General features: G+C 59.9%; 107 protein-coding genes and 1 tRNA gene (2 of these 108 running past the window's edge). 56 read left to right on the top strand and 52 right to left on the bottom strand.

Translation table 11 applies throughout. From position 1 onward, the window contains the following. Window positions 1-851, bottom strand: partial view of an NOL1/NOP2/SUN domain family protein gene (locus OO730_RS11995; RefSeq protein ID WP_264981701.1) — the 5' portion only. It extends 433 nt beyond the left edge of the window; 851 of the gene's 1284 nt are visible here — the first part of the coding sequence; the start codon lies at window positions 849-851; the stop codon falls past the left edge of the window. A 208-nt stretch (window positions 852-1059) separates the two neighbouring features. On the opposite strand from OO730_RS11995, the gene OO730_RS11990 reads away from it, so the two are divergent. The 10 genes from OO730_RS11990 (at window position 1060) to OO730_RS11945 (ending at window position 11192) form a co-directional block, all read left to right on the top strand. Next, window positions 1060-2709 (top strand): FG-GAP repeat domain-containing protein, encoded by a 1650-nt coding sequence (locus tag OO730_RS11990; protein ID WP_264981700.1) that lies wholly within the window; start codon window positions 1060-1062, stop codon window positions 2707-2709. A 59-nt stretch (window positions 2710-2768) separates the two neighbouring features. After that, a complete protein-coding gene (locus tag OO730_RS11985) occupies window positions 2769-3776 on the top strand; it encodes a TRAP transporter substrate-binding protein (protein WP_264981699.1) in 1008 nt (335 codons plus the stop codon). 53 nt (window positions 3777-3829) lie between these two features. Continuing rightward, window positions 3830-4318, top strand: a complete 489-nt coding sequence (locus OO730_RS11980; RefSeq protein ID WP_264981698.1) for a TRAP transporter small permease — start codon at window positions 3830-3832, stop codon at window positions 4316-4318. After that, window positions 4318-5622: a TRAP transporter large permease gene (locus OO730_RS11975; protein ID WP_264981697.1), complete on the top strand. Its 1305-nt coding sequence runs from the start codon at window positions 4318-4320 to the stop codon at window positions 5620-5622. The genes OO730_RS11980 and OO730_RS11975 overlap by 1 nt, the downstream gene beginning before the upstream one ends. 358 nt (window positions 5623-5980) lie before the next feature. Beyond that, window positions 5981-8350, top strand: coding sequence for an intermembrane phospholipid transport protein YdbH family protein (locus OO730_RS11970; protein ID WP_264981696.1), 2370 nt, complete (start codon window positions 5981-5983; stop codon window positions 8348-8350). Between the two features lie 99 nt (window positions 8351-8449). Continuing rightward, window positions 8450-8656 carry a hypothetical protein gene (locus tag OO730_RS11965; RefSeq protein WP_264981695.1) on the top strand — a complete coding sequence of 69 codons (207 nt, stop codon included), beginning with the start codon at window positions 8450-8452 and terminating at the stop codon, window positions 8654-8656. After that, window positions 8646-9002, top strand: coding sequence for a YdbL family protein (locus OO730_RS11960; protein ID WP_264981694.1), 357 nt, complete (start codon window positions 8646-8648; stop codon window positions 9000-9002). Before OO730_RS11965 ends, OO730_RS11960 begins: the two co-directional genes overlap by 11 nt. Before the next feature lie 62 nt (window positions 9003-9064). Continuing rightward, window positions 9065-9973, top strand: a complete 909-nt coding sequence (locus OO730_RS11955) for an RluA family pseudouridine synthase (RefSeq protein ID WP_264981693.1) — start codon at window positions 9065-9067, stop codon at window positions 9971-9973. 127 nt (window positions 9974-10100) lie between these two features. After that, window positions 10101-10658 (top strand): BON domain-containing protein, encoded by a 558-nt coding sequence (locus tag OO730_RS11950; protein WP_264981692.1) that lies wholly within the window; start codon window positions 10101-10103, stop codon window positions 10656-10658. 6 nt (window positions 10659-10664) lie between these two features. After that, the gene (locus tag OO730_RS11945) at window positions 10665-11192 is read left to right on the top strand and encodes a C40 family peptidase (RefSeq protein ID WP_264981691.1); all 528 of its coding nucleotides are present in this window, start codon (window positions 10665-10667) and stop codon (window positions 11190-11192) included. A 158-nt stretch (window positions 11193-11350) separates the two neighbouring features. On the opposite strand, the gene OO730_RS11940 is transcribed toward OO730_RS11945, so the two are convergent. Then, window positions 11351-12604 carry a YcjF family protein gene (locus tag OO730_RS11940; protein WP_264981690.1) on the bottom strand — a complete coding sequence of 418 codons (1254 nt, stop codon included), beginning with the start codon at window positions 12602-12604 and terminating at the stop codon, window positions 11351-11353. A 53-nt stretch (window positions 12605-12657) separates the two neighbouring features. After that, the gene (locus tag OO730_RS11935) at window positions 12658-12891 is read right to left on the bottom strand and encodes a hypothetical protein (protein WP_264981689.1); all 234 of its coding nucleotides are present in this window, start codon (window positions 12889-12891) and stop codon (window positions 12658-12660) included. Between the two features lie 194 nt (window positions 12892-13085). On the opposite strand from OO730_RS11935, the gene OO730_RS11930 reads away from it, so the two are divergent. Then, window positions 13086-13259, top strand: a complete 174-nt coding sequence (locus OO730_RS11930; protein WP_264981688.1) for a hypothetical protein — start codon at window positions 13086-13088, stop codon at window positions 13257-13259. A gap of 19 nt (window positions 13260-13278) precedes the next feature. On the opposite strand, the gene OO730_RS11925 is transcribed toward OO730_RS11930, so the two are convergent. Continuing rightward, a complete protein-coding gene (locus OO730_RS11925; protein ID WP_264981687.1) occupies window positions 13279-14739 on the bottom strand; it encodes an alpha,alpha-trehalose-phosphate synthase (UDP-forming) in 1461 nt (486 codons plus the stop codon). A 222-nt stretch (window positions 14740-14961) separates the two neighbouring features. Here OO730_RS11925 and OO730_RS11920 point away from each other — a divergent pair, with 222 nt between their 5' ends. Both OO730_RS11920 and groL read left to right on the top strand, forming a co-directional pair. Continuing rightward, complete coding sequence (locus OO730_RS11920) at window positions 14962-15222, top strand: co-chaperone GroES (RefSeq protein ID WP_264981686.1); 261 nt, start codon at window positions 14962-14964, stop codon at window positions 15220-15222. A gap of 35 nt (window positions 15223-15257) precedes the next feature. Next, window positions 15258-16844 (top strand): chaperonin GroEL, encoded by a 1587-nt coding sequence (groL, locus tag OO730_RS11915; protein ID WP_264981685.1) that lies wholly within the window; start codon window positions 15258-15260, stop codon window positions 16842-16844. A 93-nt stretch (window positions 16845-16937) separates the two neighbouring features. Here the strand turns inward: groL and OO730_RS11910 are convergent, their stop codons facing one another. Further along, a complete protein-coding gene (locus OO730_RS11910; protein WP_264981684.1) occupies window positions 16938-17744 on the bottom strand; it encodes an arylamine N-acetyltransferase family protein in 807 nt (268 codons plus the stop codon). Between the two features lie 118 nt (window positions 17745-17862). On the opposite strand from OO730_RS11910, the gene OO730_RS11905 reads away from it, so the two are divergent. After that, window positions 17863-18417 (top strand): hypothetical protein, encoded by a 555-nt coding sequence (locus tag OO730_RS11905; RefSeq protein WP_264981683.1) that lies wholly within the window; start codon window positions 17863-17865, stop codon window positions 18415-18417. A 64-nt stretch (window positions 18418-18481) separates the two neighbouring features. Here OO730_RS11905 and OO730_RS11900 read toward each other — a convergent pair whose 3' ends face one another. After that, window positions 18482-20539 carry a methyl-accepting chemotaxis protein gene (locus tag OO730_RS11900; protein WP_264981682.1) on the bottom strand — a complete coding sequence of 686 codons (2058 nt, stop codon included), beginning with the start codon at window positions 20537-20539 and terminating at the stop codon, window positions 18482-18484. Between the two features lie 193 nt (window positions 20540-20732). Here OO730_RS11900 and OO730_RS11895 point away from each other — a divergent pair, with 193 nt between their 5' ends. Then, a complete protein-coding gene (locus tag OO730_RS11895; RefSeq protein ID WP_264981681.1) occupies window positions 20733-22100 on the top strand; it encodes a right-handed parallel beta-helix repeat-containing protein in 1368 nt (455 codons plus the stop codon). A gap of 253 nt (window positions 22101-22353) precedes the next feature. Continuing rightward, window positions 22354-22635 carry a DUF2325 domain-containing protein gene (locus OO730_RS11890; RefSeq protein WP_264981680.1) on the top strand — a complete coding sequence of 94 codons (282 nt, stop codon included), beginning with the start codon at window positions 22354-22356 and terminating at the stop codon, window positions 22633-22635. 60 nt (window positions 22636-22695) lie between these two features. Here the strand turns inward: OO730_RS11890 and OO730_RS11885 are convergent, their stop codons facing one another. The 3 genes from OO730_RS11885 to OO730_RS11875 form a co-directional block, all read right to left on the bottom strand. Continuing rightward, window positions 22696-23655: a chemotaxis protein gene (locus tag OO730_RS11885; RefSeq protein WP_264981679.1), complete on the bottom strand. Its 960-nt coding sequence runs from the start codon at window positions 23653-23655 to the stop codon at window positions 22696-22698. A 145-nt stretch (window positions 23656-23800) separates the two neighbouring features. After that, window positions 23801-24892 carry an N-acetylneuraminate synthase family protein gene (locus OO730_RS11880; protein WP_264981678.1) on the bottom strand — a complete coding sequence of 364 codons (1092 nt, stop codon included), beginning with the start codon at window positions 24890-24892 and terminating at the stop codon, window positions 23801-23803. Between the two features lie 2 nt (window positions 24893-24894). Beyond that, on the bottom strand, window positions 24895-25542 hold the full coding sequence (locus tag OO730_RS11875; RefSeq protein WP_264981677.1) for a winged helix-turn-helix transcriptional regulator: 648 nt from the start codon (window positions 25540-25542) through the stop codon (window positions 24895-24897). Between the two features lie 512 nt (window positions 25543-26054). On the opposite strand from OO730_RS11875, the gene OO730_RS11870 reads away from it, so the two are divergent. The 7 genes from OO730_RS11870 to OO730_RS11840 all read left to right on the top strand — a co-directional run bounded on the left by OO730_RS11870 (window position 26055) and on the right by OO730_RS11840 (window position 33701). Further along, on the top strand, window positions 26055-27794 hold the full coding sequence (locus tag OO730_RS11870) for a long-chain-fatty-acid--CoA ligase (RefSeq protein ID WP_264981676.1): 1740 nt from the start codon (window positions 26055-26057) through the stop codon (window positions 27792-27794). 273 nt (window positions 27795-28067) lie between these two features. Then, window positions 28068-29249 (top strand): ABC transporter substrate-binding protein, encoded by a 1182-nt coding sequence (locus tag OO730_RS11865; RefSeq protein WP_264981675.1) that lies wholly within the window; start codon window positions 28068-28070, stop codon window positions 29247-29249. A 125-nt stretch (window positions 29250-29374) separates the two neighbouring features. After that, entirely contained in the window at window positions 29375-30292 is a 918-nt protein-coding gene (locus OO730_RS11860; RefSeq protein WP_264981674.1) for a branched-chain amino acid ABC transporter permease, read from the top strand. Between the two features lie 9 nt (window positions 30293-30301). Then, a complete protein-coding gene (locus tag OO730_RS11855; protein ID WP_264981673.1) occupies window positions 30302-31372 on the top strand; it encodes a branched-chain amino acid ABC transporter permease in 1071 nt (356 codons plus the stop codon). A 9-nt stretch (window positions 31373-31381) separates the two neighbouring features. Further along, window positions 31382-32149 carry an ABC transporter ATP-binding protein gene (locus OO730_RS11850; protein WP_264981672.1) on the top strand — a complete coding sequence of 256 codons (768 nt, stop codon included), beginning with the start codon at window positions 31382-31384 and terminating at the stop codon, window positions 32147-32149. Further along, entirely contained in the window at window positions 32146-32883 is a 738-nt protein-coding gene (locus tag OO730_RS11845) for an ABC transporter ATP-binding protein (protein WP_264981671.1), read from the top strand. The genes OO730_RS11850 and OO730_RS11845 overlap by 4 nt, the downstream gene beginning before the upstream one ends. 206 nt (window positions 32884-33089) lie before the next feature. After that, window positions 33090-33701, top strand: coding sequence for a hypothetical protein (locus OO730_RS11840; RefSeq protein WP_264981670.1), 612 nt, complete (start codon window positions 33090-33092; stop codon window positions 33699-33701). A gap of 141 nt (window positions 33702-33842) precedes the next feature. On the opposite strand, the gene OO730_RS11835 is transcribed toward OO730_RS11840, so the two are convergent. From OO730_RS11835 to dsrA, 7 genes are all read right to left on the bottom strand, one after another. Beyond that, a complete protein-coding gene (locus OO730_RS11835; protein ID WP_264981669.1) occupies window positions 33843-34340 on the bottom strand; it encodes a peptidylprolyl isomerase in 498 nt (165 codons plus the stop codon). Window positions 34341-34428: 88 nt separating this feature from the next. Next, complete coding sequence (locus tag OO730_RS11830) at window positions 34429-34767, bottom strand: hypothetical protein (RefSeq protein WP_264981668.1); 339 nt, start codon at window positions 34765-34767, stop codon at window positions 34429-34431. Between the two features lie 9 nt (window positions 34768-34776). Continuing rightward, window positions 34777-35907 (bottom strand): DegT/DnrJ/EryC1/StrS family aminotransferase, encoded by a 1131-nt coding sequence (locus OO730_RS11825; RefSeq protein WP_264981667.1) that lies wholly within the window; start codon window positions 35905-35907, stop codon window positions 34777-34779. Window positions 35908-35982: 75 nt separating this feature from the next. Then, window positions 35983-37365: a cobyrinate a,c-diamide synthase gene (locus OO730_RS11820; RefSeq protein WP_264981666.1), complete on the bottom strand. Its 1383-nt coding sequence runs from the start codon at window positions 37363-37365 to the stop codon at window positions 35983-35985. Between the two features lie 88 nt (window positions 37366-37453). Further along, a complete protein-coding gene (locus OO730_RS11815) occupies window positions 37454-37702 on the bottom strand; it encodes a dissimilatory sulfite reductase D family protein (protein ID WP_264981665.1) in 249 nt (82 codons plus the stop codon). A gap of 66 nt (window positions 37703-37768) precedes the next feature. After that, complete coding sequence (dsrB, locus tag OO730_RS11810) at window positions 37769-38914, bottom strand: dissimilatory-type sulfite reductase subunit beta (protein ID WP_264981664.1); 1146 nt, start codon at window positions 38912-38914, stop codon at window positions 37769-37771. An 18-nt stretch (window positions 38915-38932) separates the two neighbouring features. Then, window positions 38933-40249 carry a dissimilatory-type sulfite reductase subunit alpha gene (dsrA, locus tag OO730_RS11805; RefSeq protein WP_264981663.1) on the bottom strand — a complete coding sequence of 439 codons (1317 nt, stop codon included), beginning with the start codon at window positions 40247-40249 and terminating at the stop codon, window positions 38933-38935. A 378-nt stretch (window positions 40250-40627) separates the two neighbouring features. On the opposite strand from dsrA, the gene OO730_RS11800 reads away from it, so the two are divergent. The 4 genes from OO730_RS11800 to OO730_RS11785 all read left to right on the top strand — a co-directional run bounded on the left by OO730_RS11800 (window position 40628) and on the right by OO730_RS11785 (window position 43073). Further along, complete coding sequence (locus OO730_RS11800) at window positions 40628-41293, top strand: YkgJ family cysteine cluster protein (RefSeq protein WP_264981662.1); 666 nt, start codon at window positions 40628-40630, stop codon at window positions 41291-41293. A gap of 14 nt (window positions 41294-41307) precedes the next feature. After that, complete coding sequence (locus tag OO730_RS11795) at window positions 41308-41565, top strand: hypothetical protein (RefSeq protein ID WP_264981661.1); 258 nt, start codon at window positions 41308-41310, stop codon at window positions 41563-41565. 302 nt (window positions 41566-41867) lie between these two features. Further along, window positions 41868-42272, top strand: a complete 405-nt coding sequence (locus OO730_RS11790; protein WP_264981660.1) for a response regulator — start codon at window positions 41868-41870, stop codon at window positions 42270-42272. Window positions 42273-42434: 162 nt separating this feature from the next. Further along, a complete protein-coding gene (locus tag OO730_RS11785) occupies window positions 42435-43073 on the top strand; it encodes a VPLPA-CTERM sorting domain-containing protein (RefSeq protein ID WP_264981659.1) in 639 nt (212 codons plus the stop codon). Between the two features lie 152 nt (window positions 43074-43225). Here the strand turns inward: OO730_RS11785 and OO730_RS11780 are convergent, their stop codons facing one another. Next, on the bottom strand, window positions 43226-43708 hold the full coding sequence (locus OO730_RS11780) for a DUF2569 domain-containing protein (protein WP_264981658.1): 483 nt from the start codon (window positions 43706-43708) through the stop codon (window positions 43226-43228). A gap of 187 nt (window positions 43709-43895) precedes the next feature. Here OO730_RS11780 and OO730_RS11775 point away from each other — a divergent pair, with 187 nt between their 5' ends. Further along, window positions 43896-44942 (top strand): hypothetical protein, encoded by a 1047-nt coding sequence (locus OO730_RS11775; protein ID WP_264981657.1) that lies wholly within the window; start codon window positions 43896-43898, stop codon window positions 44940-44942. A 3-nt stretch (window positions 44943-44945) separates the two neighbouring features. Continuing rightward, a complete protein-coding gene (locus OO730_RS11770) occupies window positions 44946-47585 on the top strand; it encodes a cytochrome ubiquinol oxidase subunit I (RefSeq protein WP_264981656.1) in 2640 nt (879 codons plus the stop codon). Window positions 47586-47682: 97 nt separating this feature from the next. On the opposite strand, the gene katG is transcribed toward OO730_RS11770, so the two are convergent. Together katG and OO730_RS11760 are read right to left on the bottom strand one after the other, a co-directional pair. Beyond that, window positions 47683-49878: a catalase/peroxidase HPI gene (gene katG, locus OO730_RS11765; RefSeq protein WP_264981655.1), complete on the bottom strand. Its 2196-nt coding sequence runs from the start codon at window positions 49876-49878 to the stop codon at window positions 47683-47685. Window positions 49879-50061: 183 nt separating this feature from the next. Further along, window positions 50062-50496, bottom strand: a complete 435-nt coding sequence (locus tag OO730_RS11760) for a Fur family transcriptional regulator (protein ID WP_264981654.1) — start codon at window positions 50494-50496, stop codon at window positions 50062-50064. 351 nt (window positions 50497-50847) lie between these two features. On the opposite strand from OO730_RS11760, the gene OO730_RS11755 reads away from it, so the two are divergent. Together OO730_RS11755 and OO730_RS11750 are read left to right on the top strand one after the other, a co-directional pair. Next, a complete protein-coding gene (locus OO730_RS11755) occupies window positions 50848-52143 on the top strand; it encodes a (Fe-S)-binding protein (protein WP_264981653.1) in 1296 nt (431 codons plus the stop codon). A 118-nt stretch (window positions 52144-52261) separates the two neighbouring features. Then, window positions 52262-53416 carry an iron-containing alcohol dehydrogenase gene (locus OO730_RS11750; RefSeq protein ID WP_264981652.1) on the top strand — a complete coding sequence of 385 codons (1155 nt, stop codon included), beginning with the start codon at window positions 52262-52264 and terminating at the stop codon, window positions 53414-53416. Between the two features lie 18 nt (window positions 53417-53434). Here OO730_RS11750 and OO730_RS11745 read toward each other — a convergent pair whose 3' ends face one another. The 6 genes from OO730_RS11745 to glpA form a co-directional block, all read right to left on the bottom strand. Next, on the bottom strand, window positions 53435-54589 hold the full coding sequence (locus tag OO730_RS11745; protein WP_264981651.1) for an acyltransferase family protein: 1155 nt from the start codon (window positions 54587-54589) through the stop codon (window positions 53435-53437). Window positions 54590-54624: 35 nt separating this feature from the next. After that, entirely contained in the window at window positions 54625-56136 is a 1512-nt protein-coding gene (gene glpK / locus OO730_RS11740) for a glycerol kinase GlpK (protein ID WP_264981650.1), read from the bottom strand. A 68-nt stretch (window positions 56137-56204) separates the two neighbouring features. Continuing rightward, complete coding sequence (locus tag OO730_RS11735; RefSeq protein WP_264981649.1) at window positions 56205-57062, bottom strand: CoB--CoM heterodisulfide reductase iron-sulfur subunit B family protein; 858 nt, start codon at window positions 57060-57062, stop codon at window positions 56205-56207. Continuing rightward, the gene (locus OO730_RS11730; RefSeq protein WP_264981648.1) at window positions 57059-58669 is read right to left on the bottom strand and encodes a 4Fe-4S dicluster domain-containing protein; all 1611 of its coding nucleotides are present in this window, start codon (window positions 58667-58669) and stop codon (window positions 57059-57061) included. Before OO730_RS11730 ends, OO730_RS11735 begins: the two co-directional genes overlap by 4 nt. A gap of 31 nt (window positions 58670-58700) precedes the next feature. Beyond that, a complete protein-coding gene (gene glpB, locus OO730_RS11725) occupies window positions 58701-59963 on the bottom strand; it encodes a glycerol-3-phosphate dehydrogenase subunit GlpB (protein WP_264981647.1) in 1263 nt (420 codons plus the stop codon). Further along, window positions 59960-61543: an anaerobic glycerol-3-phosphate dehydrogenase subunit GlpA gene (gene glpA, locus OO730_RS11720; RefSeq protein ID WP_264984160.1), complete on the bottom strand. Its 1584-nt coding sequence runs from the start codon at window positions 61541-61543 to the stop codon at window positions 59960-59962. Before glpA ends, glpB begins: the two co-directional genes overlap by 4 nt. 258 nt (window positions 61544-61801) lie before the next feature. Between glpA and OO730_RS11715 the strand changes: the two genes are divergently transcribed. From OO730_RS11715 to OO730_RS11680, 8 genes are all read left to right on the top strand, one after another. Beyond that, window positions 61802-62602, top strand: a complete 801-nt coding sequence (locus tag OO730_RS11715; RefSeq protein WP_264981646.1) for a DeoR family transcriptional regulator — start codon at window positions 61802-61804, stop codon at window positions 62600-62602. A 145-nt stretch (window positions 62603-62747) separates the two neighbouring features. Further along, entirely contained in the window at window positions 62748-63827 is a 1080-nt protein-coding gene (locus OO730_RS11710) for an ABC transporter ATP-binding protein (RefSeq protein ID WP_264981645.1), read from the top strand. A gap of 11 nt (window positions 63828-63838) precedes the next feature. Further along, window positions 63839-64924, top strand: a complete 1086-nt coding sequence (locus OO730_RS11705; protein ID WP_264981644.1) for an ABC transporter ATP-binding protein — start codon at window positions 63839-63841, stop codon at window positions 64922-64924. 9 nt (window positions 64925-64933) lie between these two features. Next, window positions 64934-65809, top strand: a complete 876-nt coding sequence (locus OO730_RS11700) for a carbohydrate ABC transporter permease (protein ID WP_264981643.1) — start codon at window positions 64934-64936, stop codon at window positions 65807-65809. Beyond that, a complete protein-coding gene (locus OO730_RS11695; RefSeq protein ID WP_264981642.1) occupies window positions 65806-66609 on the top strand; it encodes a carbohydrate ABC transporter permease in 804 nt (267 codons plus the stop codon). Before OO730_RS11700 ends, OO730_RS11695 begins: the two co-directional genes overlap by 4 nt. A 19-nt stretch (window positions 66610-66628) precedes the next feature. Continuing rightward, window positions 66629-66907: a DUF2160 domain-containing protein gene (locus OO730_RS11690; RefSeq protein WP_264981641.1), complete on the top strand. Its 279-nt coding sequence runs from the start codon at window positions 66629-66631 to the stop codon at window positions 66905-66907. A gap of 165 nt (window positions 66908-67072) precedes the next feature. Further along, a complete protein-coding gene (locus OO730_RS11685; RefSeq protein ID WP_264981640.1) occupies window positions 67073-68731 on the top strand; it encodes an ABC transporter substrate-binding protein in 1659 nt (552 codons plus the stop codon). Between the two features lie 526 nt (window positions 68732-69257). Further along, window positions 69258-70541 carry a tyrosine-type recombinase/integrase gene (locus OO730_RS11680; protein WP_264981639.1) on the top strand — a complete coding sequence of 428 codons (1284 nt, stop codon included), beginning with the start codon at window positions 69258-69260 and terminating at the stop codon, window positions 70539-70541. A gap of 72 nt (window positions 70542-70613) precedes the next feature. On the opposite strand, the gene OO730_RS11675 is transcribed toward OO730_RS11680, so the two are convergent. Genes OO730_RS11675 through OO730_RS11655 form a run of 5 tightly spaced genes read right to left on the bottom strand, consistent with a single transcriptional unit; the run spans window position 70614 to window position 74727 of the window. After that, a complete protein-coding gene (locus OO730_RS11675; protein ID WP_264981638.1) occupies window positions 70614-70802 on the bottom strand; it encodes a hypothetical protein in 189 nt (62 codons plus the stop codon). A 15-nt stretch (window positions 70803-70817) separates the two neighbouring features. Then, complete coding sequence (locus OO730_RS11670) at window positions 70818-71153, bottom strand: hypothetical protein (RefSeq protein WP_264981637.1); 336 nt, start codon at window positions 71151-71153, stop codon at window positions 70818-70820. 23 nt (window positions 71154-71176) lie between these two features. Beyond that, window positions 71177-72766 carry a VWA domain-containing protein gene (locus OO730_RS11665; RefSeq protein WP_264981636.1) on the bottom strand — a complete coding sequence of 530 codons (1590 nt, stop codon included), beginning with the start codon at window positions 72764-72766 and terminating at the stop codon, window positions 71177-71179. A 5-nt stretch (window positions 72767-72771) separates the two neighbouring features. Continuing rightward, window positions 72772-73740: a DUF3150 domain-containing protein gene (locus OO730_RS11660; RefSeq protein ID WP_066802627.1), complete on the bottom strand. Its 969-nt coding sequence runs from the start codon at window positions 73738-73740 to the stop codon at window positions 72772-72774. A 3-nt stretch (window positions 73741-73743) separates the two neighbouring features. Next, the gene (locus tag OO730_RS11655) at window positions 73744-74727 is read right to left on the bottom strand and encodes an AAA family ATPase (RefSeq protein ID WP_066802625.1); all 984 of its coding nucleotides are present in this window, start codon (window positions 74725-74727) and stop codon (window positions 73744-73746) included. A gap of 474 nt (window positions 74728-75201) precedes the next feature. Here OO730_RS11655 and OO730_RS11650 point away from each other — a divergent pair, with 474 nt between their 5' ends. Further along, entirely contained in the window at window positions 75202-75606 is a 405-nt protein-coding gene (locus OO730_RS11650; protein WP_264981635.1) for a GFA family protein, read from the top strand. Window positions 75607-75749: 143 nt separating this feature from the next. Here OO730_RS11650 and OO730_RS11645 read toward each other — a convergent pair whose 3' ends face one another. Beyond that, on the bottom strand, window positions 75750-76973 hold the full coding sequence (locus OO730_RS11645) for a hypothetical protein (RefSeq protein WP_264981634.1): 1224 nt from the start codon (window positions 76971-76973) through the stop codon (window positions 75750-75752). Then, a complete protein-coding gene (locus OO730_RS11640; RefSeq protein WP_264981633.1) occupies window positions 76957-77637 on the bottom strand; it encodes an ERF family protein in 681 nt (226 codons plus the stop codon). Before OO730_RS11640 ends, OO730_RS11645 begins: the two co-directional genes overlap by 17 nt. Window positions 77638-78336: 699 nt before the next feature. Between OO730_RS11640 and rnk the strand changes: the two genes are divergently transcribed. Both rnk and OO730_RS11630 read left to right on the top strand, forming a co-directional pair. Continuing rightward, window positions 78337-78747: a nucleoside diphosphate kinase regulator gene (gene rnk / locus OO730_RS11635; RefSeq protein ID WP_264981632.1), complete on the top strand. Its 411-nt coding sequence runs from the start codon at window positions 78337-78339 to the stop codon at window positions 78745-78747. A 113-nt stretch (window positions 78748-78860) separates the two neighbouring features. Next, on the top strand, window positions 78861-79424 hold the full coding sequence (locus OO730_RS11630) for a DUF2179 domain-containing protein (RefSeq protein ID WP_264981631.1): 564 nt from the start codon (window positions 78861-78863) through the stop codon (window positions 79422-79424). 642 nt (window positions 79425-80066) lie between these two features. Here OO730_RS11630 and OO730_RS11625 read toward each other — a convergent pair. Continuing rightward, window positions 80067-80210 (bottom strand): hypothetical protein, encoded by a 144-nt coding sequence (locus OO730_RS11625; RefSeq protein ID WP_264981630.1) that lies wholly within the window; start codon window positions 80208-80210, stop codon window positions 80067-80069. Between the two features lie 351 nt (window positions 80211-80561). After that, window positions 80562-80759 carry a type II toxin-antitoxin system RelB/DinJ family antitoxin gene (locus OO730_RS16310; RefSeq protein WP_407681892.1) on the bottom strand — a complete coding sequence of 66 codons (198 nt, stop codon included), beginning with the start codon at window positions 80757-80759 and terminating at the stop codon, window positions 80562-80564. Window positions 80760-81005: 246 nt separating this feature from the next. On the opposite strand from OO730_RS16310, the gene OO730_RS11620 reads away from it, so the two are divergent. Together OO730_RS11620 and OO730_RS11615 are read left to right on the top strand one after the other, a co-directional pair. After that, the gene (locus OO730_RS11620; protein WP_264981629.1) at window positions 81006-81647 is read left to right on the top strand and encodes an inovirus Gp2 family protein; all 642 of its coding nucleotides are present in this window, start codon (window positions 81006-81008) and stop codon (window positions 81645-81647) included. 96 nt (window positions 81648-81743) lie between these two features. Then, on the top strand, window positions 81744-82139 hold the full coding sequence (locus tag OO730_RS11615; protein ID WP_264981628.1) for a hypothetical protein: 396 nt from the start codon (window positions 81744-81746) through the stop codon (window positions 82137-82139). A 185-nt stretch (window positions 82140-82324) separates the two neighbouring features. Here the strand turns inward: OO730_RS11615 and OO730_RS11610 are convergent, their stop codons facing one another. From OO730_RS11610 to OO730_RS11590, 5 genes are all read right to left on the bottom strand, one after another. Then, on the bottom strand, window positions 82325-82687 hold the full coding sequence (locus OO730_RS11610; RefSeq protein WP_264981627.1) for a hypothetical protein: 363 nt from the start codon (window positions 82685-82687) through the stop codon (window positions 82325-82327). A 347-nt stretch (window positions 82688-83034) separates the two neighbouring features. Next, window positions 83035-83808, bottom strand: a complete 774-nt coding sequence (locus OO730_RS11605) for a thermonuclease family protein (protein ID WP_264981626.1) — start codon at window positions 83806-83808, stop codon at window positions 83035-83037. 257 nt (window positions 83809-84065) lie between these two features. Continuing rightward, window positions 84066-86093: an AAA family ATPase gene (locus tag OO730_RS11600; RefSeq protein WP_264981625.1), complete on the bottom strand. Its 2028-nt coding sequence runs from the start codon at window positions 86091-86093 to the stop codon at window positions 84066-84068. Between the two features lie 94 nt (window positions 86094-86187). Continuing rightward, window positions 86188-86412, bottom strand: a complete 225-nt coding sequence (locus OO730_RS11595; protein ID WP_264981624.1) for a hypothetical protein — start codon at window positions 86410-86412, stop codon at window positions 86188-86190. Window positions 86413-86705: 293 nt separating this feature from the next. Further along, window positions 86706-86792: transfer RNA gene (locus tag OO730_RS11590), tRNA-Leu, on the bottom strand. 112 nt (window positions 86793-86904) lie between these two features. Between OO730_RS11590 and OO730_RS11585 the strand changes: the two genes are divergently transcribed. Together OO730_RS11585 and OO730_RS11580 are read left to right on the top strand one after the other, a co-directional pair. Then, on the top strand, window positions 86905-87588 hold the full coding sequence (locus tag OO730_RS11585; protein ID WP_264981623.1) for a DUF554 domain-containing protein: 684 nt from the start codon (window positions 86905-86907) through the stop codon (window positions 87586-87588). A 103-nt stretch (window positions 87589-87691) separates the two neighbouring features. Beyond that, on the top strand, window positions 87692-88066 hold the full coding sequence (locus OO730_RS11580; RefSeq protein WP_264981622.1) for a hypothetical protein: 375 nt from the start codon (window positions 87692-87694) through the stop codon (window positions 88064-88066). A gap of 134 nt (window positions 88067-88200) precedes the next feature. Here OO730_RS11580 and OO730_RS11575 read toward each other — a convergent pair whose 3' ends face one another. After that, complete coding sequence (locus tag OO730_RS11575) at window positions 88201-88689, bottom strand: hypothetical protein (RefSeq protein ID WP_264981621.1); 489 nt, start codon at window positions 88687-88689, stop codon at window positions 88201-88203. 189 nt (window positions 88690-88878) lie between these two features. Between OO730_RS11575 and OO730_RS11570 the strand changes: the two genes are divergently transcribed. Next, window positions 88879-89745, top strand: a complete 867-nt coding sequence (locus OO730_RS11570) for a hypothetical protein (RefSeq protein ID WP_264981620.1) — start codon at window positions 88879-88881, stop codon at window positions 89743-89745. 534 nt (window positions 89746-90279) lie between these two features. Here the strand turns inward: OO730_RS11570 and OO730_RS11565 are convergent. The 5 genes from OO730_RS11565 to OO730_RS11545 form a co-directional block, all read right to left on the bottom strand. Further along, a complete protein-coding gene (locus OO730_RS11565) occupies window positions 90280-91626 on the bottom strand; it encodes an HD domain-containing protein (RefSeq protein ID WP_264981619.1) in 1347 nt (448 codons plus the stop codon). A gap of 126 nt (window positions 91627-91752) precedes the next feature. Continuing rightward, window positions 91753-93036 (bottom strand): dihydroorotase, encoded by a 1284-nt coding sequence (locus OO730_RS11560; RefSeq protein WP_264981618.1) that lies wholly within the window; start codon window positions 93034-93036, stop codon window positions 91753-91755. A 15-nt stretch (window positions 93037-93051) separates the two neighbouring features. After that, window positions 93052-93981, bottom strand: coding sequence for an aspartate carbamoyltransferase catalytic subunit (locus tag OO730_RS11555; protein ID WP_264981617.1), 930 nt, complete (start codon window positions 93979-93981; stop codon window positions 93052-93054). A gap of 22 nt (window positions 93982-94003) precedes the next feature. Further along, complete coding sequence (locus OO730_RS11550; RefSeq protein WP_264981616.1) at window positions 94004-95134, bottom strand: amidohydrolase family protein; 1131 nt, start codon at window positions 95132-95134, stop codon at window positions 94004-94006. A gap of 110 nt (window positions 95135-95244) precedes the next feature. Next, a complete protein-coding gene (locus OO730_RS11545; protein WP_264981615.1) occupies window positions 95245-96273 on the bottom strand; it encodes an elongator complex protein 3 in 1029 nt (342 codons plus the stop codon). 176 nt (window positions 96274-96449) lie between these two features. Between OO730_RS11545 and OO730_RS11540 the strand changes: the two genes are divergently transcribed. Continuing rightward, window positions 96450-97811 (top strand): sulfotransferase family protein, encoded by a 1362-nt coding sequence (locus tag OO730_RS11540; protein ID WP_264981614.1) that lies wholly within the window; start codon window positions 96450-96452, stop codon window positions 97809-97811. 6 nt (window positions 97812-97817) lie between these two features. Here the strand turns inward: OO730_RS11540 and asnB (OO730_RS11535) are convergent, their stop codons facing one another. After that, on the bottom strand, window positions 97818-99662 hold the full coding sequence (gene asnB, locus OO730_RS11535) for an asparagine synthase (glutamine-hydrolyzing) (protein WP_264981613.1): 1845 nt from the start codon (window positions 99660-99662) through the stop codon (window positions 97818-97820). Window positions 99663-99881: 219 nt separating this feature from the next. On the opposite strand from asnB (OO730_RS11535), the gene OO730_RS11530 reads away from it, so the two are divergent. From OO730_RS11530 to OO730_RS11515, 4 genes are all read left to right on the top strand, one after another. After that, entirely contained in the window at window positions 99882-100976 is a 1095-nt protein-coding gene (locus OO730_RS11530) for a CgeB family protein (RefSeq protein WP_264981612.1), read from the top strand. A gap of 17 nt (window positions 100977-100993) precedes the next feature. Then, window positions 100994-102247 (top strand): glycosyltransferase, encoded by a 1254-nt coding sequence (locus OO730_RS11525; protein ID WP_264981611.1) that lies wholly within the window; start codon window positions 100994-100996, stop codon window positions 102245-102247. Window positions 102248-102269: 22 nt separating this feature from the next. Then, window positions 102270-103196 carry an NAD-dependent epimerase/dehydratase family protein gene (locus OO730_RS11520; protein WP_264981610.1) on the top strand — a complete coding sequence of 309 codons (927 nt, stop codon included), beginning with the start codon at window positions 102270-102272 and terminating at the stop codon, window positions 103194-103196. A 65-nt stretch (window positions 103197-103261) separates the two neighbouring features. Further along, on the top strand, window positions 103262-104470 hold the full coding sequence (locus tag OO730_RS11515) for an NAD-dependent epimerase/dehydratase family protein (protein WP_264981609.1): 1209 nt from the start codon (window positions 103262-103264) through the stop codon (window positions 104468-104470). Between the two features lie 186 nt (window positions 104471-104656). Here the strand turns inward: OO730_RS11515 and OO730_RS11510 are convergent, their stop codons facing one another. The 6 genes from OO730_RS11510 to OO730_RS11485 form a co-directional block, all read right to left on the bottom strand. After that, a complete protein-coding gene (locus tag OO730_RS11510) occupies window positions 104657-105637 on the bottom strand; it encodes a class I SAM-dependent methyltransferase (protein WP_264981608.1) in 981 nt (326 codons plus the stop codon). Between the two features lie 63 nt (window positions 105638-105700). Next, window positions 105701-107551: an asparagine synthase (glutamine-hydrolyzing) gene (asnB, locus tag OO730_RS11505; protein ID WP_264981607.1), complete on the bottom strand. Its 1851-nt coding sequence runs from the start codon at window positions 107549-107551 to the stop codon at window positions 105701-105703. Window positions 107552-107564: 13 nt separating this feature from the next. Then, entirely contained in the window at window positions 107565-108107 is a 543-nt protein-coding gene (locus tag OO730_RS11500; RefSeq protein ID WP_264981606.1) for an adenylyl-sulfate kinase, read from the bottom strand. Continuing rightward, the gene (locus tag OO730_RS11495) at window positions 108107-109120 is read right to left on the bottom strand and encodes a pyruvate kinase (RefSeq protein ID WP_264981605.1); all 1014 of its coding nucleotides are present in this window, start codon (window positions 109118-109120) and stop codon (window positions 108107-108109) included. The genes OO730_RS11500 and OO730_RS11495 overlap by 1 nt, the downstream gene beginning before the upstream one ends. A gap of 15 nt (window positions 109121-109135) precedes the next feature. Next, entirely contained in the window at window positions 109136-111001 is a 1866-nt protein-coding gene (gene asnB, locus OO730_RS11490) for an asparagine synthase (glutamine-hydrolyzing) (RefSeq protein WP_264981604.1), read from the bottom strand. A 145-nt stretch (window positions 111002-111146) separates the two neighbouring features. Further along, window positions 111147-112160, bottom strand: a complete 1014-nt coding sequence (locus tag OO730_RS11485; RefSeq protein ID WP_264981603.1) for a GNAT family N-acetyltransferase — start codon at window positions 112158-112160, stop codon at window positions 111147-111149. Between the two features lie 313 nt (window positions 112161-112473). Between OO730_RS11485 and OO730_RS11480 the strand changes: the two genes are divergently transcribed. The 4 genes from OO730_RS11480 to OO730_RS11465 all read left to right on the top strand — a co-directional run. Further along, window positions 112474-113205 carry a polysaccharide deacetylase WbmS family protein gene (locus OO730_RS11480; RefSeq protein WP_264981602.1) on the top strand — a complete coding sequence of 244 codons (732 nt, stop codon included), beginning with the start codon at window positions 112474-112476 and terminating at the stop codon, window positions 113203-113205. Beyond that, on the top strand, window positions 113202-114380 hold the full coding sequence (locus OO730_RS11475) for a hypothetical protein (RefSeq protein WP_264981601.1): 1179 nt from the start codon (window positions 113202-113204) through the stop codon (window positions 114378-114380). Before OO730_RS11480 ends, OO730_RS11475 begins: the two co-directional genes overlap by 4 nt. A 20-nt stretch (window positions 114381-114400) precedes the next feature. Further along, the gene (locus OO730_RS11470; RefSeq protein ID WP_264981600.1) at window positions 114401-115195 is read left to right on the top strand and encodes a class I SAM-dependent methyltransferase; all 795 of its coding nucleotides are present in this window, start codon (window positions 114401-114403) and stop codon (window positions 115193-115195) included. A gap of 106 nt (window positions 115196-115301) precedes the next feature. Further along, on the top strand, window positions 115302-115343 hold the 5' portion of the coding sequence (locus tag OO730_RS11465) for a hypothetical protein (protein WP_264981599.1). 1449 nt of this gene lie beyond the right edge of the window; only the first 42 of its 1491 coding nucleotides appear in the window; it begins with the start codon at window positions 115302-115304; the stop codon falls past the right edge of the window.

The following is a 115343-nucleotide window of genomic DNA, read 5'->3' as shown; positions in this document are numbered from 1 at the left end:
TGCACACCTTGGCCCGTGGGTGCGCAACCGGCCGCCCTCTTTCGGAAGCGAGCCAGGAAAAACCCCTGGCCGTCCGAATCCTCGGCCACGCGCAGGACGCCGCCCATGCCGTCCACGAGCGGTCGGCCGAAGACAAACCCCTCGGGCTCGGCAAGCGGCTCCAGCTCGAGGTCGAGCGTTTCGAGCGCCCATGCAACCTGGCGTTCGTTTTCCTCGATATTGGTGGTGCAGGTGGAGTACAGGACCACCCCGCCGGGCTTGAGCAGGGCCGCCGCCTTTTCCAGGAGCGTCTTTTGCAGGGAAACCAGCGGCGCGGTCTTGGACTCGCTCCACAGCTCCATGACCTTGGGATTCTTGTCTATGGTCCCCCAGCCGCTGCACGGCGGGTCGAGCTGGATGTGATCCCAGCTGCAATCCGGGAACGGCAGGTCCTGGGCCATGGCCTTGGCCGTGGCCGCGTTGGCCGAGCCGGTGCGGCGCAGGTTGGCGCGCAGGGTGGACAGCCGGTCCGCCGAGGGCTCGGACGCGAACACGAATCCCTCGCGTCCGACCAGCCTCGAAAGGAGACTGGTCTTGCTGCCGGGCGCGGAGCACATGTCCAGGACGCACGCCCCCTCGGGCGGATCGAGGGTGAGGGGCGGCAGCATGGACGACCGGTCCTGGATGTAGACCAGGCCGAACCGGGCGGCCAGGCTCTCGCCCAGGGGGAACGGCTCGTCCACCACCTTGCGGGCAAGAGGGTAAAACGGCTCGTCCTCAAAGGAAAAACCCTGCGACGCAAGCAGGTCCTCAACGATGGGGACGTCCTGCTCCGCGCAGGTGAATCGGAACGTTCTTCCGGTGTTGGCCATGTTCTTCTCCCGCCGGTCATCCGGCTCTGTGACATGTCCGGGCCGAAGCTCGGCCCGCATCCGTGCCATACCGGCTTGTCACCGCCTGAGCAACACTTTAGGACTTTGCAACCCGTGGCGGAAACTGGTACAAGGGCCTGCCGTACCAAAGGGTGCGGCGCTCAACGCAACATCAACGACAACACCATATACCTTATCGGAGGGTTCCATGACGAAACAACGCTTCTTCACCGCCTTGATCGCACTGACGGCGATGCTGCTCATGACCACCATGGCCATGGCCCAGGGCGCGAAAAGCTTTGCGGTTCTCCCCTTCAAATACACCGGCCCGCAAAAATACTCCTACTTCTCCAAGGCCTTCCAGGCCAGCCTGGAAAACGACCTGGAATGGATCGGCCACGTGGAGCCCTCCACCAAGGACGTCAGCGCCATGACCACCCCCGGCAACTCGGGCGACGCGCTGAACCAGTTGCGCAGCATGGGTGTGGACTACCTCGTCTACGGCGACATCGCCATCCTGAACAAGGACGCCCACATCAACCTTGGCGTGGTCGGCGAGGACGGCAAGTCCTGGGAAACCAAGGGCAAGATGACCATCGACGAGATCACCTCCTGGCTCGAGGAACAGGGCAACATCATCCAGGGCGACATCTTCAACCGCCCCGGTTACGGCACCGTCGAAGAGTCCAAGGAAGCGGAAAAGACCATGCAGACCGCAAGCCCCGCCGACTCCCCGTTCATCGTGGGCGGCAACGACGGATACCAGGAAGCGACCCTGAACCCGCAGTTCAAGTATGAGGGCGGCACCGAGTCCATCGGCCGGTGGCGCAGCCAGACGCTCAGGTACTCCTCCTACAGCATGGTGGTGACCGACGGCGACGCGGACGGGCAGAACGAAGTCTTCATCCTGCAGTCGGACGCCATCTCCGCCTACCGCTTCCGGGAGGGCAAGCTGGAGCACCTGACCACCTTCGACCTGCCCAAGAACCTGATCTCCATCCGGTTGGAAGTGGCGGACCTGAACAGGGACGGCACGCCCGAATTCGTCGTGGGCGCCTACCAGTACGATACGCAGTACAGCGACACGGCCCCCGAGGGCAACCCGCGCTCCAGCATTCTCCGCTTTGAAGGCGGCAAATTCAAGTATGTCGTCAAGAAATACAACAAGTTCCTCGGCGTGCTGAGGCTTCCCCCGACCTATCTGCCCATCCTCTGCGCCCAGAAAAAGGGCCACAGCCACCTGTTCGACAAGGTCGTGCGCGAGGCCTTCATCAAGGGCGACGACATCGAGCTGGGCCAGAAGCTGGCCGTGCCGCCCTTCGGCAACGTCTACAACATGATCTACATGCCCAAGGAGCTGGGCTACCAGATCATCGTCCTGGGCAACAAGCACAAGCTGGTGACCTACAGCCAGTCCTTCGAGCGGCTCAACGAAACCGACGAGACATACAACAGCTCCGGCATCGCCATCCCCATGCAGAACACCATGGTCGGTCTGGGCAACAGCAACCTCGACACCATGGTCGACATGTACAACATCCCGTTCAGGATGGTCACGGCTCCGCTGACGGGCAAGCGCTACGAACTGCTGCTCAACCGCGACCTGTCCGCCGTGGCCCAGTTGGTCTCCAACTACCACTACTACAGCCAGGGCGAAATCCACTCCCTGGTCTGGGATGAAGTGGGGTTGAACCTGGCCTGGAAGACCCGCCGCATCAAGGGACAGGTCAGCGACATCGCCCTGGCCGACCTGAACAACGACGGCAAGAAACAGCTGTGCGTGCTGGTCAACACCTTTGCCGGGCTGGGCTACACCAACCGCAAGACCATGGTGCTGGCCTACGACCTCAACCTGTAACGGCGATACACCGCCGACGACATAATTCCCCAAAGAGAGTGAGAGAGAAGGAGAGAGAGATGAGAAAACTGACTACCCTGCTGGCTGCGAGTCTGGCCTTGACCTGCCTGATGGCGGCCTCGGCCCTGGCCGGGACCACCCTGACCTATGCCAACTTCCCGCCCGCCAAGACCTTCCCCTGCGTCCAGATGGAACAGTGGAAAGCCGAGGTGGAGAAGCGCACGAACGGCGACATCGCGGTCCAGACCTTCCCCGGTTCCACGCTGCTCAACCCCAAGAACATGTTCCGCGGCGTGCAGACCGGCCAGGCCGACATCGGCTGTATCTCCACGGCCTACTACCCCGGCGTGTTCCCGCTCATTTCCGTGGTCAACCTGCCCGTGGCCTTCACCTCCACCGAAGTGGCCAGCCGCGTCATGTGGGACCTGTTCCAGAAGTACCAGCCCAAGGAATTCGCCGACGTCAAGGTGATCACCATGTTCACCTCGGCCCCGTCCCAGATCATGAGCAAGACTCCCGTCAAGCAGCTCGGCGACCTGAACGGCATGGAACTGCGCGCCTCGGGTTCCATTCTCCAGATCCTGTCCGGCCTGGGCGCACAGGGCGTGGGCATGCCCATGTCCCAGACCCCCGAAGCCCTGCAGAAGGGCGTGGTCAAGGGCCTTGTCTCCTCCTTTGACGTGCTCATGGACTTCAACTTCGCGGAATCCTGCCGCCATGAAACCATCACCAACCTGCCCGTCTACCCGTTCGCCATCATCATGAACAAGGCGCGCTGGGAAGCCCTGTCCCCCGAGTCCAAAAAGGTCATCGACGACCTGGCGCTCGAACAGGCCGTCTGGACCGGCAAGTACCTGGACAAGCACATCGACGACTCCCTTAACTGGTCCAAGGAAAAGTACCAGGTCGAGGTCCACGAACTGACCGCTGCCGAGCACGCCACGATCAAGGAACTCGGCACGCCCCTGGTTGACCAGTGGAAGGCCGAGGCCGTCAAGGCCGGCCTGGACGCCGACGCCATCCTGGCCGACATGCTCGCCCTCAAGGCCAAGTACGAAGCCATGTAACCGATCACATCAAACGCCCCCGCGCCATGCGGGGGCGTTTTTTCGAGTATCCCATGATCAATTTTCTGGACAAGATTTCCGGCGTGCTCGCCAAGATCCTGACCGGCCTGGCCGGATTTTTTCTCGTATCCATGATGGTCCTTGCCTGCGCCAACATGGTCCTGCGCGCGGTCTGGGTGCCGGTGCAGGGCACCTATGAGATGATGGGCTTCCTGGGCGCGGTGGTGGCCTCCTTTTCCCTGGCCTTTGCCCAGCGCAACAAGGCGCACATCGCCGTGGGCATCCTGCTGGCCCGGTTCCCGGCTCCCGTCAGGCGTGGGGCCGACGCGCTGACCAATGCGGTATCCTGCGCCTTCTTCATCCTGGCCGGGATCGAAACCGGCAAATGGGCCGCCTTCCTGGTGCAGACGAACGAGGTGTCCGAGACCCTCCAGATCATCTACCACCCGTTCGTGTTCGCCTCCGCAGCCGGATGCTTCGCCCTTGCCTTCGTCCTGGCAGTGGACACGCTCAAAACCCTGACCGCGGAAAAGGTGGCGTAATGGACCCGATCACCGCCGGCATCGTCGGCACCTTCCTGCTGTTGGTTGCCATCTTTCTCCTGCGCATCCCCGTGGCCTTTGCCATGGCCCTCATCGGCTTCGGCGGGTTCGCCTACGTGCTCAACTGGAACGCGGCCACGGGCATGCTCGGCACCGAGTTGTGGAACGTCTTTTCCAAGTACGGGCTGACCGTGATCCCGCTCTTCATCCTCATGGGGCAGATCTGCTTCTACTCCGGAGTCAACGAGCGGCTGTACAAATCCGCCTACGCCTGGATGGGCCAGATCCGGGGCGGCATCGCCATGACCACGGTCCTGGCCTGTGCCGGGTTCGCGGCCATCTGCGGCTCCAACTCGGCCACCGCCGCCACCATGTCCACCGTGGCCCTGCCCGAGATGAAGAAATTCCGCTACTCACCGATCCTGTCCACCGGCGCGGTGGCTGCGGGCGCGACGCTCGGCGTGGTCATCCCGCCCTCGGTGGTCCTGATCATCATCGGGTTGCAGACCAGTCAGTCCATCGCCCAGCTCTTCGTGGGCGGCATGGTGCCCGGCATACTCCTGACCCTGCTCTTCCTGGGCACCATCTGGTACCTGTGCAAAAAGAACCCCGAATGGGGTCCGGCAGGCCCGAAGACCACCTTTGCCGAAAAGCTGCGCTCCCTGCCCGGCTCCATCGAGATGGTCATCCTGTTCATCCTGGTCATGGGCGGCCTGTTCCTGGGATTCTTCACACCCACCGAGGCGGGCGCGGCCGGTGCGGCCCTTGCCCTGCTCATCTCCATCATCTCCGGCAAGATGAGCTGGAAGAAATTCCACCTGGCCGTGAACGACTCGCTCAAGATTTCCTGCATGATCATGGTCATCATGCTCGGCGCGGTCATCTTCGGGCGCTTCCTGGCCGTGACCCGGCTGCCTTTCGAGGCCGCCGGATGGGTGGCCGGGCTGCCCATCCCGCCCATGGTCATCATCATGGTCATCTGCCTGATCTACGTCATCGGCGGCATGGTCATGGACGCCCTGGCCCTGCTCCTGGTGACCATCCCCATCTTCTTCCCCGTGGTCACGGCCATGGGCTACGACCCGCTCTGGTTCGGCGTGCTCATCACCGTGGTCACCACCCTCGGGGCCATCACCCCACCGGTGGGGGTCAACACCTTCATCGTGGCCTCCATGGCCAAGGACGTGCCCATGACCGACGTGTTCAAGGGCGTCACCTACTTCGTGGCCGCCTACGTGGTCTGCGTGGCCATCCTGATGCTGTTTCCGGGGATCGTTACATTTCTCCCCGGCCTGATGCAGTAGAGGGACCCGGCTTGCGATAGCGGGCCATCTGCACATTTTTCCGGCTTGCCGCTGTCCTCGCCGTACGGGTGTACGGCTGTGGTACGGCTGCGCCGGAGAAAATGCACATCTGACCCACTCTCCCAAGCCTCACCGTGTTGTCTTCCTTTGCGAGAGCGCGCGCCGTGTCGCTGCGCTGACGGCGCTTTTCGTTATCCAAATATATCTGCTCGAGACCACGTGGGGCAACCCGCTGTCGGGTGGCCTTGCCACCCGAATCGCTCATGCTCTGTTTTTGAAGAGTATTTCCGGGCTCGTGAATGCTCACCCTTGCGGCTGGTGCTTGCCAACGGGGTTGCGGAAGCTGTATGGATATTAAATGTCCGCTTCCCTTGGCAAAAAAGTCCTGAGATGGACCGCGCTGATCACACCCTGGGTGCTGGCCCTGCTGCTGGCCGCAGGATGGGGGCTGTCCGTGTGGACGCCCCGGTACCTGGAGAGGCTGGTGCCGCAGCTGGCGGCGGACATGGGGTTGCCGCTGACCGAGTTCCGCATCCGGGACGCGGGGCTGTTCTCGGCGGACATCGGGCCGGTGCGGCTCGGCGGCGAGGACGGGATGCGGCTGTCCAACGTGCACGTCACCTATACACCGGCCTCGCTCAAGGCGGGGCGGGTGAATTCCGTGGAACTGGAGGGCATATCCCTTTCCTGCTCCTGGGACGGCGAACGGTTCGACCTGCCGGTCCTCGGCCTGCTTCCCCGGTCCGAAGAAAACGCCGGGCCCGCCGAACTCCCCGAACTGCCCCTTAGCGAAATCATCGTCCGCGACTCCGTGCTCCTTTGCGACATTGAGGGGACCAGGCTCTCCATACCCTTCTCGGCGCGTCTCAAGCCGGGCGAATCCTACGGCTTCGAAGGCACGCTCAGGCCGCGCGACCAGGACATCTCGGTGACCGGCACCCTCGGGCCCACGGCCAACGACCTCTCCCTTGAGCTCTCCACCACGGGCTTCCGGCTGGGGGCCGTGAACGACGTCCTGCCCCTGCCGGTCACGGGCCGCCTGGACCTGTCCCTGAGTGCCGTGCTCGACCTGTCGCAACCCGACGGCCTGACCGCCGACTTCACCCTGGCCGCCCGCGACGCGGACCTGTCCGCCCTGGGCATCGACCTGGCCCACGACGCGGTTGTCAGCGCCAGGGGCCGGGTGGCGGAAAAGGCAATCGCCTTCTCCCTGGACCCGGTGTCCGTGGCCGCGCCGTTCCCGGTCACGGTATCCGTGGCCGCCGGTCGGGCGTCCGAGGACTCCCTCTTCGCCCAATTCGACGTCGAAGGGGCCGGTGCCGAGGTCGGCGGACGGCTGGAGGCGGACAGGGCGGGCGACGACTGGGACGTTGCCCTGACCGCCGTGAACACGGACAACATGACCGTCAACGCCAGCGGCCGCATCATCCACCTGTCGGGGTTCACCTTTTCCCTGTCCGGGCTGGCCGGGCCGGACCGCGCGGACATGGTGCTGGACTGCTCGACCCGGGGCGCGGCCCTCGGCGACACCGGCTTCAAGTCGCGCGGATTGCGGCTCACCCTGCCCCTCAAGTGGCCCGCCCCCAAACACCACACGCCCGGCACCCTCAAGCTGTCCGGCCTGCGCTTCAAGGACCGCAGGCTCGGCGCGGTGGCGGCCACGGTGCGCCAACAGGGAACGGACCTGGCATACGGCGGCACCCTGTACACCGACATCCTGCCCAAGCTCCGAGTCCTCTTCTCCGGCCTGGCCTCCATGACCAGCCGGGACGCCACGCTCAAATTTTCCGTGGACAAATACGTCCTGCCCGCCGGGTTCGACCCGGCCACCCTGGACAAAAGCCTCAAGGGGCTCACCCTGTCCGGCACGCTCGGAGTGGACGGGGCGGTCCGGGTGGACGCGGACGGCGTCGAGAGCCGCGCGGGAGCGACCTTCACCGACGGCGCGCTGGCCATGTCCGAAGGCGGGACCTCCATGACCGGCATCCGGCTGGCCGTGGAGTCACCCGACCTGCTGTCCATGCGCACCGCGCCCGCCCAGAAGCTGACCTTTGCCGCCCTGTCCGCCGGGAACATCCAGCTCACTGACGGCGAAATCGCCTTCCAGCTCGAACCGGGGCCGGTGGTCCTGGTGGAAGAGGCCGGGTTCAAATGGGCCGGGGGCCATGTAGCCAGCCGCGCCTTCCGGATCAAGGCCGGGGCCGACGAGTACAACCTGACCCTGTTCTGCTCCAACCTGAAGCTGTCGGCCATCCTGTCCCAGCTCGGATTGGCCCAAGCCCAGGGCGAGGCCGCCCTGTCCGGCGAGCTGCCCGTGGCCTGGAAGAAAGGGAAAATTTCGTTCAACAGCGGATTTTTGCACTCCACGCCGGGCGAGGGCGGGGTCATCCAGGTGGAAGCCATGGAGGATCTGGTGTCGTCCATTCCCGAGGGAACGCCCCAGCGCGGGCAGCTGGAACTGGCCCGCGAGGCGGTCCGCGACTTCGAGTACAAATGGGTACGCATCAAGGCGGACACCGTGGGAGAAGACCTGCTGGTGCGGCTTTCCGTGGACGGCAAGCCCAAGTCCACCCTGCCGTTCATCTACCGCAGGGAGTTCGGAGGGTTCATGCGCGTCACCGGCGACGTCAAGGGGTCCAACTTCCAGGGGTTGCGGTTGGACGTGAATTTCAGCGTACCGTTGGACCGCATTTTGCTGTATAAGGACATAATGAACATGATCGAGTAAGGCAGGTTGTTGTAAAAGGCCCGATTGCGTCGTTGCCGTCGCTTTCCGGCTGCCGCCCCGCACTCGATCCTTTTTGGACAACCTGGAAGGGGAAAGGAAATGAAACAGGCAATCACACTGGCGACGTGCCTACTGCTCTTCGCCGTCTGGGGATGCTCCACCAGTCACCGTGTCGAAGTGGCCCCCGTGGAGGTCAAGCCCATCCACATCACCATCGACGTCAACGTCAAGGTCGACAAGGAACTGGACAATTTCTTCTCGGACATCGACGAAGCCGCGGAACAGGAGGCACCCGATGCGCAATAAGATTCTCATTCTCGTAACCGTTGCGGCCTGCCTGCTGGCCACCGCAGCCTTTGCCGACTCCATCAAGGACCGCATGGCCGATCGCGCCCCGGCCATCGTCGCCCTCAAGGACCAGGGGCTGGTGGGCGAAAACAACCAGGGCTTCCTGGAAATCCGCAGCCCGCAGGCCCAATCCGACCTGGTGGCCGCCGAGAACAAGGACCGGGCAGCCGTGTACCAGGCCATCGCCAAGAAGATCGGCACCACGCCCGATCTGGTCGGACAGCGCCGGGCGGGCAAGCTCGCCGAGATGGCCCACCCCGGCAACTGGCTCCAGGCCCCCGACGGCAGCTGGTACCAGAAGTAACTTACCGACAACCATAACCGGGCGGCACCGCGAACCCTTGCGGTGCCGCCCTGTTTGCGCCCATGCCCAAAGCACAATTCGTCATCGTCACCCCTGCCGAGTCCGGCCAGAAGCTGCTCCAGTTCCTGGAACGGCGGCTGACCGGCGACGTGCCGCGTTCGGCCATCCAGAAATGGATTCGCAAGGGCCAGGTGCGCGTGGACAAGGGCCGCAAGAAGCCGTTCGACCGCATCACCGCCGGGCAGGAGGTGCGCATCCCGCCCTACACGCCCGGCGAGGCCGATGCGGTCGCCATCACCGGGACCACCGGCAGTCTGGTGACCGTGTACGAGGACGACGACATCCTGGCCATTGCCAAGCCCGCCGGTCTGGCCGTGCACGGCGGGGACAAGGTCACGGACTCGGTGGCCGCCCGGCTGAAGGCGATCTTTGCTGACGCCGACTTCATGCCCACCCTGGCCCACCGGCTGGACCGCGACACCTCGGGCCTGCTCCTGGCCGCCAAGAACTACGAGACCCTGCGCGGGCTGAACGACCTGTTCGCGTCGGGCTCCGTCGGCAAGCTCTACCTCGCCTGGGTCAAGGGCCGGTGGTCCGACCCCGATGAGACCCTGCTTGAGGACCGACTCGAAAAGAGCGGCGCGCCCGGCGCGGAAAGGGTGCGGCCCGGGTCCGGCAAAACCGCCCTGGCCCGTGTCACCTGCCTCGTGTCCGACCGGCAGAACTCCCTGCTGGCCGTGCGCCTCATCACCGGCCGCACGCACCAGATCCGGGTGCAGCTCGCCTCGCGCAACCATCCCGTCATCGGAGACGGGAAATACGGCAGGGACCAGGCGCGCGGCCCCATGCGCCTGCACTGCTACGCCATGCTCGTCCGGGAAAAGGCCTTGTCCCTGCCCCCGCCATGGACCAACAAATGGGAAATTCCGCCCGACGCCCTGAAACAGGCGCTGGGGTTGTTGTACGAATAAAGACGGTTCCGACGGCCGGGGGAATCCTGTTTTGGCAATCATTCACGTTTCTTAACAATGGCCCGTCTTGCAGGGAATGCGGAAACTCTGTATGTAGACTTTGTCTAGAGAACCCAAGGAGGCTGCAATGCGCCATTTACATTCTTTTCTGTTGCTTCTGGCCCTCCTGGGGCTGATGCTCCAGGTTTCGGGCTGCACGGTGTACAACGTTGCGGTGGAGGAGCGGTCCGTCAGCTCCTACGTGGACGACGAGGCGATCACCTTCCAGATCGAAAAGGACTTCCTGGCCGACGACACGGTCAAGTACCTGGACTATGACGCGTCCAGCTACGAGGGCCACGTCTACATCGTCGGCGAATACGAGAGCCGCGCCCAGGTGGACCGGGCCGTGGCCATCGCCAAGAAGGTCAAGGGCGTGCGCACGGTGACCACCTACCTGCTGCCCAAGAATCCCAACGACCACTGCGGCACCACGGACAACCTGGAGATTTACGGACGCCTCAAGAAGGACCTGGTGGCCGACGGCGACGTCTGGTCCACCAACATCGAAATCAAGACCGTCCAGTGCAACGTCATCCTGTTGGGCATTGTCGGCTCCATGAACGAGCGCGAGAAGATCATCGACTACGCCAACAAGACCAAGGGCGTGCGCAGCGTCAAGTCCTACCTCAAGATCAAGCGGTAATCAGGCATGGGCGGCTCGACGGTTGAAAGACTGACTGCTTGCCGCCCGTTCCTGCTCGCCCTCTGTCTGGCGCTCGCCGTGGGCGTTCTGGCCGGGTGCGCCGCCAAGACCCCATCCGCCCCGCCGCCCGCCGAACAGGTCCGGGCCCGTCCCGCCTCGCCAAAGGCCGCCAAGGTCATCCGCACGGCCCGCGCCCTGGTCGGCTACCCATACAAATGGGGCGGCTACCGGCCCGACACCGGCTTCGACTGCTCCGGGTTCATCTGGTTCGTGTACCATCAAAGCGGCGTCAATCTGCCGCGCGTCTCCTGGCAGCAGTTCGGGGCGGGCTCTCCCGTCAAACGCAAGGACATCCTCCCCGGCGACCTGATCTTCTTCAGGATCGACAAGAAGGGCAAATCCCTGCACGGCGGCGTGGTCACCGACCGGGGCACGTTCGTGCACGCCCCCAGCTCCGGCAAGCAGGTCATGGAATCCAGCCTGAATTCACCGTACTGGTACGAGCATTATCTCGGCGCCCGCCGCGTTTTGTAGTCTCGGCTTGCGATAGCGGCGCATCCGCGCATTTTTCCGGCTTGCCGGGTCCTCGCCGTAGCCAGGCTACGACTGCGGGCCGTCTGCGCCGGAGAAAATGCACGGCTGCACCACTCTCACAAGCCTTTGGCTGGGTGGGGTGAAGACGGGGAAGTCTTTTATTCGGGCCGGTCAGGGTCTTTTTTTTGTGACTTGGACTTACGCACGGTGCGGAGGAGGGAGGCGACCTTTCCGGTGACCTTGTCCACTCGGGCCTCGGCCTTTTTCAGGGCCGGGCTGAGGTCCTTGGCCGCTTTTTCCACCTTGCGGGCCGAATCCTTGATCTTGACCGCCAGCCTGTCTGCGGCCCGGTCCACGCCGGAGACCACGGATTTGGCCTTATCGGTGACGCCCCGGCCCACGGTCTTGGCGGAACCGGTCACGCCGCCGGTGGCCTTCTTGGCCCCCTTGCCCACGGACCCGGCGGCACCCGCCACGGAGTCGACCACGGACCTGGCCACCCGCCGGGCGTTCTTTTTGGCCGCGCTGGACGAACTCCTGACCAGCAGCCGGGTGACCTTGCTCACGGTCTCGCCGGAAATGGTCATGAACATCCGGGCCGCTTCCAGGGTGGCGCTGCGCCGCATCTGGCCCTTGGTGTTCAGGTCGAGGCTCATGTAGTTGCGGGCCACGATGCCGCACCGCATGGCCAGCAGCGCGTTGGTGGACCCGGTCAGGATGGAGGCGGTGATGGTCCCGGCCACGGCCTCGGCCCCGGGCACCGCACCCAGGGCGGACCCGGCCATGAGCGGACCGATCAGTTCGTGGATGGTGTCCTCGATGCCGAACTCGTCGAGGGAGCCCGCCAGGAACGCGGTGGCCGCGATGTTGGCATACAGGTTGATCAGCTCCCGGTGGTGGGGGCGTTGGTCGTAGAGCTTGGAGATGCGCCAGACCAGCCGGGTTATCAGGTACAGGACCACCAGCGCGTCCAGCCGCCCGTTCTGGGAGACCGCCGTGCCGATGAAGACCCGCTTGGCAGTGGACCGGATTTCCTCGTCCGCCCGGTCCCGAAGGACCATCAGCCCCATGTCCAGGCCGGACTCGTCCCGCACGGCAACGCCGTTGTCCTTGAGGATTTTGTTCCGCGTCAGCCGCTTCACCAGCTGTTGCCTGAATCCGGCCAGTTCCTCCTCCGTGGGGTTGGCGTGAACCATGATCGGCTTGGGCCGCATCAGGGCCATGACCACCCACCAGAGAAGCGTGGCCGCCGTGGGCAGGGCCAGCCCCCAGAAGACAAAGGGCGTGAACTCGGGCCGGATGCGCCCGGCGAAATCGGCCAGCCCGGCGATGCAGTCGTAAACGAAGACGAGAAACGCCCCGATGACGATGACCCCGACCAGGGTCAGAAAGTTCTTCATGGATTTGGACATGACTCTCAAGTAGCCACTATCCGGCGACGAGTCCAGATCAAGAAAGCCGGTCGTCAGTTGTTGGTCTTGGTGCCTTTATAGGTAAAAGCCTTCTTGTCCATGGTGTAGTAGGTGCCCCGGTCGATGCCCACGGCCCGCCCGCAGGGGCAGTAGACCTTGCCGTCCCGCTCCTCCATGTTCCAGACCTTCCGAATCCGGTCCTTGTGGCAGCGGTGCACCTCGCCCTGGCCGATCTTGTAATACTTCCACAGCTTGCGGCGGCAGTCCGCGCATTTGAGTACCAGCATGCACAGAACCTACCCGAGTTCGGCCCGGGCCGCCAGGGGCGGGAAGCGCGCCCTTTTGGCCCGGCGCGGTCCCCGAAAGGAAAAATCCGATTTTCATTGAAACGGACTTTTGCCGCGGGTATATTGGACTTCTTTGACGCATTACACGCGAGAGCTTCACATATGATCAACAAGACGCATTCCCCGAGGTTGTCATGGTCACGAACATCATAGTGGGTTTGATCTCTTTCGCGGCGGGAGCCCTGACCGTCATGTTCCTGCAACGGGACAGAACGAACCGCTCGACGAGAAGCAGCCTGAACCGCTTCAACTTCGACAAGCAGAAAAAATACGAAAAGGACGGCAGGAAGTACCCCTTCTCCTACTAGGCCGGGAGGCGCGGCGCGCCTATGCCCGCTCGAAGCGCACCGTCTCGACTTCCGGGAAGTCGCCCAGCGTTTTGGCGATGCCCGCCTGGAGAAAGGAATCGACCCACCAGAAGATGTTGTTCCTGCGCACCTGATCGCGCAGCTTGGACATTGAACTGTGCCGCTCGTCACGGTCCCAATGGAGGGCGCGGTGCAGGGCCTTGGCAATGCCGTCCATGTCGTAGGGGTTGACCAGGTAGGCGTTTCTCTGGAGCTGGGCCGCGGCCCCGGCGAACTCGCTCAGGACCAGGACGCCGTCTTCGGAGTTGTTGCAGGCGCAGTATTCCTTGGCCACCAGGTTCATGCCGTCCCTCAGCGGCGTGACCAGGGCGATGTCGGCGGCGGCGTAATAGGCCACCAGCTCGTCGACGGGCAGGTTGCGGTAATGGTAGTGCACCGGCACCCAGCCGGGAATCGAGAACTCCCCGTTGACCCGGCCGACAAGCTGTTCGATCTCCTGGCGCAGGTCCTTGTACTCGCCCACTTCCTCACGGCTGGGGACCGCGATCTGGACGAAGTTCACCCTGCCCTTGAGGTCCGGATACCGCTTGAGCAGGGTCTGGATGGACCGGATGCGCTCCGGGATGCCCTTGGTGTAGTCCAGCCGGTCCACGCCGAGGATGATCTTGCGGTGCCTGAGCGCCTCCTTCAGCTCGAACGCCTTGCGGGCCACGTCCTCGCGCCCGGCCAATTCCGAAAACTGGTTGTAGTCGATGGAAATGGGGAACGCGCCCAGCCTGAACGATCGGTTGCCGAGCCTGACGGTGACCGCGGCCCCGCGGCCCTCGACCCGGGTCTCGGGCATGAGGCGGCGCAGGCAGCGCACGAAATTGCGCCGGTCCTGCATGGTCTGGAATCCGAGCAGGTCATACTCGGTCAGGGCCTGGATGACCTTCCACCGCCAGGGCAGCTTCATGAAGATGTCCGGCGTGGGGAAGGGGATATGCAGGAAGAAGCCCGTGTTGCGCTTCACGCCCATGGATTTCAGGAAGAACGCCTGGTGCATCAGGTGGTAGTCCTGGATCCAGAGGTAGTCGTCCGAGGTCGTCCTGCGGGCGACCACCTCGGCGAACTTGAAATTCACGTCCAGGTAGGCGCGCCAGTACCTGGGATGGAACCGGCACCGGGACTGGAGGTCGTGAAACAGGGGCCAGATGATCTCGTTGGAGAAGCCGTAGTAATAGTCGTCCACCTCCTGCCGGGTCAGCGGCACGGTGCACAGCTCGTACCCGGCCTCGGCGGAGAAGTCGGACAGCAGCCCTTCCACGTCCACGTCCGGTTCGGCCGCGCCGGACCAGCCGATCCAGACGCCGCCGCGGTTCCTGAGCACGGGGGCCATGGCCGTGACCAGGCCGCCCGCCCCCTGTTTGACCGTCCACCGCCCGTCTTCATGCTTCAATGCCGCAGGCAGCCTGTTGGAGACCACCACCAGTCGTTTCATGCCGGATTCAACCACGGATATCCCCCCCGGGGCTCCAAAATATTATTTTTTCCCATTACATGGTGTTACCGCGCTTTGTTAACTATTTCAACTACGCTCCTGAAACGGGAATGAAAAATTGTTGGCTCGCCTGTTGACAAGGAGTTTGCCGTGTTTATCTCTTGCCGCAGTCAACACCACACGCCGCCACCGGGCGGTGAAGTTATCATAAGGAGATTTTTCATGGGTTTGAAACCGCTGCATGACCGAGTCATCGTCCAGAGAAAAGAGGAAGAGGAAAAGACCGCCGGGGGCATCTACATCCCGGACTCCGCCAAGGAAAAACCGCAGAACGGCGTCGTCATGGCCGCCGGTCCCGAGTGCAAGACCGTCAAGGACGGCGACATCGTCCTGTTCGCCAAGTACGCGGGAAGCGAATTCAGCATGGACGGCGACGAGCTGATCATCATGCGTGAAGACGACATCCTTGGTGTTTTCGCCTAACCTTTCCAACCTCATCTCTAAAGGACTCTTATACAATGGCTAAGAATATCGATTACAAGGCAGTCGCCCGCGAGGGCATGCAGCGCGGCGTGAACATCCTGGCCGACGCCGTGAAAGTCACCCTCGGCCCCAAGGGCCGCAACGTCATGCTGGAAAAGACCTGGGGCGCTCCCCAGGTGACCAAGGACGGCGTCACCGTCGCCGAGAAGATCGACCTGGAAGACAAGCTCGAGAACATGGGCGCACAGATGGTCAAGGAAGTCGCTTCCAAGACCAACGACATCGCCGGTGACGGCACCACCACCGCCACCATCCTGGCCCAGGCCATCTTCAACGAAGGCGTGAAGCTGCTGGCCGCAGGCCGCAACCCCATGTCCATCAAGCGCGGCATCGACAAGGCCGTGGAAGCCGTGGTCGAGGAACTGGACGCCATGGCCAAGCCCATCAAGAAGACCTCCGAGATCGCCCAGATCGGCGCCATTTCCGCCAACAACGACGCCACCATCGGCGCCATCCTGGCCGAGGCCGTGGACAAGGTCGGCGACAACGGCGTCATCACCGTGGAGGAATCCCAGGGCCTGGACACCGTGCTCGACGTGGTCGAAGGCATGCAGTGGGACCAGGGCTACCTCTCCCCCTACTTCATCAACGACCAGGACAAGCAGGCTGCGGTCTTCGAAGACCCGTTCATCCTGCTGGCCGAGAACAAGATTTCCAGCATCAAGCCGCTGGTGCCCATCCTGGAGGCCGTTGCCAAGGCCGGACGCCCCCTGCTGATCATCGCCGAGACCGTTGAGAACGACGCCCTGGCGGGCCTGACCATCAACGCCATGCGCGGCGCGCTCAAGGTCTGCGCCGTCAAGGCCCCGGGCTTCGGCGACCGCCGCAAGGACATGATCCGCGACATCGCCGTCATGACCGGCGCCACCCCCGTCTCCGACGACACCGCCGTGACCCTGGAATCGATCCAGCCCAAGGACTTCGGCTCCGCCAAGAAGGTCGTCATCGACAAGAACAACACCCTGATCGTGGACGGCGCAGGCGACAAGAAGGCCATCGAGCTCCGTTGCAACGAGATCAACAACATGGTCAACGCCTCCACCTCCGACTACGACCGCGAGAAGCTCCAGGAGCGACTGGCCAAGATGGTCGGCGGCGTGGCCGTGGTCAAGGTCGGCGCACCCACCGAGATCGAGATGAAGGAGCGCAAGGACCGCGTGGAAGACGCCCTGAACGCCACCCGCGCAGCGGTTGACGAAGGCATCGTCCCCGGCGGCGGCACCGCCCTGGTCCGCGCGGGCAAGGCCCTTGCCAAGCTCCAGGGCGCCAACGACACCGAGCAGGCGGGCATCGACATCATCGCCCGCGCCATCGAGGAGCCGCTCAAGCAGATCGCCAACAACTGCGGCCTGGAAGGCACCGTGATCGTGGAAAAGGTCAAGGCCCTCAAGGGCAACAACGGCTTCAACGCCGCCTCCGGCGAATTCACCGACCTGGTCAAGGAAGGCGTCATCGATCCCAAGAAGGTCACCCGCATCGCCCTGCAGAATGCGGCCTCCGTGTCCAGCATGCTGCTGACCACCGAGTGCGCGATTTCCGAATACGAGCCTGAGACCGAATAACGGCTCTTACCCTCTTTGAATGCAAGGCCGGGCGCGCAAGCGTCCGGCCTTTTCCTTTTCATGCGGTCGGATCGGGCCGCGTCCCGTGGGCGTTCACGCCCCCTGCCCCACCGGTTTCAAGGCCTCGTAGGGCGCATCGAGCTCGATGCCGAAATACTGTTTCAGGGCGTCCAGATAGCCCTGCCCCTCGGGGAGTTCCCTGCACTCCTCCCGCCCGTCTCTGGTCACGGTGAGCCTGTCGTTGCACAGCGCGGCCCAACCGTCATCCATTGGTCTGACGGCCATGCGGGTAAAGGAGAAAAACGAATGCGGGTTCGTCGAGGTATAGTGATTGCCGTAGTTGATGTCGGCCCGGCAGACGTGTTCCAGGTCGAAGCTGTACATATTGCGCCACTCGCCGTTGACACGCTTCTGGAACATCGTCCCGAAGACGCCCCCGTCCACAAGGCGGAACGGCTGCCCGCCGATATCCTGGACCGCATCCAGCTCGAACAGGAGAGGGCCGCGCGGGTTGTCCTTGCCGAATCCCACGTCGGCAAGCCATTCGCGCCCGCCCGCTTCCACGAGGGAGAGTTGGTGGCCGCGTCCCGACGGCACGCCGGTCAGCTGAACCCGTGCCAGGAGCGGACGGGCCTTGAACCCGAAGGCGTGAAGGGCCATGAGGAACAAGCCGTTCAACTCGAAGCAGTAGCCGCCCCGGGGGCGGCGCACGAGTTTGTCGAAGAGATGCGCCGGATCGAGGTTGACGGTCCGGCCGAGCTGGATGTCGAAATTCTCGAAGGGGATGGAGGAGAGGTGCGCCCGCTGCAACGTGCGCAGCCCTTCCGTTGTCGGCGACACGCCTTCAAAGAGCCCCAGCCGTCGAAGATAGGAAGGTGAATCGAATTCGAAGACTTCCATGCAGACACCTTGTTTCAGGGTGGAGGATTCCCTAAATGGTATCGATTCATGCCGACGGAATCAAGATGCCGCGTATCCCCGGTTGTCCTCGCCGCCGCAAGCGGCTACAGTGATTCCCATGTCATTCTTCTCCAAACTCGTGAAGCCCTACCGCAAGGGCGAAAAGAACTTCGACCGGGCCAGGGCCGCCGAATTCCGCAGGGACTTCGACAAGGCCCGGACATACTATCAGGAAGCCGCCGTGGGCTTTGACGAACATTTGGCCGACAAGCGTGCCAAGGGCGAGGAAATCCGCCCGTCGCACCTGGCCATGGCCGGATTGTGCTACACCCGCCTGGGCCGGTACGAGGACGCCCTCGCCACCCTGGAAGAGTGCCTCGGGCGCAAGGAAATCCCCGACGCCTTCCTGTACGCGGGATTCGCCGCCGCCAGGCTCGACCGGCTCGACAAGGCCGTGGGCTACTGGAAGGCCTATCCCACCTGGGCGGACCAGCGCATCCTGGCAAACGTGCTCAAGGAGCAGATCGCTGCGCTGGGAGCGGACAGCCCGAATATCGACGCGGTCTGCGACGCCATCATCTCCGGCGTCTACGAGCAGGACCAGTACAACCGCAAGGACCGGAACTTCCGCCGGGGCGAGGAACGCGGCGCGGAATTCCGCCAATGGTACTGAGGTGCCCCGCTTGGCGCGCAAAAGCCCCCTCCGGCATGTCCGGAGGGGGCTTTTGCGTATAAGCCTATTGCTCGATTCCGGTCCGGCCGGTCGGCAATTCCAGTTGCCCCGCCGCGCCGAAGGCCATGTCCGGCTCGACGCCCACCTGGAAGTAGCGCATGGCATCCTGGAGCGTGGCGGCCTGGCTGGCCAGTTCCGAGGAGGTTGAGGCCATCTCCTCGGACGCCATGGCGTTCTGCTGGATGACGGCGTCGAGCTGTTCCATGGCCTTTTCGATCTGGTTGACGCCGTGGCTCTGCTCGGAACAGACTTTGGCCACGTCCTTGATCAGGTCTGCGGTCTTGGCGATCTCCGGGGTCAACCGGTTGAACAGTTGGCCCGTTTCCTCGGCGACCCGGACACTGGACTCGGACAGCTCGCTGATCTCCTGGGCCGTCTGCCCGCTGCGTTCGGCCAGCTTGCGCACCTCGGCGGCCACCACCGCAAACCCCTTGCCCTGCTCACCAGCCCGGGCAGCCTCGATGGCCGCGTTGAGGGCGAGCAGATTGGTCTGCCGGGCGATCTCCTCGATGAAGGAGACCTTGTCCGCGATCTCGCGCATGGCTTCCACGGTCTTGCGCACCGATTCCTCGCCGGACAGGATTTCCTTGTTGCTGAAATCGGCGATGCGGCTCGTCTCCTCGGCATTGTCCGCGTTCTTGCGGATGGAACTGACGATCTCCACCAGGGACGCGGTGACCTCCTGTATGGATGCGGCCTGCTCCACGGTGGACTGGGACAATGACTCCGACGAGGCGGACAGCTCCTCGCTGCCTGCGGCCACGTTGTCCGTGGCGCTCTGCACCTCGCCGACCACGCCCCGCAGGTTCCCGGCCATCTCCTTCATGGATTTGAGAATGCCCCGCTCCGCCTGCCCGTTGTCCGAGGCGATGGTCAGGTCGCCCCCGGACACACGGGCGGCGATGGACGCGATGTCCACGGGCTCGCCGCCGATGGTGTTGGTCACCGACTTCGAGCCGAATACGCCCGCAACCGCGCCCAGCAGCGCGAGACCGGCGGAGATGAACAGGATAATGAGCACGATGGAGGAGATGGTCTTGTCCAGGGCGGCCTGTCGGGCGGCCACGGCGGCGTCGATGTCGTCGATGTAGACGCCCATGCCCACGACCCAGCCCCACTCCTTGAAAAGCTTGACGAAGGAAAGCTTGGGGAAATCCCCTTCCTTGCCGGGCTTGCCCCAATGGTAGTCCACGTATCCCTCGCCCTCCGCCTTGGCCACCGAGGCCATCTCACGGAACAGGTGCTTGCCCTTGGTGTCGGTCATGGCCCCCACGTCCCGGCCGTCCAGGGCGGGCTTGATGGGATGCATGACCATCTTCGGCGTGAGGTCGTTGATCCAGAAATAATTCCCGTCGGTCAGGCGCATTCCGGACAACTGCTTGAGGGCCTCGGCCTTCATCTCGGCGGTGATGTCCTCGATCCACGCCCCGGAGCCGACCACGATCCCGGACTCGGGGAGCAGCCGGACATAGGAAATCTTGAGCTTCGGCTCATCCTCGCCCGGCTTCGGCCACCAGTAGGTGGACATGCCCGTTCCCTGCTCCGCCGCGATGCGGGACATTTCGGCGATAACTCGGTTGCCCTTGACGTCCGTAAGCCGACTCATGTCCTTGCCCATGAGCTTGTCGCTGGGATGCACCAGAATGACGCTGTCCAGATTCTGCAGCCAGACGTAATTGTCGCCGTCGAACCGTGCGGGCAGCACGATCTCGGCCAGTCCGGCAACCAGTTCGGCCCGGCTCATGACGTTCCTGTTCCGTTCGTAAAATGCCTCGACCTGGCCGGACACGGCGTCCACGACGCGCTTGAGATCCTCCTGCTTGGCTTTTTTCAACCCCTCGATATCCCTGGCCCGGTCGGAATAGTTCTCGATGGTCCCCACCGCCATCTGGACGAAATCCTTGAGCTGGAGCTTTTCCTCGCTCAACTTCTCCTGGCGGTACGCCTCCATTTCGGTCTCCGCATAGCCGGACACCTGCTGTATGAAAACCCAGCACAGGGCCCCGATGGCCAGCACCACCGTAGCCACCTGCATCAGCGTCATCTTCATCCTGAGTCGCATACCTGCCTCCTCCAGCCCGAATTGTCCGCAACTGAAACCACGAAGTTTCCGCAATTACCCCATATTTATCCGAACCGGAGAATCTTGGGCAAGTTTTTTGCAAAAGATATAAAAGGGACATGCAACTCACCGTCAATTCAATCAATATGTCCGAAACGGCAAAACCATGGACACACAACCGACTATAATAACTATGACTTTAAACTCCGAACTTTTCCGAAAGCGTTCCGGCACCGGCGCTGATTTTCTGACGCCGACACGGCTCGCGCCCCTGTTTTCCCTTCTGGCCGTTCTGCTCTGCCTGGCCTGCCCGGCCCGGGCCGACGGGATCATGGTCACCGGCACGGGCATGCCCGCCCAGGACGTGCCCAACGTCCAGGCCGCCGTGGACAAGGGAGGCCTGGTGCAGCTCCGGGGGAACTTCAATTTCGGTCCCGACGGGCGGGTCAGGATCACCAAGAACGTGCGCATTCAGGGCGAGGCCGACTCGGTGGGCGAAGCCAAAACCACCATCACGGGCGGGTTCTGGACCTTCCATGCCCCCCTGCCGGTCAAGGGCGCGCCGCCCGCCGACAAGGGGCCCATCATCTCCGTGCGCACCATCCGCTTCGACGGGGCCAAATCAACGCCCCTGCATTTCCCGCACGTGGGAGGCTTGGATGTGCGCGGCTGTACGGTCACGGACGTCATCCCCCAGCCTGTGGACATCCCCTGGTCCGGCGGCGACACCCTGCCCTTCCAGGCCGGGATCGTGGTCGGCAACCGCATCGACTACCCCAAAGGCCCCCTGAAAAGGGCGGTCACGGGCACGATCCGCATCGAGGACAACCGTTTCCTCATGGAGAACAACCGGCCCGACGCCGTGGCCGGATACGGCGTGCTGGCGGACTGGACCTGGGGCGCGGAGATCACCATCGCCCAGAACACCATCCACCGCACCTCGCGCAACGGCATCGAGGTCCTGGACAACGTCCGGTCGGACAAGGGCAAGGGGTCCATCGACATTTCCGGCAACCGCATCACCACGGACGAGGAGGGCATCGCCTGGCCCCACAAGTTTGGCCCCAACGGCATCGTGGCGGGCTGGTATTTCGACACTTCCGGCGGCGCGGACTTTTCCCGAAACAACCGCATCGCCGTCACCGGGAACCGCATCGAGGGGCGCGGCGACAACTCCACCGGCATGCTGCTCTATGCCAACGACATGGTGGTCACCTGCAACGACATCGTCATGGGCGGCGGGACCGGGGCGCGCGGCATCGTCCAGACCGGCTCACGCGGCTTCTTCGCCAACAACCGGGTGCGCGGCCAGTCGCGCTACGCCCTCTATTGCCATTCCTTCGAGAAGCTGGAAGCCACGGCCAACACCTTCGCCTGGACCGACCTGAACGACTTCACCGGCATCAAGGGCCAGGTCTACCTGGCCGGGACCCTCAACGTGCTGGTGGGCCCTGCCCCGTCGTTCATCGACAAGGGCAAGGGCAACCGCCATGTGGATATCCCGCCCTGCTCCCTGCCCGAAGTGGACCCCGAAGGCGACGCCTGGGAGCCGGTGGAATAAGCTCCCCCTTCTTCCTTCCCGGACCGTGAGGACGGTTTGGGCCATGAAGGTCATATCCGGCAGCTCTTCCGGCGTCTTCGCGCATGGGCGTGCCTCCCGCCACGCCGCACCGCCGCCGCACTCGACCGATTTTGCAGACATTTACCGGAAATCACGGCAAACAAGAAAAATCGGCAACTCCTTGTTGACAGCATGATGCTCCTTCTGTATTGATTGATAACGATTTTCAATTTCAACAATTGAGGAGCAAATCATGTGCGCAGCATTAGTGGGCGGAATGGATCGGCTGAAACGGGAATACATGACCGAGGCCAAGCGAAGCGGCGTGAAGCTCAAGCACTTCACCGGCAAGGAACGCAAGATTTCAAAGTCCCTGGGAAACGTGGATTTCGTGGTCCTGTTCACCAACAAGGTGTCGCACAAGGCGCGCAAGGACGTGCTCGACGCAGTCCGGGGCACCAACGTGCCCGTGTACATGGAACACTCCTGCGGCATCTCCACCCTGCGCAAATGCCTGGACGAGGCCGGGGCCTAGAACGAACGCTCTTCCCCGGACCGGGAAAGGACGTCTCCCGCGTTGAGGCCCGGGCCGTCGTCAGGCGGTCTTCCCGCTCCGGTCCCAGCTCCGGACCAGGTTGATGACCTTCTCGGTCAGGCCGTGGAACTCGGGCTTGGTGACCTGCTCGTCGGCCATGACCGCCTTGCCCTTGTGCAGGACGGACTTGGAAATGAGGGAGGAAAACAGGACCACGGGCAACGCCTTGAGGACCGGGTCCTCCTTGACGCGCCGGGTCAGTGTGTACCCGTCCATCTGGGGCATCTCCACGTCCGAGACCACCACATCCAGGAAATCAAGGGGATGCTTCCCCTCCTCCTCGCACAGCTTCTTGACGCGCTCGAGGCGGCTCCAGGCCTCTGCGCCGTCGCTGACCATGATGGCCTCGAAATTGGCGTCGGTGAAATTTTTCTGCAGCAGGGTGCGCACCGACGTGGAATCGTCCGCGATCAGGGCGCGGTACCGCTCATCCGAGACCACGCTGCTCAGGTTCGCCTGGGTCTGGCCCGACTCGTCCAGGTCGGCCAGGACCATCTCCAGGTCGAGCATGATCACGAACCGGTCGCCGATCTTGACGGTGCCGGTGATGCAGTTGGTGTCCATGGCGGAAACATACTTGCTCGGCGGCTCCACATCGGCCCAGTTCACGCGGTGGATCTGGGTCACGCCGGACACCAGGAACCCGGTGATCATGGCGTTGAACTCCGTGACGATGATCGGTTCGTTCACGTCCTGGGCGCGATCGATGTCAAGCCAGACGCTCAAGTCCACCACGGGCAGGATCAGGTCGCGCAGGGGGATGGTGCCGAGAAAGCTCGGGTGCACGGCCGCCTCGGAGGCTTCCAGTCCCTCGGGGGCCTCCACCACCTCAAGGACCTTGGCCACGTTGACGCCGTAATAATGAGTCTCCACTCCGGAGTCCGTCTGCTCGTTGATGAAAAACTCAATTATCTCGAGCTCATTCGTACCCGATTCCAAAAGAATATCTGTCTGGCTCATTGTCCCTCCCGGACAGTTGTGGGCTTTCCCTTCCCGCATACCACGAGAGAATGCTTTAGATGAATGATTTTTGTGACATCCGGGCACGACAAAAAAAGCGCTGCGGATTCCGCAGCGCTTTTTTCAAGGGCGATATGTCGTGATGCTAGGAGGAAACGACCCCGACGATCTCGGAGGAGGCCAGGTCGAGGGCGTCCCACTGGACAGGCTCCTCGTGCTTGACCGGGCGGTTGACGACCGCACCGACCACCTCGTCCCAATGAACCGGGGACACGCCCACGCGGGGGCAGCGGGTGGTCAGGTCCGCCTCGGTCAGGACATGGCCTGCGGGCAGGTCGCGGGAGAAGACTATGCACTTGCGGAGCTTCTTGGCAGCGGCCTGCTCCTTGGGGAAAACAACCTTGCCGCGAATCTTCATGGCCTGCTCCACCTCGCGGATCATGGCCACCATGGCCTCCAGCTCGCGGGGTTCCAGGGACGCCTGATGGTCCGTGCCCTTGAGCGTCTTGTCCAGGGTGAAATGGCGTTCCACCACGCAGGCCCCCAGGGACACTGCGGCCACGCTCGGGCCCAGGCCCTTTTCATGCCCGGAGTAGCCGACCGGGACGTTGTAGCGCTCCACGAGGCCCTCCATGACCGGCAGGCCGATCTGGTCCTCGGGGCAGGGATAGGTGGAGTTGCAGTGCAGCAGCACCACCTGGTCGTGGCAGGAACGGATCTCGGCCATGGCCACGTCGATGTCTTCCAGGCCGCTCATGCCCGTGGAAAGAATGATCGGGACGTTCGCTGCGGCGTATTTGCGGACCAGGGGCACGTTGACCAGCTCGGCGGAACTGATCTTGAGCAGCTCCACGTCCAGTTCGAGAATCTGTTCCAGGCTCGGCTCGTCCCAGGCCGAGGCAAAGAAGACCAGTCCCTTGGACTCGCTGTATTCCTTGAGCTCGGCCATCTGCTCGATGGACAGCTCCAGGGCGTCCCGGTGCTCCCCGTAGGTGGGGCCGAAGGAATTGGGGCCGGTGTACGGCGCGGCGCGGCCTTCACGGGTCAGGAGCGCCTCGTTGTTCCGCTTCTGAAACTTGACCGCCTGGACCCCCGCAGCCAGGGCCTCGTCGACCATCTGCTTGGCAATGGGAAATTCGCCCTGATGATTGTTGCCTATTTCGGCCACGATGAAGCAGGGATGGTCCTTGCCGATGGTGACGCCGGAACGAAGGGTGATGGACTGGATCTGTTTCATAATCAGAATCTCACGATTTGGAACCCGCGCTTTTTCGAGTAGGGCTCTATCTGTTCGAATATCTCGCCCTGCTTGCCAAAGGAGGTGATGACCACGGCATCGCAGTCTACCTGATCCAGGACATGCGGCGCGGAAACCACATGGCCGTTGAAAACCTGCCCCTGTTTCTTGGTATCGTTGTCGAGCAGCGCCAGGACCTGGAACCCGGTACCGCGCAATGCGGACAAAACCACCTCGCACGTTTCCGAAGCCCCGAACAGCGCCAGCTTCCGTTTGCCCTCGGACTTCAGGCCGTCGAGCTTGTGCAGGACATATTCCTTGATGTCGGAGTACAGACGGACCGTTTCCGAGGAGTAGTCGGAAAACATGCGCTGACGGGATTGATGGCCCTGGTCCGTCAGGGCATAGCGGTAGCTCTTCCCGTTCACGGGGAGAAACTCCACCAGCCCGTCATTCTGCAATTGCTTGAGGTATTGATTGACCATGGCTCCGGACAAATTGAGTTGCCTGCCCAGTTCGAACTGGGACAGTGCGGAATCCCGGGAAAGGGCATCCAGAATGGCCAGCACGCGGGTGGATTTGCTCGGTTTGAGATAGCATCCGTCGGTGATCAACATGCCGGTCACCACATTTTCAACTTGATCTGCCATGAATCCTCTCGGTCGTTCGCTCGGTCAATGATTCATCCGGAGAGTGGCGACAATTCATGCCGAGAGTATCACTCTAGGCAGGGGCCGCCGCCCTGTCAACATACCGGCTCCACAAGGTTTTGCCTCTGCTCCCCGACGGGGGCTCCGGCAAGCCGCAAACCGATCGATCGTTGACATATTGAATAATCGGCTTTTTCAGACCCGGACTTTAGCCGCCGGGCAACCATTTCCCCTTTCTGGAGCGTGAATATCAATTGCAAGGATTCTGCCAAGCAGGACCTGTCGCCGAAAAGGCTCACGGGTTCCGTCCGCAACAATATGAAATACAAGTAATTATGCCTGCGACATCATCCGGGGCCTCCTGCTCCGTCCCGTTGACGCGCACGGCTGCGGGCCCGGCTGCGTCAAAAGACCGACTACCCGTGTTTCAAACACGCATGATTGACCCCGTGAGCGGCCTATTATACGTACTTCGGACACATTGGATTTCAACACACCAAAGGAACGTTCCCATGGAGCAAATCGATCGCCCCTGGCTCAAGGCGTACGACCCCGACGTGCCGCCCACGCTGGACTACGAGAAGGTCCCCCTTTTCAAATTCCTGGACCGGGCCGCGCACAAATGGCCCAAGCGCAAGGCCATCATTTTCAAGAACTGGTCGATCACCTACGCCAAGCTCAAGGTCCAGAGTGAAATCGTCGCGGCCAACCTCAAGGCCGCGGGCATTCGCAAAGGCGACCGCGTTGCATTGATGCTGCCCAACCTCCCCCAGACCATCATCGCCATGTGGGGCGTGCTCAGGGCCGGTGCCGTCGGCGTCATGACCAACCCGCTCTACATGGAGACCGAAATCGTTCACCAATTCAACGATGCCGGGGTGCGCTTCTGCATCACCCTGGATCTGCTCTGGCCCAAGCTCTCCAAGCTCAGGGACCAGATCCCGGTGGAAAAATTCTACGTGACCACCATCGGCGACGGGCTCCGCTTTCCCCTCAATCTCCTGTACAAGCTCCAGCAGAAAAAGTCCGGTTCCGCACCCAAGGTGGATTATGACGCCAAGGCCGTGCTCCCGTTCAAGGACCTGACCAAGGGAACCGACCGCTTCACCGAAGCCAAGGTGGACGCCGAGGACACGGCCCTGCTCCAGTACACCGGCGGCACCACCGGCGTGGCAAAAGGATGCATCCTGACCCACTTCAACATCGGGGCCAACGTCCAGCAGTGCCATGCCATGATGCACACCCTGGGCAAGAAGCGGGAGACCTTCCTGGGCATTCTGCCCTATTTCCATATATACGGCCTGACCGTCTGCCTGGTCTGGCCCACCTCCATCGGCGCGACCCTGGCCCCGTTCCCCCGCTACGTCCCCCTGGACGTGCTCAAGGGCATCGACAAGCTCAAGCCCACGGTCTTTCCCGGCGCGCCCTCGGTCTACGTCTCCCTGCTCCAGCAAAAGGACATCGACAAATACGACCTCAAGTCCATCGAGGTCTGCGTGTCCGGTTCCGCGCCCATGCCCGTCGAGTATATGGAACAGTTCGAGAAACGCTCAGGCGGGGCGTCCATCACCGAAGGCTACGGGTTGACCGAAGCCTCTCCCGTCACCCACTTCAACCCCCTGGAGGGCGTGTCCAAGAACGGCTCCATCGGCCTGCCCTTCCCGGACACCGACGCCAAGGTCGTGGACATGGAAGTGGGCGGCGAGCCCCTGCCCCCGGGCAAGCGCGGCGAGCTGGTCATCCGCGGCCCCCAGGTCATGAAGGGCTACTACAACCGTCCCGACGCCACGGCGGACGTGCTCCGCAACGATTGGCTCTACACCGGCGACATCGCCACCATGGACGAAGAAGGCTACTTCTACATCGTGGACCGCAAGAAGGACCTGATCATCTCCGGCGGCTACAACATCTACCCGCGCGAGATCGACGAGGTGCTGCACGCCCATCCCAAGATCAAGGAAGCGGTCAGCGTGGGCATCCCCCACGAGTCGCGCGGCGAGATCGTCAAGGCATATGTGGTGGCCCAGGAAGGCGAGGAGCTCTCCCGCTCCGACGTCATCGGCTACTGTCGGGAAAAGCTGGCCAACTACAAGGTTCCCAAGAAAGTCGAATTCCGCCGGGACCTGCCCAAGACCATGGTCGGCAAGGTGCTGCGCCGCGCCCTCCGCGAGGAGGAAAAAGCCAAGCTCGCGCAGAAGGAAAAGAAGCGCGCCGAGAACAATGCCGCCAAATCCGAGGCAGGACAGGCCTAGAGCCGTTTAGCGCCCCCTGCAAGTCAACGACGCCCCCTGCTCCCCTTCGGAACAGGGGGCGTTTTGACATTTATGAAAAATAAAATTTTGCGCTCAATAAAATTGAAAGAACTTATTGCGCGAGGAAGGGAATAAAACAGCCGATTTATCCAACCATACCGGCGTATTTCCAAAATTGTATCGCCGAAAAACCCTTCCACTCGGAGATCATTTCGTGTATGCATCAGTATCGTTCACACTTAGTAATTCAAATTCCTATGAGAGGAGGAAATGATGAAAGGTTTTCTGAAAAGCATTGGCCTGCTGACCATCCTGCTGGTCTGCTCCGCCTTCCTGTTGTCCGGTTGCGGCGAGGACAAAGCCAAGACCATCAAAATCGGCTTCAACCTGCCCCTGACCGGCGACATCCCGGAAGTGGGCGAAGGTTCCAAGAACGCCGCTGAAATGTACCTCAAGGACATCAACGATGCCGGCGGCCTGGAAGTGGGCGGCCAGAAGTACATGCTCGAATTCGTTTACATGGACAACGAGTCCAAGGCCGAGTCCGCCACCAACGTCGCCCTGAAGCTCATCGAGCAGGAAAACGTGGTCGCCATCATCGGCCCCAACTCCTCCAAGCAGGCCGTGCCCGCCGGCGGCACCGCCAACGACAACCGCACCCCCATGATCTCCCCCTGGTCCACCAACCCCAACACCACCCTGGACCGCCCCTGGGTCTTCCGCGCCGCCTTCCTGGACCCGTTCCAGGGCCCCGTCGTCGCCGACTTCGCCGCCAAGAAATTCGGTGCCAAGACTTCCGCCGTCATCTTCGACGTGTCCAACGACTACTCCAAGGGTCTGGCCGAAATCTTCAAGTCCTCCTGGGAAGCCAAGGGTCTCGGCCCGGTCGTGGCCTTCGAGTCCCACGGCACCAAGGACCAGGATTTCTCCGCGCAGCTGACCACCATCATCGCCGCCAACCCGGACTTCATCTTTGTCCCCGACAACTACAACCAGGTCGCCCTGATCGTGCAGCAGGCGCGTGACCTCGGCTACCAGGGTCCCTTCATGGGCTCCGACGCCTGGGGCACCCCCGACCTGATCAAGCTCTGCGGCGAGCAGTGCTACGGCAACTACTTCTCCACCCACTACGCCGCCGCCGGCGCCAAGGGTGCGACCAAGGTCTTCATCGACCGTTACGAAGCCGCCTACGGCTCCACCCCGGCCGACTACGCCGCCCTGACCTGGGATTCCATCGGCATCATGGTCCAGGCCATTCAGAACTACGGCAAGGTCGACTCCGACCCCGTGGCCATGCGCAAGGGTGTCCGCGAGGGCCTGGCCGCCATCACTTCCTTTGACGGCATCACCGGTTCCTCCAAGTTCGACGAACAGGGCGACCCGATCAAGTGCGCCGTGGTCGTCAAGATCAGCGACAAGGGCGAATTCGTCTTTGAAGAGTCCGTCTGCCCGTAAGCGACCGACGCAGCCTGAAATACAGGGCGGGGGCCGGACGGTCCCCGCTCTTTTGCTAACCAACCGGGCCGGTTCGTTCGGCATCTCTCCCCAAGGCCCAAACTTTTTTCTCGGGAATAAATAAAGTGGACTTCATAATTCAGAACATACTCAACGCGCTTCAGTGGGGTAGCTTCTACGCACTGATCGCCTTGGGCTACACGCTGGTCTACGGTGTCCTGCGGCTGATCAACTTCGCCCACGGCGACATATTCATGGTCGGCGCATACATCGCGTTCTTCGTGTCCGGGTTCCTGCTCGGGGACACCCTGGGGCTCTCCCCGCTGGTCACCTTCATGTGCGCCGTGCCGCTGACCATGGTCCTGACGGCCTGCGTGGGCGTGACCCTGGAACGCATCGCCTACCGGCCGCTGCGACGCAAGGGCGCGCACAGGCTCTACGTGGTCATCACCGCGCTCATGTGCGGCCTGATCCTGGAGTACTCCAACCTGGCCGTGCTCGGCGCCAGCCGACTCAAGTTCCCGGAGCTGGTCGAAAAGGCCGTCTGGAACATCGGCGGCGTGACCATCACCAACCTCAAGGTGATCGTCATCGTGGCCGCCGTCGTGGTCTTCCTGTTCCTGAATTTCATCGTCACCAAGACCAAGATCGGCATGGCCATGCGCGGCATCTCCTACGACAAGTTCCCCATTCCGCTCATGGGCATTCCCATCGACAACATCATCGTCTTCACCTTTGTTCTCGGTTCCGGTTTCGCCGGGCTGGCCGGACTGCTGTTCGCCATGTCCTACCCGATCCTGGAGCCGTTCATGGGCATGCTCATCGGCTGGAAGGCGTTCATCGCGGCGGTCGTGGGCGGCATCGGCGACATCAAGGGCGCGTTCGTGGGCGGCTTCCTGCTCGGCTTCATCGAGGTCGGGGTTGTGGCCATGCCCTTCCTGGAATCCACCTACCGGGACCTGTTCGCCTTCACCATCCTGCTCGTCATCCTGTGGATCAAACCCACGGGCTTGTTCGGCATGCCGCAATCCACCAAGATCTAGGGGAGCACAATGCAAAAATACTCCCTGAACGTCCTCATGGCGGCCCTGGCCGTGGTCCTGCTGGTGCTGGCCCAGTTCCACATCATCGACAACTACATCCAGGCCGTCATCATGTACGTGGGCATCAACATCATGATGTCCACCTCGCTCAACTTGGTGAACGGCAACATGGGCGAATTCACCTGCGGCCACGCCGCCTACATGTGCGTGGGCGCCTACGTCTCGTCCATCCTGTCCGTCATGTTCTTCGGCACCAAGCTCGGCGACCCGATGTTCCCGGCCTCCATGGCCTTCATCCTCTTCCCGGTCATCGTGCTCATCGGCGGCATGGTGGCGGCCCTGTCCTCCATCCTCGTGGCCCTGCCCTCCTTCAAGACCCGTGACGACTACCTTGCGATCATCACCATCGCGGTCAACTACATGGTCATCTCGGCCATCGAGAACATGGACTTCATCGGCGGCTCCCGCGGCTTCCAGGGAATGAAGGACACGGTCTGGGCCATGCGGGACACCTTTGACGGTCCCTGGATGCTCCTGTGGGTCATCCTGTTCACCGCGTTCACCATCTGGGTCATCCGCCGCTTCATCACCTCCACCTACGGCAAGGGCGTCAACGCCATCTGCCAGGACGAGGTCGCCGCCGAGATCATGTCCGTGAACACCAACAAGATCAAAATCGTGAACTTCATGATCTCCGCCGGGCTGGCCGGATGCGCGGGCGGCCTGTTCGCCCATATCGTCGGCTACGTGAACCCGCAGTCCTTCAACATCCTGAAGTCCACCGAGGCCATGGTCATGGTCTACCTCGGCGGCATGGGCTCGCTCTCGGGCGCGATCATCTCCGCCGTGGTCTTCACCGGGCTGATGGAAGTGCTGCGCTCCCAGGCGATCATGGATTTCCTGCTGGCCCCGGCCACCTTCGTGTTCCCGGACTGGGAACCGTCCGCCGGCGTCATCAAGTGGGTCATGATTCCGCTCATGCTCGTCCTGATCATGCAGTTCCGGTCCGAGGGCATTCTCGGAAACAAGGAGCTGTCGGACGTGTTCCCGAAACTCAAAAAATACTACACATTCAAATAGGGGGCCGACATGTCTTTGCTTAAAATCGACTCCCTGACCCAGCGCTTCGGCGGCCTCCAGGCCGTGAGCGAATTCTCCGTGGACATGAAGGGCGGAGAGCTCATGGGTCTCATCGGCCCCAACGGCGCAGGCAAGACCACCATCTTCAACCTGATCTCCGGCTTCTACCAGCCCACTGAAGGGTCCATCACCCTGGACGGCAAGGCGACCGCAGGGCTCAAGCCCCACCAGGTCACCTCCCTGGGCGTGGCCCGAACCTTCCAGAACATCCGCCTGTGGCACGACATGACCGTGCTGGACAACATCCGCATCGCCCAGCACTACCGCATGGGTTACGGCGTCTGGGATGCCGTCATCCGCGGCAAAAAATTCCGCGCCCGCGAAGCCCGCATCCTGGAGATCGCCGAGGAACTGCTCGAAGCCATGTCCCTGACCGACGTGGCCAACGAGTTCCCCAAGAACCTCCCCTACGGGCTCCAGCGCCGGGTGGAGATCGCCCGGGCCATGTCGGTCCAGCCCAAGCTGCTGCTCCTCGACGAGCCCGCTGCCGGCCTGAACTCCGCCGACGTGGAAGGCCTCATCAAGCTGGTGCGCTGGATTCATGAGAACTTCGACATCACCATCTTCATGATCGAGCACCAGATGAAGGTCGTCACCTCCCTGTGCCAGTGGATCAAGGTCATCGACTTCGGCGCAACCATCGCCGAGGGCACCGCTGAAGACATCCAGTCCAACCCGGCCGTCATCAAGGCCTACCTGGGAGACGACAACATATGAGTACCCCGCTTCTCCAGATCGACAACCTGTACGTCAAATACGGCAACATCGAGGCCCTGCACGGCATATCCTTCACCGTCGACCAGGGCGAGATCGTCACCCTTATCGGCGCCAACGGCGCGGGCAAGTCCACCACGCTCATGTCCATCGCCCAGCTGCCGCCGCCCGAAGCGCCCAAGATCATCAAGGGCGACATCAAGTTCAAGGGCGACTCCATCCTGGGCATGGCTCCGGACAAGATCGTCTCGGACCTGCACATGGCCCTGGTGCCCGAAGGACGGCACATCTTCGGCAACCTGACCGTCGAGGAAAACCTCAAGCTGGCTACTTACTCCCGCAAGGGCCAGCAGACGGACATCGATCGCGACTACAAGCGCGTGTACACGCTCTTCCCGCGCCTCGACGAGCGCAAGAAACAGCGCTCCGAGTCCCTGTCCGGCGGTGAACAGCAGATGCTCGCCGTGGGCCGCGCCCTCATGTCCGGGACAAAGTTCATCATGCTCGACGAGCCGTCCATGGGACTGGCCCCGCTGCTCATGTACGACATGTTCCGCACCCTCAAGGAGCTCAACGAGGAAGGCATGACCATCCTGCTCGTCGAGCAGAACGCCAACCTCGCCCTCAAGTTCGCCCACCGGGGCTACGTCATCGACACCGGCGAGATCGTGGCCGAAGGACCGTCCGACAAACTCATGGAAGACCCTGAAGTCAAGAAGGCCTACCTCGGCGGCTAAGGCCGGATAGCAGACGAATTAAAGCCCCCGCCCGATCTCAACGGGCGGGGGCTTTTTCTTATGCGGCCCCATGTCAAAGACTCCCCTTCCAAAGCTTTTTCCGGCTCGCCTTAGGCGGAGGGCCGGTTCGTAGTCCCGATGGCACCGGATATGCATTTTGTTAAGGGAGGGAAAATTTTTCTTAATGATAAGGGGGAAATCTTGTCATGAGCACACAATCCATCGGATCAAGCGGGTATCTGGATACCTACTCCCTGCTCAAGGCCGCCAGGGAAGAGCAGCAGCTTATGGAAGAAGCCGTCAAAGCCGACAAGGAACAGGCGACCTCCGGGACATCCTCCATGGGGCAGGACATCCTGAGCTATCTGTCCAAGATTCCCAAGGGCGAGGACGGCAAGCTGTCCTTCCAGGACGTTGACGACTACCGGGAGGAACTGGAGACCTTTTGGGACGCCGAGGTCATGGCCGACCTCGAGGAGCTGGGCGTGGACATCACCAAGCAGTTCCCCCTGACCTACGATACCAACACCGGCAAGGTCACCGTGTCCGGCGACCACGAGGACAAGGAAATCATCGACCAGTATTTCGTGGACAACCCTGACAAGGTCGCGGAGTTCAAGACCATCGTCCAACTCGGCAAGCTGACGACTACCGCCGAAGACAAGCTCTCAATGGACATGCTGAACACCAACCTCCAGCTGGAATCCCTGGCCTGGTGGTATCAGGACAACACCGACCCCACCAGCTGGTTCGAGGGCGGCGGCATGTTGGCCATGAGCGGCATGTCGAGCTATCTGGGCCTGAACATGACGGTCTAGACCGGGTGCCCGGCGTTCAGACCCAATTCGGATATGGAATCAAGCTTGAACAATTTCCGATAGTTGAAGTCCAACGAAGAAAAAGAGGCGCACCGCTCCATGCGGTGCGCCTCTCTTGTTGCCCGGTACGGCTGTCGAGAACTAGTCTTCGACGACATAGGCCTTGTTGATGAAGACCGGCTCCAGGGGAACGTCGTCGTGGAAGCCGTGACGGCCGGTGTCCACGTTCTTGATCTCGTCGACCACGTCCTGGCCCTGGACGACCTTGCCGAACACGGCATAGCCCCAGCCCTGGGGGGTCTCGGAGGAGAAGTTGAGGAATGCGTTGTCCTTGACGTTGATGAAGAATTGGGAGGACGCGGAGTGCGGGTCCATGGTCCGGGCCATGGCCAGGGTGTAGCAATCGTTCTTCAGACCGTTGTTGGCCTCGTTTTCAATGGACTCGCGGGTGGCCTTTTCCTTCATGTTCTCGTCCATGCCGCCGCCCTGGACCATGAATCCGTTGATGACGCGGTGGAAGATGAGGCCGTCGTAGAAGCCGTCTTCCACGTACTGCTGGAAGTTCTCGGCGGACTTGGGGGCTTTCTCGAAGTCGAGTTCGATGACGATGTCGCCCATGCTGGTTTCCATTTTGATCATGCGTTGCTCCTTGTTCCGGTCACGGGGACCGGTGAAATGTCGTTGGGGGTTTTCGTTTAGCAGAGGGAAGGCCCCCTGGCAAATCGGCTCAAAGGTCGGGGTTTTCGACCACCTCGCCCTTGACCGCCGGCCCGAAGCCGCTGTCCGGGAGGGGCAGCACCTCGATCTCATCGTCGCTCCGGACGATGGCCTCGGGCAACACGATGTCGCCCTCGGACACGGACAGCAGGGACCCGAGCTTCATGATGTTCTTCTCGATGACCACGGCCGCATGCGGCTCCACGATCTCGGTCTGCTTTGCCGAATACGGGTTCTCGGGCCGGAAGTTCACGGGCGCGGGGCCGTCCACCAGACCGGTGGCGAGGTAGGCCAGCGCCAACCCCGCCCCGATCGGTTTGAGAAACTTCATTACGGCTGCCGGGATCATCCCGTTCTCCTAGCCCGCAAGGGGCGAAACCACGGCTTCCTGATCCTCTGCGGCGAGGTAGGGGTGCATGGGCAGGGCAAAAATGCGTCCGGCCACGTTCTCGGCGATCGGGAAGTCGCCCTCTGCGTACCCCAGGCTCTTGAAGGCCTTCTGCAGATGCAGGGGCTTGGGGTAGTAGATGACGGACGGCACGCCCGCTTCCTTGAGCTTTTCCATGCACTCGGTGCGATGCTCGGTATCGCGCGCCAGAACGCAGTACTGCGCCCAGGCGGACGCGCTGCCCTCGGCAATGACCGGCGGGGTCAGCCCGTCGATGGAGGAAAGGAGCGCGGCATACCTGTCGGCCACTTCCTGGCGCTTGGTCAGCTCACCCGGGAAGATGGCGAACTTGGCCAGGAGAACGGCGGCCTGGATGGAGTCGATACGGCCGTTGATGCCGATGCGGTCGTTGTCGTACTTGTCCAGTCCCATGCCGTGCACGCGGATGGAGTGCAGCAGCGTACGCGCCTCCTCGCTGTGGCAGAAGACCATGCCGCCGTCGCCGTAGCAGCCCAGCGGCTTGGCCGGGAAGAACGAGGTGCAGGCCATGTCGCCGATGGAGCAGACGGGCCTTCCCTTGTACACGGCGCCGAAGGATTGGGCCGCGTCCACGATGAGGAACAGGCCGGAATTGTGGACCATGGGTTCGATGGCGTCGTAGTCGGCGGGCTGGCCGAAAATATCGACCGAGATGACGCCCTTGGCCTTCAGGTCTGCACGGTTGTTCCTGACGTAACTGATCTTGCGGCGCAGGTCGTCGGGATCGATGTTGTAGGTCACGGGGTCGATGTCCACGAACACGGGGGTGGCCCCGAGCAGGGACACGACCTCGGCCGTGGCGATGAAGGTGAACGGCGTGGTGAAGATGGCGTCGCCCCGGCCCACGCCCTGGGCCATGAGGGCCATGAGCAGTGCGTCGGTGCCGGATGCGCAGCCGACGCCGAAATCGGTCTGGGAGAACTCGGCCAGCTTGGCTTCAAGCTCCGGGATCTCGGGACCCATGATGTATGCCCCGTGCTCGAGGACCCCGTCGATCCCCTTTTTCACGGCCTCTTCAACCTGCCTGTACTGTGTTTTCAAATCAATAAAAGGTATGCTCATTATATATCTCGCTTGGTAGAAATGATTCGGCACACTTTCTCATGAAAGGGTGTGCCGAGACAAGAAAATTGCGGGTCAGGAATTTTTGAAGCGAGCTGCTGCGGCCACGAATCGCTGCGACCAGCCGGGCACGGCAAGGGCGTGGATGTGGTTGTAACCCGCCAGGGTATTGTCCTTGAGGAAGCCGTCAAAGCCGATGGCGCTCCCCTTGCCCCGATGCATGGCCAGCGCGGTGGGGACCACCGGCGCACCGTCGGACACGCACAGGGAATAGTGGAATTCGTGACCCCGGATGCGGGAGCCGAACTCGAAAAACGGATTTTCGCGCACCGTTTCCGCCTCGGTGTAGCCGAGTCCCTGCGGTCGCGGGCAGAAAGAGGTGGACACCGGAAAAACGCCGGCCATGGCGTAAGAACCCCCGTGAATTTCAAGGGCGTCGCACAGGACCATGAACCCGCCGCACTCGGCATAGATGGGCAGCCCCGACGCGGACAGCGCCTTGAGATGATCGAGGACGGCGCGGTTGGCAGCGATCTCCGAGGCGAAGACTTCGGGAAAGCCGCCGCCCAGATACAGCCCGTCTATCTCGGGCCAGGGGTCGCCTGACAACAGGGACAGGCGTACCAACTCGGCCCCTGCGTGTTCCAGGGCTTCCAGGTTTTCCGGATAATAGAACCAGAGGGCCGCGTCGTGCACATAGCCGATGCGGACCTTTTTTTCGGCGGGCTCGCCGGGAAATATGGGTGCCGGGGCGGGCCCGAAATCCGGGGCCGCGGCGGCGGCGGCCAGGATGCCGTCCATGTCCAGCCACTCCTCGGCCATGTCGGCCAAGGCGTCGAGATGGGAAGACCCGTCGTATTCCTGGTCGGACATCAGCCCCATATGCCGTTCCGGGATCGGGTTGGAAGCGATCTTGGGCAGCATGCCGAGCACGGGCACCCCGGTGTGGGTCTCGATGGATTTCCTCAAGACCGAGCGGTGGCGTTCCCCGGCGGTGCGGTTGAGGATGACGCCGGCCAGGTTCAGGCCCGGCTCGAACTCGGCGCACCCCTTGATGATGGCTGCCGTTGTACGGGTCATCTTGGTGCAATCGATTGCCAGGAGGACCGGCGCATCAAGCATGCGGGCCAATTCGGAGGTGGAGCAGGAGCCGTGCTCGTCCATGCCGTCGAACAATCCCCGGTTGCCTTCGATGACGCTCAGGTCGGCGCCACGGGACCGGTGAAAGAAAAGCGACCGGATGGTTTCTGCGGAGTGGAAAAACGGATCGAGGTTGGAGCACGGATTCCCGGCGGCCAGCCCGAGCCACTGGGCGTCGATATAGTCGGGCCCCTTCTTGAACGGGGCCACGCGCTTCCCGGCCCGGCTGAAGGAACGGGCAAGGGCCAGGGAGACGATGGTCTTCCCTGTGCCGCCGGACAGACCGGCCAGGATGATTCGGGGGATACTATTTTTCACGATACGAGGTCTTCTCAAAACCAAGAAAAGCCTTGCCCGACATCAAACGATGGGGGGCAAGGCCTCGGATACCGAATAAGGCTGAAGTCTAATCTTCGCCCTCGGAAGCGGCCTGCTTGCCGGCACCGGCCAAGCCGTACATGGTGGTGGAACCGGAGGACCAGAACACCATCTTTTCTTCCTGCACCAGAGCGGTCAGGACTTTCTTGACTGCACGAGCCTTTTCCTCGGGAAAGAGCTTGGTGAAGTCGTTGAAGTAGAACTTGGATTTGTTCTTGGACTTCTCCTCGCAAAACTTAATAATCTCAGCTTTTGCGGCTTCAAGATCGAGTGCCATGATGGACTCCTTATTGTTTTCAAAAGGCGGGGTACGGCACGAAGCCGTACCCCGGAGCTTTTTATCTTACCACTTGAACTGGGTCGTCTGACGCCAGGTGTAGTATGCCGGATCACGGAAGTCATCGATCAGATGCTCGGAGAACGGCAGATCGCATTTCTCGAAGAAGCGCTCCCAACCGATACGGTTGGCCCAGTCGCCCAGACGCTCGTACTTGTTGGCGTCGGCAGCGTAGGTGTCGAGGATCTTCTTGATCACCTTGGTCATCGTGGGCCAGCGGGGCGGCTCGTTGGGGATGAACGGAACCACGACCTTGGAGAAGGCGGGCTTGGTGATGCGGTTGGAGATCTTACCACCGACCATCAGTGCGATACCGTCGCCTTCCTTGTCTGCCAGAGGCATGGAGGGGCACATGGTGTAGCAGTTGCCGCAGAACATGCAGCGCTCTTCCTTGACGGCAACGGTCTTGTAGGTCTCACCGTTGATTTCAACCTTGGACGGACGCACGGCGCCGGTGGGGCAAGCAGCCACGGCCAGCGGGATTTCGCACAGGTTGTCCAGGTATTCGTGGTCCAGGATGGGGGGCTTGCGGTGAATGCCGAGGATGGCGATGTCGGAGCAGTGAACTGCGCCGCACATGTTCAGGCAGCAAGCCATGGAGATGCGCACCGGAGCGGGTAGCTTCATGTCCTGGAAGTCATCGAAGACGACGTCCATGGTGGCCTTGACGGTACCGGAGGCGTCGGTAGCCGGGGTGTGGCAGTGGACCCAACCCTGGGTGTGGACGATGTTGGTGACACCGGCACCGGTGCCGCCGACGGGGAACTTGTAGGAACCGCCGTCGAATTTCTGGTCGTTGAGGAAAGCCTTCAGTTCTTTGGCCTTCTCTTCGGTCTCAACCTGGAATTCGAGGTTGTTGCGGGTGGTGAAACGGACGTAACCGCCGGAGAACTTGTCGGCGATGTCGCAGATTTCACGGATGTGCGTCACGGTCATCAGACGGGCGGTACCGGCGCGGACGGTGTAGGTCTTGTCGCCGGAATCAGCGACGTGCAGCAGGACGCCGGGCTCGATGATCTCGTGGTATGCCCATTTACCAAAGTTGTCTTTGATAACCGGGGGCAGGTACTCGCCGAAGTGACGAGGGCCAATGTCGGAAATCCGACCTTCCATCGGTTTGCTGGGATCGTACCCAGAAGAAATAAAAGCCATATTCTTTCACTCCTCTTTTTAGCGCTGGTGACGCGTGCGGAAATCGTTGATATCGCGTTCCCAACCACCATCGACGTCTTCTGCCTTCCAGAAGATGTAGGGGTTGTGGCGAGGTTCCTGGACCTGACGGGCGTCAACGGGCACGCCGGCGGCGTTGACCAGAGCAGCCATGCCGAGACGCTTCATGGTCTCACCGATGCGCTCACGGTTCTTGCCTTCTTCCATCCACCAATCCCAGACGTTTTCAACAATGTCCTTGATGGCCTGGTAGTCGTCGTCCTTGTTCACTTCGATGAAGGGCACCAGCAGGGAACCCATCTGGGGACCGTCGAGGATCGGAGCCTTGGCGCCGCAAAGGATGGAACAACCGGTTTCCTGGCCGATACGCAGAGCCTTGGGCATGGTGTTGATGCAGTGCATGCAACGGACGCATTCCTTGTTGTCGATGGTCAGCTTGCCATCGTAGGAGATGCACTTGGACGGGCACAGGTCCACGACTTCCTTCTGGATGTCGAACTTGCCCCAGTCGCGACCGGCGTGGGCACCGGCGTTGGGAGCGATCTCGCCACCAACGTAGGCAGCAACGGCTTCCTGATCGATACGGATTTCGTCTTTCCAGGTACCGATGAAGGAAAGGTCGGAACGGGCGATAGCAGCCACGCAGCCGTTGGGGCAAGCGTCGAACTTGAACTTGAACTTGTAGGGGAATGCCGGACGGTGAAGCTCATCCTGGTATTCCATGGTCAGGTTGTAGCACAGCTCCTGGGAGTCGTAGCAGGCGTATTCACAGCGGGACATGCCGAGGCAGGTGGCCGGGGTACGCAGGTTGGAGCCGGAACCGCCGAGGTCGATGTCCAGATCGTGGGTCAGTTCCCAGAAGATCTCTTCGAGCTGCGGGGTGGTGGTGCCGAGGAACACGATGTCGCCGGTGGCGCCGTGCATGTTGGTCAGACCGGAACCGCGGAGTTCCCAGATGTCCATCAGGGAGCGAAGCAGCTGGGTGTTGTACCATTTACCGTTGGGCTGAGCCACGCGGACAGTGTGGAAGTGAGCCACGCCGGGGAACATTTCGGGCTGGTCGCAGTAACGACCGATAACGCCGCCGCCGTAACCGAAAACGCCGACGATGCCGCCGTGCTTCCAGTGAGTCTCACCATCGGTGTAGGACATTTCCAGAACGCCCAGCAAATCATCGGGACAGTCGACAGGAATCTGATAGTCGATACCTTTCTCGTTCTTGGCTCGAGCGTCAGCCTCCTGTTTGACGTCGGATACGAAGCTGGGCCACGGGCCGCTTTCCAGCTGATCCAACAGAGGAGTTTTGTGTTTCGCCATTCCCTTAACCTCCATTGTTTGATTAAGATGTTGCCATCAACCATTTTTTTGCGCTCGGCCGGCAATCAGGTGTGTACACCTTAAGCCGAGACGCCTTTCCTACGTAACGCAAACACCCGGAATCACGGCATTTGCGCCATTATTCACAAGGTATGCAGGGCTGACAATGTACTGGACATTTCAGTTTTCTGTCAACCGAAATATCCAGAGAAACCATTGGCAATCCTCAGTATTACGGACCCAAATAAACGTCTGTGCCTTCCTTGATTTCCCCGCCCCGGGCTTGCCATCGCAGCCGAGCCGGAGTATCGGTCCCATGGCACAGGTTATGGACCGCCATAATCGATACCGCAAAAGGATATGAGGAGCAACACAAACTTGCAAATATCAAACGAGAAAAACACGGCCTGCAAACGGTGTGGCGACTGCTGCCGAAACGGCGGCCCGGCGCTGCATTCCGAGGATATTCCCCTGATCCGGGAAGGGACCATTCCGCTGTCCGACATCGTCACCCTGCGCAAGGGTGAACGGGCCTTTGACCAGCCCACCCAGGCCGTGACCCAACTTAGCGAAGAAATTCTCAAGATCAAGGGGCGCGACTCCACCTGGACGTGCACCTATTTCAGCCCCGCCGGCAACACCTGCGGGGTATACGCGACACGCCCCGCCGAATGCCGGATTCTGTTCTGCGGAGACGTCGAACCGCTGAAGGCCATGTATCAAAAGGACCGGTTGACCCGCGCCAGTCTGCTGCCCGAAGGCCACCCCCTGCTCGAACTGATCAGCGAGCACGACGCCAAGTGCGACCCCGTTCGCATGGAAGAGCTGGGCAAGGCGGCCCGTGAAGGCGACGTCGAGGCCGGGCAGGACCTCAAGGAGATGGTCGTCTTCGACATGGAAGTCCGCCGACTGGTCCCGGAACGGACGGGCATGGACCGGGAGATGAACGAATTCCTCTTCGGCCGTCCCCTGCGCATACTGCTGGCAGCCATGAACATCAAAGTATACGAAGCGGGCGGCACCGTCCGGTTCGGCTTCAACTAGAAGGAGATTTCGTCATGAAGGACGAACGCGGCCATTACTATACCCCATCTCTCCAGAATCCCGAGGTGCGCATGTACGTGCGCCAGGGCGACGACGAGATCGAATTCCGGCTCTACAATCCCACGGAACCCATCATCTGGGAAAAGCACCAGTGGGTGCCCTACACCGCCATCGTACAGGCCGCAGCCATGTTCCGCCAAGGCGGCACGGACCGCAATCCCATGGCCCTGTACGACCTGAACATCGCCAAAAAACTCCTGGAAGAGGGCTAAATTCCCCCGACACCATCCCATTTGCGGGACATTTTCCCGAACCGTTTCCTCAACAAGAGGACGTTTCCCTATTGCCATGTCCGGGGAGTTATGAGTGTATGATGTCATCAAACAGCATCACTTGTTCCCCGGCAGTTATGTCGGGAACTCCCCCGAAAGGCTCCACTCACCGCCATGGAGCCTTTCTTCTTTTCCCGGACACGGAGGACCGGCGGCCCGGCGACCTGACCGGTACTTTTTTTGTGACCATCCGCCCCCGGTCAACGTATAGGTTTAAACAACGACAACCACCCCCTTTGCCAATGACACCCGACGCACCCCTGAAAATCCTCATAGTCGATGGAGACGGCGCATCCGCCCTGAGCACGCGCACGCTCCTCGAGCAGGCCGGATACGCAGCCAGGATGGTCGGCAACGGCCCGGAAGTGATCAACATCCTCAACAGCGTCTACTTCGATCTGGTTCTCATGGACGTCGATACGGAAGGGACCAGGGATTTCCGGACCGCGCGGGCCATTCGTCAAATGGACGAGGTCATTGCCGGCATCCCCATCATCGCCCTGAGCGGCACGTCCGACCCGCAGGTCGGCAGCCGGTGCCTCAAGGCGGGCATGAACGGCTTTCTGGCCAAACCCTTCTCCCTTCTCGACTTCACCGATGCCCTGCGCAAGATGCACAACCGCAGGATATTCGGCCAATCGACATAAACCGGCGTCCTGCCCGGCACGGCTGTCCGGAAAAACCGGACAACCATTCTTCCCCGAATCCCTCTCCCGTTCAACAACTTGCTTTCAAAGACAAATCATGCCGGGGCACGATTTTTGCTTTATTTATTGTCCCTGACCTAACAAACTAATTTCGAGGTTGATATGTCTTCGCGCATCATGATTCTGACCGTCCTGTCCCTGCTCATTTTCGGCACGAGCGCCTTTGCCGCGCCCATGTATGCCGACACGGCCTACGATTATACTCCGGGACTGAACGTCGGCACCGCCCGTTCGATCACCGGCAACGCCCTGGACGCTCCGGACGCCAGCCTCCGGGCGGACGACAACGACATCCGCTTCCTCAGCCTGGGCATCGGCAGCTACGACTCCAGCCTCCCGGCCGGCACCGACTACACCGGGAACGGCTACGGCGGGTCCGTCTATTTTTCCTTTGCCTCGAACTTCACCGGCTGGGCGACCATCTACGAGACCACTTACAGCCGTAGCGGCTACAACGAGTTCGCCTCCGTGCTCGGCAGCCTGGACGGCCTGACCTGGACCTTCCTGGGCGACATCAACAACCAGAACGTGGACGCCGACGGCGGGTACACCGTCACCTTCAGCGGCATCTACAAGTTCCTGAAGGTCGTGGACACCACGGCCCTCAACGGCGGCGTCCTGGCAGACGGCTTCGACATCGATGCCGTCAAGGTCAACCCCACGCCCGTTCCCGGCGCCGTCTGGCTGCTCGGCTCCGGCCTGGTCGGCCTGGTCGGCCTGAGAAGGCGCTTTTCCGCATAACGGAATACTTTACAGGATGCGACAAGGGCCCCGGTTGAAAGACCGGGGCCCTTTTTTTAGTCACAGTAGTCGATCGCAATTCACCGGCACCCCGTGCCGCATACCGGCTGCATCCGGGATGCGGGCGCTCCCGCCCCGGACACGGGCGGACGTCAGCGGACGCAGGTCTGCTTCACCCTCCTGGACACGAGCAGGTACCACATCCAGAGACCGGTAACGAAGATTCCCAGCGCGACCCTGCCGCCAAGGGCGGCCATCTCTCCGGGCACCAGCGTGACGAGGGACCGGAACCAGACCAGATTGACCACGCCCAGGACGTGGATCGCCACCATCCCGCCGATGTACGCCTTCACGAACAGGCCGTTCCTTTTATACAGCAGATAGAGCAACCACGCGCCAAGGCAGACGGCCACCCCGGCCCCGGCCGCCTCGAACCGCAGCAACGGTCCGGCAATCTCCAGGGCTTCGGGCTCCAGTCCGCGCAGGGCATCCAGCGCCGCGAACAGGTCACCGAGCCCGCCGAGAACGGTCAGCGCAAGACTCAGCATCAGCAGCCGCAGCCATCCGCCGATGCGCGGCACCCCGTTCCGATCGAGCTCGACCAGCTCTTCTTCCACGGTTTCAACGTCTTTCACACCCTTCTCCTCCCCAAAACCATACCGATTCGGTCAAAAAAACAAAAACGGTCAACAACGGCCCCGTCGGCTCCCACCATGGTGCACAAAACAACACAATGCACGAAAATATGCTTGGCAACATATCGTATTCATGTATGATGTCAGCAAAATTTTCCACGTCTTTCACCTTATCATGGAGGGGCTTATGAACGCTATGAATCTCATCCCGATTCCGGACCCCATCCCCGTAGCCTGGGGGTGGTTTGAGGGTCTCGGCATCCTGACATTCGCGCTGCACATTGCGCTGGCGAACGTTCTTGTGGGAGGAGGCATGCTGGCGCTCTATCTGAAGCTGCGCGGGGGGAGCGACGGGACGGCCGAAGCCGTTTCCGTCCGCCTGCCCACCGTGTTCGCCCTGACAGTCAACCTCGGGGTGGCTCCCCTGCTCTTCCTGCAGGTGATCTACGGCCACTTCTTCTATGTCAGCGCCACCCTGTCCGCAGTATGGTGGCTGTCCATCGTCGTCCTGCTCATCCTCGGCTATTACGCCATGTACATCAATCAGTTCAAGGTGAAGGCGGCCAGACCGGGCGGCGGGCTCTTTCTCGGAGCCGGGACGATCATGACCCTGTTCATCGCATTGGTCCTGACCAACGTACTGACCATGATGGCCCGCCCCGAGGCCTGGACCGAATACTTCAACAACCCGGGCGGCACCATGCTCAACCTGCTCGAGCCGACCTTGGTTCCCCGGTTCCTGCATTTCGTGTTCGCATCCCTGGCCGTGGGCGGGCTGTTTGCGGCCCTGCTGGCCCATTTCGGCAAGGGAACTCCCGAAGGACTGACCAAAGGCATGAAGATGTTCACCACCGCGACCATGCTCCAGATGGCCACCGGCGTGTGGTGGCTTTTCGTCCTGGACCGCCCGGTGATGCTCCGCTTCATGGGCGACAGCGGGCCGGCAACGGCCCTGTTGGTGATCGCCGTGGTCCTGACCTTCCCGGCCCTGTCGGCCGGGTTCCGCCAGAAGCCGCTGGCCGCCGCAGGCTGGCTCATGGCCGCCATCCTGGCCATGTCGGGCGTCCGGGCCGTGGTCCGCAGCGCCACCCTGGAACCGTTCTTCTCGCCCGGCAGCCTGACCGTGACCGGCGAGATGTCACCCTTGATCCTGTTCCTGGTCACCCTGGCCATCGGACTGGCCGTTGTCGCCTATATGGTGCGGATCGGATTCAACACCCAAGAGGAGGGATAATCCATGGAATATCCTATCTGGGAACTGACGACGTTCGGGGGCGGATTCTTCATCGCCCTGATAGCCGTCGTCCACGTGTTCGTGGCCCACTTCGCCGTGGGAGGCGGGCTTTTCCTGCCCGTCTTCGAGAAAATCGCCTACGTCAAGCAGTCCGAACCGCTGCTCGACTACGTGCGCAAGCACACCAAGTTCTTCCTGCTGGTGACCATGGTCTTCGGCGGCATGACCGGCGTGGGCATCTGGTTCACCATCTCGGTCATCGCGCCGCAATCCACGTCCACGCTCATCCACACCTTCGTGTTCGGCTGGGCAACGGAGTGGGTATGCTTCCTGGCCGAGATCGCGGCCCTGCTCATCTATCATTACCGCTTCGACAAGATGAGCCGGAAAAACCACCTGATCGTCGGGTGGCTCTACTTCGTGTTCGCCTGGCTGTCGCTTCTGCTCATCAACGGCATCATCGGCTTCATGCTCACGCCCGGCGCCTGGCTTGAAACCGGCAGCTTCTGGGACGGCTTCTTCAACCCGTCCTTCTGGCCCTCGCTCTTCTTCCGCACCTTCATGGCGCTGATGATCGCCGGGCTGTTCGGTTTCGTGACCGCCCACCGCATCAAGGATGAAACGGCCCGCGAGCTGGTCTACCGCTGCTGCGCCAGATGGACGGTCATCCCCGTGGTCCTGGCCATGCTCTCGGGCTGGTGGTACCTCTCCGTGCTCCCCCCCGAAGCCCTTGCCCGGCTCGCCGTGAAGGCGGCCCGTATCGGCCAGTTCTTCTCATACATCCCGGTCATCGCGGGAGGGTTGTTCGTCATCGGCGTGGCCATGATGGTCCGGCTGCCGCGCGAAGCCCGGATCGCCATGTCCATCGTGCTGCTGGCCCTGGGGTTCGGCTTCATCGGCTCCTTTGAATTCACCCGCGAAGCAGCCAGAAAACCCTACGTCATCCACGACTACATGTACTCCAACCAGCTCCTGCCCTCCCAGATGAACAGCTACACCGAAGCCGGAATACTCCCCTCCATGAAGTGGTCCAAGGAGAAAGACGCCACGAACCGGATGGCTGCCGGCAAGACGCTGTTCCAGGTGCAGTGCTCGCCCTGCCACTCCATCGGGGGACCGATGAACGACATCATCCCCCTGACCGACAAGTATCCGATCACCGGCATGGACGCCAAATTGGACGGACTGGGGAAAATCCAGCCCATGATGCCGCTCTTTGCGGGCTCCCGCGAGGAAAGGATGGCCCTGGCCACATACATCGTGGACGGCCTTCACGGCGGCAAGCCGGAGAACATTCCGTACGCCGCCAGGGAACTCCCCCTGGATATTCCGCCCTTTGACGCGAACAAGGACGAATACGTCCTCCTGTCCTGGAACAACCTGGGCATGCACTGCATCTCCGACAGCTATTCGGAGTGGGTGCTCCTGCCCCCGGCCAACGACATCTGGGCGCAGCTCGTCAAACGCGGCGACAAACCCGAGGTGATCACCGAAGGCGTGAAGCTCTCCTACTTCGTGGAAAAGGGCTTCGAGAACCCGGCCGCCACATCCGAGTTCTGGCAGAACGTGGAGTCCATCTTCGGCGCACGTCCGCCGGACAATGTCGGCCTGTCCGGCAACGGCATGACGGGCGAGATGCACCACAAGGAAGGACTGAAGGCCTTTGAGGCCAGCCTGATCCCGGTGGAGCCGTACCCTGCGGGCGAAGGCTACAACCCGTTCCCGGTGTTCACGGTCCAGGCCCACGACATCGCCACCGGCAAGCTGCTGGCCGAGACCAAAACCGTGGCCCCCACGGCCACGGAAATGGGCTGCAAGAACTGTCACGGCGGCCCCTGGAAGGTGGACAACCTGGCCGGTATCTCCAAGGTCACAGGCCATGACGTGCTCATGTCGCACGACCGGCTGAGCAACACCGAACTGGCTGCGGCTGCCGACGCGGGCAAGCCCATGCTCTGCCAGGGCTGCCACCCCGACCCGGTGCTGGGCGCCAAGGGCAAGCCCGGACTGCTCAACCTGCCCGCCGCCGTCCACGGCCTGCACGCCAACTTCCTGACCGACCGGGGTTCCGAGGCCTGCGCGTACTGCCATCCCAACCGTCCGGACGGCCCGACCCAGTGTCTGCGAGGCACGCACGGCCAGGCCGACATAGGGTGTGTCCGCTGCCACGGCTACCTTGAGGATCACGCCCTGTCCCTGCTCAAGCTGGAGAAGGCGAACGGCAAGCCCGGGGCCGACAGGCTCATGGCCCATCTGAAGCCGCGCACCGTGGCCTCCGTGGACGCGGTCAACCCGCGCCTGCCCTGGATGCAGGAGCCGGATTGCTCCACCTGCCACACCAAGTGGGGCACCCTGCCCGACAAGGTCAAGTCCAACGGCTACAACACCTGGACCGAGGGCGGCAACGTCCTGTACCGCAACAGCCCGAGCAAGACGGGGTCGATCATGTGCATCGCCTGCCACAACAGCCCGCACGCCAACTACCCCGCCGTGAACAAGCACGGAAAGAATCGCGACAACATCGCCCCCCTGCAATACCAGGGCAACACCCGGGCCATCGGTGCCGACAACAACTGCACGGTGTGCCACACCGGCAAGGTCGATCCGATGAACGCCCACCATCTGGGCAGGCCCATGCAGTAACCGGCGCATCCGCCCGAGAAACCACAAGGCCCCCCTCCCCGACATCCGGGAAGGGGGGCCTTCATTGTGCATTCGTACGCGACCGGGGCGTCCCGGATCAGTCGAGGTCGAACCGGTCGAGGTTCATGACCTTGTCCCAGGCGGCCACGAAGTCGGTGACGAACTTCCGCTTGGAATCCCCGCAGGCGTAGACTTCGGCCACGGCCCTGAGTCGGGAGTCCGAGCCGAAGATGAGGTCCACGCGGGTGCCGGTCCACCGGGGTTCGCCGGTTTTCCGGTCGCGCCCCTCGAACAACCCCTCCTCTCCGGAGGTCTCCGCCCAGGCCGTGGACATGTCGAGCAGGTTGACGAAGAAGTCGTTGGTCAGGACGCCAGGCCGCCTGGTGAAGACGCCGTGCCCGGACTGGCCGTGATTGGCCCCCAGGACGCGCAGGCCGCCGACCAGGACCGTCATCTCGGGCGCGGTCAGGGTCAGCAGTTGCGCCTTGTCCACCAGCAATTCTTCCGCCGAGACCGAGAACCGGTCCTTGAGGAAGTTGCGGAACCCGTCCGCAACCGGTTCGAGCACGGAGAAGGACTCCGCGTCGGTCTGTGCGTCCGTGGCATCCGTGCGCCCGGGGGTGAAGGGAACGGTCACGTCCACGCCAGCGTCCTTGGCCGCCTTTTCCACCGCCGCGCACCCGCCGAGCACGATCAGGTCGGCCAGGGATATCTTCTTGCTGCCGGACTGGGCCGCATTGAATTCGGCCTGAATCTGCCCCAGCTTTTCGAGGACCTCGGCCAGCTTCGCAGGCTCGTTGGCCTTCCAGTCCTTTTGCGGCGCAAGACGGATGCGCGCGCCGTTGGCACCGCCGCGCTTGTCCGAGCCGCGGAAGGTGGACGCCGACGCCCAGGCCGTGGTCACCAGCTGCGGGACGGTCAGGCCGGAGGCCAGGAGCTTGGCCTTGAGACCGGCCACGTCTTTGTCGCTCACCAGGTCATGGTCCACAGCAGGGACCGGGTCCTGCCAGATCAACTCCTCGGCCGGGACCATCTTGCCCAGATACCGGGCGCGGGGACCCATGTCGCGATGGGTCAGCTTGAACCAGGCGCGGGCGAAGGCGTCCGCGAATTCCTCCGGATTCTCCATGTAATGGCGGGCAATGGGCTCGTATACGGGATCATAACGCAGGGACAAGTCGGCGGTGGTCATCATGGGCCGGACTTTCCTGGACGGATTGTGGGCATCGACGACCATGTCCTCTTCATCCACGTCCTTGGCCAGCCACTGGTTGGCCCCGGCAGGGCTCTTCACGAGCTCCCAATCGTATTTGAACAGGACCTTCAGGTAGCCCATGTCCCACTTGGTCGGGTTGGGCTTCCAGGCGCCCTCGATGCCCGAGCCGATGGTATCGCCGCCCTTGCCCGAGCCGAAGCTGCTCTTCCAGCCGAGCCCCTGCTCCTCCAGGCCCGCAGCCTCGGGTTCGGGACCCACATGGGCCGCATCGCCCGCGCCGTGGCATTTGCCGAAGGTATGACCGCCCGCGACCAGGGCCACGGTTTCCTCGTCGTTCATGGCCATGCGGGCAAAGGTCTCGCGGACATCCTTGCCCGAGGCCACGGGATCGGGCTCGCCGTTGGGTCCTTCCGGGTTCACGTAGATGAGGCCCATCTGCACGGCGGCCAGGGGGTTGTCCAGTTCCCGATCGCCCTTGTACCGGGTATCCCCGAGCCAGGTGTCTTCGGAACCCCAGTATATGTCCTCCTCCGGCTCCCAGACGTCCTCACGGCCGCCCGCGAAGCCAAAGGGCTCGAGCCCCATGGACTCGATTGCGCAGGTGCCGGCGAGGATCATCAGGTCGGCCCAGGAAATCTTGCTGCCGTACTTCTGCTTGATGGGCCAGAGCAGCCTGCGCGCCTTGTCGAGGTTGACGTTGTCGGGCCAACTGTTGAGCGGGGCCAGCCGCTGGCTGCCGGACCCGGCTCCGCCCCGGCCGTCGCCCATGCGGTAGGTGCCTGCGCTGTGCCAGGCCATGCGGATGAACAGCGGGCCGTAATGCCCCCAGTCCGCGGGCCACCACTCCTGGGAGTCGGTCATCAGGTCCATGAGGTCCTTTTTCAGGGCGTCGAGATCAAGTGACTTGAACTCCTCGGCATAGTCGTAGTCCGCACCCATGGGATTGGATTTGGAGGAGTGCTGGTGCAGGATGTTCAGGTTCAGCTGATTCGGCCACCAGTCCTTGTTCGACGTTCCGCCCACAGCGACCCGACTGGCTGTCTTACCCGTGACCGGGCATTTGCTCTCATTGCTCATAAGACCACCTCCTGTTGTAATTATAATTTTATATCAAGATGTTACGCTCTTCTCGACTGCTGCTCATCCGAAGCATGGCTCAATGTCGCCACAGGCTTTACGGCCAAGAGAAACAACTTCCTTAAGGATAATTATTATCCATAAGTTTTAATTGTTGTCAACAACCGGCCTGTGACTTTTTGCTTAATTCTTATTGCAAGCGGAACAGAGGCCGAAAATATCGAAGCGATGGGTTTGTACTGAAAATCCGTTCCGGGAGGCGAGGTTGTCAATGAGTTTGTTGAAATTATCAACCTCGGAGTCCAGGATGGCCCCGCATTGCGTACAGATAAGGTGGGGATGGGGGTAGGGTTTGCGCCCGTCGAACCGGCTGCCGTCGTCACCGAAACCGAGCTCCAGGATTTCGCCGATTTCCTTGAGCAGGGCGATGGTCTTGTACACCGTGGCCAGGCTGGTCGTCGGGAAGTCCCGGAGGATTTCACCGTGAATCTGCTCGGCTGACGGATGGTTGTCGTTCCTGACGAGGGCGCGCAGAATGGCCACCCGCTGGGGGGTCAGCCGGTTGCCGCGTTCCCTGAGAACGTCGAGAAGATAGTCGAGCCGCTTTTGCGAATCCATGGGTTACCCGTGATGACTGTTTATAAATAATTGTTATCGCCATAATCGACACCCGTCAACATGCCCCCCTCCGACACAGTGCTCAACGGCCTACGGGAAAATCGCGGGCAAGAGGCGCTTCGTAAGATTGCCGCATGATGCCGCATGGTTCGCTTGTCCCGATCAGGCCAAGCCCCCTTTAATTCCACGACTGGCAAGGTTCGACAAGAATCGGGGATGCGGCATTCAACTGGTTTTGACTTATTCACCGGTCTTATGTAGAGGCCCTGTCTGCCCGCTTGCTCTCTTCCGTAAATCAAGCAAGCATCGGCTCGGACTCAAACTGCGCCGCAGAACAAGGCTGGTGCACATATGAATCAATCAATCGAAAATCAATCGCTCACGTTTTTAGACGATTACGACTTCTCCAATTGCCTCGTGTGCGGCTCCTGTTCCAACGGATGCCCCACGACCGGCGCTCCCGGCCTGGACGGGTGGGATGCGAGAAAGGTCATGCGCATGCTGGCCAACGGCCTGATCGAGGAAGTCGTCGCCTCGAAATTCCCCTGGCTTTGCACCGGCTGCGGCCGCTGCACCAGCACCTGCCCCGCCGGCATCGACATCACTGCGCTCATGGGTCACCTCAAGAGTCTTCGTCCGCGAGAGGATGTGCCCGGCTCGCTGCACAAGGGCATGGTCAACAACCTCGAAACCGGCAACAACCTGGGCATCTCCAGAGAGGACTATCTTGAGGGGATGGCCGAGCTCGGCGTGGAAATGGCCGAGGAGTGCCCGGGCTTCTACGTGCCCGTGGACAAGCCCGGGGCGGACATTCTTTTCTTCCCCAACTCCAAGGAAGTGTACGGCGACTTCGAGGACCAGTTCTGGTGGTGGAAGATATTCTACGCGGCCCGGGAGAACTGGACCGTCCCCGGCACCCAGTGGGAGGCCGTGGACTGGGCCCTGTTCACCGGCAATGAAGAAGCCAACGTGGAACTGGCCCGGCGCAAGATCGCCTACATGAAGGAGATCGGGATCAAGCGGATGATCATGCCGGACTGCGGCGGCGGCTCATACGGTTTCCGCAAGGGCATGAGCAAGCTGGTCAAGCAGGACCCCGCCAACGAGGTCGGGTTTCTCTACCTGTACGACTACCTCATTGAACTGTTCAAGGCGGGCAGGATTCGGGTGGACAAATCGGTCCATGCCGGAAAGACCTTCACCTTTCACGATTCCTGTAAGCATGGTCGCGAGCTGGCCCGCAACTTCGGCAAGGGGTACTTCGACGAACCCCGCTGGATCGTCAACCAGTGCGTGGACGACTTCGTGGAGCTGACCCCCAACCGCGAGAAGAACTACTGCTGCGGCGCGGGCGGAGGGCTCTGGCCCATGCCGTTCGAGGACCAGTCCGCCTGGCATGCCCGGATCAAGCGCCAGCAGATCGAGGACAGCGGCGCGGACGTCGTGGTCGTGGGCTGCTCCAACTGCCGCGACCAGATCATGAAACGCATCCCCAAGTACTACGAAGGATGCGGCTTCGAAGTGAAATACATCTGGCAACTGGTGGCCGAGGCCCTGGTCATCGAGCCGTGGGACAAGGTCTCCGTGGAACGCGCCGAAGAGGAAGCCGAAGCCCAGTGGAAAGCGCTCGGCGTGACCCTCGAATAACCCTCCCCATTCCATGGAATCTGCCAAGGCCCGGTCTGTCCGGGCCTTTTTATTGCCGCATTACGGATTCGATGCTAAACAAAGGTAACCGTATCGAATATTTACCATAGGTGCGATTATGCAATTTGATTTTGCCACCGCCTCACGCATCATCTTCAGGGAAGGCGCGGCCAGGGATATACCGGCCCTGGCGGCAGGAATGGGACGTCGTCCATGTCTGGTGACCGGAAGCAACCCGGCCCGCATGCAGTGGCTTGCCGATGCACTGGCTGCGGCCACGGCTCCGCCCCTTGTCATCCCGACGACGGGCGAACCCGACACCGACGCCGTTCAGGAAGCGGCCGGACAGGCCCGTGAACACGGTTGTGACGTGGTCATCGGCGCGGGCGGCGGCAGCGTCATGGATGCGGCCAAAATCATTGCCGCGCTGATGACGAATACGGGCGATATTTTCGACTACCTCGAAGTGGTGGGCAAGGGACTGCCGCTGACCGCCGGGCCGGTGCCCCTGATCACCATCCCGACCACGGCCGGGACCGGCTCGGAGGTCACAGCCAACGGCGTGGTGCTGTCCAAGGCGCACGGCGTCAAGGTCAGCCTGCGTTCCACGGACATGATCGCAGACATCGCCGTGGTGGACCCGGAATTGACCCTGTCGCTGCCTCCCGGCGTCACGGCGGCCACGGGCATGGACGCCCTGACCCAGTTGATCGAGGCCTTTGTTTCCACCCATTCCAACCCCATGACCGATGCCCTGTGCAGGGAAGGCATGGCAAAGGCGGCCCGCTCTCTTCACAAGGCCTGCAAAGAAGGCCGGGATATCGGAGCCAGGACGGATATGGCCCTGGCCAGCCTCTTTTCCGGCATCGCCCTGGCCAACGCCAAGCTCGGCGCGGTCCACGGTTTTGCCGCCCCCCTCGGCGGGCAGTTCCACATCCCGCACGGCACGGTCTGCGCCGCCCTTCTGCCCCATGTCATGGAGGTCAATCTCCGCGCCCTCGACAGTCGGGCACAGGACAATCGAGCCCTGGACGCCTACGATGAGATCGCACGCATCATCACCCGCAGCAACCGGTCGACGGCGATGGATTGTATCGGCTGGATCAAGGGATTGTGTGCAGACCTGGACATCCCCGGATTGTCCCGATTCGGACTCTCCGAGTCGGACTTCCCCGACCTCGCCCGGAAAGCGGCCGAGGCCAGCAGCATGAAAGGCAATCCCGTGGTCCTGACCGACGAGGAGCTGCTGGAGATACTGGCCAGGGCGCTCTAGCCCGAGGCCTGCTTCCGATCAGAGGCGACCGCTTATCAGGCGGGGCAACAGCGGGCCCTGCCGAGCGGGCTTCCCCACCAATTGGGGGACCACCCTGTTGAACAGCAGGATAAACGGGATGCAGCAGGCGAGGCTGACCGCGGTGAAGGCCGCGCCCGCAGCCGTGACCGCCATCCAGTGGCCGGGGAAGTTCGCTGCGAACCACTCTGCGTATGGACCATTGAAATAATGGTAGAACACCCCGTTGAGGCAGAAGAGGATGAGCGCGTTTTCACCCATGAACATGAGGAAGCGGTTGGCCCCGGCGGACTTGGCCAGCAGCAGAAGCAGCAGGCTCCCGACCAGCGCGGTCAAGGGGAACAGCAGCACGTTGCCGTGCCCCGACAGGACGATGACCACGGCTTGGAACAGCCGGAACGGGCCGGTGTTCAGGTCATAGGTGAAGACCACGATGAGCAGGCAGACCGCGCTCGCCAGGAGCAGCCGCCACCGCGAGTGCGCACCGAGCAGGATCGACTCCCGCCGCATGACCACGCCGACGAGATAGAAGGCGTAGACCACCAGCGCTTCGTGCAGCAGCCAGAAGTTCGGGCCGGGAAAGAACTGGATTTTCAAGGTCAGGTAATACCCGCCCACGTAGAAAAGGATGGCCGCGCCCGCGAGCTTGAGGGTGGAGTCGAGGAAACGCCCCACCGCGTAATGCAGGATTTCCACCGACACGAGGCAGGCCATGAACCACAGGGGGATGTTGAACACCGGGAAGCCGAGCAGCGAGGCGACGATTCCCTTGAGGTATCCGTCTGCCGTGGTGAGGTCCACCACCACGAAATGACCGGCAAAGAGCAGGCTCAGGACGGCCAGTACTGCGGTGAACACGAAGTAGGGGACCAGCCGGGAAGCGGCCAGCCGTTTCACATACCGCCCAAGGGGCAACAGCGTCTTTTCCGGCGCAATGGTGAATCCCGCCAGCAGGAAGAAGAACGGCATGTGGAACGAGTAGATGAACTTGTACTGCGCGGTGGCCACCGGGTTCTCGAGGTACATGATCCGTTCGATGATATGGCCGTAATAGACCAGGATGATGCCGAAAAATCGAGCGACATCAAGCAGGGGAATACGCTTTGACGTGGAAATCTGGGGCCGCATGGTCACCTCGGTGTTGTTGACGGCCATCGGGATCGACCGCCCTGCTTATGGGGACGGGGGCTTTAGTCCACCCAGTCCAAGGTCCGTTCAATGGCTTTCTTCCAGCCCTTGTACCCCTCGGCCCGGACCGCTTCGGTCATGTTCGGATGCCAGGTCTTGTCCTCTTCCCAGTTGTTGTACAGCTCTTCACGCCCGGACCAGAAGCCCACGGCGATACCGGCTGCGTAGGCCGCGCCCAGGCAGGTGGTTTCCGCCACCTTGGGACGGACCACGGGCACGTTGAGCAGGTCGGACTGGAACTGCATCAACAGCTCGTTGTAGACCATGCCGCCGTCCGCCTTGAGGGTCTTGAGCTCCACGCCGGAGTCCTTGTTCATGGCCTCCACGATGTCCTTGGTCTGGTAGGCGGTGGCCTCCAGCACGGCGCGGGCGATGTGGTTCCGGTTGATGTAGCGGGTCAGGCCGACCATGACCCCGCGGGCGTCGGGCCGCCAGTACGGGGCATAGAGCCCGGAGAACGCCGGGACGATGTACATGCCGCCGGTGTCCTCCACCTTGCCGGCCAAGGCCTCGACTTCGGGCGCGGACTCGAACATCCGCAGGTTGTCCCTGAGCCACTGGACCAGGGCCCCGGCAATGGCGATGGACCCTTCGAGGCAGTATGACGGCTTCCGCCCGCTGAACTGGTAGGCCAGGGTCGTGATCAGCCCGTGCTTGGACTGGATGGGCTCGTGGCCCGTGTGCATGAGCAGGAAGCAGCCGGTGCCGTACGTGTTCTTGGCCTGGCCGGGAGCGAAACAGGTCTGGCCGACCAGGGCGGCCTGCTGATCGCCCACGGCCCCGCAGACCGGCACGCGCGCGCCGAGGGGCCCGCTCTCCGAGGTCGGTCCCCAGGTGGCCTGATCCGAAGACGGCACGATGCGGGGCAGTCCCCGTGCCGGGATGCCCATGATCTCCATGATCTCGCGGTCCCACTTGAGCGTGTGCAGGTCCATGAGCATGGTCCGGCTGGCGTTGGTCACGTCGGTGACGTGCGCGCCGCCCTTGGGGCCGCCGGTCAACCACCAGATGATCCAGGACTCGATGGTCCCGAACATGGCCTCGCCTCTCTCGGATGCGGCCCTGGCAGCGGGCACGTTGTCGAGAATCCACTTGATCTTGGGCCCGGAAAAATACGTGGCGATGGGCAGGCCGGTCTTCTCGCGGAAACGGTCCTGTCCGCCGTCGGCCGTGAGCTCCTTGCATATCTCATGGGTGCGGGTGCACTGCCAGACGATGGCGTTGTAGAAGGGCTTGCCCGTGTTGCGATCCCAGACCACGGTGGTCTCGCGCTGATTGGTGATGCCGATGGCGGCCAGCTCGCTCCCCTTGATGCCGGATTTGGTCAGGGCGCCCTTGATCACCTCGCCGGTGTTGTTCCATATCTCCATGGGGTCGTGTTCGACCCAGCCGGGTTGGGGGTATATCTGCCTGTGTTCCTTCTGATCCAACCCGACGATGCGTCCCTTTTCATCAAAAATAATGAACCGGCTGCTGGTTGTGCCCGAATCAACGGCTCCGACGTATTTGGCCATCATCCTCTCCTTATCCTGTCGATAAACAATCACTTATGTCGATTGTCCCTGTAGCATAAACTTGCGTCCTACAAAATGGGCGCGTGCCAGGGGATATTGTTTTTGTCCATGCCCACCGCGCCGGAATCCAGGCCCAGGGCCGTGCCGATGAGCTGCGTCACCAGGACTGCGGGCGGGGCCTGGCGCAAGGCGGCGTTGACGGGCAGCAGGTCCCGCTCCTTGTCGAACTGGAGCTGGCAGTAGGTGCATGCCGTGGCGATGACGTCCGCCCCTGCCGAGGCCGCGCCCTCCAGCTTCTTGCGCATCAACGCGTCGGAGATGACGTCGTCGCGCCCGCGCAGGGGATGGCCGCAGCATTCCAGGCGCAGGTCCCAGTCCACGGTCTCGGCACCGAGGGCGCGGATGATCCTTTCGAACAAGGTCGGGGCCAAAGGGTCGTCAAACCCGGTGACATTCCCCGGCCGGAGAGCGTGGCATCCATAGTGGCAGGCCACCTTCACCCCGGTCAGAGGGGTTGCAGCATGTCGTTGGAGGATTTCGACCCCGACCTGTTCGTCCAGAATGGTCAGGAGATGGGAAACATGCATGGACCTGGGCATGGCCAGCCCGTCCCGGGCCAGCAGGCTGCCCACGAGAAGCGCGAGTTTGCGGTCTTCTTCCAGGCGGGACACGGCATACTTGAGATTGCCGAAACAGCACTTGCACGGCGTCAGGATGTGCAGCCCGGCCTCCTCGGCGATGGCGAAGTTGCGCACCGCCGAAAAAATGGAGGCGAGTTCGTTTTCATGGCGCACGGGCCAGCCGCAGCAGTTGAATTCAAGCTTCACCAGTTCGATGCCGAGGGCCGCGCAGACCGCTTCCACCGAGGAGCCGTACTCCGGCAGATGATGGGGAATCTTGCACCCCGGGAAATAGGCGTATCTCATTGGCTTTCTCCGTCGATGCCGGCCCGGTCTCCGCACCCCATGCGGGCGGCGGCGGTGTTTCGTAGTTCGTAGAGAACGTCGGCCACCCGGATATTCTGCGGACAGTGCTCCTGGCATTTGTAGCAGGTGGTGCAGCTCCAGACCATGCGCGCGCCGAGGGTCTGGTCCTTGAGCCCCATGCGCAGCAGGTTCATTATCTGCTGCGGCGTCAGGTCGAGATCGGTGGACGGGTCCTCGCACACGGCCACCACCGGGCAGACGCTGGTGCAGGTCGTGCACTGCACGCAGGCCCAATAGGACTCGGCATTGTCGGCCAATCCGGATATGGGCGGGACGATGTTGCAGTCCTCGAAGGAAACGACCCTCTGGCTGGGGCGCATCAGGCGCACCGCGCCGTTGGGGTCGGGCGACCTGCGTGCAACCTCTTTTTTGGACCGCATCCACAGGTCCTGAAGGTTGATCCCGGACGGGCAGACATCGGTGCAGCGCAGACACTCCGTGCAGATGCGGCTGCCCTGGGCGAAGTCGGCAAGCGGTCTGCCCGCCAACGACCCGTCCGACCAGAACCGCCTGAGGGAGGCGAGCTTCTCCGACGGCAGGATGTCCGGGTTGCCGAGCACGCTGAAGCTCGGGGCCACGCTGCACCGGACGCTGCATTCACCGCAACGGGTGCAGGCGTCCATGCCCATCCTTTGCGCCAGGGGCGATTCCGCGTCGCCGTCGCGCCGTCCCTGCCGGGCGATCATGTTGGCCGGGGTTGACAGGGGATGAAAGAACTTGGCGAACGGGAGGGCCGCCAAACCTATGAAGCAGAAGATCATGTGGAAGTACCAGAAGACCGTATCGGCCCGGCTGGTGTTCATGGCCGGAGACAAGGGTGCCAGGGCGGTCGCCAGCGACCGGGAGAGGAACGCGGAGCGGGTGTCGGCGTGGCAGGCCGCGCAGTTGTCCTCGTTGAGTTCAGCCCCCATTTCCAGGGTCGCCGCATCCGAGGGGAGCCGCCGGGAAAAGACCACGCCGTATTCGTGCGCCCAAAAGGCCTTCAGGGCCGTCACTTCCTGCCCGTTGTCGGAATAAAAATACTCGTCGGCCATGCGCTGGTACGCCGCCGGGGAGATGATCTTGGACATCTCCAGGAAGACCCCGGACAGGATGATGCAGCCGACCGCCAGCACAATGGCCCAGTCCTGCGTTCGCGTCACCGCCCGCAACCGGCGGACGGCCAGTCGGCGGTAGATCATCAGGCCCAGTCCGGCCAGGGTCATGGCGGCGAACAGGTTGCGCAGGAACTGCCACGGGTCGAGGGTCGATTCGTAGGCCGGGAAGAAAGAGACCGTGACGGTCTCGTCAAGGGCGTGGAACAGGAGCAGCCCCATGAAGCCGAAGAAGACCAGGCAATGGGCCAGCCAGCGCAACGGGCCGGTCCTGACGGTGCGGGCCAGCAGCAGGACGTCGAGAACCAGGGCCTTGACGGCGGAAAGGATGGGGCGGGGGCGGGGGTCGGACACGGGCTTGGTCGTCGGCCGCCACCACAGTGCAATGCGTCGGGCCACACCGGCAACGCAGATCACGGAGGCGATACTCAAACCGAAGTCGAAGAAATGCATACGACCGTCCTTCCTGCCTTTGAAAAGATATTTATCCCGTCAGTTCCTTCACGGCCTTGAAAGCCGTGGCAATGGCCAGCCCCGCGCCGCACTTCATGCGCATCCAGTCCTGGTGCGCCAGGATGGCCCCGGCCGCAAACAGGTTCCGGTGCACCGGAGCGCCGTCGCCCAGCGGGCGAAGCCTGGAGTCGACCTCGATTCCGGCCATGTTCGCGGGGTGGCCCTGCGGGCCGAAGAAATCCGGTCCGTGCCACTCGTCACGGGTCCGGGGCTGGACCACGGGGATGTTGAACAACGGCTCGGTCATGCCCTGGCGGTTCGCCCGCAGCCCCTTGCCGAAGAACCGGCCCGTGGCGAGAATGGCCGCCTTGGCCGTGACCGTGACCGCCGCCGCGCCGGTGCCGACCTCGAACCGAAGCATGTCTCCGTCCGCCGCGCTCGCCTTCAGCACCATTTTCTGGGAGAGAGTGCGCACCCCTTTGGCCGGGAGACCGCGATCAAAGGCACCGCGCAGGCGGGGACCGGCAATGGAAGGCGGCATGGTCGGGATCTCGAAAATCTTTTTGCCGGTCAGCTCCTCGAGGTGGGTCACCACCTTCAGCGGGTCGTTGAGGCCGAGCACTGCGGGGAAGCCGACGTACTCCGCGCCGCCCGCCCGGGCCATGACCGTTTCGGCCAGCCTGACCCGGTTGGCGGGGTCGGCCAGCGCCCAGGCCATGTGCTCGGGATAGAGCTCTCCCCGACCGGCGGGGAACTCCACCCGCACCGCTTCGAGTTGCGGCCAGGAGTCTTTGCGCGTCTGCATGAGCTGTTTGGCGCTGAACCCTTTCAGGCCATGGAAATCGACGATCAGGGTCGGGGCCTTTTGCTCAAGGGCGACCACGCCGTTCCACGCCGTGCGCGGAACGCGGTAGGTCCGTTTGACCGTTCCGGCAGGGGTCAGGACACAGGTGTTTCGATCGTCGTGCCCGACGTATTCCAATCCCTGCTCGGCCAGAAAAGCCGTGAATTCGTTGATGGATGCGGCCAGTTCGTCGCGCTCGACAAGCCCGTACGGGTGTCCCGGACAGTCGCGGACCACCGCCTCGACAGCCTTCCAGGGACGCATGCGGCGGCGTTGCTCGCTCACGGGATGCACGCCCATGAGATCGATGAAGCCGGTGCTGAAATCGATGCCGCCGGTGGTCCCGGCCTGGGCCACGCTCAGCCCCCTGGATGAGGCGAACAACGAGGCGGCCATGCCCGCGAAACCCGCGCCGATGACCATGACGTCGTAGACGGTATCCCTGGTCACAGGTCACCTCCGCATCGGCTGTCGTCGTCTTCCAGCTCCAGATCAAGCGCCCCGCAGTAGAGCGCCTCCTGCAGGTCGGCCTGGACCATGCCCAGCCCCCAGAGGACCGGGGCGAATCCACGCCACCGCCTGCCCACGAACTGCCGCAGCTCGTCCATGCCCTGATGTCCCTCGACAAGTCCCCGGTCGTAGAGATGGCCTGTCACGCGCAGTCCGCAGAATCCCCCCTGGCACGGGCCTTTCCCGACACGGCTGCGCATGCCGATGGCCTGGAGCATGGACTCCCCGCGCATGGGACCCATGTGCTCGATGATCGTATTGACCGCGTTTTTGGAGACCATCTCGCATTCGCACAGGATCAGGTCGTCGCCGTCCCGATCGCCGATCCACGACTTCGGTCCCAGCCCCGGCTCGGTCCAGCGGCCCATGGTCGAGGGCGGCAGCGGCTCGGTCTTTGTCAGGCATGGCGCGTCCACGCCGAGCTTGGCGCAGACCATGTCGGCGGTCTTTTCGGCCATCATGCGATAGGTGGTCAGCTTGCCGCCGGTTATGGTGATGAAATTCTCCACGTCGTCGTGGGCGTGATCGATAAGGGAAAACCCCCGGCTGACGCTGCGGGCGTCACTGCCTTGGCCCGTCATGACCAGCGGGCGCACCCCGGCATAGGCCCGAATGTAGCGGGTGGTTTCGAGGCAGGGGATCATGGCGCGGGCGTCGTCGATGATGGCATCGGCCTCGGCCACGGTGGGACGGCAATGATCGGGATGGTCGATGGTCACCGAGGTGGTGCCGAGTACGGAGACGGTCCCACCCGGCACCAGGATATCGGAATCCGAGGCTTTGCGCAGACGGTTCACCACCCGCCGGGTCAGGCGGTCCTGGGTGATGAGCAGGCTGCCGGAGGAATAGAGAATGTGAATGGTGGCACCGGCCAGTTCCGCGATGATCCCGGCCCATGCGCCCGTGGCGTTGACGACGAGTTCCGCCTCGACCTCGAATTCTTCCCCTGTGGCTTCGTTGAGGAAACCGACGCGCTGAATCCGTCCGCCTTTTTTGGTGAAGCCCACGATCTTGGCGTTGCGCTCGTATCCGGCCCCCAAAGTCATGGCCTGCGCGAGATTGTCCAGGGAAAGCATGAAGGGATCGACGGACGCATCCTCCACCTCGTAGGCGGCGATGAGCTTGTCCGAAAGGACCGGCTCCATGTTCCGGGCCTCTGCCAGGTCGAGCTCCCTGGCCGGGACGCCGCTCCGCCCGCACATGGCGGGAAAGTCGGCGACATATTGCTCGTTGTCGCCCTCCACCGCCACGAACAGCCCGCCGGTATCATCGATGCACTGGGGTGCCAGTTTCTTGAGGATGGCCCCCTCTTCGCGACACTCGACGGCCGCCTCCACGTCGGAAGCGACATACCGGGCCCCGCTGTGCAACAGCCCGTGATTGCCGCCTGAAGCCCCTGCATTGATGTCGCGGCGTTCGGTCAGCAGACACTCCACGCCACGCAGCGCCAGGTCGCGCGCCAAGCCGGTTCCCGTGGCGCCGCCGCCGAGTATGAGCACCCTGGTCTGCAAAACCTTCATCATTTTCTGCCTTTGGGAAGGCAGGTCGGACCACCGTTTTCGTGACTCGACATGCTTCCGCCTATTTTTATTTTCTCTTGTAGCAAAAAAATGAAAATGTTATGAGTAAAAAACACAAATTTGTTTCAGTTCCATAGACACACCACGGTCAAGGATACCGAAAATTCAGGATTGCGTCATTATTTTTTTCACTTTCGAACAAAAAGAGCTCGATTTTTCTTTTCGTATTTGAACTTATTGAACTTAAGGGATTCCCCAATGTCCGGCAAAAACGACACCGACAGCAGAGTAAAACACGCCTCCGTCCGCACTCGCCACACCCAGATCGTCAATCTTGTCAGGGAACAAGGCTTTGTCGCCATCGGCACCCTGGCCGCCCAGTTCAACGTCACGCCGCAGACCATTCGGCGGGACATCAACATTCTCAGCAAGCAGGGCCGCCTGCAACGCCACCACGGCGGCGCCGGGCCGGTCTACAGCACCGAGAACGTGGACTACACGGACCGCAAGGTTCTGTGCCTTCAGGAGAAACAGATAATCGCCAAGCTGGTGGCCAAACGGATTCCCAACCGGTCCTCCCTGTTCATCAACATGGGCACCACCAATGAAGAAGTCGCCAAGGCGCTCATTCATCACAAGAAACTCAGGGTCATCACAAACAATCTCAATGTCGCCAAGACGTTAAGCGGCAACAGCGACATCGAGGTCATCGTCACGGGGGGACTGGTCCGGCCCAAGGACTGCGGCATTGTGGGCGAGGCGGCCATCGACTTCATACGCCAGTTCAAGGTGGACTACGGCATCATCGGGATCAGCGGCGTGGACCGGGACGGCACCCTGCTCGACTTCGACTACCGCGAGGTCACAGCCGCCCGTTCGATCATGGACAACTCGAGAAAGATATTCCTGGTGACCGACCATACGAAGTTCGGCAGGAACGCCATGGTCCGGCTCGGGAACATCCAGGAAGTGGACGCCATGTTCACCGACAAGATGCCCCCCGCCGAGCTGGTGGAAGTCATGAAGCAGAACGAGGTCGAACTGCATGTAGGCGATTAGTTTTTGCGGTAATCGGCTTCTTGTTTAATATGAGATGTCGTTCATGTTGCGTTTTCGCTTGCGAACATTTTGTGACGATGTTATGTCGGTTTGGGATTAGCTAAAAAATATTTTGACCGGAATAGACCACCGGGGAGTGCGCTTTATGGGTCTCAAACTTATCGACGTCAGTAAGCTGGTCGGACAGGAAGTCCACCTCAAAGACATCAATCTGGATTTCGAATCCAGTTCCCGCTACGTGATCCTGGGGAGGACGCTGGCGGGCAAGACGTCTTTGCTCCGCATCATGGCAGGGCTCGACCGCCCGACCACAGGTTCCGTCATGGCGGACGGCAGGGACGTCACCGGCGTTTCCGTTCGCAAGCGGAGCGTGGCCATGGTGTACCAGCAGTTCATCAACTACCCTTCCCAGACCATCTTCGAAAACATCGCTTCGCCCCTCAAGATCGCGGGAAAGAGCAAGGCCGACATCGAGACCAGGGTGCTTGAAGCGGCCAGGATGCTTCACATCGAACAGTTCCTCGACAGACTCCCGGCGGAACTCTCCGGCGGCCAGCAGCAGCGCACGGCCATTGCGCGGGCGCTGGTCAAGAACGTCGACCTGCTCCTGCTCGACGAGCCCCTGGTCAACCTCGACTACAAGTTGCGCGAAGAACTGCGGGACGAATTGCAGAAGATCTTCATCGCCCGCGAATCCGTGGTCGTCTACACCACGACGGAGCCCACCGAGGCGCTCATGCTCGGCGGCAACGTGGTCGTCATGCACGAAGGGCGCGTCCTTCAGGTCGGCCCCACGGCCGAGGTCTACCAGAATCCCGCCACCACCCAGGTGGCCGAGGTCTTCAGCGATCCGCCCATCAACTTCCTCAGCGGCACCATCTCGGACGGCACCGTGCGGATAGGCGGCAACCTGAGCTTTGCCGCCTCCAAGGCCATGACGGAACTGGAACCCGGCGAATACACCTTCGGAATCCGTTCCAGCCAGCTCGAGCTGACATGCCCCGAAGAGGAATGTGCGAGCATCGTCGGCGAGATCGGCCTGACCGAGATCAACGGCTCGGAGACCTTTGTGCACATCGAGTACGGGGATGCGTCCATCGTGGTCCAGGAAAATGGTGTCCACTCCCACAGGGTGGGTGATCGGGTATCGGCTTACGCGCGGCCCGGCGCTTTTTATGTTTTCAACACTGCGGGCAAGCTGGTCGCATCGCCCGCCAAGGATTAGCAGGAGCCACCATGGCGCGTATCGAGTTAAACGAAATCAAGCATAGCTATCATCCCGACCCTTCCGGCGAGGAGGACTTCGCCCTCAAGCGCATCCACAAGGTATGGGAAGACGGCGGGGCGTATGCATTGCTCGGCCCTTCCGGCTGCGGCAAGACCACCATGCTCAATATCATATCGGGCCTGCTCAAGCCGTCCCACGGCAGCATCCACTATGACGGCGTGGACGTCTCCGGCATGCAGCCGGAGGAACGCAACATCGCCCAGGTGTTCCAGTTCCCGGTGCTCTACGACACCATGACGGTGTACCAGAACCTGGCGTTCCCGCTCAAGAACAGGGGCGTGCCCAAGGCCGAGATCGACCTGCGCGTCAAGGAGATCGCCGAGGCGCTCGATCTGACCGACGATCTCCAGAAGCGGGCCGCAGGGCTTTCCGCCGACGCCAAGCAGAAGATTTCCCTCGGGCGCGGCCTGGTCCGGAGCGATGTGGCCGCCATCCTCTTCGATGAGCCGCTGACCGTCATCGACCCTCACCTCAAGTGGGACCTCAGGCGCAAGCTCAAGGAAATCCACAAGGAATTCAAATTGACCATGATCTACGTCACCCACGACCAGGTGGAGGCCATGACCTTCGCCGACCAGATCGTGGTCATGTATGAAGGCGAGATCGTGCAGATGGGAACCCCGGAGGAACTGTTCGAGGCCCCGGAACACACGTTTGTCGGCTACTTCATCGGCAGCCCGGGCATGAATTTCCTGAAATGCACGGTGGACGGCTCGCAGGCACTGGTCGGCGATGCGTCGATTTCACTGACCCCGTCCTACGCCGAGAAGGCCCTGCAGCAGGGCGGCGACATCAAGATCGGCATTCGGCCCATGTATGTGGGCGTCCACGGCTCGCCGGCGGAGGGAGCGATCCCCGCCAAGGTGGTCAGCGTGGAGGATCAGGGATTCTGCAAGATCGTCACCGCCGCTTTCGGCGACAACGAGGTCAAAGCCCGGATCAAGGATGACCGTGAGATTCCGGGGAAAGAGTGCTGGCTGACCTTTCCGCAGGACAAGACCAAGCTTTACTGCAACGAACTGCTGGTCCGGTAACGGGAGGATATGATGAATAAATGGCGCAACAACAGGGCATGGTTCCTGGTCCTCCCGGTCTTCGTCATCGTGGCGTTTTCGGCCATCATTCCGCTGATGACCGTGGTCAACTACTCGGTGCAGGACATCTTCGGCCCCGGCCAGCGATTCTTCGTCGGCATCGAGTGGTTCAAGGAGGTCCTGCTGGACCAGAGGCTGCACGACGCACTGTTCAAACAGCTCGCATTCTCCGGCCTGGTGCTGCTCATCGAGATGCCGCTGGGCATCATCATCGCCCTCATGATGCCCAAGAAGGGGTGGACCTCTTCGGCCTGCTTGGTCATCCTGGCCCTGCCGCTGCTCATTCCCTGGAACGTCATCGGCACCATCTGGATCATCTTCACCCGGCCGGACATCGGACTGTTCGGGGCGTTCATCAACAGCACAGGCATCGCCTTTGACCACACGGCCAGCGGCGTGGACGCATGGATCACGCTCATGCTCATGGAGGTCTGGCACTGGACGCCGCTGGTTGCGCTGCTCGCCTATGCAGGGCTGCGCGCCATCCCGGAAGCCTACTACCAGGCCGCCAAGATCGACGGCGCGTCCGCCTGGGCCATCTTCCGGTTCATCCAGCTTCCCAAGATGCGGGGGGTCCTGACCATCGCGCTGCTGCTGCGGTTCATGGACAGCTTCCTCATCTACGCCGAACCCTTCGTCCTCACGGGCGGCGGGCCCGGCAACGCCACGACCTTCCTGTCCATCTATCTGGTCAAGATCGCGGTCGGCCAGTTCGACCTCGGCCCGGCAGCGGCATTCTCGCTCATCTACTTCCTCATCATCCTGTTGTTCTGCTGGCTCTTCTACCAGGCCCTGCAGGCGGTCGGAACGGGAGACAAGTCATGAAAATAAAGAAAAGACACTTTGCGCTGATCTGTTACCTGATCCTGCTCTTCCTGCCCATCTACTGGATGCTCAACATGTCCCTGCGCACCAACGCGGACATCATGAGTACCTTCGCGTTGTTCCCCAGCCACCCGACGCTGGAAAACTACATGAAGATATTCTCCGATTCCTCATGGTACTCCGGCTACATCAATTCGATCATCTACGTCACCATGAACACCGTGATCTCGCTGCTGACCGCCCTGCCCGCGGCCTATGCGTTCTCGCGGTTCGAGTTCATCGGCGACAAGCACATCTTCTTCTGGCTGCTGACCAACCGCATGGCCCCGCCTGCGGTCTTCCTGCTGCCGTTCTTCCAGCTGTACTCGACCTTCAACCTCATCGACACCCACATCGCGGTGGCCCTTTCGCACTGCCTGTTCAACGTGCCGCTGGCCGTCTGGATCCTGGAAGGCTTCATGTCGGGCGTACCGCGTGAAATCGACGAGACCGCCTTCATCGACGGCTACAGCTTCCCGCGCTTCTTCATCCGGGTGTTCATCCCCCTGATCCGGGCGGGCATCGGCGTCACGGCGTTCTTCTGCTTCATGTTCAGCTGGGTGGAGCTGCTGCTCGCCCGCACGCTGACCACCACCGTTGCCAAGCCCATCGCCGCGACCATGACCCGCACCGTCAGCGCCACCGGCCTCGACTGGGGATTGCTGGCCGCAGCGGGCATCCTGACCATCGTCCCCGGCGCACTGGTCATCTGGTTTGTACGCAACCACCTCGCCAAGGGCTTTGCCTTGGGTCGAGTCTAATCTGGGGGAGGACACTGATATGAATCTCGAATGGATGGCATGGACGCCGGTCACGGCCGGGTTCTTCACCTTCATCGTCCTCATGCTCATCGGCATGACCGTCTGGGAAATCGTTTCGCCCTGCGTGGCCAGGCACGGTTTCCTGCCCCTGACGACCACACGCGGAGACCGCCTTTTCATCGGGCTGCTCGGCAGCGCCTACATACATCTGTCCTGGGTGGGGTTGACCGACTTCCCCCTGTGGGTGGCGACGGTGATTGCCGCCCTTTTCATGATCGTGATTATGCGGTGGGGCTAGCCCCGTCGTCTCATTCCCCGAGCCGGGATTGGGAAACCGTCAAAGAATGGAGTTAGAGAGGCAGAGGTTTTATTTAATCAGCATACGGAGGTACGTATGAAGTTGCGGCATCTACTAATGACAGGAATGCTGACCATTGCATTCCTCAGCCTTGCCAGTGTCGGTATGGCCGACAAAAAGGCTGCGGAAAAATGGATCGACAGCGAATTCCAGCCGTCCACCTTGAGCAAGGCGGAGCAGATGAAGGAGATGGAGTGGTTCATCAAGGCCGCTGCTCCCTTCAAGGGCATGGAAATCAAGGTCGTTTCCGAAACCATCCCCACCCATGAGTACGAATCCAAGGTACTCGCAAAAGCTTTCTATGAAATCACCGGCATCAAGGTCACGCACGACCTGATCCAGGAAGGTGACGTCATTGAAAAACTCCAGGTGCAGTTCCAGTCCGGCGAAAACGTCTTTGATGCGTACATCAACGACTCCGACCTGATTGGCACCCACTTCCGTTCCGGCCATGTCGTCAACCTGACCGACTGGATGGCCGGTGAAGGCAAGTCCGTCACTCTGCCCACTTTGGACATTGATGACTTCATGGGCAAATCCTTCACCACCGGCCCCGACGGCAAGCTGTACCAGCTGCCCGACCAACAGTTCGCGAACCTGTACTGGTTCCGTTACGACTGGTTCCAGAAGCCCGAACTGAAGAAGGCCTTCAAGGCCAAGTACGGTTATGAGCTCGGCGTTCCGGTCAACTGGTCCGCATACGAAGACATCGCCGAATTCTTCAGCGAAGACGTCAGGGAAATCGACGGCAAGGCCATCTACGGCCACATGGATTACGGCAAGAAGGCTCCGGACCTCGGCTGGCGTTTCACCGACGCATGGCTGTCCATGGCCGGTGCCGGCGACAAGGGCCTGCCCAACGGCAAGCCCGTCGACGAATGGGGCATCCGCGTAGACGGTTGCAAGCCTGTGGGCTCTTCCGTTGCCCGCGGTGGCGCCACCAACGGCCCCGCCGCCAAGTACGCACTGCGCAAGTACATGGAATGGCTGCGCAAATACGCCCCTCCGGGTGCCCTCGGCATGGACTTCTACCAGTCCCTGCCTTCCCTGGCCAAGGGCAACGTCGCCCAGCAGATCTTCTGGTACACCGCCTTCACCGCTTCCATGGTTGAAGAAGGTACTCCGGTGGTCAACGCCGACGGCACGCCCAAATGGCGCATGGCTCCGTCCCCGCACGGTCCCTACTGGGAAGAAGGCCAGAAGCTCGGCTACCAGGACTGCGGTTCCTGGACCCTGCTGAAGTCCACCCCGCTGAAGCGCCGTCAGGCTGCATGGCTGTTCGCACAGTTCTGCGTCGCCAAGACGGTTTCCCTGAAGAAGGCCCACGTCGGCCTGACTCCCATCCGCGACTCCGACATCCGCGACAAGTCTTTCACCGAACGCGCTCCCAAGCTGGGCGGCCTGGTGGAATTCTACCGCTCCCCGGCCCGCGTGGCCTGGACCCCGACCGGCACCAACGTTCCCGACTACCCGAAGCTGTCCCAGCTCTGGTGGCAGAACATCGGTGAAGCCGTTGCCGGTGAAGTCACCGTCAGCACCGCCATGGACAACCTCGCCAAGGAACAGGACAAGATCCTGATGCGCCTTGAGCGCGCCGGTATCCTCGGTGCCTGCGGTCCCAAGCTGAACGAGGAACGGGACGAGGCCTACTGGCTGAACCAGCCCGGTTCCCCGAAGGCCAAGCTGGCCAACGAAAAGCCTCAGGGTGAGACCGTGGACTACGACCAGCTCATCCAGGCATGGAAGGCAGGCAAGGTCAAGTAACCATCCCGGTCAACAGAACACCATCCAAGGGGCGCCCGTTCGGGTGCCCCTTTTTCTTGCCTTCAAACATGGAAGAAGTGGATATGCAGACAAACAAAAAGGTGTTTTAAGGGCCGTCGTATGGGCCCCTGGCAAAACGCCATGTTTTCCCATCAAACCTTGATGTCAGCCCAATGCGGGATGTTGGAAATCTCTGGAACAGACTAACACCGAGGCAGGGAATCCGTTCGCAGAATTGGAATTTTCGGAAACTATGACCTTGAAGATTAAGCCCCAAAGAGGCGCAAAAGTGGGGCAATAAGGCAAGTCAACATGATGGCCCACATAAAAGCGGGCTGCGTTTTACATCGCAGCCCGCTGAATTCATTCTGGTACCAGGGGAGGGACTCGAACCCTCACAGTATCGCTACCGGCGGATTTTGAGTCAATAACTAATGTTTCACTGAAATTCACTAAACATCATTTTAGAATACCATTTCAAACAGTTAAATAAAACATTCTTCATTTAACGTCACTGGAGATCACCTTGCTTACCGCACTATTTGGTGGTAATTTGGTGGTCAGCTGGAGATTAGCCCAGGAGGCCGAAGTGAGAAAGAAATGGTTCTCGACAGATAAATACCCCGGAATCAGATGGCAGCAGCATCCAAAGCGCAAGCATGGTGTCCGCTTCGATCGTCATTTTGGCTATCGGTTCATGTTCCAAGGGAAAAGGTATGAAGGATTTCTTGGCTGGGAAACAGAAGGCTGGAGTGAACTGAAGGCCCACACAAAGAAAGAACTCTACCTTGAGAACGTCAAGAAAGGACACGGACCCACGAGCCCTATTGAAGAGGCGGAACAGTCCCGCGAAGCCATTCAGGCTGAAAAACGCAAAGACATCTCTTTTGAAACTTACTTCAACAACCGCTATCTTCCTGAGGCTCGCACCCGAAAAAAGCCACACACTATTAGGACAGAGGAACAACACCTCAGAGACTGGCTCTCTCCCCAACTGAATGGGAAGCCCATGCGTTCCATCACGCCAGACGATATCGAACAAATCAAACTCGCCGTACTAGACAAGGGACGTACCCTCCGAACTGCCCAACATGTCCTGGCAGTTTTTCGGCTCGTGTGGAATCACGCCCGCAAAAGAAGGATCGTTGAAACAGACAGCCCTACCCGTGCAATTGAAATTGGCAAGATCAACAACGAACGAACCCGCTTTCTCAAACCAGAAGAAGCACAAAAGCTGCTGGAGACTGTGAAGGGTCTTGATGAAGGCGCATATGAACTGACTTTGGCAGCCCTATACACCGGCGCCAGGCTCGGAGAACTCACCAGCCTGACGTGGAGCGCAATCGATATTCAAGAAAAATCCATTACGCTTCTGCATACGAAAACAGGCAAACCCCGAGCCCTTCCTATGGCCAACCCCTTATTTGAGATACTCAAAACAAAAAATGAGGGCGCTCCTGAAGATCTCGTATTCACGAACTCTAAGGGAGAAAGATGGCGAGAAGCTCCATGGGGCTTCAGGCAAGCGATCAAGGATCTCAAATTCAACGAAGGCCGGTCAGACAAACGGGAATGGATTTGTTTCCATAGCCTCAGACATACCGCAGCATCCATGATGATGACTGCAGGTGTAGACGTGAGGACCATCCAAACCCACTTCGGATGGTCAACTCTCGCCATGCTCCAACGATACACGCATGCGATGGATGAATCTAAACGTGCGGCGGTTAATTCACTGGAAAAGGCATTGGCAAAGCGACCCACCGGGAAGGTCATTCAGGGAAGCTGGGGAGCAAAACACAACGGCTAATTACGAACTCATGTAAGAATCGTATTTGCCAAAAAAGAAGAACCACTAATTCACTCGTGGCTCTTCCTTTTTTTACGAAGCTCGGACAATCAGTCTTCCTTCATCATCCGCTTCTTTTTCGGTTTCTTCCTCCAGTTCGTCCACCATATTCTTATCCGGTTCAAAGGGACGATGTTCTTCATCCTCTTCCAACGCATAGACACCAGTTACGGCCAGAATGCCAACGGCCACACCGCCGATAAACGTCCAAAAGTCTCGCATGGTTTTCTCCTTAGGTTATACTTCGAAAACATAGCCGCAACGATTGCAGCGGTATTCGCAGATGATATGCCGGTCGATGTGCTCCCCCACCTGGTTGCCCACGGCTGACCCGGCAAAGAATCCAGCTACCGCTCCAGCCAATCCTCCGGTGAGGACACCGATGCCGGTTCCGACGACAGGAATTACGGAGCCGATGATTCCGCCTGCGGTCGCCCCTGCGGAAGTGCTGTAGTATCCGACGGCTCCGCCAGCAGCACCGCCGATCGCCGTGCCGATCTTCTGGGAAGCATTTACCAATACGACGTGATCCGAACTGCCGCAGTTCGGGCATTTTGGAGTCTCTTCACTCATATTTTCCTCGTGATGATGAGAAGTTATCGGACGAACGCACTGCGCAGCATGCCGAACATGGCAGGAGCCAGCTCGGACAAGTCATTGACAGTACGACTGTGGTCAGGAAGCAGTTTATTGATGGCCTCAGACAGGATGCCCAGGCCGTAGATCTCGACGCCGAACCTTCTGCCCTCTTCAACCGCATCAAGGGCAAGGTGGAATGAATCCGGATCGCCGTCCGTCAGGATCAGGATCATCTTCCTCGATTCGGGAAGCGGTTGCATTTGCTGAAGCACCCACCACAAGGCTTCACCGAGGGGCGTACAGCCGGTAGCGCTCATGTCGAAGTTGGCGTGAAGTCGTTCTCCGTGCCTCAATATCGGGCAGACCGTGGGGCCAGGGCTATTCTCATTTCCACCGTCTGTGGGAGAGCCAGCCGGGAATGCCGTCACAGCCACGTTGATACCGTCGATGGAGTCCAGGGCTGTGGTCACGGCATGGCAGATCTGGGTCGTCAGCTTGATACGCCTTCGCATGGAGCCTGAGCAGTCCAGAAGGATGTGTACGGCAGTGTCGATGCCGACCTTGCGCCCGTTGCGCTTGAAGACACGAGCATCAGCCACCGAGACTCTATGTAGTTGCCGTGCATCCAATCGACCATGACGACCGACTTTGCTTCGCGTGAGCACCGAGGATTGCAGCAGTCCCTGGAGCTGGGTCCGCAGGGCAATCGACGCCCGTTTCGTTGCAGCGATGCCCTCGGGATCGATGGGCTTCATACTCTTGGTTCCCAGTTGTGCCACCCGAAGGGACTCGTCCACGTTTATCGGCGTCTCATTCCGCAGTTTGGCAGCCAGAGTCTCACCGAAGTCGGCGGGCAAGTGGTTTTCATCAGCGTGAATCAGACACTCAAGCTGGCGTCTCGAATCGATGCTGACAGTATCCAAGGGTAGCCCATCAGGACTCCCCACCACTGCCGTCTTATCCGGTTGATCGCCCCTGTTCTCCTGGGGCTCAGAGGCCGATTTGTCCTTGAGGATGGAAACGACCTCCCGAGCGTAGAGGATGCAATCCTGAGTCGAATCACAGTACGCATGCACCTTCTTCAGGACGTGGTTCAGTCGAGAGATCAACCCCGGATAATGGCTTTCGATGAAGCTGCCCACGCCATCACGCTGGCCGATCAACGAAGGAACGTCCCATGCCCGGACTGACAGCAACAGCCAGTTGAGCACAGCCATGGCCGGATCAGTTGCCTGCTCGTTGTCATTGCCGAACAGATGCTGAATGAGCCAGTTGAAGTTCTGCCTGCAACCAGGAAACAGTTTGGCCAACCGATGTTCCACGCGCCAGTCCTCAAAAGTGTTCCACACGTGCATCTCCAGCGGCGTCAGGTTCGCCAGACGAAGCCAGTCAAACCGGGTTTCCCGGATATGTGCAGCCTCATGGTCGATGTAGCCACGGGCCAGACCGATGAGGGTCTCACTGCATTCCAGAGGGAGTGCAGGCAGGTGGACAGTATTGCCGTCCGTGTACGCGCCCTTGCCGCCGATGACGACTTTCACACCGTATTTCCGTCCAAGAACGGAGGCGACCATAGGCAGGGACTTCATGATGAGGTTGTTCGTCATGACGATCACCAAAGCCCATGGCTGTCGATTGCGTGCTGATGCACCGACTCAGGCACAAAACCGATCGTTGCGGCAGGTACTTTCTCCCGCACAGCCGGAATCGTATCCGCAACCAGACCTGACAGGATGTCTGCCGCATCATGCCCTTCCAGGATCTTCTGCCCATGTACAAGGAGTGTAGCCGGATCTCGCAGCAGCGACACCACCCCCTGAAGCATGACCAACGCACTTCCCTGGATATGCCCTCGTTTGGGCATGCGGTTGAAGGCAGTATCAAGGAGATCCATCACAGGCATGACGCGGGGTTCAACAAAGCTGAGACCAGACAGTTTGCTGTGGATGGAGCGCAGGGGCGACAGCGCCTTGTGGGTCACTTTATCCTTGCCCTCGAAGCAGCGATGCCAGGTATCGGTTGCTGCCTTGGCGACTTCGCCGAAGAGCGTGTCGCCGAGTTCGCTCACTTCCTCATGCAGTCCCTGGTGGACAGTACCATCCGTGGGCGGAAGCAGCTTGAACAACTGCCACTTGAAGCCGATACGGCTGCGGACGTAATCCGCACTGACCGTCGAAGCGCCGATCAGCCGCTCCCAGCCGGGATGCTGAGCGATCCAGTTTTGCACGGCCTGGTCATACCGATTCAGGAACTGTTCTTTTGCCATCAGGAAATCATCCCGGATGGTTGTCAGTTCGGTCACGATTTCATCAGCCTTGTCTTCGGGGATAGCCCAGCCGCCGAGGAAACGGACGCCGGTCCGATCAAGAAGGTTTACCGCACGGGCCTTGAGGGTGCCAAAGACACGCAGTTCCCTCGGGTCGCAGACCTTCTTGCTGCCGAGCGACGCGAGTTCTCCGGGCGGCAATTCCGCTCCGCCGAAGTCGGCAGGCGTCAGTTTCTTGCGGGCAGTCCAGATGCTCACATCCAGGTTCAGGGCCATCAGGTTGTCGAGCACGGTAATGTCAGTATGCGTATTCATAGTTTACTCCTTGGTTTCCTGGGGAAAAATGCGCTGAGCCAGCTCGTGCAGCACGGTCCGGGTTTCCGGTGTGGCACGATAGCCGAGGGCGCGGTCTAATGCGTAAGTCACGGGTTGGATGCCTTGGCGGGCAAGCGGTTGGAATCGGACGGTCAGATCTGCCCAGCGAATCAGAGTACGGGTCGAGAACGTCACTTCGATGGTGTCGCGGAAATTACCGTCAGCCTCACCCATAAACAGTTTGCGGACCTCATTGGCGTAATCCACCATCTTGGTCCGCACGTCTTTGGGGAGTCCCGGAGCCTTGCGATGCAATAGTTCCTGCTCGGCTTTAGGACTGGGGTAACCGATTTCGCAAAGCCAGAACCGATCCATGAAGGCAAGGTTCTGCCGAAGTGTTCCCTGGTAGAGTCCGGTCTCATCGGTCCCACCATTGGTGTTGGCTGTGGCCGCAAACCGGAACAGTGGATGGGGCTTGATGACCTCCCCTCCGTTCTCGGGAATGCACAGTGGATCTCCGTCCAAAATACCGTTCAGGCCAGCGGCAGTCGCTGGATCAAGCAAGTCGATTTCGTTCAGGAGGAAGAGCCCGCCGAACTTCATGGCCAGCGCAAGCGGCCCGTACTGGAAGGTCATGTTGGAATCTTCCACGGTAAGATGCCCGACCATATCCGGGAACTCCAACCGTCCATGGCCGGTAATGTCGAACACCGGGTAATTGAGCTTGGCAGCAAGCTGCTTGATGAGGCTCGTCTTGCCTGAACCGGCAGGTCCGAACACGTACAGCGGATCGGACGATTCCATAAACCAGACCACGGCATCGCGGCTGGAGTCATGGAACAGGTATTCCGGGTTGAGATCTGGGGTAAACGAGCACGGGGCCATAAATCCGCGCACTTTCCGATTGGACTTTTTACCGCTAAAAATCTCACCGGCATCATGTTCTGCGGGCTGGAGGGATTGTAATTCTTTCAAAACGCTATTCATGGTTTTCCTCCTATGGAAATGAAAAGCCCCGCTCCACGTCATGTGGAGCGGGGACTCAAAGAATTGTGTTGGGAAGCTAAAAAGAACTCGTTCTTATGTGAATAATATATGCCTGAAATTAAATGAATAGCAGGCTGCTAAAAAGTCGAAAGGTATGTCCGCTTGAATGGCATTCAAGAGGTCGTGGGTTCAATCCCCTCCAGCTCCACCCATGATTATAAAGGCTTAGAATGTTTTTCTTCTAAGCCTTTTTTGTATTTTACACACAATGCCAATTATATTGTTGGTGAGTGGTCAGCTTGTGGGACATATGGCGTATTTCGCACATTCGGTATATGAATGCTCTGGTATAAATGGATATAGGGACGCTCATTGGGTCACTTTGTGATTCGTTTTTGTTCCACATTGTGGTTCAATTTAATGTGTCTGGAGCTGAAACTGGATAAGGAAAACTACTGAGGAAGATAGTCGTTGATGCATAAGGGATCATGTTTATGCGGCAAGGTGGTTTTTCAGGTCGAAGGCGATTTTGAGAATTTCTATCTTTGCCATTGTGAGCGTTGTCGGAAGGATACAGGATCTGCGCATGCAGCCAATTTGTTTTCTTCTACGGCCAGCTTGAGTTGGTTGACGGGTCAAGAATCTGTCCGGGTGTTTGATTTGGACGGGCATATCAAGAGCTTTTGCGTCAATTGCGGCTCCGCTCTGCCGAACCTGCAGATGGATGGAGCTTTGGTCGTCGTTCCGGCGGGCAGCCTCGACACGGATGTCTCGACCAGACCTGACGGGCATATATTTGTCGCAAACAAGGCGAATTGGGATGAAAAATTAGAGAATGTCACGGTTTTTGACAGGCTTCCCGAAGAGAATCATGAGTAAATAAGTCCATGTGACTTTCTGTTGTTTACCTGGAAGACTCCGGGATGATTTCAGCGCAGGTGACACCCGTACCTTAAACGGCATTCAAGAGGTCGTGCATGACTTAATAACAAGGTGCACCCCAGCAGAAGTGCACCTTGCTATTATGCCGCCGACTTCAGCGGCTTGTTTATCTTGCCAATATACAACCGATCATACGGCTTGCCTGTCTTTACGCATTCATCTAGCGCTGATTGTGCCTTGATTTCATTACCAATCAAAGACGACAGCGTGTCCAGCACCAACGAGCGGTCTAAGGTCTTCCTTCCAGCCACGGTTACAACCCGAAACCGGTGATTTCCGGTCGAGATCCAGTCCTGTGCACCGATCAAACTATATGTCTGCCGGATGCGTTTCTCTGACTCGGCGATGCGCTCCTCTAAGGCCGTCTTCCGTTCCTTGAGCATGGCCAGCTCTTCCAACTCCAAACCGCAAGCGGAATCCGAGGGGATGCTCACAGCCTGAAACTTCGGGCAGTCCGTGTTGACATCGCACCAGTCGCACAGAGGATGAAAACCCTGGCAATAGTCGAGGTCGTTCAACCCTAGACTAGCGGAGCGCACGTCCTCAGTGGTTCGCCAGATAGCCACCGCCGTTTGCAGACACGTCTCAAGCATGCCCATATCCGGCAGATACGGCCCGAACGGCTTGACCTTGTCCATGGATATGGAGAGCACCCAGGCTTCGATATCCACGTTGTCAGGCGACTCAGGCAAGGCCACGTTGAAGAGCCTCTGTATGGCTTGTGGGAATGTGACCTGCTGTAACTCCGTTTGCGGAACCGAAAAGCTTGGTTCAGCCCAGCAGGATTTGAGCAACCCCACCTGGCCATAAAGCTGCGCCTCATATGACGCATACAGTGACTCTAGGATACGTCCATTGCTTTTGAGCTCCAGAATCCGCACGGCAGGCCGCTGGCCGCCCCAAACCAGGGTGAAGTCAAGGTGAGCCTTGATAGGCACGCCGTTGTGCTCGACGCTGATCTCAAGCTGCGGCACCAGCTTTACTCCGGTAGCATCAAGCGCCTTCTCGATGCCATGCTCCTGCCAATGGCCACGTTGCAAGATTAACTGTTGGCCAAGGACACGGACCAAATCGTCTGGAGCAAGTCCACCTACGGCGGTTGCGGCAGGAACGGCGGACAAACCCAGCTTGCTCGCCACGGCTGCCCTCATACATTCCATGCTTTTGCCGATGTCCGACATGCCGATGTACCGGCTACGGTCTCCTAGCTCATTGGCCGTCTTCTGCTCGCCAAGAGCTAGGAGTCCTTGAGTCAACAACCGTATCAGCCCTTGTGCTTTGATATCGCTATGCCGCATCTGCATACCTCCACCAGACCTTACGAGTACCATCCCATCGGAATCCGGCCTTGCGGAGGAATTCCTTCTTGGAATGGGTGTCGCCGGTCGCCAGCACGCATTGCTTGCCATCATTGGCAGTGCCAGACCTGTATTGAACGCCATCCAGACGAGGCAGATTTGATGCTCCTGGGTCATTACCCTTGCGAGGCGATATTGCTGTTGTAGCGGTTACTCGATCATCGGGATTACGGGGGGTAAAACCTCGATTTTGACTTTCTCCACGAGGTGAAGCCATTTCGCCGTCATCGTCACTTTCCGTCACGATCCCGATCAAAGCCGACAATCCGTATCGACGCGCATAGGTCATAGCCGAACCATATCCCTGCGGATCGTTCTTCGGCAGGGGCATGGTCAACAAAGAGGCCTGCCACTGGCCGGTCTCCGCATGGACGATCTTGGTCACCAGCCCAAGCTGATTGGAGTCGACCGAGACGGGATACTGGGTCAACCAAATGCCATGCTCAAGCAGAGCATCCCGGCAAGCGTTCATGACCGAATGAAGCGTCGCGTATCGACTATTGGTAAAAGTGTTTTCGGCATCCTTGAGCGCAGGAGAAAGGGTCTGCTGCACCAGGATCATCGCCTCAGCCAATTCAGTGATTTCCTGGGAACTCATTTGGGAGTTCATAATTACCTCCTTGAAAAGAGAAAACCCCAGTACTGCATCATGCAGCACCAGGGCAGTTGGTCAATCCGAAGCCAAAAAGATCTAGCTTTCAAAATAGTAATATATGTCTGAAAACAAATGAAAAACAGAACGAAAACTAAGCTGTAAACAGTTTCGGGTATAATAGAACTTTGTGTCTTTTTGAAATCTTGATCAAAAGTAAAGGATCAAGAGAGAGTCAAATACTCTCAGTGAAAAGCCCTGACGTTTACGCTATGAAACATCAGCCCACCAAAACTTAAATGAGCATTGAGCGTTTAAATAGAGTCAAAAGCGAATAATAGTTTCTTTTTTGTTGTTTTTTTTGCTTTTGTTTGGCTTTTGATTTCTTTTGACTGTTTTTATTTGTGTGGTATTATAAAGACGTTTTGCCATTGATTTGAGATAAAATGAACACACTACCGACTATAAGGGCTAAATCATGAATACATACTTTGCTGTTGGGATAGGGCTCGTTACAGGGTTTATTCTAGGGTTCGCTGTATTAATTATGATACTGCGAGGGAAAATGACATTTCGATCTCGAAAAAATCGTCGAAACCCCAAAAAACTAAGTAACTTTAGGTTTGACAAACAAAAGAAGTACGAAAAAGAAGGAAGAAAATACCCCTTTTCTTACTAAGGCAGAAATATATTACAATTACTAAATTAGGAAAAATCATGAATAACAAAACAACCATAACAATTACAGACCTGGATGCGATGCGTCTTGAAACTATACTATCCTCTTCATTTGATAGCAAAGGCAAACACCTGGCCGATCTAGAACGGGAACTTGAGAGGGCAATCATTGTTCCCTCAGAAAAGGTTTGTCCAAATACTGTTACTATGAATTCGGTTGTTGCATTTAGAATTCTGCCTTCCGGCAAAAAATTTTGTCTTCAGCTTGTTTATCCGGACAAAACAGCCGAAAATGATACTCTCTCGGTTTTTGCACCTGTGGGCAGTGCCCTTATAGGCCTAACTAAAGGAGAGAAAATCAGATGGACAAAACCCAATGGCTCTAAAATGGAAATAATCGTTGATGAGGTTGTTTACCAACCAGAAAGAGAGGGGGCATACTCCCTCTAGATATCAAGTTTGTCTATTTTCCCCATGGACTAAACGGTTGCAGTCTTATCTATTTTACTACGAATTTATAATCACTGTCGGCACGAGAGGTGCAAAGCAATGAGGAAACGTAATTGTTCGATCCTGAAATCATAACGACTGGATTCATCATTTTTTTTGCCAGAATATGTGACGTATCCATTGGCACTGTTCGCGTGATCACTACAATTCAAGGGCGAACCGCCATCGCATTTTGTTTGGCATTTTTTGAAATCATTATTTGGCTGACTGTCGCCAGTACAGTGATTAATCAAATTTCGGAGAAACCGCTGTTGGTAATTTTTTATGCATTCGGTTTTGCAACTGGCAACGTGGTTGGAATACTTGTAGAACGAAGATTAGCCTTTGGAACGAAAATACTCAGAATTATTACTCCTGACAAAGGACATGCCATCGCGGTACATTTAAGAAACAAAGGTCAACCAGTCACAATTTACGAGGGTGAGGGTATGCATGGGACAGTCTATGAACTTTATATAGCTTGCCAGCGAAGGGACCTTAAATGGATTCTACCCGAAGTTCGTCGCATTGATCCAAAACTATTTTACGTCATTGAACAGGCTCGAGATATGAGCAAAATTTACCAATCTGCGTACTCACCATTAAAAGGTTTGCAAGAAACGGACAAGGCTAAATAGGCCTATAAACATGCCTATTCCAAAGACTGACCATATATGTATTTGTTTGATATTTTTTTTATGATCCGTTAATATGCATTACTCGTATGGCGCCATTGATCTCTTTTATTTTAGAGGAGAAAAATGATTATCGACTAACGCCAATGCTAAAATCAGATGTTGGAAATAGGATAAATGGTGCTGTTATAATGCTCTGTTTTGAATCAAGCTGATTTATTGTATGATATACATGCATATCTAAATCAAAGAATATGTCAGCACGATTTGATGACACCATTTTGAGTGCGTCGATAGAATTATCAAACAAGTTGACTTTTAAATGTTAATTCATTGCTACGAATCCGTTCCCTCTATAGCTCGAAATTTGGTATTTACTTAGTCCTTTTATAGTCTTGGTACTTAGTATTTCCTCTTTTTTAGGGCTGTTTGAACTTGTGGCAATCAAAATTGGCGACTGAAGAACTGGTGTTTCAGCAAATATAGTATACTTTTCTCTGCCAAGAGTTGCGACTATACAAAATCCATCCATTTCACCCGTTTTTACCATTTCTTGCGCTCTTACCCACGGGTATCCTTCATGGATTACGTGGTATCCAAGTATGTTTTGAAATACTTCAGTTAACAAATCTACCAATACCCCTTTCATTTCTCGGTGTTTGTTTTCCAGCTATAAGGCGGAGCCTTATCGGCGTATGCGATTTTGATGGCCGTCTCTACTTGAGCAAAAGAGGGGGGGGTATGCAACCACGCAATCAAGGCAATGAAAACTAATATGAATTTTTTCATATTTTTGAATTCCTCTTGGGTGGTTAATTCTCCACCTAGGTTTAGTTTCGATTAGAATACTCCCATCCACTAAAATTTATCAAGTTATCCAGAACTCACTTCTGAGCAGATCCAAAAGATCAAGGGGAAACAAGCTGACAGATGGAGGGTTACAGACCTTGCTAATAAGTATGGAGTATCGAGGCAGACGATTTACACCGTTTTGAAAAGTAATCCCACCGAACCGGAGTCACCAAAGACGCTAACAAACGACACAGACAGTGACCCTAAAGTAGGCATCATACGCCGACTCCGCAAACCGTAACACCGTTGATAGGGGAAGGAGCTATTCGCTCCTTCCTCTATCTCGTTTTAACCTCTTCCTTCTGGCTGCACATGGATATGACTCTCCCTGTCGCCTACCAACTCAAAAGGTATCCCCTTCTGCTTCACGACCTGGGTGAGAAAGAGTCTTACCGCAGTACTCGGTGACAGTCCTATAGCCTCCAAAACCTCCTTAGCATCGGATTTCAGCTCTTCTGGAACCCTTACGCTTATCGGTTTTTGCATCGTCCCTCCTCTTTTTGTAGTCATATTATAGCTACACATCGTATTAGAATTACATACAAAACAGGATGCAGCCGATACAAATCCTGTTGATCTGATTAAAAAATATTACAGTCAGAAATTTTATGACTTGGTGGATGATCATGAGCAATGACCTTCAGCTCTACGACACACGCCAACGTCATTTTTGGCTGTGGTGATTAGTAATATCTAATAGACACAATCACTTAACATGATTGGAGAAAGACAATGACAAAGAAAAAGAACAACTATGGCAAAGTCACCTACGAAGACAAGTTCAATGGTAAGACGATCCTGACTGACAAAGAGAAAGGGTATGGATGTAGAGAAGACATCCTCGAAGCTATCGATCAGCGCATTGAACATGCCACAGGTAAACGTTCCAGGACTCTCTGCACTCGTATGGATTTTAGGTTTGCACGTAACTCACATCCACCAAAGGACAACAGTCGCATGACGAAGTTCCTTTCTACCTACAACAAGGATCTGAAGCGAAGTGGAGACGATCCTGAGTACGTGTGTGTCCGTGAGCAGAGTCGAGAAAAACATCAGCATTACCACCTCATCCTTCTTACCAACCAGAGAAACCACCAGTTCCCTCACAAGTTCATCGAGAAAGCTGAGAAGCATTGGGCAGCAGCAAACGGTTTAGACAACGCTAAAGGGTTGGTGGACCACTGCACAAAAGACAGAGATGGAAAGAAACAGACTAACAACTATCGGCTAAACCGGAGCGATGAAGACTTCGAGGGTGTAAAGAACGAATGCTTCAAGAGATGCAGCTACCTGGCAAAGATCAACACCAAGGGCAACCAACCTAAACACAAACGTGAGGTGCTGTGTTCTCGGCTACCGAAATCCCCAAAATAACGAACCATACACGCAACAAAGGCTAGTCAGTCCTGATGGAATTACTCTGTCAGGACTTTTTTTATATCAACACAAGACCTTAGGAGGAGTTCTCCCATGACTTCTATGAAATTTTTAAACATTAAAAACGGTAACTTTGTGTACTTCAACAACGTAATTGGACCAATGATCGACTGTCAGCTGACCATAGCTGGTAAACGCTTTCTGAAATGGGGACCGAGTGGACTGGAAGGCGAACAGCTGTGTCTCAACGAATCACAGATCCCACAAGGATGGACATTAGCTTATGACCTGGACCTAGCTGTCGGTGACGAGGTGTATCGCTTGACCATTAGCCACGGAGTCATCGTCAAAGGTCTTAAACCCTACCTTTCGGAACTCGCTCTACGGCAGGAGACACTGAAGACCGTAGTTACTCGCTTGACTGTCGTCACCAACAACAGGTTCTCATTTCCTACCTTCGAAGTAGCTGATCAAGGCAGCATCTTTTAACGGCATAACACATGGCGGTGATCTCGGAGTTCTTTTCGAAAACCGGGATCATCGCTGTGTGTAAATATTGAAGAAGAAAGGACAACCAGAGGGAAAGATCGATTTTCAGCTGTACTATGCTGCGAAAATTATCTGCTAGAGAAACGCAAAGACTCCAGCTAGGTCGTTACCAAGGAGGCATGTCTTTACCGACTCATCAGCCAAGTTTCAGCATCTTCTAACTCCGTAAATATTTTCACGTTTTTATTGGAACCGAAAAGATGTCTGTAAAGCGCATAGTTCATCTCTGAGCACACAAAAGCTTTTTGTAAGTCAGGTGATGAAGAGTCTAACTCCTCTCCTCCCTGGACCACTGTAACAGCTTTTCCAAGATCGATATGGAGATGACATTGACTCTCGTCAATCAGGAGCTTCTTGAGGGCTGCTTTCTGCAAGTCAACTCTCACTTTCTCAATGTACTCCATCATCTGCTCAACGGACCATATAGCTCCATGGGCTGTCACGAGGAGGTAATTATCTTTTATTTCAGACTGGTAGAAGACGTTCATAGCGATATTCAGCTTAGGTTTACCCTCAAAGCTTGGATATGCTAGAGGGAACAGCATCTGTTGTAAAGAATCAATTCAACAATACCGACTACCAGAATATCGCCACCAACCATTTGTAAACTAGATGATCCCATGATCGAAATTGCCATCACCATATGCGGAGTACTTGCCGTAGTCCTTGTCGGCTTCCTCCTCTTCAGGTCAAAAAGACAACCAAATCAGCTCAACATCGATTTTGACACCAAGAAGAGTGAAGAGGGGAAAAGACGTTTCTAGACCTGAAAAAATCTACGTTATCGAGCTATCTAGCAGCGTATTTGAGGCTTTCATGGGTAGTGACCCAGGGATCATGGTTTACAAATTCCACAAGGACGATATCCGGCATTGATCGCAGCTTCTCTGGTCTGGAAGTTTACCGTGCAATTCTTGCAATTGAAGTAACGACAACCTTGTCTATGGAAGACGTGGGAGCTGGTGTTACCATGGTAGGCTCCACTGCTCTTGACCTGCGTCTGTTGCTTCTTCGTTCCAGCCTTTGATCCACGGCGGTACTCCCATGGTGGTGTTGGGTTGGGATCGCTCCAAAGGCCTAGAGAACCTGCTTGAGCTGCTTCTTGAGTATCTTGCCAAGTTGAACAAAATGATTTTCTACAGTAGCGGGTGTAGACCCAAGCATAGCCAGTTTTAAGGAGCATTTCGTTCACGTTGGCACCTTGAACCGAAACGACACCAACAGTGCGTCCATACCGATCTTGATCAATGGCTTCTACATCCACCTGTTTTCCGAAGACCAAGTTAGCTGTAAACTGCTTGGCTTTGGTTCCAAAGGCCTGTGCCTTCTCAGGACAATCAATGCCGTATAGTCGGATTTTGACCTGGCTTTTGTCCTTGGTCAGGACAGTGATTGTATCTCCGTCGGCTACGCTGACGACCTTGCCAGTAAAAGCATGTGATACCCCTGTAGATGAAATCCAGAGCAGCAGAAAGATAGCCGGTAAATGTCTAATCATGAGAGCACTATTTTCTTTTTTTAGCCAAGCTTGTGTTAGTCGATCAAAATGGGCAAACGCTACTTCAAGAAGAGGAAACTCTAGTATACAGGTTCGCCAGGAAGCGATCAAACGCTATCCAAGATAGAGTACCCTAGGGACGGTCTACCTGCTATTAAGGGAGTCAGTTCAGCCCCATTGGATGCATTGAACCGTTGGACGGATGCAAAAAATTTAAATTATTATAGGATTTTATTTCGCACACCTTCGTCCAACTTGACTGTTGTAGGATTGGACGGTTGGATGCCTATTGTTGAAAAAATGAGGAGGCACACCTGCCTCCTCATGATAATTTTGGCAGCCTGCCAATTTAGTAGCCTTTAAAAGCTTCAACACGAGATACTATTTGTAATTCGGACAACTTCTTCATCAAATTGAGCTAGCATCTCTCCCTTCAGCTTGGGAATCTGATGATTATATTGGTGATTGGCAGTTGACTTACTGGTACCACACCTTTCTTCAATCTCTGCATATGTCAACCCCAATACATCAACATAATATTTTATCCAAGCAAGCTGCTTAATCTTTTCACTCACGGGAGTAGAGCAAAGTGTGGCTTCATCAAGCTCGACATGAAAGCTGTCATCACTAAATATTTTGCGCACAACGCAACTCTGTGCATCATCACCGTGCAGACGGCGAGCAACAGGATAGGAAATACTCAAACGGTTGTTGCCAATATCCTCAATCTCAATGCAAAGATTCGCAATTCTTCCCTTGGAAATACTTCCTTGCAGCTCTCCTTCACGGTTTGTGTGATCCAGCATGATGACCGCAATTCCCTTTTGAGTCAGTCGATGCAACCAGGCACTGACAACCTTAATGTCGCTCACCTTGTTGTCTGTAAGGCAATAGAAATTGTCCAAGATAAGCAACTTGATCCCATCCAGCGATTTCTCAATGGTCTCTTGCCAGTCATTTTCTAGGATGCTGATAGCACCACCAGTCTGAGACTTGGCACACAGTCTCGCAAATGGAACATCTCCATTTGCGTTACCAAAACCGTTCATGACCATTTGGGTGTTGTTCTCAAGGTCATCAGGCAACATTTCACCATCGACATACAAGACGCCAAATGCGTCGCCTGTAGTCCATCGTCCAGCTGAACAATGTCCCTTTGACAACATATAAGCCAAGGTGAGCCCTAGCCATGACTTTCCAGATTTCTCTTTGCCGTAGAGCCAGACTGCCTCACCCTCACGAATAATTGGAGAGATCAGCATCTTTCGGTCGATATCAGAGCCAGGAAGCATCTCACCTGGCCCGGTGATTGCTGCCTCAGTGTCTTCAGGATTTGGCTTCATGTCGAACAGGTAACAGCCATACGCAATGGGTTCTTTTAAGAAGTCATCACTGGAGACAAAATTTCCAGAGTCCAGAAAACGTAAAGTCACATTTCGAACATTCACACGTTTCATCTTCTCGATGATTGCAGGAAGGGCCACACCATCGGTCGCTGGTGCCACATCGATGCAAACATCCCTAAATGCTAACTGAGACAGATCTGCATCGACAAGATTTCTAACTCCACCAGGGCAAGCTGAAAAAATGCATGAAAAACGACCTCTGGACTGTTCATCTGCAAAGCCTTCATTGTGAACAAAATGCACTGGCACACCAGCATTACCACACAAGATATGAGCATTGTAGAGGGTATAGGGTGCTGTAGGAAACAGGTCGAGCCAGCTCAAATTAACGCCTCGAAGCGGCCGCCATAATGTACTGTGTTGCATAACGATTTGGCCGTTATATAACTTCCAAAACCACACTAGACTAATAGGCATTCCTGTAAGGCTTCGATAAATCGAATAATGAAAAGGCTGTCCTAAGTTAACAGCTAATGAAGGGTACGGGAGCAAAGGGGTTGCCAGTGGGCTTTTCTCCTGAACGAACCCTTTGTTTTTGTCGATTTGACCAATGGTGTCAGAGCCAACCTTCAAATGCTCAGCAAACACCATCAAGGCTTTACCGTAGTCAACGTTGTTGAGCACGGCAAAAAGCTCAATAGGATCAGCACCGAATTGACACGTACTCTTGTTATAAAAACCTCCTAAAGGAAGATGCGGCACACCTTCTAAGTGCTTGCCTTCACAGATTTTGACCCGCCAGTTTCCTAGCGTGATCCACTGTTTGTCTTCACTTTTTTGGCCTCCCTGGAATAAGGTCTTAGCCGTCTTTTCTAAAGATTGAATAATCTTGTAGAGGATGTGAGATCTATGGTCGATATCCAACTGCGACGTTGCACAAAAGGCCGTTGAATAGCTCTGAAAAAAGCTTTGGCCAGTGGTTGGCTGTGGCAAGCCGGAGTAGGCACCGATGTAATCTGCTGCAGTATGTGTTTCAGGGACATTATTCATGGTATACCTTCAAGTGGATTGCTATCCGTGAATCGTTGTTGGTAGCGTCAAATTGCCCGCTACCAACACCTAATCGAAACGCTGGCAGTAGTTCCTACGCGGAGTCCGCCACCAATCTTTCAGCCAAGAAATTAATAAAGGCTTCACGCTCATAGGCGACCTTACGACCAAACTTAAGCTTAGAAGGGCCAAGTTTTTTTGAATCCAAATTAGCCATTGTACGTGGCGAGATTAGCCCACCAGTAAGTCTTCCAACTTCGGTACGGGCGATCAATGGTGGCAACTCATCTACCAACTGAGACAGGATATTATTAGGCACAAAAAATACCTCCAAAATTTAGGCGCACCAATACAGTGTGGCGCACTACCAAATGCCAGAGGTCTTCTTTTTAAGAGACAGAAAAACGTCTAATCTGAATTATTTGTTTATACCGCGTACTCTAATCTCCCTAATTCGTCAAGAACGTCTGTTCAAAGAGAATCCACCAAGACCACCAGCCCGAAAGTACTCTTTCAAATCTGGTGTCACTTTGGTGTCAAACAGACAGCGCCACAAAAAAGACAGGGCTTCAGAGGATCTCAAAAAACACCTCTAAAGCCCTGATTTCATTCTGGTACCAGGGGAGGGACTCGAACCCTCACAGTCGCGAAACCGGCGGATTTTGAGTCCGCTGCGTCTACCAATTCCGCCACCCTGGCATGGGAGAGGTTCTTCATAGAGTAGGCGGGCGTCGGATGTCAATGTTCTTGTCATGGGTTCGGGTTGGTGGTAGGTCCCGGATGCGGATATTTCCGTGTGAGGATTGAATATATGTTGCCCATCGGTTCCTTCGTCAATGCACTGGCCATCATCGGCGGCTCGCTCATCGGGTGCTGGCTCCAGGCGCGATTTCCGGAGCGCATCCGGTCCATCGTCTTTCAGGGGCTCGGGCTGTGCGTCCTGCTCATCGGCTTCCAGATGGCGTTCAAGGTGGACAACATCCTCATCGTCATCTTCGCGATCCTGCTCGGCGGCATCACCGGGGAACTGTTGCGGCTGGACACCCTGCTGGAACGGCTCGGCAACCGCTTCAAGAAGATGATCCGGTCCAAAAACCCCCAGTTCACCGACGGGCTGGTTACCACCTCCCTGCTGTTCTGCATCGGGGCCATGGCCATCATCGGCTCCCTGGAGGAAGGCATCCGGGGCGACGCGACCGTCATCTACACCAAGTCCATCCTCGACGGGTTCGCGTCCATCGCCTTTGCCGCCACCTACGGCACGGGCGTCATCTTCTCCTTCATCCCCGTGCTGGTCTACCAGGGCTCCATCACCCTGGGCGCATCCTTTTTCCAGCAGTATTTCTCGGACCTGATGATCGCCCAGATCACCGGCTGCGGCGGCCTGCTCATCGTCGGCATCGGCATCAACCTGCTGGAGCTGGCCGAAATCCGGCTGGCCAACCTGCTGCCCTCGCTGGTCTACGTGGTCGTCCTGACCTTCTTCTTCGGTTAAAAAGGCCCGCATTCAGGTGAAAGGTGCCTGGAATCAGGTCGGGGCAACGCCCCATTCGGGATGTTATACTTGCCAACCCATTCCACTTTCCTTAGCTTCAACCATGCACTATCGAATCGTTTTTTCCGAGGAAGCGGATCATCTCCTATGCATCACGGATGGTTCGGTCAACGACGCGGAAGAGTATATCGCATGGGGCCTGGCTACGCTCAAAAAAGTCCAGGAAACAGGGCATAAAAAGATTCTCTACGACAACAGGACCTTTCGCCTGAACCTCACACCGCTGGACACCGTTTTGTTCGCCAAGCGATACGAAGAACTGAACGTGGTGCAATTGGGGCTGCGGATGGCCGTACTGCCCAACCCGAAAAACCCCGAAATAAGCCGCTTGATCGAAACGACGCTCACCAACCGCTCTGCGTCGTACAAGACCTTCGCCACACAGGCTGAAGCGCTTGCATGGCTGCTGAAGAACTGACCTGAGAGCCTGACGCGGAGAGCCCCGAGCCTGGTCCTCCTTTCTTCGAACCTAAAAGCCCTTGGAGCCGTGTGCTCCAAGGGCTTTTAGGTTCATGACGGGGGGCAGCACCCTCCGCGAAAATCTCAACGACGCTACATCTTTTCCAGGGTCTTCTGGCCGCCGCAACCGCCGCAGCCGGTGCCCTCCAGCGCCTTGTTCTTCTTCACCTCTTCATCGGGTTCCAGGATGCGGATTTCGTCCTCGGACTCGATCTGCCCCTTGGCCTTGGCGTACTCGATGACGTCTTCAAGTATCTGCTGGCAGTCCCTGGCCGGGATGTTGTCGCCCTGCATGGTCCGCTGGAAATCAGGTTTCTCGAACGGCCTGGCCCAGGAGTTGTGCATCAGGTAGCTCCACGCCCCGGCCCGGGCCACGTCGATGGCGGGCTTGACCGCGCGCAGGGAGACCTCCCAACGGCTGTAGGCGTGAAGATCGTCCAGGGTTTCGGCCGGGTAGCAGGCATGGGTCTCGCTCGCCTGGAAAGAGATCATCACCCTGCCCACGGCCACTTCCTTGAACACGCGCCCGAATACGTCGTGCCGGGACGCCTCCACCAGATATTCCCTGAAATCTTTAGCCATTATATACTCCTCGCAAAAATGGTATGTCGCAAAGTAGCGGCATATTCCCCCAATTTCCCGCCGGAATCAAGGGGTTTCCCGGATTTCCCCCGCGCCCGGCGCAACGGTCGCCAAGCGCCCCTCTGACGACCGGCATTTTTCCTTGCCCCCGACCATAAAGATACGCGCCCGCCTTCCGATAAGGAGAACATGATAATCCAGGGCGCGCACATGAATTACGGCTTCATGCAGAAGATGATGGCCGAGCAGAACCGGGAGGACTCCTACGGGAGTCGGTCCGTCGGTTCCGACGCCCATACCGGTCTGCACCTGGGCCAGTACATGACGGTCAACCCGGCCAAGGCCGGCCTGACGCCCGCACGCGAGGCGTTGCTCGAAGCCCCGGGCCAGGCAGGCAAGCTTTCCGAGGATTTCCCGGATACCGTCGGCAAGGCGTTCGCCAACGAGATCATGCGCCGCATGGGCGAGGTGACCGGAGAAGACGGCCAGCCCAAGGACTCCACCGACCTGCGCCAGTCCCTTGGCTCCACCATGGACTGGATTCGCGAGCGCTACGGCGAGGAAACCGCCGCAGCCGCTGCGGGCATGATCATCCAGGCCACGTCCTCGGGCGTCACCGAAGAGACCCTGGGCAACGGCCTGCTCAACACCCTCAAGTTCATTGACCGCAACTTCGGCATCGCCGCCGGTGATGAGGCCATCGCCCAGTTCAACAACACCGTCAACGGGGCGGTCAACGAGTTCTTCGACAACGGCCTGAATGAGCTTTTCTTTGCAGCGGAATCCTCCGACGGCTCCACCGCCGGCCAGGACCTCAACGCCCGCTTCATCTCCCAGGTGGCGGCGGCCACGGACACCGAGGACAATCTCGACCAGCTGACCGACATCCTCGACGAACTCAAGGGCGAACTGGACAAGATCGGCGAACTCAACGACCTGGTCACCCAGCTCGAAGCCGACTTCAGCCCGGCCCGGACTTCCCCCGAAGCCGCCCTGGCCGCCTACGAAGCCGCCCCCGGCACCAACCGGCCCCAGTTGGCCAGTCTCACGGTCTAACCGCCCGACAACCCCCGCCTCTCCCCCAAAAAAACCTCGAGCGCCTTGGGTGCCAAGGGCACCCAACAGCGGGTCGCCCCACGACCACCCCGCCCGGAGCGCTCTTCTTTCCCCGACGCCGTGAGGCTTGGAAGAGTGGGTCAGATGTGCATTTTTCGGGCGCAGCCGCCCCGCAGCCGTACTCCCCGTACGGCGAGGACGCGGATCGCCCGGAAAATGTGCAGATAGCCCGCTATCCCAAGCCGGGTCACCAAAAAAACACCCTGAGCGATTTGGGTGCCAAGGGCACCCAACAGCGGGTCGCCCCACGACCACCCCGCCCGGAGCGCTCTTCTTTCCCCGACGCCGTGAGGCTTGGAAGAGTGGGTCAGATGTGCATTTTTCGGGCGCAGCCGCCCCGCAGCCGTACTCCCCGTACGGCGAGGACGCGGATCGCCCGGAAAATGTGCAGATGGCCCGCTATCCCAAGCCGGGTCACCAAAAAAAAGACCCCGATCAGCAAAGCTGACCGGGGTCTTTTTTTTGGTGCCGCCCCTAACAGGTTGCGCCCTTGCATTGGTGCTTCTTCACGTAGGCTTTGACAAAGGCCTCGGCGTCCTCGTCGGTCGTCACATCGTCCGCGATCTGGGCCTTGAGCAGCTCGTCGCGAATCTGGCCGACCACGGGGCCGGGCTTGAGGCCGGTGATGGTCATGATCCGGTTGCCGTCCAGGAGGGGTTCGATCTCGTCCTCCGGGATATCGGCGCGCTCGGCCATCTTGAGGTTGTGGTTGAACTCGCGCCAGGAGCCGTCGCGGGCCTTGATGTCCGCTTTGACCATCTCCATGATGCGCGGGTACTCGTCCAGGGAGCGCAGCCGCCGGATGCCCTTGTCCGTGAGCATGAAGTGCGGGCGCATGTGGTTCTGGACCAGTTCGCAGATCAGGTCGATGTCCTGCTCCTCGAAGCGAAGCCTTTTCAGCACCTTGCGGGTGACCTTGGCGCCCACGCGGTGGTGCTGGAGGAAATGCCACTGATCGTCGTGGAAATCGGCGGTGTAGAGCTTGCCGACGTCATGGAACAGGCAGGCCACGGTGCCGAACCAGTCATAGGGCAGCTCTTCGGGGTAGGCCTTCATGACGTCCAGGGTGTGCTCGAGCACGGACTCTTCGGTCCCTTCCTCGGGGTTCTTGATCTGGGTGACGCGGGACAGGGCCGCGATCTCCGGGATCAACCCGTGCAGCAGCATGGAATCGAAAAGCAGGCTGAAGAACTTGTGCATGGACTCGGCCTCGACCTTGCGCCACTCGTCCAGGAAGTCGGACATGGGCACGTAGTCGAGCACGCGGCGGGCGTTGCGCACGATGGCCGCCCAGGAGTTGGCCTCGATTTCCTTGTCGAAGTTGGCCGCGAACCGCAAAGCCCGGTAGGCCAGGGAGTAGTCTTTCTTGAGGGCCTGATCCGGCAGCCCCTTGAAGCGGATCTGGCCTTCGGAGAAATCAGCGAAGTCCGCGTACAAATCCTTGGCCTTGGGGATGAACGGGCAGACGGCGGACAGGGGGATGTCGCCGCGCTGCTCGAGCTTCTTGAGCAGGCGCGGGGTCATGACGGACACGGCTTCGTCCGTGTAGGCGGCCTCGTCCGTGGAGGCCGGGTAGAAGAAATACTTCACGCCGCCTTCCACCAGATAGCCGATGGTGCCCTTGTCCTGGGACTCCTCGATATTGGGGAAATACTTCAGGAGCTCGTCCAACCCGGCCTCGGTGCAGATGTCCAGTTCCTGCTCCTTGCCGGTCTCGTCCAGGGTCAGGGCCTGGAGCCGGGCGTTGATCACATACGCATCGTATCCGTTGCGCATGATGGTTTTGCAAAAGCCGACAGCGTCTTTGAAAGGCTGGCTCATGTCTCTCCTTGGTCCGACCGCCCATGACCGTCTGATCCTGGACAGCCGCATTTATTCGCTTATTTCGTCCTCAGGGGACGAATTTGGTTCGTAACCGCCTTGAAACAACCATTTCCAAGACTTTCTCTATACAATCTTTTTACCCGCAATGAAATGGGTTTTTACCCGCCCTTTCAGGACGGTTCCCAGCAGCGGCGTGTTCTTGCCCCTGGAGTACAAGGTCTGCGGGGAGACTGTCCACTCCTCGCCCTCGTCAAAGAGGAAGAAGTCCGCAGGGTCGCCGGGCTCGAACCGGTTGACCGGCAGGTTGAAAATGGAGCACGGGGCCGTTGTCCAGGCGCGGGTGAAGGTCTCCTGCGTCAGCACGCCGTCGCGCACCAGTTGCCAGGTCACGGAAAGGGCCGTGTCCAGGCCGGTGATGCCGCAGGGAGCCACGTCGAACTCCACTTCCTTCTCATGGGCGGCGTGGGGCGCATGGTCCGTGGCCAGGCAGTCGAGGGTGCCGTCGTTCAGCGCCTCGATCACGGCCAGCCGGTCCGCTTCGGGACGCAGGGGCGGGTTGACCTTGGCGTTGGTGTCGTACTCGGTCTCCTCGGCTTCCAGGTAGTCCTCGGTCATGGTCAGGTAATGGGGCGTGGTCTCGGCCGTGATCTTCACGCCCCGCTCCTTGGCGAAGCGGATGAGGTCCACGGATTTCCTGCACGAGATGTGCGCCAGGTGGATGGGAATATCCAGGTACTCGGCCAGCAGGATGTCGCGGGACACCTGCATGGCCTCGGCCACGTCGGGCTGGGCGGGCAGGCCGAGACGGCTGGACACCTCGCCCTCGTTGATGCCGGTGGCCACGCCCAGGTACGGGTCCTCGCAGTGGTCGATGACCACGCGGTCCCAGTCCGAGGCATACTCCACGGCCCGGAGAAATATCTTGGAAGACTTGACCGGCACGCCGTCGTTGGAAAACGCCGCGCACCCGGCCTTGGCCAGTTCGGCCATGGGGGCGAGCTCCTTGCCGGACAACCCCTTGGTCAGGGCGCCGATGGGAAACAGGCGCGGTCCCTTGGGCCAGTGCAGGCGGGCCTTCTCGAGCATCAACTCGGTCACGGAAGCGGTGTCGTTCACCGGCTTGGTGTTGGCCATGCACATGATGTTGGAGAACCCGCCCCAGGCTGCGGCCCGCAGGCCGGACTCCACGTCCTCCTTGTACTCGTACCCGGGCTCGCGCAGATGGACGTGCACGTCGGTCATGGAGGCCATGGCGGTCAGCCCGAAGGCCTCCTCCACCCTGGCGTCGCCCGCGTCGAGGGACTTCACGGACTTCTTCACGGACTCGATCCTGCCCCTGGAAACAAAGATGTCCACCTCTTTGCCGTCGAGCTTGGCGCGCCTGACAATCAAATCTATCTTAGCCATCTTGGTATCTCCGGCTTATTCTTCGCCCTTGCGGGTCATGTACAGGAAGAGCAGGGCCATGCGCACGACCACGCCGCTGGACACCTGGTCCAGGACCAGTGAATCCGCGCAATCGGCCAGGTCCGAGCTGATCTCAACGCCCCGGTTCATGGGGCCGGGGTGCAGGATGCGCACCTCGGGGTTGGCCAGGTCCACATGGCGCTGGGCCAGGCCGAAGGTCCGGGCGTACTCGCGCAGGTCGGGCAGCAGCCCCTCCTTCTGCCGTTCCAGCTGGAGGCGCAGGCACATGACCGCGTCCACGCCCTTCATCGCCTCGTTCAGGTCGGAGTAGACCTTGACCGGCCATTTGCGGATGGCGGGCGGCAGCAGGGTGCGCGGGCCGCAGATGCGGACGCTGGCCCCGAGCTTGTTCAGCAGGATGACGTTGGACCGGGCCACGCGGCTGTGGGCGATGTCTCCCAGGATGAGGACGGTCTTGCCGGCCACGTCGCCCCACTCCTGGTACAGGGTGAAGGAATCGAGCAGGGCCTGTGTCGGGTGGGCGTGCCGCCCGTCGCCCGCGTTGATGACCGAGCAGTCCAGGCGGTCGGCCAGGAACCGGGCCGCGCCCGAGCACCAGTGGCGGATGACGATGGCATCCGGGGCCATGGCCTGGAGCGTCAGGGCCGTGTCCTTGAGGGATTCGCCCTTGGTCAGGCTCGACGAGCTCTTGGCCAGGGAAAAGGTGTCCGCGGACAACCGCTTCCCGGCCACGTCGAAACTGGTCTTGGTCCGGGTGCTGGGTTCCGCGAAAAACAGGATCACGGACCGCCCCTTGAGGGTCGGCACCTTCTTGACCGGCCGTTCCTGCAACTCCTGAAACCGCCCGGCGGTCTCGAAAATCGCCATGACCTCGGATTTGGACAACTGGACAACGTCCAACAGGTCCTTGTGCAGCCATTTCATACTGTCTATGCCTCCGGCATCCTTAGAATAAATCCGATATCCGTTCAGAAACCCTGGCAAACGCCGCGACCTTTCCGGGTTCCAGGGTACCAAGTATATGGCCCGCGCCCATGATTTTTGCGGGCGTGCGGGTCATCATGGCGAGCAGGTCGTCGAGGGCCAGCTCGCCGTTGAAATGTTCCTTGAGGTAGGCGGCCTCGTTCCACAGGTCGAGGTCGTGGTTGGACGCCAGGGAGTCGGTGCCGAGGCAGACCGGGGCGCCGGACGCGACCCATTTTTCCCAGGGGGCCCGGCCCACGCCGATGAACTCGTTGGAGCGCGGACAGAGGCAGACGGTCGCCCCTGATGCGCGCACGGTCTCAATGTCCTCATCCGTGACCTTGACGCAGTGCACGGCCAGGGTGGTCTCGTCGAGCAGCCCGAGGGCGGCGGCCTGCTGCACCGGGCGCTTGCCGGGCGGCTGGAAGTCGAGCAGCCTGCCCCGCGCCTGGAGCAGATCGAGAAATCTGCTCGGCGCATCGGCCATGATGGCGACCTCGTCGTCGTGCTCGGCCAGGTGCAGGGAAAACGGCAGTCCCTTGTCGCGGGTCTCGGCCTTGGCCGCGCGGAGCACGTCCACATGCGTGGTGTAGAGCGAGTGCCCGGCCACGGAGATGACGCCCGCCTCGAAGTCGCCGGACGGGATAAAGGTCTTTTTCGGAATCGTCTCGCCGATGGCCTCGCAGAAAACCACGAAAAAAAGACCGGAAGCTTCGAGCGTTCCGGCCATTTCCTTGGCAAATCGGGTGGCGATGTCCCCGACCATGCAGGTCCCGGTTCGTTTCAACTCCCGGGCCGCGTCCTCGAGCGCCTGGGGATCGAGGTCAAAGATGGGCTGCTTGAGCAGGTCCTCGACCCAGGCGACGAACCCCTGGCCTGACGGGCACTTGCCTCGCAGATGGGCCAATTCGAGATGGGAATGGGCGTTGATCAGGCCGGGAGTGATGAAAGCGTCGCCGAGGTCGATGATTTTTCCGGAATGGGCCGGGGCCAGGTCGCCGTATGTTCCGACTTCCCTGATGATTCCCTGGTCAACCAGGATGGCCGCATCCTCGATAACGGGCGCGCCGGGGATCATGGTCGCGGCTTTGGCCGCACGAATAAGCTCAATCATTCGATCGTGTTGGCTCCCATTCCAGGGGTTATGTAGTCCGGTGAAGTGCCCGCGCACGGGCTGAAAATAATTCGTAGTACGTTTTGGCGTCGCGGTAAAGGGAATTCCGGTCACTCCAGAACGAACTCGTCCCCGTCAACGTACCTGACCATGCCCTTGCCGAAACCGAGAATGGCATACTCTTCCGCCAACTCGTCGGCATGTCCCAGGAGTTCGCCCTGATAGCGGCGGGGCACATCAAGGGATGAGGGTCCCTTTCCCAGCAGCTGTATCTTTTCCCAGATGACTTGCGCCAGGGCCAGGCCCCGTACGGACTGCCCCAGCGCAGGATGCCACGGCCCGTCCAGGATGTGTTCGGCCAGGGTGCCCTCGGGCGGCAGGCCGAGCCGGATGACCCGGACGTTCTTTGCCCACAGGGCGAGGAGCGCACCGGCCAGCTCCGCCCGGGTGCGGCTCAAAGTCCACGGCGCGTACTCGCCTTGCTCCCATAGCGCGGCCAGGGGGGTGTCCCGGATGACCAGGCAGGGATACAACCGGACGGTTTCCGGGGCGAGACCGGCAGTCCGGCGCACGTCGTCGGCGAAGACGCCGTCCCGGTCGCCGGGCAGGCCGGGCAACAGCTGAATGCCGAGCGCCAGCCCCGCCTCCTTCACCATTGCGCAGGCCGCGCGGGCGGTCTCTCCAGTATAACCGCGCCCGGACGTACGCAACGCCGCGTCATCAAAGGACTGAACTCCCAGCTCAACCATGTCGAGCCCCTGAGCGCGAAGCCCTGCGAGCCCATCGGGGTCCACGCAGTCGGGCCGGGTGGAGCAGCGGACACGGGTGATCAGGCCGCGCTCCCGGAACCGGGCCGCCATCGACAGGAACGTTTCGGGCCACGGTTCCGGCAGGGCCGTGAACGTGCCGCCGTAAAAGGCGATCTCATAGGGCCCTCGGCCAGCGGCCAGCGCCTGTTCCAGGTCGGTTTCCAGGTCGCGCAGGATATTGCCCAAATCCACATGGTCCCGCCCGGTCTGTTTGTCCTGAGCGCAGTAGAGACAACGGTACGGGCACCCGGCAAAGGGCAGAAACACCGGCCAGATACGAGTTGTCGCAGGCGGCGGTTCGGGGTGCGTAAAGACGATGGGATGCGGCAAGGGGGGTCTCCTGCATGGTTTGTCGACAAAGCCCTGTTCGGCTGCGGCGGAACATACCACCCTCGCGCATCATGGTCCACAGGGACGCGGGTCGTTTGCCTGACGCCCTGGGGAATGATACTTGCTTCAATGATTTTCGTGTCAGTATCCCAACGCCGCCAAGGAGGCTCCACGGCATGAAGCGCACCTACACGGACCCGGAATTCTTTCTCGTCGGAATGCAGCGGTCGGGCACTACCCTGTTGCAGACCATCATCGATGCGTCCGGCCGGATGGAGCTCACCGACGAATGCTGGTGGCTGCCCTCCATGAACGAAGGCAAGAAACTGTACACAGCCTACTTCACCCGGGGGAATGACGCGGGGTGGGACGATGCCGTCCGCGTCATGCACAGGGAACTGTTGAAGAAAGAAGGCCGCTTCGGACTCCAGACCATCGGCTGCCAGAACGCCGCCCACGCCGCCTACCTGCACTCCCTCTATCCCGAGGCCAAGTTCGTGCACATCATCCGCGACCCCAGGGATACCCTGATTTCCACGCTGCGCACGGGCATCTTCAGTTCACCCATGGCGTTCAGGACCGCCTACGCGGCCCTCACCCGCTTTTATGAAGACTCAAACGCGCCCCACCACATCCTGCGCTACGAGGACCTGACCACCCGACCGGTGGAAACCCTGCAATCTCTCTGCGAGTTCCTGGACGTCGATTATACTGACGACATGCTCACGCCCCTGGCCCGGCGTATTTCCCACAACGTCTCCCCGGCCCTTGACCTGGCCGACCTGAACGCCCGGGACATCAAGCCGGACAGATCGGTCACGGAGCGGTGGAGGCGGCAACTGCCGACCCTGGACCTGCTCGACCTCAACGAGCTGTTTCCGATCATCGACGAACTGGGGTATCCCGTATACAAGGACCGCAAGGTCCGGCTGCGGATCAACGGCAACGGCAGGGGAGCGCAGCTTCTCGGTGCGAGACTCCACCTCTCGGATGAAACGGTGATACACGAAGGCGATGTGCTGATCGACCTGGCATCCGTCGGCGCGCTGGGCATCCGTTTCCCGGAGGCGGACGGCCCGCGCTCGATCCGGCTGGAAGGATACGGGGAGTTCGAGCAGGCCCCGAACGACGAACACCTCTACCTCTACCGGTTCGACCGGATGGAGAAAGATGTCCGGTTCGACTATCCCTCGTGGAACGGACTGCTGGAGGCCCGGCCCGATCTGGCCGACATGCGTCTCGCACTCTATTCCGCCGGAGGCGCGACCAAGGCGTTCCTCAAGGAATTCCATGCCCGCGGGCTGGGCGAGCGGTTCGCCTTTGCCGCCATCCTGGACAAGGGGGCCGCAGGCACCCTGGACGGCATCCCGATCATCAAGACGGAAGACGCCGACCTGAGCGAATACGACCTCATTCTGATCACGTCCTTTTCCTACTATTCGGAGATAAGCAAGGATCTGGAAGCGCGGGGACTTCGGAGATTCGCGGACTTCACGGCCGTGATGTTCCCCAACCAGGAACTCGTCCGCTGGTGGTGACGGGAGCTAACGCCGCCCCTTGAGCATGGCCTGCTCCCAGAAATAGGGCAACAGGGCCGTCCACGCCGCCTCGCCCTGGGCGTAGGTGGCGTCCGGATCGGCGATGACGCCCTCCAGCCGGGTCCGGGCAAGCTCCCGGTCCACCAGAGCGCTCTGACCGAATGCCTGAGAGTGGACCTCGTCGAGAAAGAATTCCTTGAGCGGCCCCTTCATCCAGTCCACCACCGGAGAATTGAAACCGATCTTGGTCCGCCGCCAGGTGATGTCCGGCGGCACGATGCCGTCGACGCCCCGGCGCACCACGGCCTTGGTGTACCCGTCCCGCACCTTGTCGTCCCAGGCCAGGGAAAAAGCCAGCGTGACGATGCGGTGGTCCATGAACGGCATCCGAATCTCCACGCCGTTGGCCATGGAGTACCGGTCATAATTGCGCAGCAGGGTCGGCAGGATCGACTCGTGCGTGGCCACGTAGAGGATACGCGTCAGGTGATCCAGTTCCTTCCAGCGCGGATGCCCGCTGTCCCGGCAGGAGACGCCCCCCGCCCCCTTGAGCGCCCGGGAGAGCCTCTGGAGATGAAAGTCGAGCACGAACTTCCAGCGCGGCGTCGCGGGGAACTGGGTGGACTGGGGCCGCCCGTAGTAGAAGGCGTCCAACACCCCCCTGGCCGCCCGGATGTTGCAACCGGCATCGGCCAGGGCCTCCTTGGCGGTGAACAGGTATCCCGCAAAGCACTCGTCCGTGCCGTGCCCGTCCAGGGTGACCGTGACGCCTCCCTCCCGGATGGCCCCGTAGGTGAGCATGAACGGCAGCGGCATGGTCAGATGCATTTCCTCGAAGAGATAGAGCTGGCTGTAAAGTTCGTTCACGGACGCCAGCGGGTCCACTGTCAGCGTTGTCAGCGGAATGCCGAGATGGTCGGCCACCCGCCGGGCATATGGGGTCTCGTCCTGGGGCGTGCCGGGGAACCCCGCATTGAAGGCATGCTGGAAATCGCTGCTGATGCGGCTGCCGGACGCATGCCGCGCCACATGCGCCACCGAGCAGATCACGGAACTGGAATCAAGACCGCCGCTCAGGGCGCAGCCGATGGGCACGTCGCTGCGCATGCGGATACGGCAGGCGTCCAGGAAAATTTCGCGGAACAGTTCGGCCCGCTCCTCGAAGGAGTCCGGTACGTCCATCACGTGGTCCAGGGTGTTCCACCACCGGGTCAGCCTGAGCTCCCCGTCCCGGAGGACGCCGAAATGCCCGGCCGGAAAGCGGGAAATGCCCTTGATCAGGCATTCGTCAGTGGACTCGTAATGCATGATTCGCCGGCTGGACCGGGTCAGCTCGTCATGGGGCTCGATTGTGTCCATGAGCGGCATGATCGCCTTCATCTCCGAAGCGAACACGAAGCCGCAGCCGGTGCGGGCGTAGAAGAGCGGTTTCTTGCCGAACCGGTCGCGGGCCAGGAACAGGGTGCGTTCCGCATCGTCCCAGATGGCCAACGCCCACATGCCGTTGAACCGGTCCATGCAGTCGGGCCCCCATACGGCGTAGGCGGCCAGCAGGACCTCGGTATCGCTGTCGCTGACAAAGGTCTCGCCTCGCGCTTCGAGCTCGGCCCTGACCTCCACGAAATTATAGAGTTCCCCGTTGTAGACGATGCGGTATCGCCCATCGGCGTAGGCCATGGGCTGGCCGCCCCGGTCGGACAGGTCCAGGATCGACAGCCGCCGGTGGCCCAGGGTCACCCCGTCGCCGGTCCACAGACCGGCCCCGTCCGGTCCGCGATGGGCCATGAGATCGCGGCAGGCCGCTGCCCGGCCCGGATCGATATGCCCTATGACGCCAAAAATTCCACACATGGAAAGAGCTCCTGCAAAATCCGGGCGCATTCCCGGTTATCGCCATTCCAAGCCGTTGAAAACAAGCACGTAATTGACATGCCCAGGGACAGCGCGTACTCCAATCGCAGTTGTACCCGGAAAAGATCATTCACTCCATAAATAGTTTTTCGGAAACAACCGATAGTAACATTATGGCCGGGGCTCTTCGGGATTGAATTTATAACCGGTTGAAACGCCATGAGTTACACCTACGTCAAAGTCACCACCCTGTCGCCGCTCTACCTCGACGACTTCTACGCGCGCCATCCCGGCCTTGACGCACAGGATTACGACACTCAATTCGCGGCCCTGATGCAGGACACCCACGTCTGGGCGAACCACATTTCCCGCCACCTGAACGAGCTCGGCGCGGACGCGCACGAGATCGTGTACAGCGCCGAGCCGCTCCAACGGGCCTGGGCACGGGAAAACGGTGTTGACGCCGAGGGCCCGGAACTGCTGATCGCGCAACTGAAAAAGCTCTCGCCGGACGTGGTCTTCCTGCACATCAGCTACCCCATGTACGCCCGGTTCCTGCCCTTGGTGCGGGACAACGTGCCGGGCGTCAGGGTTATCCACGGGAACATCGGCGTCGGTTTCGAGCGGGAGCACTTTCCCTCTTTCGCCGGGCTGGACTTCGTCATCACCAACGAGTCCGGGCTCTACTCCCGCCTCAAGGAAGCCGGGGCCAACCCCTATCACATCTACCACGCCTTCGAGCACACCCTGCTCCCCCGTATCCGTGAGATGGGGCCGCTGGAAGAGACCGATTTCCTTTTCGTCGGCGGCATCGTCCTGTCCAACGGCTACCACCTCGAGCGGGGCCGATTCCTGACCGAATTGGTGGACCGGGGCATCGATCTCCAGGTCCGCTCCAACCCCGTGGAGGTCAAGGCGAGCATCCCTCCGCAACTGGCCGCGCGCATCAAGCCGCCCGTCTGGGGCATCTCGATGTACCGGGCCCTGTCCGGCGCAAAGACCGCTTTCAACATCCATATCGACGCCCTGCCCAGCGCGTCGAACATGCGGCTCTTCGAGGCCACGGGCGCGGGCACCTGCCTGGTAACGGACCGGGTGCCCGAACTGGACCGGTTGTTCGAGGACGGCACCGAAATCGTGACCTACGCCTCACCCGACGAATGCGCCGACAAAGTGCGCTGGCTCCTCGCCCACCCCGCCGAACGCAAGGCCATTGCCGAGGCCGGGCAAAAGCGTACCATGAAGGACCATCGCCTGAAGGACAGGATAGCCCTCCTGCACGATATCATCCTCAAGGAACTGAAAGCGCGTTGAGCCAGGAAAGACCGACCATGAAAATCCTCTATCTCTCCACACTCGACATCATGGGCGGCGCGGCGCGCGGGGCCTACCGGCTGCACCGCGGGCTGCTCGACAAGGGCGTGGACTCCACCATGCTCTGCGCCATGAAATTCAGCGACGACCCGACCGTCTTGGGACCAAGATCCGTCTGGGAACGACGGTACTGGAACTTTCGCCACTGGGTCGAGAAGGGTGTGCTCCGTTTACAACGCACCACCAACCCGATCATCCATTCGGTGAACATGCTGCCGACAGGCAATGGACGACGGGTAAATGAATTTGACGCCGATATCGTCCAGTTGCACTGGATCGGCTCGGAGATGATCTCGATCAGGGAAGTGGCCGCGATTCAAAAGCCCATTGTCTGGCGGCTGGCCGACCAGTGGGCTTTCAGCGGTGCCGAGCACTATGCCCTTGCCGGTCAGGTTGAGCGCTACATTCACGGTTACACCGCGGAGAACAGACCCCGGGAATACGGTGGTCCGGATGTGGACAGTTGGGTCTGGAAACGCAAAATGAAGCACTGGCTGGACAAGGAAATGACCATCATTACCGGTTCCAGGTGGCTGGCCGAGTGCGCCAAACGCAGTCGCCTGTTCCAAAACAAGCGAGTGGAAGCGGTCAAAAGCGGTATCGATATATCGGTATACAAACCGATCGGTCGCACTGAGGCCAGAAAACTGCTGAACCTCCCTCAGGACAAGAAACTCATCCTGTTCGGCGCACTCTCGGCCACCAGCGACCCGCGCAAGGGATTCCACCTGCTCTCCCCGGCCCTGCGCGACGTGGCCTCGGCCTTTTCCGGCCAAGTGGAGGCCCTGGTCCTCGGCTCGTCCAGGCCGACCGACGCGCCGGACTTCGGCATGCCCGTGCACTACATTCCCAAGCTGTCGGACGACGTCAGCCTGGCCCTGACCTATTCCGCCGCCGACGTGCTGGTCGCCCCGTCGACCATGGACAACCTGCCCTTCTCGGTCATGGAGGCCCAGGCCTGCGGGACGCCGTGCGTGGCCTTCGACATCGGCGGCCTGCCGGACATGATCGACCACCAGGCCAACGGCTGGCTTGCCCGGCCGTTTGAAACCGACGACCTGGCCGAGGGCATGAAGACGATCCTGGGCGACGATTCCGTCCGCGCCGCGTGGTCGCGGGCGGGCAGGGACAAGGCCGTGGCCGAATACGACGTCGCGGTCCAGGCGGACGCATATATTGCCATCTACAGAGAAATTCTCGCCGGGCAATAGTCTCCCGGAAAGGTCTGTACGCATGAAAAAAATTCTTGTCACCGGCGGTTGCGGATTCATCGGCGCCAATCTCCTCCCCATGCTCCTGGACAGGGAGTACGAGGTCCGGGTCCTGGACAGCCTGATCCTGGGCAGCCGGGACTACATCAAGGGGCTGGACGTCGAGTTCGTCCAGGGCGACATCCGCGACGCGGGCGATGCGGCCCGCGCGGTCAGGGGCGTGGACACGGTCATCCACCTGGCGGCCTTCGGATCGGTGGTGGCCTCCGTGGAAGACCCCAAAACCAATTTCGACATGAACCCCGGCGGCACGCTGAACATGCTCCAGGCGTCGGTGGAAGCCGGGGTGGAGCAGTTCGTGTTCTCCTCCACCGGCGGGGCGCTCATCGGCAACGCCGAGCCGCCGGTGAACGAGCAATCCCTGCCCAAGCCGATCTCGCCCTACGGCGCGGGCAAGCTGGCCTGCGAAGGCTACCTGAACGCCTTTGCCGGGTCCTACGGCCTGCGCACCAAGATCATGCGCTTCGCCAACGTGTACGGGCCCTACAGCGGCCACAAGCTGGGCGCGGTCACGGCCTTCATCAAGGCGGTGCACGCCAATGAGCCCATCGTGCTCTTCGGGGACGGATCGGCCAGCCGCGACTTCCTGTACACCGACGACCTGTGCCGGGGCATCACCGGCGTGGCCGAGGCCGACCTCGCGCCCGCCACGGTGCTCCATCTGGCCTCGGGGAACGAGACCACGGTCCTTGAGCTGGCCCGCCTCGTGGCCGCCACCGGGGGCAGGCCGGACCATGAGATAGTGCTCAGGGACGCCCGGCCCGGCGAGGTGCAGCGCAACTTCGCCGCCTTTGACCTGGCCCGCGAGACCATCGGCTTCAACCCGTCCACCGGGCTGGAGGAAGGCTTGGCGCGGACCTGGGACTGGTTCCGGGAACATGTCCTGTAGGCCGGATTGGCCCGCCTTTTGCTTTATCCGAAAAGTACATCACCACTTCGGAGGAATCGGGTAGAATGAACGGACATGTCATAATTCTCGGCGGCGACGGATTCTGCGGCTGGCCTACGGCCCTGGGCTTTTCCCAGGCAGGCTACGACGTCACCATCGTGGACAATCTTTCACGCCGTAAAATTGACGTGGAACTCGAATGCGAGTCCCTCACGCCCATCCAGCCCATCCACCGGCGCATTGCCGCATGGGCGAACAAGACGGGCAAAACGATCAATTACGTCAACCTCGACGTGGCCGTGCAGTACCACAAGCTGCTCTCCCTGATCGAGGAGACCCGCCCCACCGCCATGATCCATTTCGCCGAGCAGCGGGCCGCGCCCTATTCCATGAAGAACAGCTTCTGCAAGCGGTACACGGTGGGCAACAACATCAACGCCACCCACAACGTGCTGGCGGCCATCGTGGAATCGGGCGTGGACGTCCACCTGGTCCACCTCGGCACCATGGGCGTATACGGTTACGGGACTGCGGGCATGCCCATCCCCGAAGGCTACCTCAAGGCCGTGGTGGAAGGGTCCGAAGGCCCCCAGGAAATCGAGATCCTCTATCCGGCCAACCCGGGCAGCGTCTACCACATGACCAAGACCCAGGACGCCCTGATGTTCTACTATTACAACAAGAACGACCGGCTGCGGATCACCGACCTGCACCAGGGGGTGGTCTGGGGCACCAACACGGCCGAGACCATGCTGGATGAGGCCCTCATCAATCGGTACGACTACGACGGCGACTACGGCACGGTCCTCAACCGCTTCCTCATGCAGTCCGTCATCGGCCATCCGCTCACGGTCTACGGCTGCGGCGGACAGACCCGCGCCTTCATCCACATTTCCGACACGGTCAAATGCATCCGGCTGGCCGTGGAAAACCCGCCCGCCCACGGCGACAGGGTACAGATATTCAACCAGGCCACCGAGACCCGCACCGTGCGCGACCTGGCCGAGATCGTGGCCGAACAGACCGGGGCCGAGGTCCGCTACTACAAGAACCCGCGCCGCGAGGACGCGGTCAACCAGCTCCAGGTGGAGAACGGCAAATTCCTCGGCCTCGGGCTCAAGCCCACAACCCTGGGCAACGGGTTGATGCAGGAAGTCATCAGTATCGCGGAAAAGTACAAGGACCGGTGCGACACGACCAAGATCATCACGGATTCCCTGTGGACCGGCGACATGGAAGTGGACCGGAAAGGCTCGAAAGAGCCCTGCGCCTAGGCGGCTTCACCTGCGCACTCTCCTCGCGGGACACGGCGGGAAACCCGCCCGCTGCGCCGTGCGGGCCGAATCAGCACCGGCATGGCCACGGCCGTCGGTCCGGCCTTGAGTGGGGAGAATTCATTCCTTTTGGAATAACAATTTCGTGCGGGGCGGATTCACGCCCGCCATCATGGCCCAAGCCTGTTATTCGACTTTCTTGAATCGTCCGGAATAGCAGGCTTTTTCCTTGTGGAAGTGGACGATGTCCATCCCAGCCTCCTCGATCCAGCCCCGGAACTCCTCCTCGGAGTAGCGGAAGGCCTGGGACGGTGAATACCAGTCGTAGTTGGTCATGAGACTGTTTTCCTCGCCCAGCTCCTCGTTCCAGAAGCACTTCATGAAATTCCAATACAGGAACCGTTGCACGGTCATTTTGCCGCCCTCAATGCCGAAAGCGGGAATGTCCGGGATCTCGACCTCCTGGTCCACGGCGCTCAGGACTTTTCCCAGTTCGGTTATCTGCCGGGACAGTTCCATCAGCTCCTCATGGCTGTACTGCTTGCACGCGTCCCTGAAGTACTCGTCCAGAAGCTCCCGGGGAAGCGCCTTCTTCCTGTACACATAGACCGAGGCGTCCCTCCGGGGTTTGGTCACGCGGACCAGTTCCCGGAAGGTCGCATGCGGGTCCGCCGTGTGCTGTATGACCTGATCGCAGGAGACATAGTCGAAAACGTCGTCCGCAAACATGTCCAGGTTGCCGATGTCGCACCGAAGAAACAGGAGGTTGGGGAGGTGGCGATACTGTTTCGACGCATTGACCACGGAAGCCGAGATGTCGGCGGCCACCACGATCGCGTCCGGGCACAGCTCGGCGAACCACGCGGCCTTGTATCCGAGGCCGGCCCCGGCATCCAGAATGAACCGGCAGCCCGAGAGATATTCCTTCAGCCCGGCTTCGCTTTCAAAGCCGTAGAGCTTGAGATACCACGCCTTCTGCCGTTGCACGCGACGCTCGAAACCGTCCGCTTCGTAGTCGAACCGGCTCCATTTGTTGGAGAAGGCATCGGCGGTCTGCTCCTGCGTGTCGCAAAACTCCCGGCCGGTCGCGGCGATGAGATTGTCCGCGATCACGACCTCGTTATAGCCGGGAACGATGAAGGGGGCTATTTCGCTGTGTGCGCTCATGGTCTGTACCTTGTCTTGCCCATTAGATGTCCACGATAAAACCCGTGCCGCCAGTCGGCAGCACTACTGAAACACGATGTCGCTGTTTTTCTCGGCCCACAGGGCCAGCACCAGGAGCAGCCAGACGTGCTGGGAGTTGTCCAGTCCCTGCTCGTGCATGCGGACGTGCCGCTCCACCTCGCTGCGCTCCAGCCAGTCGAACAGCGGCGAGCTGCCGGTCAGCAACAGGTCGGTCAGCATCTCCCAGCCCAACTGTCCGGGCGAAGTCCAGTCGGCGCGCGGGATGCCGAAGCCCTGTTTCCGGCGGCGGATGAACTCCGGGGAAAAGTCGTTTTCAAGGACGCGCTGCAGGGCCACCTTGCCCACGGTGCCGCCGGTGTATTTCAGCTCCTCCGGCAGCTTGGCCGCCACCTCGAGGAGTTCCCTGTCGAGCATGGCCGGACGCACTTCCAACCCGTGATACATGCTGGCCGTATCCACCTTGGCGAGCACGGCTCCCGGCAGGTAGGTCTCGAAATCCATGGATTGGCAATAACCCATTCCCGAAGCCTTCCTCGCATGGCCGTATGCCGCATCGAAAAGCGATGACGGCGTGTCCGGCAGATGGCGGTGCTCCGGTCGCCACAGCCTCATCCGCTGCGGATAGAACGTATAGCAGACGAAACGGGTCCACGCCTCGGGGCCGAAGCCCAGCCCGTCCAGGACGGCCCGCATGGACTTGAGACGGCCCGCACGGAAGTCCATGGCCAGCTCCCGCCGTCTCGCCCGGCTCCACCTGCCGCCGTTCACCCACGCGAAGAATCGATCGTACCCGCCGAACGCCTCGTCCCCTCCGTCCCCGGAAAGCACGGTCTTGACGTGCGCCCGCGCGAGCCTGGACACATGCCAGGTGGGAATGGCGGAGGCGTCGCCAAAGGGTTCCCCGTAGTGTTCGACCAGCTCGGGCAGAACTTCCAGGGTGGTTCCCTTGATGACCTCCCCGAAAAATTCCAGCCCCAGCGTCCGGGCCGCCTTCTCGGCGTGCTCCAACTCGCTGTACCCCGCCTCGCTGAAACCGATGCTGAACGCCTTCATGGGGATGTCCGACATCCGCGAGGCCAGGGAGGCCACGCAGGTCGAGTCGATGCCGCCGGACAGGAAAATGCCCACGGGCACATCCGCCGTCATCCACCGGTCGACCGATGCGGCCAGCACCCTGTCCACGTCGGCCTGGGTGGTGGTCCCGTCCCCGTTGAAGCCGAGCCGCCAGTAACGCTCGGGCGGTTGGACCGCGCCGTCGAACTCCACGGTCAGGGTGTGCGCGGGCGGCAGTTTGTGCACGGAATGATAAATGGTGTCCGGGGCCGGGATGTACTGATAGCGAAGGAAATAATCGATGCTCTGCAAGCTCCCCCGGGGCGGAGGCCCCTCCACCTTCCGCAATGCGCCCAGAGTGGAGGCGAAAGCGAAATAGTCGCCTTCAACCCGATAATACAGCGGCTTGATGCCTGCGTGGTCCCGGGCCAGGAACAACCTGCGTGCGCCATGGTCGGCGATGCAGAAGGCGAACATGCCGTTGAACCGCCCCACACAGTCTTCGCCCCACCGGGCATAGGCATGGAGGATGACCTCGGTGTCCGATGTGGTGCGGAACCGGCAGCCCGCCTGCTCCAACTCCCGGCGCAATTCCCTGTAGTTGCAGATTTCGCCGTTGAAGGTCAGGGCCAGGTTGCCGTCCTCCGACACCATGGGCTGGCTGGCCGCATCGGAAAGATCGATGATGGAAAGCCGGGTGTGTCCCAGGGCGACCCGGTCGCGGACGCGCGTGGCCGAACCGTCCGGCCCCCGATGGTCGAGAGCCGCCGTCATGGCCGCGATCTCCCGCTCTCCCGGAGGCGGCCCGCCATGCCTGAGTATGCCCGCTATACCGCACATGTCTCTGCCGCGCCTAGGCGGGGTTCCTCAGGCGGCACCCGGCCAACCCCTCGATGATGGCCTGCACGGCCTGGTCCGGAGACAGCACCGACGTGTCCACGCCGATTTCGTACCGGGCGGGCGCTTCATAGGGGGTGTTGTACCCCGCGAGGGTGTCTATCTCCCCCGCAGCCGCCTTCTTGTACAGCCCCTTGGGGTCGCGCTGCATGCAGGTCTCTATGGGGCAGTCGATGTAGACGACCGCCAGGTTCTTCACGCAGGAAAAAGCCCGGTTCCGTGCGTTTTCGTTGGCGGTCAGGGCCGAGACGACCACGTTGACGCCCGCATCCACGCACTTGTTGGCGAGGTGGCATATGGTGTCCACCACCCGCAACCGATCCTCCGGCCTGAACCCCATGTCCTCGGGGAAAAAGTTCCTGACCTCGTCCCCGTCAAAATGCATGACCTGGACATCGTTGCTGCGCAACACCCCGACCAGCTTCTCCGACAGGGTGGTCTTGCCGGACGAGGTCGGCCCCATGATCCAGATCGCGAACGGCTGGTTGATCCCCTCCATTACATCTCCAGAATTTCGTCGAGGGTGGTGTTGTTCGTCCACTTGTCACAATGATTCATCAGGGCCCGCGTCATGGCCGCCGCTTCGACCGGGTAGTCGCCCACGGCCGTCTCCGCAGCCAGCACCAGGCCGCTGCCGCCCATGAGAATGGTGGAGACGATGTCGTTGACCTCGGCCCTTGTCGGCTCGGCCCGCGACAGCATGGACTCGAGCAGGTTGGTGGCGACGTAGACCGGCCTCTCCCAGATTCGCGCCATGGAAACGACCCTTCTCTGGAGGAAGGGTATCTTATCCAGAGGGACGCTGCGGGAAAGGTCTCCCCGGTCGATGAGCATTTCATCGGTGGCCTGGGCGATTTCCCTGAGGTTGGCCAGGGCCTCGCGGCTCTCGATCTTGGAAATGATGGTCGCCTCGGGTCCGGCCAGCTCGCGCATCTGGCGAACGCCCTCGCCGGTGTTGGCAAAGGAGAGGGCAAAATGCCTGATCCCCATCCTGCGCCCCAGGGCCACGGCCAGCCGGTCCTTGTCGGTAATGGGATCAAGCTCCACAGGACGGTTTATGTCTGCGGCCTTGTTGTTGCCCACCGCACCGCTGTGGACAACTTCCACCAAACAGTGATCGGCCTTCTGCTCCACGACCTTGAACTGCGCCATGTTGAAATCGACCTTGAGGACGTCGCCGGGATTAAATTGCCGGGCGATGCCCACCGGGGTCAGGCACAGGGTTTCCGGGTCGCTGACGCACAGCTCGAAGGGGATGCGGACAAGCGCGCCCTTTGCATATTCGACCACGCCGTCGGCCGAGGAGCCGCTGCGCATCTGCGCGCCTTCGCTGTCTATGCAGACAGGCACGTCCGTGGATGACTGGATCAGATCGAGCTGCCCCTCAAGGACGTCGATGGCCGTGTGGGACATGTTGATCCGGTAGACATAGATGTCATGAGAGTCCAGTTGGCCGATGACTTCCGGCTTCATGGAACTGGGGCCAAGGGTAACAAGCAACTTTTTCTTCATAGGAAAACCCTTTTGTCATGCATAGTGTTTCAACCATTCCTCAACCAACAACAGGGACCAGATGAAAAGGCGCCGGTTGGCCTTCCCCTCCAGGTGCTCCATGACAAGCTCCTGTACGGCTCGCTTGTCCAGATAATCAAAAATGAGTGCCTGCCGACTGAAAAGAGTCTCCCGGACATAGCGGATGCTTTCCCCTTTGAACCACGACGCATCCGGCCCCGAAAAGCCCTGCTTGATGCCGTCGCTGACAGTCTCGGGCACGTAAGGGGCAAGAGTCTTCCTGAACAGAAGCTTCCCGTCCCTGGTCTTCTGATAGTACTTCTTGAGCTTGCCCGCCTCGTTCTCGTTGATCCTGACGACCTCGTCCAGGTTGCCGAGCTTCATGCTCACCGGCAACCGCATGGCGAAATCGACCAGGTCGTTATCGAGAAACGGCACCCTGGTCTCGAGCCCATGCGCCATGGAGAGCTTGTCTTCGACGATCAGCAGGCCATGCAGGAACGTCTTGGCCTCAAAGTACAGGGAGTGGTTGATGAAATCCCTGGGCTGCCCCAGACGGCGCTGCTTGTCGGAAAACACGTCGCCGAAGATGTCCCGGGTCCAGACATGTTCGACCTCGTCCCATATCGGCGAAAGAACCCGCTTGATCTGACGGTTGGGGATCAGGCGCTGCCAGAAGACGTAGTACTTGTCGATATAGTCATCGAAGGAACCGTTGTTGACCGCGCGATAGTAGCGCCACGGATAGCCGCCGAACAGCTCGTCCCCGCCGGTCCCGGCCAGCACGACCTTGCAAAACCGGCTCGCCAGGGACGCTGCGTAGTAGTTCGGATAGCTTTGCCCGACACGGGGTTCTTCCATGTGCCAGGCGATGGAAGGGAGAGCACGCTCCATATCCCCCGACTTGAGGACCATCTCGTAGTGTTCGGTCTTCAACAGGTAGGACAGGTGCTCCGCCTTTTCCCGCTCGTCAAAAGCGACCTCCAGGCCCGTGGCCGAGTGCATGTCGAACCCGCAGGTAAAACTCTTGATGTAGGGAATCTCCTGCGCTGCAAAGGCGGTTATCGCCCCCGAATCAATACCCCCGCTCAAATAGGCGGAGACCTCCACGTCGCTGACCATCTGTCTTTTCACGGCCCGGCTGAACAGGTAGTCCAACTCCTCTATGTACTCCTCCTCGCTCAGGGGAGTGTCAGGCTCTTGAAAATCGTAGTCCCAGTAACGCTCGACGGACAACGTTCCCCCGGCGGAGACAAACCCGCGGCAGCCTGCGGGAAAGAGCTTCACCCGCTTGAAAAAGGTCCTGTCCGTGAACAGATTCTGAAAGGTGAAATATTCGAGCATGGCCTCGGAATCCAGGCTGCGCTCGAAACCGGGCATAGACAAAAAGGCCTTTTGCTCCGAGGCGAAGGCAAAACAATCCCTGGCGGTGCAGTAGTACAACGGCTTGATGCCGTATCGGTCCCTGGCGAGAAACAGACGCTGCCTGCGGGTATCCCAGATGGCCAGGGCAAACATGCCGTTGAACCGCTCGACGCAAGCCGGCCCCCAGGCCGCGTACGCCGCCAGGACCACCTCGGTGTCCGAGGCTGAACGGAAGGCATGGCCCTCGGCCTGCAGCTCCCGGCGCAACTCGCGGAAATTGTAGACCTCGCCGTTGTAGGAGATCACATGGGAACGGTCCGCGCTCACCATGGGCTGGGCCCCGGCGTCCGACAGGTCGAGAATGGCCAGGCGGCGATGCCCAAAACCGATGGGACCGTCAATATAATGACCTGCCCCGTCCGGCCCTCGATGCGCCAGGGCGTCCATCATGGGTTCAAGCGATTGTCTCGTCGGGGAAATGCCCGTATGGGACAGTATCCCGCAGATGCCACACATTTTTCGCCCAGCCCTTCCTTTTTTCGGAGGCGATGCCCGCCCCTTCAACGCCGATTCGGCATTTAATTATTAAACGATCAAAAATGTCCCTCAGGAAAAACAAGCACAATGTATGCCATCGGCTCCTCCCGGAGGGTCAATCCAGTCAATTAAACGGATAGCAGAAAAACCAGGGGTAGTACTTCAGGATCTCGTCCGCGCCCAGCTCCAACAACCGAGGCCGGTAGACCTTGATGTGGTACTCATAGGCATGGTCCACGGCCGCCCACTGCCTCTTGAACCTGTACAGCCCTTCCTGCGAGGGCCAGGTTCCCCCGAAGTTCCAGAAGCGGCAGCCGTCCCGGCGGCTGTCGAGAAGGGACTCGTAAATGAGCAATTGCAGGCCGAAAAGCGAAGACTTTTCAGGTTCATACACGGGAACCAGATATTCGCCGCAGATTCCGCCGGTGGAGTATATGAGCCCCGCGCACGGGGCCGACTCATGCTCCGCCACCAGGATTTTCAACCCCGCGCCGCCATGCAGCGATCCCTTCATGCAGTCAAAAAAAGCAGGCGGCTTGGGCGTCCCGTTGAGCGCGGCCATGCTCGAACGATGGACCGCTTCGAACCACTGCCAATCGGCATCGCCCCCCGGCCTGACCGTCACGCCCTTTTTCCCGGCGCTGCGGATGTTCCGTTGCTTGCTGTTGTGCAGCAATCCGAACAGGTCCTCGTCACAAGCCGGCAACTCCGTCACCTGGGCTGTCCGGGCCAGGGGCGCTTCCGTAGCCCAGCCCGCCAGGGCGCCGCCCGTGTCGTCGAGGGGGCTGGTGACAATGGTGGCTGAAACGACGCCATGGGCCGCCGCGAACTCGTCCAGGGCCTCGAGCATGGGACCCGCGCAGGCCGGGTCCGCCCCTTCACGGAACAGAATGCCGCCGACGCTGCCGAAGAATGGCGAGGAATTGATGACGCTTCCCCCGCCCATATCCCGCGACACGAAAAAAGGAATCGCCGCCGCGATTTCGCCGCCCTCGTCGGCGGTCACATAATTGAGGTCGGCCCCGGTGACGGCCTCAACCAAGGCAAGCCACTGGGGATGATGGTACAGCATCCAGTTGGGAACGTGCCGCAGGAACCTGTCGTAGCCGGACGCGTTGTTCGTGATTTTTATGTGCATTTGACGCTGTGGCCCGAGGGGAGAAGCATGGCGCTCTCCATTGCTTGCAGGCTGCCGACCGCATTTTCGCCTTTACCACCCAACCGGCTCACATGCGGCCCGCATCCCTTTGGGAAAGGATGACTATTTATTCCCAACTTGCATAAAAATGGCAAGGCTTATCGTCCGCGGCTTCACGCCCTGAACTTGGAATGAAAGATGCATGGATCATTCACAGACTAAACATTTTCTTTCGACCGACCGATTATTGGTATAACACTTGGCGCACGTGCCCGGAGCGGCACCTCCAACCGGCAACCTGAAAAAAACGCATATGACGGCCAGCATCCACGGACTTTACATAACCCTCGATCAAGACTGGGCTCCGGACTGGGTGGTCATCCGGATCGCAACGCTGCTGGCGGAGAAACGGGTCCGGGCGACCTGGTTCATCACGCACGACTCCGAAGCGCTGGAATTCCTTCGCAGCCATCCGGATCTCTTTGAATTGGGCATTCACCCCAACTGCCTTCAGGGATCGACCCAGGGGGAGGATGAGCGCAGCGTGCTTTCGAACTTGAAAGCCATTGTGCCCGAGGCCGTCTGCATGCGTTCCCACAGCCTGTACCAGCACTCGCGATTTCTGCGCATGGCGGCCATGGACTTCGGCATCCGGATCGAATCGAATGTGTTCCTGCCGTTTCATGAGCACCTCAGGATCACTCCGCACAACTACTCGCCCGAGACAACCCTCTATCGCGCCCCCATGTATTGGGCGGACGACTATTTCGCTACCGGCGAACCCCTGAGCTGGGATGTCGACCGACTCGGCCTCCACGGCCCCGGGTTGAAGGTTGTCGCATTCCACCCCATACATCTGGCCGTGAACACGAGCTCCATAACGGCATACAGGGCCCTCAACCTTACCGACATTCCGAAGCTGTCCGAGGCCGACGCCGCAGGCATGGCCGGGGACAAGCCCGGCGCAATGAATCTCTTCACCCAACTGCTCGACAGGCATGGCCTGGAGGCAAAAAAACTCTCGGAATCGATAGAGCCGCAATGAGCACTTTCCCGACCAAGAAAATCCTGCTGCAGGGCATGTCCAGGAACGGCAACAGCCTCGTCTACCAGAGCCTGATGTCCAACGAGGCCTTTGCGCTCTACCCCGGCAGAATTCCCTTTCCCTTTCCCCCCAGGAGATTCTGGCCCGCATTCGGCTACGAACCGGAGACTGCGGCAAACCTGTTCGATCTTTTCACGGAGGAACAATACGTCTTTGCCGGAGACTGCTGGGAGGAATCCCGGTCGTTCAGCATGTCAAAGACGGACGTATTGGACACGCAGGCCATGAAGGAGGCCTTCTGCGGCACCTTCTCCTCCCCCGAAGAAATCATTTCCCCGGAAAAGCTGCCGACCGCCTTCAGCGCCTTCACCCAGGTCTTTTTCGACGCCAGCAAGGAGCAGCGGGGTTTCGGCTACTCGCCGAACGCGCAATACCTGCTCATGGATTCGGACATGTCGTTCAACTGCTCGCCGAAAGCATTCCAGCGGGCCCTCGGGGATGACACGACATTCATACAGATCATTCGAAACTTCCCGGATGTCCTGGCCTCCAGAAAGAACCTGCTCCTCTTCCACGACGGGTTCCGAGGCGACCCGACCGAAAAGACCCTTCGCTTCAACATTATCCATGCGGAGTTCATCCGCTGGGTCTGGAGTCTTGCGGCCTGCCGCATCAACCACGGCCAGGCTCCCGACTCATACATCCCCATTCACTTTGAAAGCATGCTGAAAAACCGGAAGTTGGTCGTCAGCTGGCTGTGTGACAGGCTGGGGGTCCCGTTTGTCGAATCCATGCTGGATTCGGAGCGCTCTCAGCCAAACAACTACCTGAAAAAACATGGAAAGACGCTACCGTTCAACACGTTGAAGGCAGTCTCCGGCGATGCGTCGGTGAAGCGGACGGGAACAGGCGGGATGACATTCAACGACCGGGAGAAAGACTTCATCGCGTCCATGCTCGACGGCTTCGACTTCAGCCCCTTCGACAGTCTCGACCGGACGGACTTCAGTGAAGGCGTAAGCCTGTTCTGCGAGCGCAACAGTCGCTATATTGAAGAGGAATTCCTGCTCAGAAGATGGGCAAGGCTCCACGCCGACCTCGACCATCCGCAAGTCATGGAAGAGTTTTCCCACTACCATTTCGGCAGCGCTCCCGTGAATGCCTTTTCCTCGTAAACACCAAAAAGAGCCACGCCATGCTGCACCAAAGAATACAGGAAATCGACGCCCGACTGAACGACGTCGCCTCTGCTGCGGCAGCCGAACATGCATCCCTGTTCGCTCCCAGGGAGCTGGAATTTCTTGAGCGCATACTCGCCGGGGGAGTGGCCAAGTACGTTGACCGTCTCATCGCCGCCGGAATGGCGGATCACAGGGCAGTCCTCGACGCGGGATGCGGCTTCGGCCAATGGTCCATAGCCCTGTGTCTGCTCAACACGTCGGTTGTGGCCGTAGACCGTCATCCCGGGCGGACCGCATTCCTGTCGTCGGTGGCCGGGGAATTCGGCCTGGACAACATTTCGGTGCACACGGGCGACGTGACGGCTACGGGATTCGACGACGCGGCCTTTGACGCGGTCTTTTCCTATTCCGTATTGCCCTTTGCCCCCTGGCGCGAAGCCATTGACGAATACACCCGGGTCCTCGGCAAGGGGGGCAGGCTGTACGTCAATGCCAACGGCTTGGGCTGGTACGCCTACCTGTGGCGCGAACAGCACAACAAGACCGACAGCTACGACCCGCAGGCCATTGCCGCCCGCGCCCTGACCAACACCCTTGCATACCGGAACACGGGCTCGGGAGAACCGGGCCATGACATAATCATCGAACCCGATGAACTCGTGTCGGCCCTCCAGGGCCGGGCATATACGGACATCGAATGGGGAGAGGAAGGGACCGTCACGCTGCCCGGCAAGGACAAGAAACCTTTCGCCTGCGGCAGCTACAACGGCATGACGGCCATCTACGAGATTCTGGCCACCCGCTCATGACCACCGGCCACAGGGCGACAACCATCTTACCCACCACACCATAATGATATATCTAATCCTCATTCTTTTCTTTCTCGTCAAAATCCAGATTCGCAGAACATATCCGATGGCGCTGAGCTACGACACGCTGTGCCATCTCGATTACACA

The sequence above is a fragment of the Pseudodesulfovibrio portus genome (assembly GCF_026000375.1).
GTDB lineage: Bacteria > Desulfobacterota > Desulfovibrionia > Desulfovibrionales > Desulfovibrionaceae > Pseudodesulfovibrio > Pseudodesulfovibrio portus.
Note: the sequence above shows the minus strand (reverse complement) of the source record. Positions and strands in the feature narration are given on the sequence as shown.

Bases quoted from the DNA above. Each gene is read 5' to 3' on its own strand.
- OO730_RS11990 (WP_264981700.1), top strand. From the start codon at position 1,060: ATGACGAAACAACGCTTCTTCACCGCCTTGATCGCACTGACGGCGATG.
- OO730_RS11985 (WP_264981699.1), top strand. From the start codon at position 2,769: ATGAGAAAACTGACTACCCTGCTGGCTGCGAGTCTGGCCTTGACCTGC.
- OO730_RS11980 (WP_264981698.1), top strand. From the start codon at position 3,830: ATGATCAATTTTCTGGACAAGATTTCCGGCGTGCTCGCCAAGATCCTG.
- OO730_RS11975 (WP_264981697.1), top strand. From the start codon at position 4,318: ATGGACCCGATCACCGCCGGCATCGTCGGCACCTTCCTGCTGTTGGTT.
- OO730_RS11970 (WP_264981696.1), top strand. From the start codon at position 5,981: ATGTCCGCTTCCCTTGGCAAAAAAGTCCTGAGATGGACCGCGCTGATC.
- OO730_RS11965 (WP_264981695.1), top strand. From the start codon at position 8,450: ATGAAACAGGCAATCACACTGGCGACGTGCCTACTGCTCTTCGCCGTC.
- OO730_RS11960 (WP_264981694.1), top strand. From the start codon at position 8,646: ATGCGCAATAAGATTCTCATTCTCGTAACCGTTGCGGCCTGCCTGCTG.
- OO730_RS11955 (WP_264981693.1), top strand. From the start codon at position 9,065: ATGCCCAAAGCACAATTCGTCATCGTCACCCCTGCCGAGTCCGGCCAG.
- OO730_RS11950 (WP_264981692.1), top strand. From the start codon at position 10,101: ATGCGCCATTTACATTCTTTTCTGTTGCTTCTGGCCCTCCTGGGGCTG.
- OO730_RS11945 (WP_264981691.1), top strand. From the start codon at position 10,665: ATGGGCGGCTCGACGGTTGAAAGACTGACTGCTTGCCGCCCGTTCCTG.
- OO730_RS11940 (WP_264981690.1), bottom strand. From the start codon at position 12,604: ATGTCCAAATCCATGAAGAACTTTCTGACCCTGGTCGGGGTCATCGTC.
- OO730_RS11935 (WP_264981689.1), bottom strand. From the start codon at position 12,891: ATGCTGGTACTCAAATGCGCGGACTGCCGCCGCAAGCTGTGGAAGTAT.
- OO730_RS11930 (WP_264981688.1), top strand. From the start codon at position 13,086: ATGGTCACGAACATCATAGTGGGTTTGATCTCTTTCGCGGCGGGAGCC.
- OO730_RS11925 (WP_264981687.1), bottom strand. From the start codon at position 14,739: ATGAAACGACTGGTGGTGGTCTCCAACAGGCTGCCTGCGGCATTGAAG.
- OO730_RS11920 (WP_264981686.1), top strand. From the start codon at position 14,962: ATGGGTTTGAAACCGCTGCATGACCGAGTCATCGTCCAGAGAAAAGAG.
- groL (WP_264981685.1), top strand. From the start codon at position 15,258: ATGGCTAAGAATATCGATTACAAGGCAGTCGCCCGCGAGGGCATGCAG.
- OO730_RS11910 (WP_264981684.1), bottom strand. From the start codon at position 17,744: ATGGAAGTCTTCGAATTCGATTCACCTTCCTATCTTCGACGGCTGGGG.
- OO730_RS11905 (WP_264981683.1), top strand. From the start codon at position 17,863: ATGTCATTCTTCTCCAAACTCGTGAAGCCCTACCGCAAGGGCGAAAAG.
- OO730_RS11900 (WP_264981682.1), bottom strand. From the start codon at position 20,539: ATGCGACTCAGGATGAAGATGACGCTGATGCAGGTGGCTACGGTGGTG.
- OO730_RS11895 (WP_264981681.1), top strand. From the start codon at position 20,733: ATGACTTTAAACTCCGAACTTTTCCGAAAGCGTTCCGGCACCGGCGCT.
- OO730_RS11890 (WP_264981680.1), top strand. From the start codon at position 22,354: ATGTGCGCAGCATTAGTGGGCGGAATGGATCGGCTGAAACGGGAATAC.
- OO730_RS11885 (WP_264981679.1), bottom strand. From the start codon at position 23,655: ATGAGCCAGACAGATATTCTTTTGGAATCGGGTACGAATGAGCTCGAG.
- OO730_RS11880 (WP_264981678.1), bottom strand. From the start codon at position 24,892: ATGAAACAGATCCAGTCCATCACCCTTCGTTCCGGCGTCACCATCGGC.
- OO730_RS11875 (WP_264981677.1), bottom strand. From the start codon at position 25,542: ATGGCAGATCAAGTTGAAAATGTGGTGACCGGCATGTTGATCACCGAC.
- OO730_RS11870 (WP_264981676.1), top strand. From the start codon at position 26,055: ATGGAGCAAATCGATCGCCCCTGGCTCAAGGCGTACGACCCCGACGTG.
- OO730_RS11865 (WP_264981675.1), top strand. From the start codon at position 28,068: ATGAAAGGTTTTCTGAAAAGCATTGGCCTGCTGACCATCCTGCTGGTC.
- OO730_RS11855 (WP_264981673.1), top strand. From the start codon at position 30,302: ATGCAAAAATACTCCCTGAACGTCCTCATGGCGGCCCTGGCCGTGGTC.
- OO730_RS11850 (WP_264981672.1), top strand. From the start codon at position 31,382: ATGTCTTTGCTTAAAATCGACTCCCTGACCCAGCGCTTCGGCGGCCTC.
- OO730_RS11845 (WP_264981671.1), top strand. From the start codon at position 32,146: ATGAGTACCCCGCTTCTCCAGATCGACAACCTGTACGTCAAATACGGC.
- OO730_RS11840 (WP_264981670.1), top strand. From the start codon at position 33,090: ATGAGCACACAATCCATCGGATCAAGCGGGTATCTGGATACCTACTCC.
- OO730_RS11835 (WP_264981669.1), bottom strand. From the start codon at position 34,340: ATGATCAAAATGGAAACCAGCATGGGCGACATCGTCATCGAACTCGAC.
- OO730_RS11830 (WP_264981668.1), bottom strand. From the start codon at position 34,767: ATGATCCCGGCAGCCGTAATGAAGTTTCTCAAACCGATCGGGGCGGGG.
- OO730_RS11825 (WP_264981667.1), bottom strand. From the start codon at position 35,907: ATGAGCATACCTTTTATTGATTTGAAAACACAGTACAGGCAGGTTGAA.
- OO730_RS11815 (WP_264981665.1), bottom strand. From the start codon at position 37,702: ATGGCACTCGATCTTGAAGCCGCAAAAGCTGAGATTATTAAGTTTTGC.
- dsrB (WP_264981664.1), bottom strand. From the start codon at position 38,914: ATGGCTTTTATTTCTTCTGGGTACGATCCCAGCAAACCGATGGAAGGT.
- dsrA (WP_264981663.1), bottom strand. From the start codon at position 40,249: ATGGCGAAACACAAAACTCCTCTGTTGGATCAGCTGGAAAGCGGCCCG.
- OO730_RS11795 (WP_264981661.1), top strand. From the start codon at position 41,308: ATGAAGGACGAACGCGGCCATTACTATACCCCATCTCTCCAGAATCCC.
- OO730_RS11790 (WP_264981660.1), top strand. From the start codon at position 41,868: ATGACACCCGACGCACCCCTGAAAATCCTCATAGTCGATGGAGACGGC.
- OO730_RS11785 (WP_264981659.1), top strand. From the start codon at position 42,435: ATGTCTTCGCGCATCATGATTCTGACCGTCCTGTCCCTGCTCATTTTC.
- OO730_RS11775 (WP_264981657.1), top strand. From the start codon at position 43,896: ATGAACGCTATGAATCTCATCCCGATTCCGGACCCCATCCCCGTAGCC.
- OO730_RS11770 (WP_264981656.1), top strand. From the start codon at position 44,946: ATGGAATATCCTATCTGGGAACTGACGACGTTCGGGGGCGGATTCTTC.
- katG (WP_264981655.1), bottom strand. From the start codon at position 49,878: ATGAGCAATGAGAGCAAATGCCCGGTCACGGGTAAGACAGCCAGTCGG.
- OO730_RS11760 (WP_264981654.1), bottom strand. From the start codon at position 50,496: ATGGATTCGCAAAAGCGGCTCGACTATCTTCTCGACGTTCTCAGGGAA.
- OO730_RS11755 (WP_264981653.1), top strand. From the start codon at position 50,848: ATGAATCAATCAATCGAAAATCAATCGCTCACGTTTTTAGACGATTAC.
- OO730_RS11750 (WP_264981652.1), top strand. From the start codon at position 52,262: ATGCAATTTGATTTTGCCACCGCCTCACGCATCATCTTCAGGGAAGGC.
- OO730_RS11745 (WP_264981651.1), bottom strand. From the start codon at position 54,589: ATGGCCGTCAACAACACCGAGGTGACCATGCGGCCCCAGATTTCCACG.
- glpK (WP_264981650.1), bottom strand. From the start codon at position 56,136: ATGGCCAAATACGTCGGAGCCGTTGATTCGGGCACAACCAGCAGCCGG.
- OO730_RS11735 (WP_264981649.1), bottom strand. From the start codon at position 57,062: ATGAGATACGCCTATTTCCCGGGGTGCAAGATTCCCCATCATCTGCCG.
- OO730_RS11730 (WP_264981648.1), bottom strand. From the start codon at position 58,669: ATGCATTTCTTCGACTTCGGTTTGAGTATCGCCTCCGTGATCTGCGTT.
- glpA (WP_264984160.1), bottom strand. From the start codon at position 61,543: ATGAAGGTTTTGCAGACCAGGGTGCTCATACTCGGCGGCGGCGCCACG.
- OO730_RS11715 (WP_264981646.1), top strand. From the start codon at position 61,802: ATGTCCGGCAAAAACGACACCGACAGCAGAGTAAAACACGCCTCCGTC.
- OO730_RS11710 (WP_264981645.1), top strand. From the start codon at position 62,748: ATGGGTCTCAAACTTATCGACGTCAGTAAGCTGGTCGGACAGGAAGTC.
- OO730_RS11705 (WP_264981644.1), top strand. From the start codon at position 63,839: ATGGCGCGTATCGAGTTAAACGAAATCAAGCATAGCTATCATCCCGAC.
- OO730_RS11700 (WP_264981643.1), top strand. From the start codon at position 64,934: ATGATGAATAAATGGCGCAACAACAGGGCATGGTTCCTGGTCCTCCCG.
- OO730_RS11695 (WP_264981642.1), top strand. From the start codon at position 65,806: ATGAAAATAAAGAAAAGACACTTTGCGCTGATCTGTTACCTGATCCTG.
- OO730_RS11690 (WP_264981641.1), top strand. From the start codon at position 66,629: ATGAATCTCGAATGGATGGCATGGACGCCGGTCACGGCCGGGTTCTTC.
- OO730_RS11685 (WP_264981640.1), top strand. From the start codon at position 67,073: ATGGCCGACAAAAAGGCTGCGGAAAAATGGATCGACAGCGAATTCCAG.
- OO730_RS11675 (WP_264981638.1), bottom strand. From the start codon at position 70,802: ATGCGAGACTTTTGGACGTTTATCGGCGGTGTGGCCGTTGGCATTCTG.
- OO730_RS11670 (WP_264981637.1), bottom strand. From the start codon at position 71,153: ATGAGTGAAGAGACTCCAAAATGCCCGAACTGCGGCAGTTCGGATCAC.
- OO730_RS11665 (WP_264981636.1), bottom strand. From the start codon at position 72,766: ATGACGAACAACCTCATCATGAAGTCCCTGCCTATGGTCGCCTCCGTT.
- OO730_RS11660 (WP_066802627.1), bottom strand. From the start codon at position 73,740: ATGAATACGCATACTGACATTACCGTGCTCGACAACCTGATGGCCCTG.
- OO730_RS11655 (WP_066802625.1), bottom strand. From the start codon at position 74,727: ATGAATAGCGTTTTGAAAGAATTACAATCCCTCCAGCCCGCAGAACAT.
- OO730_RS11650 (WP_264981635.1), top strand. From the start codon at position 75,202: ATGCATAAGGGATCATGTTTATGCGGCAAGGTGGTTTTTCAGGTCGAA.
- OO730_RS11645 (WP_264981634.1), bottom strand. From the start codon at position 76,973: ATGCAGATGCGGCATAGCGATATCAAAGCACAAGGGCTGATACGGTTG.
- OO730_RS11640 (WP_264981633.1), bottom strand. From the start codon at position 77,637: ATGAACTCCCAAATGAGTTCCCAGGAAATCACTGAATTGGCTGAGGCG.
- rnk (WP_264981632.1), top strand. From the start codon at position 78,337: ATGAATAACAAAACAACCATAACAATTACAGACCTGGATGCGATGCGT.
- OO730_RS11625 (WP_264981630.1), bottom strand. From the start codon at position 80,210: ATGAAAAAATTCATATTAGTTTTCATTGCCTTGATTGCGTGGTTGCAT.
- OO730_RS16310 (WP_407681892.1), bottom strand. From the start codon at position 80,759: ATGCAAAAACCGATAAGCGTAAGGGTTCCAGAAGAGCTGAAATCCGAT.
- OO730_RS11620 (WP_264981629.1), top strand. From the start codon at position 81,006: ATGACAAAGAAAAAGAACAACTATGGCAAAGTCACCTACGAAGACAAG.
- OO730_RS11615 (WP_264981628.1), top strand. From the start codon at position 81,744: ATGACTTCTATGAAATTTTTAAACATTAAAAACGGTAACTTTGTGTAC.
- OO730_RS11610 (WP_264981627.1), bottom strand. From the start codon at position 82,687: ATGAACGTCTTCTACCAGTCTGAAATAAAAGATAATTACCTCCTCGTG.
- OO730_RS11600 (WP_264981625.1), bottom strand. From the start codon at position 86,093: ATGAATAATGTCCCTGAAACACATACTGCAGCAGATTACATCGGTGCC.
- OO730_RS11585 (WP_264981623.1), top strand. From the start codon at position 86,905: ATGTTGCCCATCGGTTCCTTCGTCAATGCACTGGCCATCATCGGCGGC.
- OO730_RS11580 (WP_264981622.1), top strand. From the start codon at position 87,692: ATGCACTATCGAATCGTTTTTTCCGAGGAAGCGGATCATCTCCTATGC.
- OO730_RS11575 (WP_264981621.1), bottom strand. From the start codon at position 88,689: ATGGCTAAAGATTTCAGGGAATATCTGGTGGAGGCGTCCCGGCACGAC.
- OO730_RS11570 (WP_264981620.1), top strand. From the start codon at position 88,879: ATGATAATCCAGGGCGCGCACATGAATTACGGCTTCATGCAGAAGATG.
- OO730_RS11565 (WP_264981619.1), bottom strand. From the start codon at position 91,626: ATGAGCCAGCCTTTCAAAGACGCTGTCGGCTTTTGCAAAACCATCATG.
- OO730_RS11560 (WP_264981618.1), bottom strand. From the start codon at position 93,036: ATGGCTAAGATAGATTTGATTGTCAGGCGCGCCAAGCTCGACGGCAAA.
- OO730_RS11555 (WP_264981617.1), bottom strand. From the start codon at position 93,981: ATGAAATGGCTGCACAAGGACCTGTTGGACGTTGTCCAGTTGTCCAAA.
- OO730_RS11550 (WP_264981616.1), bottom strand. From the start codon at position 95,134: ATGATTGAGCTTATTCGTGCGGCCAAAGCCGCGACCATGATCCCCGGC.
- OO730_RS11540 (WP_264981614.1), top strand. From the start codon at position 96,450: ATGAAGCGCACCTACACGGACCCGGAATTCTTTCTCGTCGGAATGCAG.
- asnB (WP_264981613.1), bottom strand. From the start codon at position 99,662: ATGTGTGGAATTTTTGGCGTCATAGGGCATATCGATCCGGGCCGGGCA.
- OO730_RS11530 (WP_264981612.1), top strand. From the start codon at position 99,882: ATGAGTTACACCTACGTCAAAGTCACCACCCTGTCGCCGCTCTACCTC.
- OO730_RS11525 (WP_264981611.1), top strand. From the start codon at position 100,994: ATGAAAATCCTCTATCTCTCCACACTCGACATCATGGGCGGCGCGGCG.
- OO730_RS11520 (WP_264981610.1), top strand. From the start codon at position 102,270: ATGAAAAAAATTCTTGTCACCGGCGGTTGCGGATTCATCGGCGCCAAT.
- OO730_RS11515 (WP_264981609.1), top strand. From the start codon at position 103,262: ATGAACGGACATGTCATAATTCTCGGCGGCGACGGATTCTGCGGCTGG.
- OO730_RS11510 (WP_264981608.1), bottom strand. From the start codon at position 105,637: ATGAGCGCACACAGCGAAATAGCCCCCTTCATCGTTCCCGGCTATAAC.
- asnB (WP_264981607.1), bottom strand. From the start codon at position 107,551: ATGTGCGGTATAGCGGGCATACTCAGGCATGGCGGGCCGCCTCCGGGA.
- OO730_RS11500 (WP_264981606.1), bottom strand. From the start codon at position 108,107: ATGGAGGGGATCAACCAGCCGTTCGCGATCTGGATCATGGGGCCGACC.
- OO730_RS11495 (WP_264981605.1), bottom strand. From the start codon at position 109,120: ATGAAGAAAAAGTTGCTTGTTACCCTTGGCCCCAGTTCCATGAAGCCG.
- asnB (WP_264981604.1), bottom strand. From the start codon at position 111,001: ATGTGTGGCATCTGCGGGATACTGTCCCATACGGGCATTTCCCCGACG.
- OO730_RS11485 (WP_264981603.1), bottom strand. From the start codon at position 112,160: ATGCACATAAAAATCACGAACAACGCGTCCGGCTACGACAGGTTCCTG.
- OO730_RS11480 (WP_264981602.1), top strand. From the start codon at position 112,474: ATGACGGCCAGCATCCACGGACTTTACATAACCCTCGATCAAGACTGG.
- OO730_RS11475 (WP_264981601.1), top strand. From the start codon at position 113,202: ATGAGCACTTTCCCGACCAAGAAAATCCTGCTGCAGGGCATGTCCAGG.
- OO730_RS11470 (WP_264981600.1), top strand. From the start codon at position 114,401: ATGCTGCACCAAAGAATACAGGAAATCGACGCCCGACTGAACGACGTC.